Source organism: Mesorhizobium sp. WSM4821 (genome assembly GCF_055901555.1).
On the sequence record NZ_CM148371.1, the window covers coordinates 5,658,384 to 5,771,174 of the forward strand.

Annotated in this window: 103 protein-coding genes and 10 pseudogenes (2 of these 113 running past the window's edge); 34 read left to right on the forward strand and 79 right to left on the reverse strand. The window is 61.9% G+C overall.

Annotated elements, in window-relative coordinates:
- A protein-coding gene (locus AC0NID_RS27705; protein ID WP_473457500.1) for a hypothetical protein crosses the window boundary here: on the reverse strand, positions 1-204 show its 5' portion. The gene continues 135 nt to the left of window position 1, outside the view; the window shows 204 of its 339 coding nt (coding positions 1-204); it begins with the start codon at positions 202-204; its stop codon lies beyond the left edge, outside the window.
- A gap of 306 nt (positions 205-510) precedes the next feature.
- Here AC0NID_RS27705 and AC0NID_RS27710 point away from each other — a divergent pair, with 306 nt between their 5' ends.
- A complete protein-coding gene (locus AC0NID_RS27710; protein WP_473457501.1) occupies positions 511-1,185 on the forward strand; it encodes a protein-L-isoaspartate(D-aspartate) O-methyltransferase in 675 nt (224 codons plus the stop codon).
- 71 nt (positions 1,186-1,256) lie between these two features.
- On the opposite strand, the gene AC0NID_RS27715 is transcribed toward AC0NID_RS27710, so the two are convergent.
- Positions 1,257-1,451, reverse strand: coding sequence for a hypothetical protein (locus tag AC0NID_RS27715; RefSeq protein WP_473522323.1), 195 nt, complete (start codon positions 1,449-1,451; stop codon positions 1,257-1,259).
- A 156-nt stretch (positions 1,452-1,607) separates the two neighbouring features.
- On the opposite strand from AC0NID_RS27715, the gene AC0NID_RS27720 reads away from it, so the two are divergent.
- Positions 1,608-2,078: a nucleoside deaminase gene (locus AC0NID_RS27720; RefSeq protein ID WP_473457503.1), complete on the forward strand. Its 471-nt coding sequence runs from the start codon at positions 1,608-1,610 to the stop codon at positions 2,076-2,078.
- A gap of 64 nt (positions 2,079-2,142) precedes the next feature.
- Here the strand turns inward: AC0NID_RS27720 and AC0NID_RS27725 are convergent, their stop codons facing one another.
- The 7 genes from AC0NID_RS27725 to AC0NID_RS27755 form a co-directional block, all read right to left on the reverse strand.
- Positions 2,143-3,108 carry an ABC transporter ATP-binding protein gene (locus AC0NID_RS27725; protein ID WP_473457504.1) on the reverse strand — a complete coding sequence of 322 codons (966 nt, stop codon included), beginning with the start codon at positions 3,106-3,108 and terminating at the stop codon, positions 2,143-2,145.
- A 2-nt stretch (positions 3,109-3,110) separates the two neighbouring features.
- Positions 3,111-4,118 (reverse strand): ABC transporter ATP-binding protein, encoded by a 1,008-nt coding sequence (locus AC0NID_RS27730; RefSeq protein WP_473457505.1) that lies wholly within the window; start codon positions 4,116-4,118, stop codon positions 3,111-3,113.
- A 2-nt stretch (positions 4,119-4,120) separates the two neighbouring features.
- A complete protein-coding gene (locus tag AC0NID_RS27735) occupies positions 4,121-5,038 on the reverse strand; it encodes a dihydrodipicolinate synthase family protein (protein WP_473457507.1) in 918 nt (305 codons plus the stop codon).
- 17 nt (positions 5,039-5,055) lie between these two features.
- Positions 5,056-5,958: an ABC transporter permease gene (locus AC0NID_RS27740; RefSeq protein WP_473457509.1), complete on the reverse strand. Its 903-nt coding sequence runs from the start codon at positions 5,956-5,958 to the stop codon at positions 5,056-5,058.
- Positions 5,958-6,917, reverse strand: a complete 960-nt coding sequence (locus AC0NID_RS27745) for an ABC transporter permease (protein WP_473457511.1) — start codon at positions 6,915-6,917, stop codon at positions 5,958-5,960. Before AC0NID_RS27745 ends, AC0NID_RS27740 begins: the two co-directional genes overlap by 1 nt.
- Before the next feature lie 85 nt (positions 6,918-7,002).
- The gene (locus AC0NID_RS27750) at positions 7,003-8,589 is read right to left on the reverse strand and encodes an ABC transporter substrate-binding protein (protein ID WP_473457512.1); all 1,587 of its coding nucleotides are present in this window, start codon (positions 8,587-8,589) and stop codon (positions 7,003-7,005) included.
- A gap of 41 nt (positions 8,590-8,630) precedes the next feature.
- Positions 8,631-9,344 carry a FadR/GntR family transcriptional regulator gene (locus AC0NID_RS27755; RefSeq protein ID WP_473457514.1) on the reverse strand — a complete coding sequence of 238 codons (714 nt, stop codon included), beginning with the start codon at positions 9,342-9,344 and terminating at the stop codon, positions 8,631-8,633.
- A gap of 110 nt (positions 9,345-9,454) precedes the next feature.
- Here AC0NID_RS27755 and AC0NID_RS27760 point away from each other — a divergent pair, with 110 nt between their 5' ends.
- The 3 genes from AC0NID_RS27760 to AC0NID_RS27770 are packed head-to-tail and all read left to right on the forward strand — an operon-like array spanning position 9,455 to position 12,355.
- The gene (locus AC0NID_RS27760) at positions 9,455-10,426 is read left to right on the forward strand and encodes a Gfo/Idh/MocA family protein (RefSeq protein ID WP_473457516.1); all 972 of its coding nucleotides are present in this window, start codon (positions 9,455-9,457) and stop codon (positions 10,424-10,426) included.
- Positions 10,423-11,418 (forward strand): Gfo/Idh/MocA family protein, encoded by a 996-nt coding sequence (locus AC0NID_RS27765; RefSeq protein WP_473457518.1) that lies wholly within the window; start codon positions 10,423-10,425, stop codon positions 11,416-11,418. The genes AC0NID_RS27760 and AC0NID_RS27765 overlap by 4 nt, the downstream gene beginning before the upstream one ends.
- Positions 11,419-11,473: 55 nt before the next feature.
- Positions 11,474-12,355 carry a dihydrodipicolinate synthase family protein gene (locus tag AC0NID_RS27770; RefSeq protein ID WP_474033482.1) on the forward strand — a complete coding sequence of 294 codons (882 nt, stop codon included), beginning with the start codon at positions 11,474-11,476 and terminating at the stop codon, positions 12,353-12,355.
- A 55-nt stretch (positions 12,356-12,410) separates the two neighbouring features.
- On the opposite strand, the gene AC0NID_RS27775 is transcribed toward AC0NID_RS27770, so the two are convergent.
- Complete coding sequence (locus AC0NID_RS27775) at positions 12,411-12,584, reverse strand: hypothetical protein (RefSeq protein ID WP_473562971.1); 174 nt, start codon at positions 12,582-12,584, stop codon at positions 12,411-12,413.
- A gap of 26 nt (positions 12,585-12,610) precedes the next feature.
- Between AC0NID_RS27775 and AC0NID_RS27780 the strand changes: the two genes are divergently transcribed.
- Together AC0NID_RS27780 and AC0NID_RS27785 are read left to right on the forward strand one after the other, a co-directional pair.
- Positions 12,611-13,381: a TIGR01458 family HAD-type hydrolase gene (locus AC0NID_RS27780; RefSeq protein ID WP_473457521.1), complete on the forward strand. Its 771-nt coding sequence runs from the start codon at positions 12,611-12,613 to the stop codon at positions 13,379-13,381.
- A 117-nt stretch (positions 13,382-13,498) separates the two neighbouring features.
- Positions 13,499-13,984, forward strand: coding sequence for a cupin domain-containing protein (locus AC0NID_RS27785; protein WP_473457522.1), 486 nt, complete (start codon positions 13,499-13,501; stop codon positions 13,982-13,984).
- Between the two features lie 752 nt (positions 13,985-14,736).
- Here the strand turns inward: AC0NID_RS27785 and AC0NID_RS27790 are convergent.
- From AC0NID_RS27790 to AC0NID_RS27830, 9 genes are all read right to left on the reverse strand, one after another.
- Positions 14,737-15,303, reverse strand: coding sequence for a type II toxin-antitoxin system VapC family toxin (locus AC0NID_RS27790; RefSeq protein ID WP_473522321.1), 567 nt, complete (start codon positions 15,301-15,303; stop codon positions 14,737-14,739).
- Positions 15,293-15,583 carry a hypothetical protein gene (locus AC0NID_RS27795; RefSeq protein ID WP_473457524.1) on the reverse strand — a complete coding sequence of 97 codons (291 nt, stop codon included), beginning with the start codon at positions 15,581-15,583 and terminating at the stop codon, positions 15,293-15,295. Before AC0NID_RS27795 ends, AC0NID_RS27790 begins: the two co-directional genes overlap by 11 nt.
- Positions 15,584-16,669: 1,086 nt before the next feature.
- A complete protein-coding gene (locus tag AC0NID_RS27800) occupies positions 16,670-16,993 on the reverse strand; it encodes a hypothetical protein (protein WP_473457525.1) in 324 nt (107 codons plus the stop codon).
- A gap of 23 nt (positions 16,994-17,016) precedes the next feature.
- Positions 17,017-17,220, reverse strand: a complete 204-nt coding sequence (locus AC0NID_RS27805; RefSeq protein ID WP_473457526.1) for a hypothetical protein — start codon at positions 17,218-17,220, stop codon at positions 17,017-17,019.
- Between the two features lie 44 nt (positions 17,221-17,264).
- Positions 17,265-18,551 (reverse strand): TRAP transporter large permease, encoded by a 1,287-nt coding sequence (locus AC0NID_RS27810; protein WP_473457527.1) that lies wholly within the window; start codon positions 18,549-18,551, stop codon positions 17,265-17,267.
- Positions 18,548-19,111 (reverse strand): TRAP transporter small permease subunit, encoded by a 564-nt coding sequence (locus AC0NID_RS27815; protein ID WP_473457528.1) that lies wholly within the window; start codon positions 19,109-19,111, stop codon positions 18,548-18,550. The genes AC0NID_RS27810 and AC0NID_RS27815 overlap by 4 nt, the downstream gene beginning before the upstream one ends.
- Positions 19,112-19,120: 9 nt before the next feature.
- Positions 19,121-20,113: a TRAP transporter substrate-binding protein gene (locus AC0NID_RS27820; protein WP_473457529.1), complete on the reverse strand. Its 993-nt coding sequence runs from the start codon at positions 20,111-20,113 to the stop codon at positions 19,121-19,123.
- A gap of 45 nt (positions 20,114-20,158) precedes the next feature.
- The gene (locus AC0NID_RS27825; protein WP_473457530.1) at positions 20,159-21,103 is read right to left on the reverse strand and encodes a beta/alpha barrel domain-containing protein; all 945 of its coding nucleotides are present in this window, start codon (positions 21,101-21,103) and stop codon (positions 20,159-20,161) included.
- Entirely contained in the window at positions 21,100-22,284 is a 1,185-nt protein-coding gene (locus AC0NID_RS27830) for a CaiB/BaiF CoA transferase family protein (RefSeq protein WP_473457531.1), read from the reverse strand. The genes AC0NID_RS27825 and AC0NID_RS27830 overlap by 4 nt, the downstream gene beginning before the upstream one ends.
- 98 nt (positions 22,285-22,382) lie before the next feature.
- On the opposite strand from AC0NID_RS27830, the gene AC0NID_RS27835 reads away from it, so the two are divergent.
- The gene (locus tag AC0NID_RS27835; protein ID WP_473457533.1) at positions 22,383-23,306 is read left to right on the forward strand and encodes a LysR family transcriptional regulator; all 924 of its coding nucleotides are present in this window, start codon (positions 22,383-22,385) and stop codon (positions 23,304-23,306) included.
- A gap of 87 nt (positions 23,307-23,393) precedes the next feature.
- On the opposite strand, the gene AC0NID_RS27840 is transcribed toward AC0NID_RS27835, so the two are convergent.
- From AC0NID_RS27840 to AC0NID_RS27850, 3 genes are all read right to left on the reverse strand, one after another.
- Positions 23,394-23,702 carry a HigA family addiction module antitoxin gene (locus AC0NID_RS27840; protein ID WP_473457534.1) on the reverse strand — a complete coding sequence of 103 codons (309 nt, stop codon included), beginning with the start codon at positions 23,700-23,702 and terminating at the stop codon, positions 23,394-23,396.
- 13 nt (positions 23,703-23,715) lie between these two features.
- Positions 23,716-24,012, reverse strand: a complete 297-nt coding sequence (locus tag AC0NID_RS27845; RefSeq protein ID WP_473457535.1) for a type II toxin-antitoxin system RelE/ParE family toxin — start codon at positions 24,010-24,012, stop codon at positions 23,716-23,718.
- A gap of 575 nt (positions 24,013-24,587) precedes the next feature.
- On the reverse strand, positions 24,588-24,800 hold the full coding sequence (locus AC0NID_RS27850; RefSeq protein WP_473457536.1) for a hypothetical protein: 213 nt from the start codon (positions 24,798-24,800) through the stop codon (positions 24,588-24,590).
- A gap of 123 nt (positions 24,801-24,923) precedes the next feature.
- On the opposite strand from AC0NID_RS27850, the pseudogene AC0NID_RS27855 reads away from it, so the two are divergent.
- Positions 24,924-25,043: pseudogene (locus tag AC0NID_RS27855) on the forward strand (IS5/IS1182 family transposase); the annotation flags it as partial.
- Between the two features lie 881 nt (positions 25,044-25,924).
- On the forward strand, positions 25,925-26,593 hold the full coding sequence (locus AC0NID_RS27860; RefSeq protein ID WP_473457537.1) for an adenylate/guanylate cyclase domain-containing protein: 669 nt from the start codon (positions 25,925-25,927) through the stop codon (positions 26,591-26,593).
- 209 nt (positions 26,594-26,802) lie between these two features.
- Here the strand turns inward: AC0NID_RS27860 and AC0NID_RS27865 are convergent, their stop codons facing one another.
- The 4 genes and pseudogenes from AC0NID_RS27865 to AC0NID_RS27880 form a co-directional block, all read right to left on the reverse strand.
- Positions 26,803-27,357 carry a DUF1003 domain-containing protein gene (locus AC0NID_RS27865; RefSeq protein ID WP_473457538.1) on the reverse strand — a complete coding sequence of 185 codons (555 nt, stop codon included), beginning with the start codon at positions 27,355-27,357 and terminating at the stop codon, positions 26,803-26,805.
- A 111-nt stretch (positions 27,358-27,468) separates the two neighbouring features.
- Positions 27,469-27,597, reverse strand: a pseudogene (locus tag AC0NID_RS27870) (transposase); the annotation flags it as partial.
- A gap of 229 nt (positions 27,598-27,826) precedes the next feature.
- Complete coding sequence (locus AC0NID_RS27875; RefSeq protein WP_474033346.1) at positions 27,827-28,330, reverse strand: VapC50 family PIN domain-containing toxin; 504 nt, start codon at positions 28,328-28,330, stop codon at positions 27,827-27,829.
- 67 nt (positions 28,331-28,397) lie between these two features.
- A complete protein-coding gene (locus AC0NID_RS27880) occupies positions 28,398-28,844 on the reverse strand; it encodes a helix-turn-helix domain-containing protein (protein ID WP_473457540.1) in 447 nt (148 codons plus the stop codon).
- Between the two features lie 278 nt (positions 28,845-29,122).
- Here AC0NID_RS27880 and AC0NID_RS27885 point away from each other — a divergent pair.
- Positions 29,123-29,818, forward strand: a pseudogene (locus tag AC0NID_RS27885) (IS1380 family transposase); the annotation flags it as partial.
- A 314-nt stretch (positions 29,819-30,132) separates the two neighbouring features.
- Here the strand turns inward: AC0NID_RS27885 and AC0NID_RS27890 are convergent.
- The 10 genes from AC0NID_RS27890 to AC0NID_RS27935 all read right to left on the reverse strand — a co-directional run bounded on the left by AC0NID_RS27890 (position 30,133) and on the right by AC0NID_RS27935 (position 42,935).
- A complete protein-coding gene (locus AC0NID_RS27890) occupies positions 30,133-30,690 on the reverse strand; it encodes an IS110 family RNA-guided transposase (protein WP_473457600.1) in 558 nt (185 codons plus the stop codon).
- Between the two features lie 410 nt (positions 30,691-31,100).
- Positions 31,101-33,164, reverse strand: a complete 2,064-nt coding sequence (locus AC0NID_RS27895; protein ID WP_473457541.1) for an oxidoreductase — start codon at positions 33,162-33,164, stop codon at positions 31,101-31,103.
- Positions 33,161-35,041 (reverse strand): ABC transporter ATP-binding protein, encoded by a 1,881-nt coding sequence (locus AC0NID_RS27900; RefSeq protein ID WP_473457542.1) that lies wholly within the window; start codon positions 35,039-35,041, stop codon positions 33,161-33,163. Before AC0NID_RS27900 ends, AC0NID_RS27895 begins: the two co-directional genes overlap by 4 nt.
- Positions 35,038-35,904: an ABC transporter permease gene (locus tag AC0NID_RS27905; RefSeq protein ID WP_473457544.1), complete on the reverse strand. Its 867-nt coding sequence runs from the start codon at positions 35,902-35,904 to the stop codon at positions 35,038-35,040. The genes AC0NID_RS27900 and AC0NID_RS27905 overlap by 4 nt, the downstream gene beginning before the upstream one ends.
- Positions 35,901-36,845 carry an ABC transporter permease gene (locus AC0NID_RS27910; RefSeq protein ID WP_473457545.1) on the reverse strand — a complete coding sequence of 315 codons (945 nt, stop codon included), beginning with the start codon at positions 36,843-36,845 and terminating at the stop codon, positions 35,901-35,903. The genes AC0NID_RS27905 and AC0NID_RS27910 overlap by 4 nt, the downstream gene beginning before the upstream one ends.
- A 72-nt stretch (positions 36,846-36,917) precedes the next feature.
- The gene (locus tag AC0NID_RS27915; RefSeq protein ID WP_473457546.1) at positions 36,918-38,531 is read right to left on the reverse strand and encodes an ABC transporter substrate-binding protein; all 1,614 of its coding nucleotides are present in this window, start codon (positions 38,529-38,531) and stop codon (positions 36,918-36,920) included.
- Positions 38,532-39,040: 509 nt separating this feature from the next.
- Positions 39,041-40,081 (reverse strand): membrane dipeptidase, encoded by a 1,041-nt coding sequence (locus AC0NID_RS27920; RefSeq protein WP_473457547.1) that lies wholly within the window; start codon positions 40,079-40,081, stop codon positions 39,041-39,043.
- An 18-nt stretch (positions 40,082-40,099) separates the two neighbouring features.
- Positions 40,100-41,251 (reverse strand): NAD(P)/FAD-dependent oxidoreductase, encoded by a 1,152-nt coding sequence (locus tag AC0NID_RS27925; protein ID WP_473457548.1) that lies wholly within the window; start codon positions 41,249-41,251, stop codon positions 40,100-40,102.
- Entirely contained in the window at positions 41,248-42,633 is a 1,386-nt protein-coding gene (locus AC0NID_RS27930) for an FAD/NAD(P)-dependent oxidoreductase (protein WP_473457550.1), read from the reverse strand. The genes AC0NID_RS27925 and AC0NID_RS27930 overlap by 4 nt, the downstream gene beginning before the upstream one ends.
- Positions 42,615-42,935, reverse strand: coding sequence for a (2Fe-2S)-binding protein (locus AC0NID_RS27935; RefSeq protein ID WP_473457551.1), 321 nt, complete (start codon positions 42,933-42,935; stop codon positions 42,615-42,617). Before AC0NID_RS27935 ends, AC0NID_RS27930 begins: the two co-directional genes overlap by 19 nt.
- A gap of 136 nt (positions 42,936-43,071) precedes the next feature.
- On the opposite strand from AC0NID_RS27935, the gene AC0NID_RS27940 reads away from it, so the two are divergent.
- Positions 43,072-43,968, forward strand: coding sequence for a LysR family transcriptional regulator (locus AC0NID_RS27940; RefSeq protein ID WP_474033347.1), 897 nt, complete (start codon positions 43,072-43,074; stop codon positions 43,966-43,968).
- 49 nt (positions 43,969-44,017) lie between these two features.
- Here the strand turns inward: AC0NID_RS27940 and AC0NID_RS27945 are convergent, their stop codons facing one another.
- On the reverse strand, positions 44,018-44,920 hold the full coding sequence (locus AC0NID_RS27945) for a GNAT family N-acetyltransferase (protein ID WP_473457554.1): 903 nt from the start codon (positions 44,918-44,920) through the stop codon (positions 44,018-44,020).
- A gap of 307 nt (positions 44,921-45,227) precedes the next feature.
- Between AC0NID_RS27945 and argE the strand changes: the two genes are divergently transcribed.
- From argE to AC0NID_RS27975, 6 genes are all read left to right on the forward strand, one after another.
- Positions 45,228-46,352 carry an acetylornithine deacetylase gene (gene argE, locus AC0NID_RS27950; RefSeq protein ID WP_473457556.1) on the forward strand — a complete coding sequence of 375 codons (1,125 nt, stop codon included), beginning with the start codon at positions 45,228-45,230 and terminating at the stop codon, positions 46,350-46,352.
- A gap of 122 nt (positions 46,353-46,474) precedes the next feature.
- A complete protein-coding gene (locus AC0NID_RS27955; protein WP_473457557.1) occupies positions 46,475-47,398 on the forward strand; it encodes a 2-hydroxyacid dehydrogenase in 924 nt (307 codons plus the stop codon).
- A gap of 28 nt (positions 47,399-47,426) precedes the next feature.
- A complete protein-coding gene (locus tag AC0NID_RS27960; RefSeq protein WP_473457558.1) occupies positions 47,427-47,783 on the forward strand; it encodes a cupin domain-containing protein in 357 nt (118 codons plus the stop codon).
- A complete protein-coding gene (locus AC0NID_RS27965) occupies positions 47,780-49,246 on the forward strand; it encodes an aldehyde dehydrogenase family protein (RefSeq protein WP_473457559.1) in 1,467 nt (488 codons plus the stop codon). The genes AC0NID_RS27960 and AC0NID_RS27965 overlap by 4 nt, the downstream gene beginning before the upstream one ends.
- Before the next feature lie 14 nt (positions 49,247-49,260).
- Positions 49,261-50,304, forward strand: coding sequence for a tartrate dehydrogenase (locus AC0NID_RS27970; protein ID WP_473457561.1), 1,044 nt, complete (start codon positions 49,261-49,263; stop codon positions 50,302-50,304).
- Positions 50,305-50,315: 11 nt separating this feature from the next.
- Positions 50,316-51,773, forward strand: coding sequence for an NAD-dependent succinate-semialdehyde dehydrogenase (locus tag AC0NID_RS27975; RefSeq protein WP_473457562.1), 1,458 nt, complete (start codon positions 50,316-50,318; stop codon positions 51,771-51,773).
- Between the two features lie 49 nt (positions 51,774-51,822).
- On the opposite strand, the gene AC0NID_RS27980 is transcribed toward AC0NID_RS27975, so the two are convergent.
- Positions 51,823-53,100, reverse strand: a complete 1,278-nt coding sequence (locus tag AC0NID_RS27980) for an NAD(P)/FAD-dependent oxidoreductase (RefSeq protein WP_473457563.1) — start codon at positions 53,098-53,100, stop codon at positions 51,823-51,825.
- A gap of 11 nt (positions 53,101-53,111) precedes the next feature.
- Positions 53,112-53,780: a haloacid dehalogenase type II gene (locus AC0NID_RS27985; RefSeq protein WP_473457565.1), complete on the reverse strand. Its 669-nt coding sequence runs from the start codon at positions 53,778-53,780 to the stop codon at positions 53,112-53,114.
- 321 nt (positions 53,781-54,101) lie between these two features.
- Here AC0NID_RS27985 and AC0NID_RS27990 point away from each other — a divergent pair, with 321 nt between their 5' ends.
- Genes AC0NID_RS27990 through AC0NID_RS28000 form a run of 3 tightly spaced genes read left to right on the forward strand, consistent with a single transcriptional unit; the run spans position 54,102 to position 57,080 of the window.
- On the forward strand, positions 54,102-54,941 hold the full coding sequence (locus tag AC0NID_RS27990; RefSeq protein ID WP_473457566.1) for a GNAT family N-acetyltransferase: 840 nt from the start codon (positions 54,102-54,104) through the stop codon (positions 54,939-54,941).
- Between the two features lie 14 nt (positions 54,942-54,955).
- A complete protein-coding gene (locus AC0NID_RS27995; RefSeq protein WP_473457567.1) occupies positions 54,956-56,329 on the forward strand; it encodes an aminotransferase class III-fold pyridoxal phosphate-dependent enzyme in 1,374 nt (457 codons plus the stop codon).
- A 34-nt stretch (positions 56,330-56,363) separates the two neighbouring features.
- Complete coding sequence (locus AC0NID_RS28000; RefSeq protein ID WP_473457568.1) at positions 56,364-57,080, forward strand: HAD-IA family hydrolase; 717 nt, start codon at positions 56,364-56,366, stop codon at positions 57,078-57,080.
- A gap of 20 nt (positions 57,081-57,100) precedes the next feature.
- On the opposite strand, the gene AC0NID_RS28005 is transcribed toward AC0NID_RS28000, so the two are convergent.
- Positions 57,101-57,577, reverse strand: coding sequence for an Lrp/AsnC family transcriptional regulator (locus tag AC0NID_RS28005; RefSeq protein ID WP_473457569.1), 477 nt, complete (start codon positions 57,575-57,577; stop codon positions 57,101-57,103).
- A 219-nt stretch (positions 57,578-57,796) separates the two neighbouring features.
- On the opposite strand from AC0NID_RS28005, the gene AC0NID_RS28010 reads away from it, so the two are divergent.
- Positions 57,797-59,122, forward strand: a complete 1,326-nt coding sequence (locus tag AC0NID_RS28010) for an NAD(P)/FAD-dependent oxidoreductase (RefSeq protein WP_473457570.1) — start codon at positions 57,797-57,799, stop codon at positions 59,120-59,122.
- A 267-nt stretch (positions 59,123-59,389) separates the two neighbouring features.
- Here the strand turns inward: AC0NID_RS28010 and AC0NID_RS28015 are convergent.
- The 10 genes and pseudogenes from AC0NID_RS28015 to AC0NID_RS28060 form a co-directional block, all read right to left on the reverse strand.
- Positions 59,390-60,808: pseudogene (locus AC0NID_RS28015) on the reverse strand (NAD(P)-dependent oxidoreductase); the annotation flags it as partial.
- Between the two features lie 133 nt (positions 60,809-60,941).
- Positions 60,942-62,207, reverse strand: a complete 1,266-nt coding sequence (locus AC0NID_RS28020) for an NAD(P)/FAD-dependent oxidoreductase (RefSeq protein ID WP_473457571.1) — start codon at positions 62,205-62,207, stop codon at positions 60,942-60,944.
- Between the two features lie 22 nt (positions 62,208-62,229).
- Positions 62,230-63,012, reverse strand: a complete 783-nt coding sequence (locus tag AC0NID_RS28025; protein WP_473457573.1) for an HpcH/HpaI aldolase family protein — start codon at positions 63,010-63,012, stop codon at positions 62,230-62,232.
- A 16-nt stretch (positions 63,013-63,028) separates the two neighbouring features.
- The gene (locus tag AC0NID_RS28030; protein WP_473562970.1) at positions 63,029-64,729 is read right to left on the reverse strand and encodes a GMC family oxidoreductase; all 1,701 of its coding nucleotides are present in this window, start codon (positions 64,727-64,729) and stop codon (positions 63,029-63,031) included.
- A 7-nt stretch (positions 64,730-64,736) separates the two neighbouring features.
- The gene (locus AC0NID_RS28035; protein ID WP_473457575.1) at positions 64,737-66,215 is read right to left on the reverse strand and encodes an aldehyde dehydrogenase family protein; all 1,479 of its coding nucleotides are present in this window, start codon (positions 66,213-66,215) and stop codon (positions 64,737-64,739) included.
- Positions 66,216-66,300: 85 nt separating this feature from the next.
- A complete protein-coding gene (locus AC0NID_RS28040; RefSeq protein WP_473457576.1) occupies positions 66,301-67,164 on the reverse strand; it encodes an amino acid ABC transporter ATP-binding protein in 864 nt (287 codons plus the stop codon).
- Positions 67,161-67,817, reverse strand: coding sequence for an amino acid ABC transporter permease (locus tag AC0NID_RS28045; RefSeq protein ID WP_473457577.1), 657 nt, complete (start codon positions 67,815-67,817; stop codon positions 67,161-67,163). The genes AC0NID_RS28040 and AC0NID_RS28045 overlap by 4 nt, the downstream gene beginning before the upstream one ends.
- 75 nt (positions 67,818-67,892) lie before the next feature.
- The gene (locus AC0NID_RS28050) at positions 67,893-68,735 is read right to left on the reverse strand and encodes a transporter substrate-binding domain-containing protein (RefSeq protein ID WP_473457578.1); all 843 of its coding nucleotides are present in this window, start codon (positions 68,733-68,735) and stop codon (positions 67,893-67,895) included.
- A 29-nt stretch (positions 68,736-68,764) separates the two neighbouring features.
- On the reverse strand, positions 68,765-69,757 hold the full coding sequence (locus tag AC0NID_RS28055) for a proline racemase family protein (RefSeq protein WP_473457580.1): 993 nt from the start codon (positions 69,755-69,757) through the stop codon (positions 68,765-68,767).
- 3 nt (positions 69,758-69,760) lie between these two features.
- The gene (locus AC0NID_RS28060; RefSeq protein ID WP_474033348.1) at positions 69,761-70,384 is read right to left on the reverse strand and encodes a GntR family transcriptional regulator; all 624 of its coding nucleotides are present in this window, start codon (positions 70,382-70,384) and stop codon (positions 69,761-69,763) included.
- A 168-nt stretch (positions 70,385-70,552) separates the two neighbouring features.
- Here AC0NID_RS28060 and AC0NID_RS28065 point away from each other — a divergent pair, with 168 nt between their 5' ends.
- Together AC0NID_RS28065 and AC0NID_RS28070 are read left to right on the forward strand one after the other, a co-directional pair.
- Entirely contained in the window at positions 70,553-71,983 is a 1,431-nt protein-coding gene (locus AC0NID_RS28065) for an NAD-dependent succinate-semialdehyde dehydrogenase (protein ID WP_473457582.1), read from the forward strand.
- A gap of 266 nt (positions 71,984-72,249) precedes the next feature.
- Positions 72,250-73,269 (forward strand): LLM class flavin-dependent oxidoreductase, encoded by a 1,020-nt coding sequence (locus AC0NID_RS28070; protein ID WP_473457584.1) that lies wholly within the window; start codon positions 72,250-72,252, stop codon positions 73,267-73,269.
- Between the two features lie 41 nt (positions 73,270-73,310).
- Here AC0NID_RS28070 and AC0NID_RS28075 read toward each other — a convergent pair.
- Together AC0NID_RS28075 and AC0NID_RS28080 are read right to left on the reverse strand one after the other, a co-directional pair.
- Positions 73,311-73,604, reverse strand: a pseudogene (locus tag AC0NID_RS28075) (RES domain-containing protein); the annotation flags it as partial.
- A 249-nt stretch (positions 73,605-73,853) separates the two neighbouring features.
- Positions 73,854-74,393 (reverse strand): GNAT family N-acetyltransferase, encoded by a 540-nt coding sequence (locus AC0NID_RS28080; RefSeq protein WP_473457585.1) that lies wholly within the window; start codon positions 74,391-74,393, stop codon positions 73,854-73,856.
- A 200-nt stretch (positions 74,394-74,593) separates the two neighbouring features.
- On the opposite strand from AC0NID_RS28080, the gene AC0NID_RS28085 reads away from it, so the two are divergent.
- The gene (locus AC0NID_RS28085; RefSeq protein ID WP_473457587.1) at positions 74,594-74,980 is read left to right on the forward strand and encodes a hypothetical protein; all 387 of its coding nucleotides are present in this window, start codon (positions 74,594-74,596) and stop codon (positions 74,978-74,980) included.
- Between the two features lie 256 nt (positions 74,981-75,236).
- On the opposite strand, the gene AC0NID_RS28090 is transcribed toward AC0NID_RS28085, so the two are convergent.
- Together AC0NID_RS28090 and AC0NID_RS28095 are read right to left on the reverse strand one after the other, a co-directional pair.
- Entirely contained in the window at positions 75,237-76,277 is a 1,041-nt protein-coding gene (locus AC0NID_RS28090) for a YihY/virulence factor BrkB family protein (RefSeq protein ID WP_473457588.1), read from the reverse strand.
- A gap of 264 nt (positions 76,278-76,541) precedes the next feature.
- Positions 76,542-78,311: a winged helix-turn-helix domain-containing protein gene (locus tag AC0NID_RS28095; RefSeq protein WP_473457590.1), complete on the reverse strand. Its 1,770-nt coding sequence runs from the start codon at positions 78,309-78,311 to the stop codon at positions 76,542-76,544.
- 237 nt (positions 78,312-78,548) lie between these two features.
- Between AC0NID_RS28095 and AC0NID_RS28100 the strand changes: the two genes are divergently transcribed.
- Together AC0NID_RS28100 and AC0NID_RS28105 are read left to right on the forward strand one after the other, a co-directional pair.
- On the forward strand, positions 78,549-78,968 hold the full coding sequence (locus tag AC0NID_RS28100; RefSeq protein WP_473457591.1) for a nuclear transport factor 2 family protein: 420 nt from the start codon (positions 78,549-78,551) through the stop codon (positions 78,966-78,968).
- Between the two features lie 608 nt (positions 78,969-79,576).
- Positions 79,577-80,761, forward strand: a complete 1,185-nt coding sequence (locus AC0NID_RS28105) for a LysR substrate-binding domain-containing protein (RefSeq protein WP_473457592.1) — start codon at positions 79,577-79,579, stop codon at positions 80,759-80,761.
- A 321-nt stretch (positions 80,762-81,082) separates the two neighbouring features.
- On the opposite strand, the gene AC0NID_RS28110 is transcribed toward AC0NID_RS28105, so the two are convergent.
- Positions 81,083-81,595 carry a hypothetical protein gene (locus tag AC0NID_RS28110; protein ID WP_419693257.1) on the reverse strand — a complete coding sequence of 171 codons (513 nt, stop codon included), beginning with the start codon at positions 81,593-81,595 and terminating at the stop codon, positions 81,083-81,085.
- Positions 81,596-81,678: 83 nt separating this feature from the next.
- Between AC0NID_RS28110 and AC0NID_RS28115 the strand changes: the two genes are divergently transcribed.
- Both AC0NID_RS28115 and AC0NID_RS28120 read left to right on the forward strand, forming a co-directional pair.
- Positions 81,679-82,347 (forward strand): ankyrin repeat domain-containing protein, encoded by a 669-nt coding sequence (locus tag AC0NID_RS28115; RefSeq protein ID WP_473457593.1) that lies wholly within the window; start codon positions 81,679-81,681, stop codon positions 82,345-82,347.
- Between the two features lie 25 nt (positions 82,348-82,372).
- Positions 82,373-82,885 carry a YHS domain-containing (seleno)protein gene (locus AC0NID_RS28120; protein WP_023799193.1) on the forward strand — a complete coding sequence of 171 codons (513 nt, stop codon included), beginning with the start codon at positions 82,373-82,375 and terminating at the stop codon, positions 82,883-82,885.
- Between the two features lie 47 nt (positions 82,886-82,932).
- On the opposite strand, the gene AC0NID_RS28125 is transcribed toward AC0NID_RS28120, so the two are convergent.
- The 15 genes and pseudogenes from AC0NID_RS28125 to AC0NID_RS28195 all read right to left on the reverse strand — a co-directional run bounded on the left by AC0NID_RS28125 (position 82,933) and on the right by AC0NID_RS28195 (position 97,724).
- Positions 82,933-85,143, reverse strand: a complete 2,211-nt coding sequence (locus AC0NID_RS28125) for an adenylate/guanylate cyclase domain-containing protein (RefSeq protein ID WP_473457594.1) — start codon at positions 85,141-85,143, stop codon at positions 82,933-82,935.
- Positions 85,144-85,869: 726 nt separating this feature from the next.
- Positions 85,870-86,094 carry a hypothetical protein gene (locus AC0NID_RS28130; RefSeq protein ID WP_473457602.1) on the reverse strand — a complete coding sequence of 75 codons (225 nt, stop codon included), beginning with the start codon at positions 86,092-86,094 and terminating at the stop codon, positions 85,870-85,872.
- A 117-nt stretch (positions 86,095-86,211) separates the two neighbouring features.
- Positions 86,212-86,457: pseudogene (locus AC0NID_RS28135) on the reverse strand (IS30 family transposase); the annotation flags it as partial.
- Positions 86,458-86,765: 308 nt separating this feature from the next.
- Complete coding sequence (locus AC0NID_RS28140) at positions 86,766-88,316, reverse strand: winged helix-turn-helix domain-containing tetratricopeptide repeat protein (protein ID WP_473457595.1); 1,551 nt, start codon at positions 88,314-88,316, stop codon at positions 86,766-86,768.
- 763 nt (positions 88,317-89,079) lie between these two features.
- Positions 89,080-90,519: an IS1182 family transposase gene (locus AC0NID_RS28145; RefSeq protein ID WP_474033349.1), complete on the reverse strand. Its 1,440-nt coding sequence runs from the start codon at positions 90,517-90,519 to the stop codon at positions 89,080-89,082.
- A gap of 435 nt (positions 90,520-90,954) precedes the next feature.
- Positions 90,955-91,446, reverse strand: coding sequence for a hypothetical protein (locus AC0NID_RS28150; RefSeq protein ID WP_473455720.1), 492 nt, complete (start codon positions 91,444-91,446; stop codon positions 90,955-90,957).
- 504 nt (positions 91,447-91,950) lie between these two features.
- Positions 91,951-92,553 (reverse strand): hypothetical protein, encoded by a 603-nt coding sequence (locus AC0NID_RS28155; protein ID WP_473455721.1) that lies wholly within the window; start codon positions 92,551-92,553, stop codon positions 91,951-91,953.
- Positions 92,554-92,575: 22 nt separating this feature from the next.
- A complete protein-coding gene (locus AC0NID_RS28160) occupies positions 92,576-93,331 on the reverse strand; it encodes a DUF4142 domain-containing protein (protein ID WP_473455722.1) in 756 nt (251 codons plus the stop codon).
- Positions 93,332-94,232: 901 nt separating this feature from the next.
- Positions 94,233-95,078: a class I SAM-dependent methyltransferase gene (locus AC0NID_RS28165; protein ID WP_473455723.1), complete on the reverse strand. Its 846-nt coding sequence runs from the start codon at positions 95,076-95,078 to the stop codon at positions 94,233-94,235.
- A gap of 174 nt (positions 95,079-95,252) precedes the next feature.
- Positions 95,253-95,414 (reverse strand): hypothetical protein, encoded by a 162-nt coding sequence (locus AC0NID_RS28170; RefSeq protein ID WP_473455724.1) that lies wholly within the window; start codon positions 95,412-95,414, stop codon positions 95,253-95,255.
- A 283-nt stretch (positions 95,415-95,697) separates the two neighbouring features.
- Positions 95,698-95,949 (reverse strand): type II toxin-antitoxin system Phd/YefM family antitoxin, encoded by a 252-nt coding sequence (locus tag AC0NID_RS28175; protein ID WP_473455725.1) that lies wholly within the window; start codon positions 95,947-95,949, stop codon positions 95,698-95,700.
- Positions 95,950-96,044: 95 nt separating this feature from the next.
- Positions 96,045-96,376 (reverse strand): annotated as a pseudogene (locus AC0NID_RS28180) (AAA family ATPase); the annotation flags it as partial.
- Positions 96,377-96,480: 104 nt separating this feature from the next.
- Positions 96,481-96,804: pseudogene (locus tag AC0NID_RS28185) on the reverse strand (hypothetical protein); the annotation flags it as partial.
- A pseudogene (locus tag AC0NID_RS28190) lies at positions 96,781-97,224 on the reverse strand (ISNCY family transposase); the annotation flags it as partial. The pseudogenes AC0NID_RS28190 and AC0NID_RS28185, both read right to left, overlap by 24 nt.
- 131 nt (positions 97,225-97,355) lie before the next feature.
- Positions 97,356-97,724 carry a hypothetical protein gene (locus tag AC0NID_RS28195; protein WP_473455726.1) on the reverse strand — a complete coding sequence of 123 codons (369 nt, stop codon included), beginning with the start codon at positions 97,722-97,724 and terminating at the stop codon, positions 97,356-97,358.
- A 208-nt stretch (positions 97,725-97,932) separates the two neighbouring features.
- Here AC0NID_RS28195 and AC0NID_RS28200 point away from each other — a divergent pair, with 208 nt between their 5' ends.
- Positions 97,933-98,472, forward strand: a complete 540-nt coding sequence (locus AC0NID_RS28200; protein WP_473455727.1) for a transposase — start codon at positions 97,933-97,935, stop codon at positions 98,470-98,472.
- A 39-nt stretch (positions 98,473-98,511) separates the two neighbouring features.
- On the opposite strand, the gene AC0NID_RS28205 is transcribed toward AC0NID_RS28200, so the two are convergent.
- The 3 genes from AC0NID_RS28205 to AC0NID_RS28215 all read right to left on the reverse strand — a co-directional run bounded on the left by AC0NID_RS28205 (position 98,512) and on the right by AC0NID_RS28215 (position 101,359).
- A complete protein-coding gene (locus tag AC0NID_RS28205) occupies positions 98,512-100,032 on the reverse strand; it encodes an FAD-dependent oxidoreductase (protein ID WP_473455729.1) in 1,521 nt (506 codons plus the stop codon).
- 92 nt (positions 100,033-100,124) lie between these two features.
- A complete protein-coding gene (locus AC0NID_RS28210; RefSeq protein WP_474033483.1) occupies positions 100,125-100,247 on the reverse strand; it encodes an FAD-binding oxidoreductase in 123 nt (40 codons plus the stop codon).
- A gap of 254 nt (positions 100,248-100,501) precedes the next feature.
- Positions 100,502-101,359: a LysR family transcriptional regulator gene (locus tag AC0NID_RS28215; protein WP_473455730.1), complete on the reverse strand. Its 858-nt coding sequence runs from the start codon at positions 101,357-101,359 to the stop codon at positions 100,502-100,504.
- A gap of 134 nt (positions 101,360-101,493) precedes the next feature.
- Here AC0NID_RS28215 and AC0NID_RS28220 point away from each other — a divergent pair, with 134 nt between their 5' ends.
- Positions 101,494-102,576 (forward strand): amidohydrolase family protein, encoded by a 1,083-nt coding sequence (locus tag AC0NID_RS28220; protein WP_473455872.1) that lies wholly within the window; start codon positions 101,494-101,496, stop codon positions 102,574-102,576.
- Between the two features lie 14 nt (positions 102,577-102,590).
- The gene (locus AC0NID_RS28225; RefSeq protein WP_473455731.1) at positions 102,591-102,944 is read left to right on the forward strand and encodes a Rieske (2Fe-2S) protein; all 354 of its coding nucleotides are present in this window, start codon (positions 102,591-102,593) and stop codon (positions 102,942-102,944) included.
- 405 nt (positions 102,945-103,349) lie between these two features.
- On the opposite strand, the gene AC0NID_RS28230 is transcribed toward AC0NID_RS28225, so the two are convergent.
- Entirely contained in the window at positions 103,350-104,456 is a 1,107-nt protein-coding gene (locus AC0NID_RS28230; protein ID WP_474033350.1) for an S-adenosylmethionine:tRNA ribosyltransferase-isomerase, read from the reverse strand.
- A 62-nt stretch (positions 104,457-104,518) separates the two neighbouring features.
- Positions 104,519-105,241 carry an SDR family NAD(P)-dependent oxidoreductase gene (locus AC0NID_RS28235; RefSeq protein WP_473455733.1) on the reverse strand — a complete coding sequence of 241 codons (723 nt, stop codon included), beginning with the start codon at positions 105,239-105,241 and terminating at the stop codon, positions 104,519-104,521.
- A 562-nt stretch (positions 105,242-105,803) separates the two neighbouring features.
- Here AC0NID_RS28235 and AC0NID_RS28240 point away from each other — a divergent pair.
- A pseudogene (locus AC0NID_RS28240) lies at positions 105,804-106,008 on the forward strand (helix-turn-helix domain-containing protein); the annotation flags it as partial.
- Between the two features lie 249 nt (positions 106,009-106,257).
- Here AC0NID_RS28240 and AC0NID_RS28245 read toward each other — a convergent pair.
- From AC0NID_RS28245 to AC0NID_RS28255, 3 genes are read right to left on the reverse strand one after another with little or no spacing between them, the layout of a single operon-like run.
- Entirely contained in the window at positions 106,258-107,547 is a 1,290-nt protein-coding gene (locus tag AC0NID_RS28245) for an NAD(P)/FAD-dependent oxidoreductase (RefSeq protein ID WP_473455734.1), read from the reverse strand.
- The gene (locus tag AC0NID_RS28250; RefSeq protein WP_473455735.1) at positions 107,544-108,260 is read right to left on the reverse strand and encodes a class I SAM-dependent methyltransferase; all 717 of its coding nucleotides are present in this window, start codon (positions 108,258-108,260) and stop codon (positions 107,544-107,546) included. Before AC0NID_RS28250 ends, AC0NID_RS28245 begins: the two co-directional genes overlap by 4 nt.
- Complete coding sequence (locus AC0NID_RS28255) at positions 108,257-109,324, reverse strand: type III polyketide synthase (protein WP_473455737.1); 1,068 nt, start codon at positions 109,322-109,324, stop codon at positions 108,257-108,259. The genes AC0NID_RS28250 and AC0NID_RS28255 overlap by 4 nt, the downstream gene beginning before the upstream one ends.
- 855 nt (positions 109,325-110,179) lie before the next feature.
- On the opposite strand from AC0NID_RS28255, the gene AC0NID_RS28260 reads away from it, so the two are divergent.
- The gene (locus AC0NID_RS28260; protein ID WP_473455738.1) at positions 110,180-110,992 is read left to right on the forward strand and encodes a class I SAM-dependent methyltransferase; all 813 of its coding nucleotides are present in this window, start codon (positions 110,180-110,182) and stop codon (positions 110,990-110,992) included.
- A gap of 288 nt (positions 110,993-111,280) precedes the next feature.
- On the opposite strand, the gene AC0NID_RS28265 is transcribed toward AC0NID_RS28260, so the two are convergent.
- A protein-coding gene (locus tag AC0NID_RS28265; RefSeq protein ID WP_473455740.1) for a winged helix-turn-helix domain-containing tetratricopeptide repeat protein crosses the window boundary here: on the reverse strand, positions 111,281-112,791 show its 3' portion. 4 nt of this gene lie beyond the right edge of the window; 1,511 of the gene's 1,515 nt are visible here — the last part of the coding sequence; its start codon lies beyond the right edge, outside the window; its stop codon occupies positions 111,281-111,283.

Sequence of the window (112,791 nt, forward strand, 5' to 3'; positions counted from 1 at the left end):
GGCTGTGTAAAAATCCGACAGGCGCTCGACGACGTAGCGCAAATCCGCGATGACCGTCTGGGTCCGCAGATTTGGGGAACCGTTACCATGGGACCACCGCGATACGGTCGCCGTCGACACGTCAACGATGTTGGCTATGTCCTTGCCCTGAAGTCCACCGCGTGAGCGCAGATCATCCAGAATTCTCATCACTGCTGTGCTCACGACATTACCCTACCTGCTCGAATCTGCTCTGGGCACCGTCGCCTGCCGGCGCAGCGGAACCGGTTCACGTGGTTGGCCCGCAACTAACGACATTCTTGCTCATCGGGCACACACTTCATGCCGATAATTACAGATTGATTTCACAAATGTCAATTGTGTAATCATTTCGTAACAGGCCAGAACGCAACGCCCAAATCACCTCCGCTCGCTGTAGGACACAGCAACTGGAAACGATGGCGGGCGTTTGAGGAACGGGATAGAAGGCTATCTGTGGCAGCAAGCCTGGTTGAGGACAGCCCGACGGTCATGAAGCCAATGAACGAAGAGCATCTCGCGGTGCTGCGCAGGCACATGGTCGAGATGATAGCAATCCATACCGATCTCGCAAGCGACGAACTTGGCAAGGCGGCGCTCGGTGAGCGGGTCATGGCGGCGATGGGGCGGATACCCCGGCATCTCTTCGTGCCAGCGTCGGTTGCGCCTTATGCCTACCAGGACATGCCGCTCCCGATCGGCTTCGGCAAAACCATCTCGCAACCGTTCATTGTGGCTCTCATGACCGATCTCCTTGCGCCGCAACCGCACGAGGCGGTACTCGAGATCGGCACCGGGCTGGGCTACCAAACCGCAATTCTCGCGGTGCTCGCCGGGCAAGTTTGGAGCGTCGAAATCGTCGAGGAATTCGCCAGCCATGCGGAGGCGCTCCTGCAGGGCCTCGGCTTGTCCAATGTCGGCATTCGCGTCGGAGACGGGTCGCGCGGCTGGCCCGAGCACGCCCCATTCGACAAGATCCTGGCCACGGCGGCGGCTGAACGGACACCGCCGGCTTTATTGAAGCAACTCAAGCCGGGAGGACGCCTGGTTCTGCCTTTGGGGCCTGAAGAAGCACAGTTTCTGACTGTCATCGACAAGGATGTGGCAGGACAGCTCGAGACTCGGCAGCTTATCCCAGTCCGGTTCAGCCGGCTCGAAACCGCCTAATGAAAGGTGCAGCGCGACCGGGATTTTTCGTCGTCACGCCTGATGCCAGGATCCAGTCCGGGTCAGCAGGATCAATCGGCTCGGGAATGGCGCGCGAGCGCATGGGCGTGCCTGACGAAGAGTCCGCGCTCCTGGCCGTCATAGCGTAGGCGGCGCAGCTCGATGGTGTGGAGGTCAAACTCCTCGATCGTCTTGTCTGAGAAGGCAATACACACATCGTTGTCGGCTCCCAATGCGAGAACGCCTGCCTGTGTTCGCGTCACCAAGACCGTCACTTCTGCCGCCTGATGGCGGATCTGACCTCGGCGTTTGCGCCAATGTTACAAGTTGCGCGCCGGCACTTGAATCTGATTTGCAGACCCTTGGAAATCCCTCCGATTCAAGACTAAATCATCCCGCTTCAGCTTTTTGGGGAGACTCTGATGGAAAACCACGAGCCGTTTCTACGCGAGGCGATTGCGCTCTCGAAATCCGCGATGGAACGCGGCGACGAACCGTTTGGCTCGGTGCTTGTGAAGGACGGCGAAGTAATCCTGCGCGCCGAAAACAGCGTCTTCACCGGCCACGATATGACGAACCATGCCGAGATGAACCTCGTTAAATTGGCGGCGCAGCACTACGACACTGCTTTTCTCGCTGACTGCACGCTCTACACCAGCACCGAACCGTGCGCGATGTGCTCCGGGGCGATTTACTGGTCGGGCATCGGGCGTATGGTATTTGCGTGCTCCGAAGCGCGGCTTGGCGAGATCGCCGGGATCGGGTTGAACGTGCCGAGCCGGGCGGTGTTGCAAACCGGCGCGCGCATCGTCACTGTGGTTGGCCCGAACCTCGAAGACGAAGCCGCCGAAGTGCATCAGCAATTCTGGCCAAAGCATCTGGGCAAAGCCTAGAGCCTCGGCTTCGGACTCATTGATCAGAGCCAGCAGATGACGGCGGCCGCTTTTTGGCCTTGCCTCAAGCGATGTCGTCGCGAATGCAGGCCTTCAGATGGCCGTCAGACGTTGCCCGCAGCGGCGGGACAGTGCCGGCACAGGCGTCCAGGGCAACCGGGCAACGGGTTCGGAAAACACACCCGGTTGGTGGATTTGCGGGGCTTGGAATGTCGCCCTTCAGCACCTGCCGGCCTTGCTTGGCCAGCGGGTCGAGCGACGGAATGGCCGAGAGCAGCGCGCGCGTATAGGGATGCTGCGGCCGGGCATAGAGCGCGGCCGCCGGTGCAACTTCCATGATGCGCCCAAGATAGAGAACGATCACCGTGTCGCAGATATATTCGACGACGGCCAGGTCATGCGAAATGAACAGCATGGTCAGGCCGAGCCGGACCTGCAGGTCGCGCAGAAGATTTATGATTTGCGCCTGAATGGAGACATCGAGGGCAGAGACCGGCTCGTCGGCGACGATGAATTCGGGTTCGAGCGTAAGCGCCCGGGCGATGCCGATGCGCTGACGCTGCCCGCCCGAAAATTCGTGGGCGTAGCGGTCAAAGGCATCGACCGGCAACTCGACCGCGGCAAGGGCCTTTTGCGCCCTGGCCCGCCGCTCGTGCCTGTTGCCGATACCCTGAATCTCCAAGCCTTCGGTCAGAATCTGCCCGATGGTCATGCGCGGCGACAGGCTGGCGAAGGGATCCTGGAAGATATACTGCATCTTGCGGCGCTGGCGCGCCAGCGGGCCGGCGCTCAGCCTGGTGATATCGACGCCGTCAATTCTTATTTCTCCCGACGTCGGCTCGATGAGACGCAGCACCGAGCGCCCTATCGTGGTCTTGCCCGACCCGGATTCGCCGACGAGGCCGACCACCTGGCCGCGTGCAATATCGAAGGAAATATCGTCCAGCGCCCTGACGATGGGACCGCGCGAGAACGCCGTCGGCGCAAAATGCTTGGTCAGGTTCCTGACCGAAAGGAAGGGGGCGTCCACTGTCAGAGATCCTCCCAGCGCAAACAGCGGCTTTGCTGGGTCGGCGTCGCCGCGAACAATGGCGGTACCGCCGCGCGGCAGGCATCGACAGCCATGGTGCAACGCGGTGCGAAGGAGCAGCCCTTGGGCAGCAAGGCCAGCGACGGAACATTGCCGGCAATCGTCGGAAGCGGCGTTCCTGCTGCCTTCAGTGCCGTGGCCTGGCGGAGCCGTGGTACCGAGCGCATCAGCCCGGCGGTGTAGGGATGACGCGGACGGGTGAACACCTCGCTCACCGGACCCGATTCCACGATGCGACCGGCATACATCACCGCGACCCGGTTGGCGATCTCGGCGACGACGCCGAGATTATGGGTGACGAACAAAATGCCCATGCCGCGTTGGGCTTGCAGCTCGGCCAGCAGGTCGAGAATCTGGGCCTGGATGGTGACGTCGAGCGCGGTAGTCGGCTCGTCGGCGATCAGCAAGGTCGGATCGCAGGACAAGGCCATGGCGATGGTGGCGCGCTGGCGCATCCCTCCCGACAGCTCATGCGGGTATTGCCGCGCGCGCCGACCGGGATCGGGAATACCGACCTGAGCCAGCAGACGCACGGCGTCGGCGGCCGCATCACGATGCGACTTGCCGCGATGGATGCGGATCGGCTCGGCGATCTGTTCGCCGATGGTGTAGACCGGATTGAGGCTGGTCATCGGCTCCTGGAACACCATGCCGATGTCGTTGCCGCGCACCTTGCGCAGCGACTCAGGATCAAGGCCGGTCAGTTCGGTGACTGTGCCATCCCTGCGCCGCAGCGCGATCGATCCCTCGGCAATGTGTCCGATCTTCTTCGGCAACAGGCCGATGATCGACAGGCTGGTGACGGATTTGCCCGATCCCGACTCGCCGACGAGCGCGACCGTCTCGCCTGAGCCTATCGCCAGATCGACGTCCTGCACGGCGGCGATGTCGCGTCCCGCGATACGGAACACCGCCCGCAGACCGGAAATCGAGAGGATCGGAGCGTCCACGGTCAGCGCAGCAGCCCGACATCGCGAAGGATGATTTCGACCTTTGCGGTTTCCTCGTCGTTCAAGCTGCGCTGTGGCCGCGCCATGGTGTTGGAAGCGATTATGCCGAGGCTCCTCATCGCGGTCTTGAAGGCGCCGACACCGGCCGAGCCGGCGCTTGTCCTGCCGAGCGAAATCCAGACGATCTCGAACAGCTTCAACAGCCGCTCCTGCTCCAGGCGAGCAGCGGCGTGGTCGCCCGCCTGCATCAGGTTCCACAGCTTGACGTAGCCGTGCGGGTCGACATTGGCGAGGCCCGGCACGACACCATGCGCGCCCATGGCAAGCACGCTGTCGACCAGGATCTCGGACCCGGTCATGCCGAAGAAATTCGGATCGTTGGCCATGTCCTTGAGCACGTAACGCAGATTGCCGTCATCGCCGCTGGAATCCTTGATACCGGCGATGACGCCCTCGCTGGCAAGGTCGACGGTGGTCCTGCGCTCCAGCTTGACATGCACGCAGACCGGGATGTCGTAGGCGATGATGGGGATGTCGACCACGTCCTTGATGTAGCGGAAGTGATCGCCGATCTCTGGCTGGCTGGTTCGGGCATAAAAGGGCGCGGTGACCACGATGGCGTCAGCGCCGGCCGATCTGGCTATCGCGGCGTGGTTGATGACACGATCGGTTGTCGGGTCGATCACCCCGGCGAAGATCGGAACACGGCCGTTGTTGACTTTGACCGCGTGCTCGATGATGGCCCTGCGGCCGGCCTCGTCATGGAAGACCACCTCGCTGGTCGAGCCGAGCACGAAGAGCCCGTGAACGCCGCCATCGAGCAGGTTTTCGATCGTCCGCGTAAATGACGCGAAATCGACGGTGAGATCGGCATGGAGCGGAGTGACGACGGGTGGCACGACACCGGTAAACAGGGGCATTTGGTGAACCTTCAAGGTCAGTTGAGATCGGAACGAGGGTCGAATGCATCGCGCAGGCCATCGCCAATGAAATTGATGGCCAGGACGGTGAGCACGAGTACGGCGCCGGGAAACATCCATTGCCAGGGATATTGTTCGAGCACCATGGTGGAGCGGGCGAGATTGAGCATGTTGCCCCAGCTGGCTTCGGGCGGCGCGATGCCGAGGCCGAGGAAGGAAAGGCCGGCCTCGAGCAGAATGGCGTTGGCGATCTGGAGCGTGGCGTAGACGACAAGAATGTCGATGCAGTTCGGCAGGCCGTGACGGAACAGGAGATGCGGCAGCCCCGCCCCCATGCCACGGGCGGCCACGACGAAGTCGCGCTCGCGCAGTTCGAGCAGCCGGGCGCGCACCATGCGCGACAGCACCGGCCATGAGAGCAGCGAGATCACCAGGATGGTCGGCGCGATGCCGGTGCCGGCGATCGAAGCGAGCACGAGCAGGAAGATCACCGGCGGCAAGGTCATTGCGAGATCGACGAAGCGCATCACGGTGCCGTCGACAAGACGCCCGCCGAAGCTGGCGACGGCGCCGACCAGGAAGCCGATGACGATCGAGATGGCGACGGAGCATATGGCGACCAGCAGCGAGATCCGCCCGCCTTGCAGCAGCCGGGCCATGACGTCGCGGCCGACACCGTCGCTGCCCAGCCAATGAATGGCGGACGGTCCCTTGTTGATCGCCCTGAGATCGATGGCGTTGGGGCTGAACGGCCACCATAAAGGATAGGTCGAGACCGCCAGCAGGATGGGGACGACAATCAGCAGACCGGCGCGCGCCGCACGATTTTCAAAGAAGCGGTCGAGCGCGCGGCGGAGCGGTCCCTTGGTTTGCGGCACGGCTGTCGGGTCGACTGTCGGATCCGGCGCGATGATTGTCATCACGACACCTGGATGCGCGGGTCGACGAGCGCGTAGACGATGTCGGTCAGGAGATTGACCAGAATGACGCAGATGCCGATCACCAGAGTGGCGCCCATGATCACCGGGTAATCCCGTGTGCCTACGGCGTTGACCAGCAGCAGGCCCATGCCCGGCCAGTTGAACACACTTTCGAGGAAGATGGCGCCGCCGATCGCGATGCCGACCGTTGATCCGATCAGGGTGATGACCGGCAAAAGCGCATTGCGGGTCGCATGCTTGATGATCACCCAGAATTCGCGCACTCCCTTGGCGCGCGCGGTCCGCACATAGTCCTGGTTGAGCACTTCCAGCAGCGATGCGCGCATGTAGCGCATGATCAGCGCCGCGTGGCCGATGGACAGCAGGCAGGCGGGCAGGACGAGGTGCGCGAGCACGTCCGATACGGAAAATGCAGCGCCGGCGGTCTGCATGCCGCCTGACGGTGCCCAACGCAGCAACACCGAGAAAAAGTACAGTCCCAGAAGTGCCGTCAGGAAAGCCGGGCTGGAGATACCGACGAAAGAGACCACTGACAGCATGATGTCGGGCAGGCCGTTACGGCGGACGGCGCTGAAGATGCCGGCGGAAATGCCGAGCACGATGGCGATGGCCAGGCCCGTGCCCATCAAGAGCGCGGTTGGGCCGATGCGCTCCATGACCAGCGGCAGCACGGCAACGCCGCTGCGCTGGATAGAATAGCCGAAGTCGCCGCTGAGCGCAGCGCCAAGCCAGGCGAGGTATTGGAAGGGCAGCGGCTGGTCGAGCCCAAGCCGGTCACGCAGGACGTCCAGGTCGGAAGCAGACATCGGACTGGACGGGTTGATATACGCGTCGATCGGGTCGCCGGGCGCCAGTCGCAGTAGGATGAAGATGAGGACGCTGAGCGCGACCAGCATCAACAGTCCTATCGCGCTGCGGCGGGCAATGAAGCTCAGCATTGGCTGTCCATGGTGGTGGTGAGCGGAGCCGGCATCATGCCGGCCCCCTTGCACGGCGGGGCCTGGAGTGGCCCCGCCAGGCGTTTTACTGGATGTCCCAGCGTTCCGGGTGGGCCGCATAGGGACCGCCGGCCGGCGCTGGCGTCCAGACAAAGTCATGCAGCTTGTTGGAGGCCACGCCATAGCGGTTGGCCACCCATAATGTCGCCCAGGGTAGATCCTTGTTCATCACCTTGCAGACTTGCTGCCAGGATTGATCGATCTTGGCCGGATCGGTCTGGCCGAGCGCGGCGTCCAATGCAGCGCTCAGATCGTCGAACTCGATGCGCATGGTGTTGAAGCCTGCCGGCGGAATCTGGGACTTGTTGAGACCCGGGCTGATGCCAGCCGGATTCGGACCGTTCTGCAGGCCGGCATAGACCATCGCAAACGCGTTCCAGTCCGGCGTACCTTCCTTGTAGACGATGCCGTTATAAGTCGGCGTATCGACGACGCGCGGCACCACATTGATCCCGACCTCGGCCAGCATCGACTGGATGGCGGCCATCACATTGGCCGCTTGCGGCGAGCCGTAATAGGTCAGCAAGGTGATGGGCTTGTCGGCGTTGATCTTGTCCCAGCCCGCTTCGGCAAGCAGAGCCTTGGCCTTTGCTGGGTCGTAGGCATAGGGTTCGATGCCTTCGGGAACCAGATGCGGCGCGACGTAACCGCAATTGGCCGGTTTGGCCGCCCCGCCATAGAGGCTCTCGATGATGGCATTGCGATCGATCGCATACATGATCGCCTCGCGGACGCGAACATCCTTGAAGAGCTCGACCTTCTGGTTGAGGCCGATATAGTTGACCACATAGGAGGCGCCCTCGATCAGCTTGAAATTGCTGTCGCTCTTGAAGGATGCCGCATCGTCGGGCTCGACATAGGTGAACTGGATTTCGCCGGCGCGCAGCGCGGCAACAGCCGCCGCCGGGCTCTCGAAATACCGATTGATGAGGACATCGGCCTTCGGCTTGCCGCCGCGATAGTCGTCGTCCGCGGCCAGCTCGACATATTGATCGCTGACATAGCGATTGAACTTGAAGGGGCCGGTGCCGACCGGAGTGGTGGACCACCAGGTGCTTGCTGCCAACGTTTCCGGCGGCATCCCGGCCAGGGCATGCTCCGGCAGGATCATCACCTGCGAGAGAATGGACAGGAAGGAGCCGTTGGGCTTCGACAATTTGACGACCGCGGTGCGATCGTCCGGCGCGTCGACCGAGGCGATGTCCCCGAGCCGCGCGGCAAACAGACTGCCGGACGCTTTGTTCCTGGCGAGCTCAAGCGTGAACTTGACGTCCTTGGATGTGAACGGCTTGCCGTCGTGCCAGGTCTCCTGGACAAGGTTGAACGTATAGGTCAGCTGATCGTCGCTGACCTCATAGTCCTTGGCCAGATCGCCTTCGAGCTCGGTCAGATCGGCGTTGTAGATGACCAGCGGCTCAAAATAGGTGCTGAGCCAGGTGAAGCCGCCGGTCGCAGCCAGCGGATTGAAGTTCTTGGGAAAGCCGCCGGGGCCGACGTCGAAGCCTCCGGTTATGGTCTTTGCGTCCTGTGCCTGGACGCTGGCGGCCAGGCCGATGCCGCCGAGCAGCAGCCCGGTGACGGCCAGATGACGAGCGATAGTGTTGATGCGCATGGTTTTCCTCCCTTGGCATTGTCAGGTAGTTCGGCTTTGGGTCAGGTCCTTCGGTTTTTGGCGATAACCTGCTCAATCCCCCGATAGTGGTCGTCGAGGCGCTGGCGCGCCCGGTCGACATCCTTGGCGGCGACCGCCTCGACGATCTCGTGGTGATCGCGCCACGTCGCCAGCGGTGTCGGATTGTCGAGGCTGGTGAAGTTCGAGGCCTTGTTGAACGCCACCCAGAAGATGTCGATCAACGCGCTCAGCATGTGATTGTTCTGGCAGCGGAACAGCAGCTGGTGGAACTGCTGGTCCTCTTCGGCAAAGCTCTCCTGGCGCTCGGCGCGCCGCCGCATGCTTTCGGTCAGCTGGCGCAGCGCGGCGATGTCTTCTGCGCTGATCATTTCGATGGTCTTGGCGATGAGGCCGGTTTCAAGGACGCGGCGGATCTCGCGCAGCTCCTCCACGTCGCGCAACGAATCCTGCAGGCCATATGCCAGGTTATCCAGCAGGGGCTTGAACGAGAATTCCTTGACGAACACGCCGATGCCGCGACGCGTCTCCAGAATGCCGATCGACTCCAACGCCTTGATCGCTTCGCGCACCGAGTTGCGGCCGACGCCGAGCCGCTGCGCCAGGAAGGTCTCAGGAGGCAAGGGATCGCCTGCCTTGAGCTTGTTGCTCTCGATATATTTCCTGAGGCTCTCCTGCACGCTGACGTGAAGCAGCGGCGGTCGGGCCAGCGGTTCGATCGACTTGGGTTCCGGCATTTTGCTCCCAGCGCCGCTGCAACTGCGCCCGATGACGCATCGCAAAGCGGTCGATGCTTGTAGCATAGCGACTTGTAGGATATCCTGCAAGCAAGAGGATACGTCCTGTAATGAAGATCGTCCTGGCCGGCTCAAGCCATTGGCACGCCGAAATGCACCTTGACGCCGCAAGGTCTTGTGGCGCCGAAATTGCCGGCATTTGGGATGAGGACGCGCAACATGCGCGCGCCTTCGCGGCGCGCCATCATTTGCCGTTCATTGCGGATTTTGCGAAAATCCTCTCCAACCAGCCGGACGTCATCCTGCTGATGGGGCATCCTTCGACGGTGCCCGCGCGGGCAAATGCCGTCATCGAAGCCGGCATGCCTCTGATTCTGGAAAAGCCGGCGGCGAGCAACACCGCAGCCTTGGCCGCGCTGCGCGACCTGGCGAGACAACACCAGGCCTTTGTCAGCGTTCCCCTGCCCAACCGCTTTGGGCCGGCCGTCATTGCCTTTGAACGACTGCGCCAGCAAGGCCGTGCCGGTGCGGTTGCGCATTGCCAGTTCCGGCTGGTCAATGGCCCGCCGCAGCGCTACGCGGCCGACGGTGTCGGCTGGGTCGTGGATCCGGCGATCGGCGGTGGTGGTGCGCTGAGAAACCTTGGCATACACGGCGTGGACGCCGCGCTCAGCCTGGCAACCGGCGGGCTTGGCCTGAAAGCCGTTTGGATCAAGAACCGCATTCACCGCGCTCCGGTCGAGGACCATGCGTTGCTTATGCTGGAAGACGCTGCCGGAGCGTTGTTCGTTGTCGAGGCAGGATACACTTTCGCCTCGATGCGCCCTGGCGGCGACTTCGAATGGCGCATCGTCTGCGCCAATGCCACCCTCATCGACCATGGCGACCGCGCCATCTGCGCCACACTCGACGATGGCGCTGTCATCGACTTGCCGATCGAATTGCCGGCGACGCGCTACCGCCTATGCATGAGCGACACGCTCGACCGGCTGGCCCGAAAAGCGCCGCCGGCGACTTCAATCGGTGACTATGTTGCGGCGATGTCGCTGATCGACGCCGCTTATGAAAAGGCAGGACGATGATTGGAATAGGCATTATCGGAGCGGGCGATTTCGGCGCAGCCCATGCAAGGGCAATCGGGCAAGTGCACGGCCTGCATCTCGTCGCATCGTGCCGCGGGAATAAAGATGCCCTGGCCGCCTTCACCGCCGAACACGGTGGTCGCGGCTACACCGACTGGCGCAAGCTGCTTTACGACAAGGATGTCGACACAGTCCTCATCGCCAGCCCCCACCATCTCCATGCCGAAATGGCCATCGGCGCAGCCAGGGCCGGCAAGCACATCATGCTCGAAAAGCCGATGGCGCCGACGGCGGCGGCCTGCGACGCGATCAACGCCGCCGTCGCCGCCAATGGCGTCAAGCTCATGGTCGCGCATCTCATGCATTTCGCCCTGCCCTGCATGGCGGCCAGGCAGGCGCTGGAGGAAGGTGCGCTCGGCCGACCGCTTGTAGGATCAAGCTGGATCATCAAGCTGTGGATGGAGCACAATCGCCGCGACTGGCACCTGCGCAAGGCAACCGGCGGCGGCATGCTGTTGACGGCCGGCATTCATGCGCTCGACCGCCTGGTCTGGCTGATGGATGACGATGTCGTGTCGGTGAGCGCAATGCTTGGCGCCAAGTCCCATGACCAGGAAGCCGACGACACCGCCCTGCTCGGACTACGCTTTGCCGGCGGCGGCCTCGGCCAGGTGCAGAGCGTCGGCTATCGCAACGGCGCCGCCGGCTACGCCATGGACCTGGTCTGCGAGCGGGCAACGCTGCGTATCGACATGGACCGCGGCACGATGCTTGGCCGCGATATGATCTGGGCCGGCCTGCCCGGTTCGTTCGAGCCGAACTGGATGCACAACGCGCTGGTGCGCGAATGGAGCGCGATGCGCGATGCCATTGCCGACGACAAACCTGTGCCGGTCTCCGGCACCTACGGTCGCAAGATCATCGGCATCATCGAGGCCGCCTTTGCGTCGAACGAAACGCGCCGCGAACACGAGATCGCCGGTGCGCGCTGACGACCACCTGACCCACTTGCCCGCACACGCGCCGCGCGGCGTCTGGGGCGCGGTGATGCTGGCCATCGACGATCGCGGCACAATCGACTGGGAGGCGACGAGTGAGACGATGGCACGGCTGTGCGCGACCGGTGTCGACGGCATCTACTGCAACGGCACGGCCTGCGAATTCCACTGCCAGACCGAACCCGAGTTCGACCGTCTTTGCGAACTGGTAGCGGCGATCGCCGGCCGCGCGCGCCTCCCCTTCCAGATCGGCATCAGCCAGTCCAATCCGCGCGTCGCGCGCGAGCGGCTGATGCGGGTGTCGGCGCTTCGCCCGGCGGCAGTGCAATTCACCTTGCCCGACTGGTGGCCGCCCAGCGACGGCGAGGTCATGCGCTTCGTCGGCGGCCTGTGCGAGACCGCGCCCAACATGCCGCTGGTGCTCTACAATCCGCCGCACGCCAAGCGCCGCCTGACGCTCGAAGGCATCGCCAGGCTGCGTGCAGCCATGCCGTTGCTGGTTGGCGCCAAGCTGCCGGGCGGCGATACCAGCTGGTACGCCGACATGCGCCGCGAACTGCCGGGATTTTCGGTGTTCGTGCCGGGCCATGCGCTGGCGACGGGATTTGCCCAGGGCGCCCACGGCAGCTATTCCAACGTCGCCTGCCTCAACCCGAAGGGCGCGGTGATGTGGTGGCGCATGATCCGCACCGACGCGGCAGCTGCGGCCGAGGTCGAGGCGCGCATCCAGGCCTTTTTCGCCACACAGGTCCTGCCTTTTCGCGCTCGCTACGATGTCGGTGATGCGGCGCTCGACAAAGCGATGGCGGCGGCCGGCGGCTGGGCGCCGCTTGGCCCGCGACTGCTGTGGCCTTACAGCTCGGTTCCCGACGAGGAGATCGCGACACTGGCCGAAGCCGCACGCAGGGCCTTCCCCGAATGGTGGCAGTGACCGTCGGTTCAAGGTGCAACCATAAAGCCGATCCTGGATGGAGGAAGAGCAGCGATCATACGAGCCTCGCAGTCCCGAAGCAGATCGCCTCGAAGGCGATGACCGGCGGCAGATCCGCCCAGCCGTCAGCTTGCGCGGCAGTGATCACCAGATCCATCCCGGCGATCGGCACCCGTGCCTGCTCTGATCCAAAAGGTAGAAACACGGCCTTGTTCCGGATTTGACGCATGGCGCACTCGTGGTCATGCTGGGCCGATGACAAGGGGTGTTCTGCTGGACCTTGCAGGCGTCATCTATGATGGCGAGACCGCCATACCAGGCGGGGTCGACGCCGTCGCGCGTTTGCGCCAGGCTGGTTTTACCCTACGCTTCGTAAGCAATACCACGCGCTCGCCCAAACAGAGGGTTCTCCAACGTCTGGAGGCGATGGGGCTAAGCCTTGCCAAGGCAGATGTTTTCACGCCGGCGCACGCTGCACGCGATTGGCTACTTCGCAATGGCTGTGCGCCATACTTGTTGATTCACCCCGGCCTTGCGTCGGATTTTTACGAACTGCCGGATCGCGACAGGCGCGCCGTCATCGTCGGCGACGCCGGAGAGGCCTTCACCTATGCGGCGTTGAATGACGCGTTCCGCGAGCTTGAGCGCGGCGCCGAATTGCTGGCCCTTGCCAGCAACCGCACGTTTCGGGATGCCGACGGCGGGCTCAGCCTCGATGCAGGGCCATTCGTCGCGGCGTTGGAATTTGCCTCGCTGAAACGCGCAACCGTCCTCGGCAAGCCTTCGTCGGCATTCTTTCTGGCGGCGCTGGCAAGCATGGATTGTCGGCCAGATCAGGCGATCATGGTCGGCGACGACGCCGAGGCCGATATAGCTGGCGCCCTGCGCGCCGGACTGTCAGGCGCATTGCTGGTGCGCACGGGTAAATACCGGCGGGGCGACGAGAAACGGTTTGATCCGCGCCCGACCGCAACCGTAGCCGATCTCGCGGCGGCAGCCGACTGGATCATTGCGCACCAGGACTGATCGAGGCTCGTGTCACAACCGGCGCATCGCGGCGCCGATCGTGTTTGGGTATCCTACAGTCGCTGAATGGAGATCCTGCCACCCCTCACCTCTACGATCCGTGGAAAGGAAACGACGATGAGTGATATCGACAGCAAAGAGTTCGTTCTTGCGGGCGTCGTCATGAAACGCCTGTTATCCGGAGAACAGACCGCAGGGCAGTTCTGCCTCTTCGAGAACCAAAGCGACGGAAACACGAGGACGCCGATACATGTCCACGCCAAGGACGACGAGACGGTTTACATTGTCGAAGGCGAGCTGACTGCGGTGCTCGACGGCCAAGCTAGACGCCTGATCGCAGGCGAGAGCATCTTCCTGCCGCGCGGCATTCCGCACCAGCTTATGAACATGAGCGGCAATCCTTGCAGATATATCTTGATCGGAGCCCCAGCTCTGTTCGACCGGTTTCTCGAGGAAGGTGGCCACGAACTTCAACCGGACGAAATGGTAGGACCGCCGACAGCCGAGGAGATCGAGCGTCTCCGCCAAGCTTCGCCAAGGTTCGGCATCACTTTGCTTTCGGATTGGCCAAAGGCAAAGCTGGGCTCGCAGATACGACCGTGATCCCACCTCACTGCGACGTCCTGATGCAGGTGAACCATCACAACCCAGTTGCTCCTGGTTGCGCACTAGCGGACAACCTGCCCTCCGACAAGGGCCTTGCATTGGACAGGCGTGCCATCATTTGACGTATAGATTCACGTCAAGTGATGGAGAGAGTTGATGGTTCCCGCCGCGCCCCGGCCATCTATCGGATGGGATGACTTGGCGAGGTGATCCAACGCCAACGGTCCAAGGCCAGCGGTGGGCGCCCGATCGGCCGAGATCAACCGCATGGCGAGCGCCTTCGAGCATGATAACCTCAAGAGGGCGCTAGCGCTCTAAGCGCGAAGACATTTCTAGAAGATTTCGGCCAGCCACGAGCAGCACCGGCACCGGAGGGTGTGCACGACCGAAGTCAGAATCCGCCTAATTGCACGGTAGCCGCCGACTACTGCATGCCTCGCTGGAAGGTCTGTCGCTGGGTGTGACGAGTGCCATCAACGAGAAGGAGAAAATAGACGAAGAGGCCCAAAACCATTTCTCTCGGGAATGGTGAACTCACCAGATAGAACTCAATTAAAACTAAAAGAATTAGGCGTAAGCCACTGATATGTAGTGATTTGTGGGGTCGGAAAACTTGCTCATCATATTGATTTCATTGTCTTTTTCGCGGGCTAAAATTGGAAATCTTCCCGTATTATTGCCATAAGGCCGAAATTCCCAGCTACTTCTCAGCCCGCAACAGATGTCGACAACCGATAGGCCAAAAGCGGTTACCCCTGCTCGTATAAAAGAACACGACCCACTGGCAGAAGCTGATCGAAATAGTCGAAGTCGCGCACATTGCGTGTGAGAATGATCCAGCCGCGTTCCAGCGCTTGGAGATATAAGCTCGCATCGTTCAGCAGGGTTTGCCTCTCGCCGCGGTCGGCGCCTGACAGACGCGCCACCAAGCCAGCTAGCATTCCGGCCTCGCCTATAGCGGTTTGCGATGGGGAAAAGAGCCGGTGGCCGGGTATGTCTTCGAGGGTGCGCCGGATTTCGCGTAACACGGTCTTCGTGGCCGGGTGCAACGGATCGAGGCGACCGAACAGGTGCGTCAACTCAGCCAAGCAAACGGTGGAGTGATTGACAATCCGGGTCTCAAGCAGTTCGTCCACGCTTACGGGGGAGCGCCCTTGCAGCACGTCGATATAGACGCAGGTATCGAGCAGCAGCTCAAGGCCAGCTGAAATCGGCTTCTGAAGAATAGGCAGATCGGCGGCCGAGCGACGTTGGATCGCATCTGTGGTGCGCTGCGGCTTGATCCGCCGCAGCGCACGGGACAGATCAAAACTCAAGGTCGATTTCTTTCGCGACCCGGCCCTTCCGGCGAACGAGCTTCACCCCAAAGTCGTCCTCAAGCGCGACCTTCGCGAGGGCGTATTCCAGTAGTTCTGTATCGGCGGTAATGCCGGACTTTTCCTTGGCGGCCGCTATGAGGTCGCGTCGGATCCGACCGCCGATCCGGCCATTCTCGCCGTCAAGCAGCCCGAGCTGCCGCGCCGTATCAACGACCGTTCGCCGCCGCAGACTTGCCTGAATCGCTGGAAGCTGAGTATCATGGGACGACTTCAGCATCAAAAAATCTCCTGTTAGACAAAATAGCAATTCTGGCCAACAGATTCAAGATGCGGACTTTTGATCCGACGCTCACCACCACGCCTGCAGCAGTTTGGTTGGTTTGAAACTTCCCCCTCAAAACCGATCCGGAGCGGCCTCTTCATCATTGCGGCTCTCGTTCGTACTCCCACAAAAGGTTATCCGCGTCGCAGGGCTTCCAGATCGCGTCGCGCCTCCACCGCAGCCTGCGGCTCGACCAGCAGCCCCTGTCGTTCTTAGCGGCGGCGGCTTCGGGTGAAGCGCACGACGACAGCGTATCGCCCGCTTTTCGCCTTTGCCCGCCGCGTGAGCAAAGCATCGCCCGCCGCCAAGTACTCGAGATCATCGAGCCCAACGCAGCGCAAGCAGGCAGGGCCGGTATTTTCCATTATTAGCAAATCCGCCGCACCGGTGGCAGATCCACTCTTCGTTTAAGGGTTGGACGACCACCAGCTCCGGCGCTCGGCTTGCTTTCTCCGCCAGGCGTTCGCGCAGTCTCGGAAAGCTCTCCGGCAATCCAGTGGGTCCTGTGCAGCCCCTCAATTATAGGATGTCCGCTTCTACTGAAGCGCAGCGTCCGGCGTTGCGGCGTGCGCGCGACATACTGCGTTGGGCTTGCTGACAATCCTCGTTCGGTGCCCATGAGCGGAACAGCTTCATGGCTTCCGAGATGCGCGACAGATTGGTCTGGACGACACGCTCAAGGCAATCAATCTGCCCGCGCCGCCAGCGCTCTACCGCTCCAGCGTCAAGCCACCCAATCCCGACGAGTACGTCTATGGAACTCACATAGCCCTTTGCGGCAAGCGCCGCCTCCGCAACTAGCCGCTTCCGAGGGCGCGGACCAGCCTTCATCCGCCCAGGGCCGACACGTGTTTCATATCCTGCCGGCGCTGGTTCGCGCGCCGCTCGTAACTGGCCTGGTTGTTGATGGCGACCAACGTGTGCGGGCTGCCGCGCCTTTCGGTTGCGAGGTCAAGGTCGCAAGGAGCGTTTCGGACGCTCTGCTCGACGTGGGTCCGCCGGTTCTGGGCCGCCCTCAGGCGCCATTGCTGTCGATGAGGGTCAACCAGGAATGCGCCGAGTGCGCGACAGTCGTCGCATGTGCATTTGAGCGGGTTGGTCCGCGACCAGTCTCGCGGGGCTCCAGCGGTAGCGCGATGCGCCTGCGCAGATGGTCGAGAGCCGCCTCGCGCATCTGGCCGACGGCGGCAACGCCATGCTTTCCGCCCGCTTGGCGAAGGCCAGTGCCGCCGGGACCAGCACAGCGTCCGGCGTATAGGTCCTGGGCCAGGCCAGCAGGTGCTCGATCGCGCGCGTCGCGAGTCCGGCATCGATCTTGCTCGTCGCCGTCAGGAGATCGACGACGAAGTCCGGCGGTACCGACATAGGTCGCGCCCAAGGGGCGAGCTTCACACGCTTTGGTCGCCTGGCAAGACGTCGATCAAGGCTGCGCCGATCTGCGCCTCGTCGACAGAAACGGTCGGCGCCGCTACGCAACGCACCAGCAAATCGCCGCAGCCGCCGAGATGGGTCGAGACATGGCGCGCAGGGGACGATACCGATGCCGATCGGATGCTCGACTTGCAGGTCCGGCTGAGGAATTCGGCGCGCATCGATGAGTTTCTCGCGGAGCTGTCTGCCACGGGCCATAGAAAAGTCATCGTCCGAAACCGGCGTTTTCCGGCAGCCAGAGCGACAGCTGCGGAAACAGCCAGATCAGGAAGAGACCTGCGATCATCAGAAGCACATAGGGTGCGGCACCGCGGACGATTTCCGACAGGCGGGCGTTGGTGATGCCTTTCAGCACGAACAGATTCATCCCCACCGGTGGCGTGATCAGCGCCAGCTCGAGATTGATCATCAACATGACGCCGTACCAGATCGGATTGATCTCGAGCGCCACCATAGACGGCAGAATGATGGGCGTGGTGATCAGGATGATGGCAATGGTTTCCAGGAACATGCCAAGGATGAAGATCGCCACCATAACGACGAATATGAAACCCGTTTGCGACAGGCCGAGCGCGGCAACGCCTTCCATGACTTCGGCTGGCAGCCGGATGATGGTGACGGCGTGGCCGAACAGTCCTGCGGCGGCGATGATCATGAACAGCATTGCGCTGGTGCGCATCGTTTGCCATGTGCAGTCCCAAAGGTCGGCCAGCGAAACGTTGCGGTAGACCAGAAGCGCCACGGCCAGCGCATAGACCGCTCCTACAGCCGCTGCTTCCGCGGCAGTGAAGATGCCGAGATAGATGCCGCCGAGTATGATGGGCGGCATCATCACCGCCCAGATCGATTTCCAGAAAGCGCTTAGAACCGCGCGTGTTCCCGGCCATGCTTGGGCTCTGGTCTCGCCATGTGCGTTGGCCTGGAACCAGGAGAAAACGGCGAAAACCGCCGCCATGATCAGCCCTGGGATAAACCCGGCCAGGAACAACGCGCCAATCGAAGCGTCGGTGACGATCGCATAGAGGATCATTGGTCCGGATGGCGGGATCAGGATGCCCAGCGTGCCGCCTGCGGCGATGATGCCGTAGGTATCTCGCGGCCGGTAGCCGAAGCGCTGCATCTGCGGGATCGCGGTCGAGCCGATGGTTAGCGCGGTTGCGACCGACGAACCCGAAATCGTCGAAAAGATCGTGCAGGACAGGATGGTCGCGAAGCCGAGACCTCCCTTGATGTGGCCGACCAGCTTGTTGGCCATGTCGAAAAGGTCGTCGACGACCTTGGCCTTTATCATGACATGCGCCATGAAGGCGAACATCGGTATGGTCGCAAGCAACGGGTTGTTGAGGCTCGCGAAGACAGTGTCCGCCATGCTTTCGACCTTGCCTTCAAAAATAGCAAGCACGGCAAGTGACGACAGCGCTAGCGCCGCGAAAATCGGCATGCCCGTCAGGAGCAGAATAACCAGAAAGCCTAGGATCAGAACGATGGTCATCGTTTTGGCTCGCCGAAAAGGCGCAGCGCCATCGACAGTGCGACCAGGCCGAGGAGAATGGCGCCGATGACCATCGTCGACTGCGGGATCCACATCGGGATGCTGAGATAGCCGGTCGAATAGGCGCCGAACATGCGCGAGAAAAGGACGGTGTGCCAGGAAGTGATCAACAAAAGCGCAGAGAATACCAGCACCGCGACACACGACCACAATTCCAGCCACCAGTGCAGCTTGGGACCGAGATGATCGAACAGGATGTCGATGCGGATGTGATCGCCACGCCGCAAGGATTCCGCGGCGCCGAACATCACGATCGCTACCACCAGGAAGCCGGTCGCCTCATCGACGCCCATGATCGGGCGCCCCAGGAAATAGCGGTTGAAGACGCTTACGGCCGTCAGCGCGAGCACGACAAGGACAATTAGGCAGCTGATCGCCCCACCCGCCATCGATATGGCGGTAACCACCCGCTCCGGCAGCGAGGAGGCGCGCGGCGACTCCTCCTCTTCCGCAGACGCGACATGGTCCGACATGACCGCCGGTTCGATATCGTCCGTCATCGTGGCGGACTACTGAAGCTTGTTGACGAGGTCGAGCAGCTTCCTGCCGTCTTCGCCGCCTTCTTCGGCGAATCCTTCGGCGAAGGCCGGCTGCATCGCCGCCTTGAATGCCTCATTCTCGGCATCGGTGGCGATATGCACCTTGACACCTTTCTCCTCGAGTTGCTTGGGGGCTTCGGCCGATGCTGCTATCGAAGCATCGAGCGCCCAGCCGGCCGCCGTTTCGCCGGCCTGCTTCAGGGCAGCCTTCGACTTGTCGCTCAGACCCTCATACCAGGCCGGGTTGACGTAGCCATGCAGATACGCCGCAAGCACAGGCAAGACGGTCATGTGGTCCTGCACCTCGTAGTATTTGCGCGAATAGGCAGCGGCAACATCGGTCACGGCGGCGTCGATCACACCGGTTGCCAGCGCCTGATAGACCTCGCTGCCGGGCATGGCGACTGTGGTTGCCCCCATCGCTGTAAGCCCACGGTCGAAGGCAGGGCCAATGCCGCGCATCTTGAGGCCCTTGAAATCGTCGGGCTTGACCAACGGCTTGCCTTTGGACGTGAAGACGCTGGTGTTTGTCTGGAACATCCAGGCGATGTTCTTGACGCCCTTCTCGGCCAGTTTCTCCTCCAGGAAGGCCGCGGCTTCGGACGTCGGCCATTTCTTCCACGCCTCGATGGACGACATGGTGTAGGGGCCGACAGTGACGTTCATGATGGGCAGCGTCTTGCCCCACTGGAAGTTGAGCGAGAAAGCGCATTCTATGTCGCCCTTGGCGACAGAGAGGATGTTGTCGTTCGCCTTCACGAGGCTGTCGGCGCCGAACACCTGAACGTCGAGTTCGCCTTCCGAGAGTTTTTCGACTTCGGCGGCCCATTTGTTGACCACAACTGCGATGTGATGCGCCGGAGGCAGTTGATGGCTGCAGCGCATGGCGGCGGCGGCCTGAGCCGAACCTTGAACGGCAAGCGACAGCGTCGCCACCGTCATGAAGAGTGTAGTGTTACGCATTATTTCCTCCCTGAGATAATTCTTTGCTGATCAGACCCCTCCCGGTCAGACGCGCCATTCGAAAGTTCGCGGCGGCCCTGCCCTCGCGATGCCGCCGTAAAGTTGCTCCTGAGGCATCTCGGCCTGTGCGATCGCGCGGACGGCAGTCAGCGCGTCAATGTCTATGCCGGTTCGAAAGCCCTTGGTCTCGCAGAGGAACACAAGGTCCTCGAACACGACGTTGCCGGTCGCGCCCGGCGCGAACGGACAGCCGCCGAGCCCGCCCAGCGAACCGTCGAGGACGCGGCAGCCCGCGTCCAGTGCCGCCGAAGCATTGGCGATGCCCATTCCTCGCGTGTCATGCAGATGAACGATGAAAGGTCGTTCGCCACACAGTCTTGCCAACCCTGTGGACAATTCCGCGACCTGCTTCGGCCCGGCGAACCCCACCGTGTCGGCGATGCCGACGATATCGGCGCCGGCGTCGAGGCAGGCTTGCGCCAGACGCAGCACTTCGGCGGGGTTTACCTTGCCCGCGATCGAGCAGCCGAAGGCCATGGCAATGCCGGCATTGACGATCGCCCTGTGTCCGCGCTCGTTTCGAAGTGCGGCGACCTTGCCAACCAGCGCGACCGCATCGTTGCGCGAGCGGCGCATGTTGGCTTGGCTGTGCTCCTCGGTCGCCGAAACGACGCAGACGATTTCGCCGACTTCGGTCCCGATGGCGTCCTCGGCCCCGCGCTCGTTCAGGGCCAGCGCCGCAGAGTGCGCTCCGTCGAGATTTTCGACTGCCGCTATCATCTCCCGTATATCAGCGAACTGCGGCATATGCGTCACCGGCAGAAAGGATCCGATCTCGAAATGACGTACGCCCGCCGCGTGTTCGTGCCTCAGCCAATCAAGTTTGGCGGCGGTCGAGGGATAGGACTTCACCAACTGCAGCCCGTCGCGAAGCCCGACCTCGCGAAGGCTGACGCGATCGCCGGGATAGATGTTGGCGATCGTCCTCATGCAACCTCCCTTGCCGTCCCGCGCGCCGCCGCGATGTCGGCCTGGTCAAGGCCAAGACCCGAAAGTACCACCGACGTATCCTGACCCAGCGCCGGCACATCGCCGCCCGCCGAAAGCATGACGCCATCGACATCGAAAGGCAGGGATGGTGCGCGGAACGTCCGGCCATCAGGCGTGTTCGAGGTTACGAGCCCGCCCGGGCGCATGACATGCGGGTCGTCGTACATGTCGGACGGTTTGGCGATCGGCGAATAAGGAATGCCAAGTTTCTCAAAGGCCTCGAGCAAAGGCCCTGCCGGATGGCGGGCAATAGCCCTGGCGACAATCGGGATTGTCCAGGACCGCGCATCGATCTGATCCATGCGTTTTTGAAGGCGCGGGTCCGCAAGGAGCTCGTCCAGTTCAAGCAACTTGCAGAGCGACGCCCACTGTCCTTCGGTGACCGCGCCGACGAATATCTGCCGCTTGTCGGCGGTCAGGAAGATATCATACACCGGCCAGGAGAAAGTCCGTTCGGGCATCGGCGGCGGGTTGGTGCCTTCGAGCTCGAACTGAACCATGTGCTGCGCAACCAGCAGCAGGCAATTTTCGAACAGACCGATCCGCAGATTGCGCCCCTTGCCGGTTTCCTTGCGTTCCAGCAGTGCAGCCAGAACCGAAAACGCCCCGAACAGACCACCCATGATGTCGTTTGCTGACGATCCTACCCGCAACGGCCGGCCGGTCGGCCCCGTCATGTAGGCCAGACCCGTCATCATCTGAACGACTTCGTCAAGCGCCGTCCGCTCCTGATAGGGACCACTGAGAAAACCCTTGTGCGAAGCCAAGATAAGTTTCGGATAACGTGCGCGCAGATCTTCGAGGTCAGCGCCCATTTTTGAAAGCGAAGCGTCGCGAAAATTCTCGACGAAGACATCAGCGCTTGCCAGCAGGCGGTCAAGCGCTTTGCGCCCGGCCTCGGTCTTCAGATCGAGTTGGACCGACTTCTTGCCACGGTTGAACAACGGAAAGAACGGCGTTCCCATGCCGGTGAGGTTGCGTGTCTTGTCGCCTTCGGGCGGCTCGACCTTGACCACGTCAGCGCCGAGCATGCCCAGAAACATGCCGCAGGATGGACCCATGATCATGTGGCTCATCTCGACGACCCTGATGCCCACTAGCGGCCTGAAGGTTTCGGCCATTGGTTGCCTTCCTCTCAACGGAGGCGCGACCATAGCCTTGTCGAGTCAGTGGCAAAATTATAATGTTTATAACTCTGCGTTCTAATTTATCGAATGGTATGGATTCACGCCAACTCCGCTACTTCGTAGCAATCTACGAGCAGAAAACGCTTGCCGGTGCGGCGGTGGCGTGCCGCGTTGCCGCGTCGGCGCTCAGTCACCACCTTGGCAATCTTGAGGCGGAGCTGTCGACGGCTCTGTTCGACCGCAAACCCCGGGGCATGCAGGCTACGGCGGCTGGAGAGCGGCTCTATTCGCACGCGAAGTCGATCCTGAAGGCGATGTCGGCGGCGGAAAAGGACATCCGCGAAGGCGGCGACGACATTGCCGGCGACGTCTCGGTCGGCATGGCCTATTCGGCCGTCAAGGCTATCGGCGTATCGCTCGCCCGGCAGATGCTTGAAGATTACCCGAAGGTCAGGCTCTCACTGTCGGAAAGCCTGTCGGGCTCAACGCTTCTGCACTTGATGGCATCCGAGGTCGACCTGGCGCTGGTTTACAACCCGCCCGCCGACCCTCGCCTGAAGACCGAGGCCGTCCTGGAGGAATCGATGGTGCTTGTCGGAACCCGCGCGATCATCGGCGACACCGACGAGCCGATCAGGTTCGCCGACATCCTTGACCTGCCCCTGATCCTGCTCAAGCAGGGGCTATCGGCGCGCGCGCTGATGGACGATGTCGGGCTGCTGAAGAAATTGGAGTTCCGGGCGAAATTGCAGATGAATTCCGTCCACGCCATCGGCGCGTCACTGGCGGCCGGACTGGGTTGTACGATCGGCACCAAGCTTTTCATGTACGAGCTGATCGAAACCGGCTCATTGCATTTTCGCGCAATCATCGATCCCGCGCTGTCACGTACGCTGTACCTTTGCCAGATGGCAGACCGGCCAGCGACTTACGCGCTCGAAGCTGTGCGCGCCCTAATACTCAAGCTGGTCAGGAAATCGGTCCAGAACGGCGCTTGGGAGGCAACTCCCTTGTAAGGGCTGGGCCAAATGCGCCCTTACAGATCCAGAACGACCGATTTGCCGCAGATTGCCGCCTTTTCCTTGCCGCTCTCATTACTTCGCTCAAGCCACGTGCTTCAACGGGTGCGCGCGCTCGACACGCTCGCGCTCCTTGGGGGTGTTCATCACCTCCCAAAGGTCGCTGCGTCGCTGCACGTTGAGCCAGAAGTCCGGGCTGTTGCCGAACACGCGGGCCAGGATCAGCGCCGTCGCCGCGGTCACGTTCCGGCGGTTGCCGCACAATTCGTTGACGTGCTTGCGCTGGACACCCATCGCCTCGGCAAGCGCGCCCTGGGTCAGGCCCATCGGCTGCATGAACTCTTCGGTCAAAATTTCACCGACAGTCGCCGGCTTGCGCTTGGTGGTCAGCATGATTGCCTCACTCTCATCGGTAGCCGTGATCGTCCAGATAAATTCCGTCCGCCTCGCCGCGCTGGCCATCCCAGTGGAAGATCAGTCGCCATTGCTGGTTGACCCGGATCGAATGGAACCCCGCCAGATTGCCGCGCAGCTTCTCGAAGTGATTGCTGGGTGGCACGCGCAAGTCCTGATCGGTCACGGCATCGTCGATCATCTGGAGCTTGCGGAACAGCCGGGCTTCGAGATCGGTCGGGATGTTGCGGGAGCGGACATCATCCACAAAGAAGGCCCGCAGCCACACATCCCGAAAGCCGACAATCATTCCGTCGCTCCAACGTGGAGCACGTGTACCACCCTATAGGTCACACAGCAACCTGCTTTTTGAAGGCAGGTCAAACGCCCGATTGCACGCAATTTACCCCAGTGACGGCCACCGGCTTCCACGTGCCTATGCGTGCAGGCAAGGGCGGGCGCTTTCGTCTTCCGCCTCCTGTGCCTGCCATGCCGCCAGATCCTCGGTGAAACGCAGGCCGGTCCGGCCGGCAGCGGCTTAATTACCGTCGATCGACAAGGCGACGACGCGGGGGCCTTAGCGAGCCCGGCGCAGGCAGCAATTGCCACGGCCAACCCGGCATGGATATTGGTTTTCTTCCTAGGCATGATCCCTGCACCCCGCTGCAACGCAGTTCAGGCAATTGAATCCCAATCATATTATCCACGGCGCGGTCGCTACCTTGACGCTGATCAAGGCAGCTTCTGGCGGAATGCATGCAGAAAAAAGATGGCGTCTACGGTAGGGCCTCTGGGTTTTCGTCTGACCCTCGCGGTTAGATTTAGAGGGCGATGGCGAATACGCAGTTCTCATCACCTGCGACGGTGCGCCCCAAAAAGATCGCCTCAAACTTCGCCTGAGGGCGTCTCGCCGGCGGGTTCAGGTCCCATTTCTTGTTCTCGACGCTCAAGTTCCTCCTGAAGCTCCAGCGCCAGCGCGGCAAGCTTCGGTGGCAGAGGTTGGTCGTCCTCCAGCTTTAACTGCTTGCGCAATTTCCGACGATACTCTTCCGAACCAATCAGCTCTTGGAAGGCACGATTCCCACCTCGGGTTACCATAACGGTGCACCTAGTTTCAGATGCAACTCTCAGACTGCTGAAGGGTTCCTTTACGTCGTGTGGACTCTTGGGATTCCAATGGCTGAGCAAATCCAGATTCAAGGATGTCTTTTGGAGACAGCCATGGGTGTTCTCGACCGTCTGATTCTTCGCGACGACCAGTGGGAGCGCATGTCGATGCACATCATCGGCGACCAGCGGACGCGAGGTTCGTCGGGCCGCGACAACCGGATGTTTGTGGAAGTGTCAACGCCGCTCGAATTTTCCCCAAAAGTGCCGAAGTAAAATTCCCCAGTTTCGCCGTTCAGACAGTCGCGGAGGGGTGTCCATTCTTCGGTGGCCGGCCGCTCGGCCGCGATGGTGGATTTAATGTCGGCGGCGTGATTTCGATCGCAGGTGTTCGGGCATGAACTCGGCGTGCTGGCGGGCAATCGTTGCCACGGTCCTTAACGTTCCGGACTAGCCTCTATTGGCGGTCACAGGGTTTAATGTGCGACAACGGAACAGGCGGGAATTGGCACGGGCGCTCGCGCGTGTGAGACGAAGGGCCACCGGGGTCGCGCGAGCAACAACTGTCGAGTTCGACGCCTCGGATTTTTCCGTTAGTTTGAAACCGCTTTTTGCTTCCGGCAGGAGGATACCGGCTTCGATGGGGGCGACGCACCATATTGGAGGCAAAGCTCGGTTCCTGTAGTGAGTTCCCGAGGCCGCGTTAGGAGGGTTCACGGCTGCGATGAAAGCAGCTGGGCGGGTCAAGAACGTGGGAAAGGTCGGCGATGAGCTCTCTACTTAGTATCCTGGCCAGCTTCACGATGACGGTTGTGTTGGGCTGGGCAACCGCTACCCAAGCAAGGCCTTATCGAGACTGACCGCCCGGCATCTCGCCGACCGCACAAATCGTCCTCGAAGCTTGGCACGGAACGACGAGGTAGTTATTGCTATAGAAAATATCCGGCTTTTTACTGAGCTTGAAGCGCGCAATCGCGAGATACTGTCACGATATTTCTCCCCTAACCAGGCACGGCGCTTGCCGCCGGTGCAGACGAGATCGAGCTTGCCGGGCAACGCCGGGAGGTGGCCGCGATCTTCACTGACATCGAAAGCTTCACATCACTTATCGAGGGATGGAGCCGGGCACTCTCAGCGACCTGCTCGTCGGCTATCTCTCCGGCATGACTTCCGTCGTGCTCTCTCACGAGGGCACTGTCGCGAAGATTGTCGGCGATGCACTGCACATCTTGTTTGGGGCGCCAGGCGATCAACCTGACCACGCCGCACGCGCTATCGCTTGCGCGCTCGACCTCGATGACTTCGCGCAGTCGTTCCGCGAGACGTGGCAACAGAAGAGCACCGGACTGGGTCCCACACGCATAGGCGTACATGCCGATCCAGCGAGCGTAGGCAATTTCGGCGGCGGCCGCTTCTTTGACTACACTGCCTATGGCGACACCATCAACATCGCCGCCCGACTCGAGGCGGCCAACAAGCAGCTTGGAACACGAATCTGCTTGAGCGAGAGTGTGGCGAAGCAAGTACTGGATTTCCGGAGCCGTCCCGTGGGCGATCTGATCCTAAGGGGACGAAGCGAGCCGTTGCGCGCATTCGAGCAGCTGCGGCCCGAGCAGTTCGGTGGTGCTCCCACGGAAGCCTATCTGGACGCCTTCGCCAAGCTGGAGTCCTCTGATCCCGACGCGCTTGGCGCGTTCGCCGCCGTAGTAAGCAGTATGCAGGGGAACCGGCTTGCCAGCTTCATCTCAAGCGGCTGCTCAACGGTGCAACAGGTACTCGGATAGAGATGGATTGAGGAAGGGCGCTCGATGTGTGCGTCGCCGCCAACGAGGCTCGCACGGAGGACGGCGTCACCCCTCTTGGGACGTCGTCAATTACCGCTGTCGCCGGCCTGGCTTCCTCATGCGCGGCGTTTTTGCTACCTAGTGTAATCTTATGGGGGGCCGGAGCGCGAGCCGGTCCAGAACGTAGCGCAATCCAGCATGCCCTTTTGCTATTTGCGCTTCTTCGCAGTTTCCCGCTGTTTCTCCTCGATCTCATCCAGAACTGCTTCTGGCGCTATGTCTCTCTTGATCTCGCGGACTTCTGAATCGCTTAGTTGTGGTTTTGCGTTCAACAGATCCGCTATGGCATCGACAAGGTAAGCGAGTTTGGTGAGTTCGTGTTCCACCAGCAGGCTGATCTGGAGGTCCAGGTCCGCGCGTTTGTCCGCGGCAGCTGACATTCGGTTTTGGCTGATCAGTACGAAGGTCGAGAGGAATATGGCTTCTACTGAAGCTACCATAGCCAAAATTACAAACATTGGATCAAATTGCGGAATGGCGGGCACCCAGCCTAAATTGATAGCGATCCAGCCTCCGACCAGGGCCAGGTGAAGGTACACGAAACGCATGCTGCCCGTAAAAGAGGTGATCGCCTCGGCAACCTTCTCTTCCAAAGTCGCCTCGCTTGCTTCCTTTGCCCGACGCTGCTCAAGTGCATGGATATTGTGTTTCAGCGCCTGGCTGAGTTCAGCAGGCGGCGGCGGCGGCAAGGTTGGAGAGGCCATAGATGCGCTCATTGTTGGAAGCCATGGTCTGGCTGCTTCGTGAGACGATTCAAATCCTGGCTATGTGACTTTGTTCCCCAATTCGCGTGCGACGGCCGGCAGTGACGGCGCCGTTTTCGCCATGGGCTTGGCGCGGTAGCCGAGACGCTCCGGCGTCCGCTCGCCCTTCGAGGCACCCAGCGCCTCGTCCATCTCGGCCTCGAGCACCTCCTGCACCACCGCACAGATCACTTCGTGCAGAGATCAGGTCCCGTCAACGCGGGCGTGGAAGCTCTTGCCTCTTCGAAGCATTCGTTGTTTGGCGACAAAATAGTCAAGGCCACCGACTGGCGCGACCAGGGACTGCCAATCTCGATTGTCGCCGAAAGCCACTGGGCCAGCTTTCTCTGACGCATCTGGGCTCAGTGTGAAGCCTCGCCAGCCGCCCCCGATGCGCTGACCATCTCTGTCCGCGTGCAAAACCGATCGGCTAAATGACAGAGGAGTAGTGTCGGAGTTCAGCGACGGTCTTAGTAAGCCCTTGCTGTTCGAGAGTGTCGAGATACTCCTCCGCCGTTCTAGGAGGGTTCTTTAAGCGCGCGCGGCAACGTTGTGCCGCCACAACAACGGCAGCCGTGTTCAGGCCGAACTGCTGGAAAAGAAATTCGTCGGGATGCAAGATTTCGAGCTGAAACTTGGCTAGGTAACTCCGCGGAAAGTCTTTCAGATTGAAAGTGATAATGGCGTCACAAGCCGCGTGAATGGCGGCTGCGAGCACGTGTCTGTCGTCATCGTCGGGGAGCTTCAGCCCTTCGATCAGATCTTCGTAGTCTTCAACTAAGCAGTCAGCTACCGCCTGATTCATCAATTGCTTTGTTCGCAATAGCTGCTCTGGTGTCAGATCCTCGCGATTTTTCAACACGTTACGAATCCATTCGTCATGGATTTGGTCAGTCCATTTCGCCCGGAACAGCCCTCCCGCTGCGAGTTCCATGAGGAAGTCTCGCAGCGGGGCTGGGTACAATGCGCAGGCGTCAAGAATGACGGTGTAGCTGGACTTCCTAATAGCCCATCCCCAAGTCTTGCGCTTGGGCTGCCAGGTCATCCATTACGCGCTGGCGCTCTTCCTCAGTTGACTTACGGAATGCGTCTAAATCTCGGAATTTTACCCGTCGATGAGTTCCTACCATATGGAACTTGACCTTTCCCTCCTCGAGTAGTCGAACAAGATAAGGGCGCGACACATTGAGATAGTCAGCGGCCTCTTGTGTGGTAAGTTCGGCATGGATGGGGAACAGGGTAACTGCGTTACCCTGCGCCATCTCAGTCAGAAGATGGTAAAGTAGATCGTTCACTGCTTTAGGCAGACGTAGCATCTCTCCTCCATCCACTTGGACGCGCAATTCGGCGCCCTCATGTTTGGCTTTAGAAAGGTGACGGCTGGCCTGCGCAGCCAATTCGACATCGTCGGCCGAAGGCAGAATCGGTCGTTCGAGCAACGTGGTCATGGTCGTCTTCCTTGTGTGTGATGGATATAGCACCCCTAAGACCTAACCGCAATATCCGAAATAATCGAAACAAGTGAACGGTTCGTAGCCATTTTTTGTTCCTTACCGCGATTGGGAAATAGCCGCTGTGTAGGAATCAAGTGTGGGCAATCAAAAGCCATGCCCAGAACTCAGCTAGCCTGGAATTCATGGCGGGTTGGCGGATGTGGTGCCGTTGAAATGACGTAGGATTTGGTTGCTTAGGCCGATCCGAATCATTTCCGGAGACCACACCCGCCATGAATGATCTTACGCTGCCGCTGAGCGGTTTGTCATCTGTGGGCGGCAAGGCCGTCGTTGCCCGCTTCGCTGGCGGCATGCTGTCGTCCAACGGTGGGGTTGTCGCTCTGGCCGAGGTGGAGAAACGGCTGCGTGTGGCTGACCGTCTGGCGCGTTGCATCGACGATCCGCGCTGCCAGGTCGTCCACAGCCTGGCCGATATGATCGGCTTCCGCATGAAGATGATTGCCGCCGGCTATGAAGACGGCAACGACGCCAACCGGTTGCGCTGCGATCCGGCCTTCAACATGGCCCAGGATGCGCTGCCTTCGGGTCGCGATCTGGCCTCCCAGTCGACGCTGTGCCGGCTGGAGACCCTGCCCGGCATGCGGGAGCTGGTCGCTATGGGTCGGGCGATGGTCGAACTTTACTGCGCCTCCTTCCGGCAGGTGCCGAAGCGGATCGTGCTGGATATCGACGACACGTTTGATGCCGTGCATGGCGGCCAGCAGCTTCGCCTGTTCAATGCCCATCACGACGAGTACGGCTCCCAGCCGATGGTGGTGTTCGATGGCGATGGCCGCTTCGGCGGTGCGGTTCTGCGGCCGGCCAAGCGGCCGAGTGGGGCAGAAATCCGCCCCCACCTGCGCCGCCTGGTGCGGGCGATCCGGAGCAATTGGCCGAACACCCGGATCCTGATCCGGGCCGACAGCCATGTGTGGATGGCTCCTGCCGCGCAAGAGAGAAATCTGACTTTTCCACCGCCCGATCGGGTGCGGTCATGTGTCCGGCCTGTTGATGCGGCATTGATAACCACTGGCCCTGATGGAAGTTCGCGGATCGGGTCTCAATCATTATTACGCGGTATTGATAATCCGCATGGCTGTCGGCGAGTTTTCCCGATCCCCGGTTCGACCGGTTGGCATCAAGTTTTTATTCACCCTTACGATCTCGGTAGCCTGTTGCTCTCCTCTACTGGCTACGCCGCTGTCGCGGGTGCCCTGAAGGTTTCCTGCCGCGTCATGATCGCCTATGCGATCCGAGCCATCTTGTTGGCCATAGCGACCGTAACCAGACGCGGCGGGCGGCGCTCAAGCAGACCGTTGACCCATTGTGCGCCAGGCGCGCTTTTTGCTCGCGCGTAGCGAAGCATGCCAGTTGCGCCAATCACTAGCATGCGCCGGATGTAGCGGTTGCCCTGCTTTGAGATCCGGCCCAGCCGCTCTTTGCCGCCACTCGAGTTCTGCCGAGAGACGAGGCCCAGCCAAGCCGCAAACTCGCGACCAGACCGGAAGAAGGAAGGATCGGGAACCGTCGCCGCAATCGCGGATGCGGTCAGCACGCCTACCGCGGGGATCGTCGCCAGTCGCCGGCTCATTTCGTTCTGTTTGTGCCAGGCCTTGATCTCGGCGTCGAGCTCGGCAATCGCTTTTTCGTTTGTGCGCAATTGCGCGACGAGCGGTCTCAAGGCTGCCTTTGCCAAAGTCGGCAGGCTATCATCGTCGTCGGCCTCGACTGCAGCGATGATGTCTTCAACCTTTCCGCGTCCCTGCGCGGCGACGGAGTTCGGCGGCGTGCCCCCGGACAGCGTTGATCAGCATGTTCTGCTGGCAGATCAGGAGGTTGCGCGACTTGTGAAGCATCTGCGCCGTCTGCTGGACTTCGGTCTTGAAGATTTCCCGCAGGCCGCCGACGCAGAAGTCGCCCGGGCGCTCGACCGAGCGCAGGCAATCAAGCAGGGCGGCAGCGATCGATGACATGGGTACTCCCGACAGCTGGCGAAGGAAGCAATGTTGCGAAGTAATCTGACTTAGACCCAGCGCGTCGGCCTCTCAAGAATTTGCACAGCAAGACACCGGTACTTGTCGTTGCTTTTCATGAGGAATGGCCCTCATCGTTCATCAAACCCGAAAATCGGGCTCAGCAGCGCTGCGAGAGCATGGAAAAGCCCGGCTTGCGCCTGAAGCCGTTGCGAAAACCGCCCAGCATGGCGTCTCGCTACAAGGTCGCACATAGGCGAAGCGCATCATAGATGGCGGCATGGACGTTGCGGCTGGCGGCAGCGTCGCCGATCCGATGCAACTCGAATGCGCCGTTCATGGGGCGCTCGGCCATTTGCGGGCGGCCGGCGAGAAGCAGGTCGACATTCGTCACGCCGCGATTGGCGGAGTGGTCGCGCAGTTGGTCAAAAACCTCCGTGAACGGAGTGGTGCCGCGCTCGACAACGATCTCCGAGGCGCTGAGCTCGCTCTCATGGCCGGTCAGCTCGTGGCGGAGGGTGGCAATCAGACGGTTTCCGTCGCGGCGCACCCGGATCAGCGAGCGATCGCAGAAAACGGCGATGGCGTTTTGCGCGAACCGTTTGCGGTAGATCACGCGGTCGGCATAAGACATCTCTACCGCCACCGCCTCGTCGATCGTCGCGAAGCTGACCGCCAGTCCGGCCTCGGCCAGGTGAAGGGCGCAGGAAGCGGCCTCGTGCCGTCCCGTCCCGTCATAGATGATGACGTTGTCGCCCACCGCAGGGCCGGTGCGCGACAGCGCGTCCCATATGGTGGTGCAGTGCTCGCTGCCGTCCAGCCATTCCACGTCCGGCAGGCCACCGGTCGCGACGATGACTGCGTCCGGCGCCTCCGACAGCACGGAAGCGGTGTCGGCATAGGTATCGAGCCTGAGCTCGACGCCGAGGCGCTGCAACTCCGCCCAGCGCCAGTCGATGATCCCGATGAGATCGCGCCGCATGCTCGCGCGAGAGGCGATCAGCAACTGGCCGCCGGGACAGCTGCCGACTTCGAACAGGGTGACCCTGTGGCCGCGCTCGGCGGCTACGCGTGCCGCCTCCAACCCGGCGGGGCCGCCACCGACCACCACCACGCGCCGGCCGGGCACATCCGCCGGCGCGATCACCTGCGGCAGGTGGAGCTCACGCCCGCTGGCGGGGTTGTGGAGGCAGTTCACCTTCTTGTAGAGGCAGTAGTTTGCGCCGACGCAGGGGCGGATGCGCTCCTCCTCCCCGCGGGCGAGCTTGTTCACGATCTGCGGGTCTGCGATATGGGCGCGCGTCATCCCGACCATATCGAGCATGTTCTCGGCGATCGCATAGCGCGCAGTCGCAATATCGGGAATGCGCCCGGCATGGAAGACAGGCAGCCGGGTCTCGCGTTTGAAATCGGCGACGGGCTTCAGAAACGGGGCGATCGGCTGCGACATGCCGGGCATGCTGTGCTCTGCCAGCGCCAGTTCGGTGTCCATGCGCCCGAAGATGCAGTTGAAGAAGTCGATCGAACCATCTGATTCGAATAGTCGGGCCAGCCGCAAGCCATCCTCGAAACCGATCCCATCCTCGCTGTCCTCGTCGACGACGAAGCGGATGCCGACCAGGAAGTCGTCGCCGACCCGCCGGCGGATCTCCTCGTGCACCATGAGCCCGAAACGCGCCCGGTTGGCCAGCGAGCCGCCGAAGCCGTCAGTGCGTTGGTTTGTGAGCGGAGACAGGAACTGACCGATGAGATGGCCGCCCGTCATCGTCTCGATCCCGTCCAGCCCGCCCTCAAGACAACGCAGCGCCGCCTCGCCATAGGCTCTGACGACACGCTCGATGTCGTCTCGATCCATTTCGCGCGGGAAGGCACGGTGGCGCGTCTCGCGAACACGAGATGGGGCGATGGCCGGCAGCCAGTTCGTCGACATCGCGTCGGCGCGCCGGCCAAGATGCGAGATCTGGCACATGAGCGCCGCGCCGGCGGCGTGAATGCGCGCGGACAATGCCTGAAGGTAAGGGATGACGGCGTCGCGCGAGACATCGATCTGACCGCCGCCCCAGCTCGAATCCGGGGTGACCATCGAGGAACCGCCGAACATGGTCAGCGCAAGGCCGCCAAGCGCCTTGGCCTCATGATAGGCCTGGTAGCGTTCGCCAGGCATGCCGCCATCGTCCAGGGTCGAGGCATGGCTCGTGCTGATGATCCGGTTGCGAAATGTTACCTTCTTGATGCGAAGTGGAGCGAGCAGCGGATCTGCCGTGCGGGGCGTGGCCGTGCGCAGCCTCGTCAAATCCGTCATTGCCGGCTTTGGCTTGGGAGGAAAGGGTCACGAGGCGCAACGGCGGCAGCGCGCAGATCCGCCTGCAGCCGGATGAGCTCCTCTTCGCTCTGGTGGCACAGTATATCGGCTCCCTTGGCCAGATGCCGCACCGGCGGCATTTGGGTGTCGCAGAGGCCCTCGATGCGCGACGGGCAGCGCGAGAAGAACGGACAGCGGTCGGCGCGCGCGAGACCGGCGGCCGAGCCCAGACCCATTTCGCCGCCTTTTTGCCCGAGCCCGTCGAGCCAGCCCGTGCGCAGTTCCGGGATCGAGGAAACCAGCAGGTCCGAATAGGGATGCAGCGGAGTGGAGCGCATCGCCGCGCGGCTCCCGGTCTCGACCTTGCGCCCAGCATAAAGCACCATCACATCGTCGCAGATCGTGCGGACGGTCGATAGATCATGGCTGATGAAGACGTAGGAAAGCTTCAGCTCTCTGCGCAGCTCGGCCAACAAATCGAGGATCGCCGCGGCAACCACCGTATCGAGCGCAGACGTCACCTCGTCGCAGAGGATCAGAGCGGGCTCCGCCGCCAATGCGCGGGCAAGATTGACGCGTTGCTTCTGGCCGCCCGAGAGTTCCCCTGGGTACCGGTCGGCGATGTAGGCAGGCAGTTGAACGAGGTCTAGCAGCCGGCGCACCCTGCGCGTTCGTTCCGCGCCCTTTACGCCGTGGTAAAAGGTCAGCGGCCGTCCCAGGATCTGCTCGATCGGGCGGGTCGGGTTCAGGGCCGTGTCGGCCATTTGGAAGACGATTTGGATGCTGCGCAACTGTTCCTTCGTGCGTTCCGCCGCCGATCCGGCCAGGGTCTCCCCCCGGAACTTCACGGTGCCGCCCGCGGGCGGCAGCAGCCCGGCGACGACGCGGGCCAGAGTGCTCTTGCCGCACCCGGACTCGCCGATGACGCCGAGATTGGTTCCCGGCCGCAGGGTGAAGCCGACATCGTTGAGCACGGTCACCGCGGGCAATCCGTCCAGACCGGCCACGCCATATCCCGCAACCAGGCCTTCCACCTCAAGCAGGGGTGGTTCCTGCGGGCTTGCGGCGAGCGGCGCGGCCTCGGCGGGCACGGCCGGCCGTGCGGCGGCGAGCAGGCTGCGGGTATAGGGGTTGCGCGCGTCAGTCAGAATCTGCTCGGTCGCGGCGCTTTCCTGAATCGCGCCGTCCCGCAGCACGATGATGTGGTCCGCGATCTGGGCGACCACCGCCAGATCGTGAGAGACATAGACGCCGGTGGTGCTGCGATCGCGGATGACCGATTTGAACGAGCGCAGCACTTCTATCTGTGTGGTCACGTCAAGCGCCGTCGTCGGTTCGTCGAAGATGACCAGCTCCGGTTCCGAAATCAACGCCATCGCCGCCGCCAGCCGTTGCAGTTGGCCGCCCGACACCTGATGCGGATAGCGTGCTCCGACGCCTTCGGGGTCGGGCAGCGCCAGCGCGCGGAACAGTTCCACGGCCTTCGCCTCCGCTTCGGCCCGCGAAGCCAGCCTGTGGATCATCGCGCTTTCGATGACCTGGGACATGATCGTCTTGGCCGGATTGAAGGCGGCTGCGGCGCTTTGCGCGATGTAGCTGACGTTGCGGCCGCGGATTTTGGCCTTTTCCGAGGCCGGCAGGGAAAGGATTTCGCGTCCGCCGATCCGGATCGAACCGCCAGCAATGCGGCAGCCGTTGCGGGCATAGCCCATCAGGGAGAGGGCGATGGTCGTCTTGCCCGAACCGGACTCGCCGATGAGAGCGACGACTTTCCCGCGGGGAACCGCGAAGCTGATGTCGCGGACGATCGGGCTCTCGCGGCCGCTGTCGCTGCGGGCGATGACGCGCAGGTTTTCGACTTTGACGAGTTCGGTCATGACAGGCGGTCCCGAAGGCGGCGGGGAAGATTGTCGATCGCCAGATTGACGCTGATGGTCAGCGAGGCGATGGCCAGCGAAGGGATGATGACCGCAGGCGCGCCATATGCCAGCCCCGACACATTCTCGCGCACCAGCGCTCCCCAATCCGCGTTGGGCGGCTGGACGCCAAGCCCGAGGAAGCTCAAGCCGCTCAGCAAAAGCACGATGAAGACGAAGCGCAGGCCGAAATCAGCCAACACCGGGCCTATGATATTGGGAAGAATTTCTTCGCGGATCATGTAGAGGGTCCCCTCACCGCGAGCCCTGGCGACGTGTACGAAATCGAGTTCGTTGACATTGGCGGCGAGCGCCCGCGCAAAGCGGAACGAACCCGGCGTGTAAAGCAGCGCCAGCGTGCCGATCAGCACCGGCAGCGAGGTTCCGACCGCCGCGATGATGACCAGGCCGAACATGAGGTGCGGGATGGCGTTCAAAGCGTCCAGGCCCCGGCTGACGATGGCATCGAACCATCCGCCGATCACCGCGGAAACCATCCCCAGGGCAACGCCGAACGAGCAGGCGATCAATGCAGCCGCCAGCGACACGCCGACAGTGTAGCGCGCCCCGATGATGACGCGGCTCAGCATGTCGCGGCCCAGATAGTCGGTTCCAAGCGGAAACTCCGCGCTGGGTGAACTGAATATATCGAAGCTGACAATGGCGCCGATCGGGTGGGGCGCTAGCCAGGGCCCGATGACGACGACAATCAGCCAGAAGACGGCGATCCCAAAGCAAACGCCCCCGACAGGCGTAATGGTCCAGCCACGCATTCTTGCTCGCGCAGGCAATGTCTCGGGTGCTGTGTCGACGATCTTGGTCATTTGTGTCGCAGCCTCGGATTGGAGAGAATTGCGCAGATGTCCGCCGTGGTCACGAGGACCAGGTAGCTGAAGCAGAAGATCATCGCGCAGGTCTGGATCAATGGCATGTCGCGCGTCGCGACGCCGTCGACCATCAGCTTGGCTATGCCAGGATAGTTGAAGATCGTCTCGACGATAATGACGCCGCCGAGAAGGTAGGAAAGGCTAAGCGCCACCGCGTTGGCGATCGGCCCTATCGCATTGGGCAGTGCATGCGTAAGGACGGCGCGGGTTTGGCCAGCCCCCTTGAGGACCGCCATTTCGACGTAGGGCGACTGCAGCGTGTCGATTACCGCGGCGCGGGTCATGCGGATCATCTGCGCACAGATCACGAAGCTCAGGCTGATCACCGGCATTGCGAACACGCGCAGCAATTCGCCGAGCGACTGCACATCGTTGGCGAACGACAAAGCGGGGAGCCAGCGCAGTTGCACCGCGAAAATCATCACCGCCAACGTGGCCACCATGAACTCCGGGACCGAAACCACGCAGATCGTGACGAAGCTGACGATCCGGTCGTAGAGCCTGCCGCGCCACATCGCGGCCGTGATGCCGAGGGTCAGAGCGATCGGCACCGAAAACGCGGCGGTCACGCCCGCCAGCAGCAGCGAATTTCCAAGGCGGCCGCCGATCAGCGTCGCGACCGGAATGTTGTTGACCAGGGAGACGCCGAGATCGCCGGTCAGCAATCCGCCGAGCCACAAGAGATAACGAACCGGTGCGGGACGATCGAGGTTCATCGCCTCGCGAAGGCCGGCAACCGCTTCGGGCGTCGCACTTTGCCCAAGCACGACCTCGGCAACGTCGCCGGGCAGCATCTCGGTTGCTAGGAACACAGCCAACGAGACTATGAACAATGTGAGGAGCATCACGCCGAGCCGGGCCGTGATCATTCTGCTCATGGTGTTGTTCATCGGTACGCAGCTCCGTGTTGGAGAAACGGCGCGGGCGAATACGCCCGCGCCGTAGTGCGGCTAGGCGTCGAGCCACACATACTCGGAGAACGTGAACCCCATCATGCCTCCCGTCGGCATCGGCCGCAGCCCCTTCAGTCGCGAGTTCAACGCGTCGATGTTGCTGATGAATACCGGAATGCCGATGCCGGACTCCTCGTGCGCGATCATCTGGAGCTCACGATAGAGCTCCTTGCGCTTGGCGTCATCGGTTAGGCCCCGTGCTTCAACCAGGATCTTGTCGAAGCGCGGGTTGTTCCAATGTGCCTCGTTCCACGCGGCGTCGGACTTGTAGAGCAGCGAGAACAGCACGTCGGCGGTCGGACGCGGGTTGATGTTGCCGAAATGAACCGGCGCCTTGAGCCAGTAATTGGACCAGTAGCCGTCCGCCGGCACCTTCTGGATATCCAGGTTGAGGCCGACCTGCTGCGCAGCCTGCTGCAGCATGACCGCCATCTCGACCGACTGCGCGGCCGCCGGCGAGGCGATCACGGGAATGTTGGCGCCTATCATACCCGCTTTTTCCAACAGGAACTTCGCCTTGTCAGGATCATAAGGCCGCTGCGGAATGTCGGATGCATAGAAACGGTTGCTCGGCGGAACAGGCTGGTCGTTCGCGACCTCGGCATATCCCCGGAAGACCGCCGATTTGATCTGCTCGCGGTCGAAGAGGTATTTCATCGCCATCATGAAATCCGGGTTCTTGCCGGGTTCCATGTCCACGCGCATAACCAGATTGGTGTAGTTGCCGGCCGTAGTCGTCATCAGTTCGAAGCCGCCCACCCCCTCGACGAGCTGCGTGGAGCGTGGATTGATGCTGCCGATCAGATCGACATCGCCGGAAAGCAGCGCATTGACGCGGGCATTCTCGTCGGCGATGGCGAAGAACTCGACTTCGTCGAGATACGGGCCCTGGCCCTTCCAGTAGTTTTCGTTGCGCGCGGCGATCGAGCGCACGCCGGGTTCGAATTCCTTGCAGGTGAAGGCGCCGGTGCCCACGGCCGTCGTGAAATCGGTCGTTCCGTCCTTGATGATCAGGAAGTGGAACGTACCGAGGATCACCGGAAGGTCCGCGTTCGGGCCGCTGAGCACGATCGTGATTTCGTTGTCCGAAACTTTCTTCACTTCGGCGATCTGGTCGGCGAGCGCCTTGGCCTTCGAGCCGACCGCCGGATCCTTGTGGCGATTGAGCGAGTAGATGACGTCGTCTGCCGTCAGCGTCTTGCCGTCATGAAAGGTGACGCCCTTGCGCAGCTTGACCGTCCAGGTGACGGCATCGTCGGTTTCGAAGGCTTCCGCCAGTTCCATCTGCGGCGCGAGGGTCTCGTCCAGCCGGGTGAGGCCGTTGTAGAAGCTCGTGCACCGGACATAGTCGGTCGAAAGCGAAGACTTTGCCGGATCCAGCGTATCGGTGGTGCCGCTGGAATAGCCGGCGGCCCGAATGCGTCCACCCTTCTTCGGCGTGTCGGCATAGGCGCGCGTGGCGCCCGCAATGATGGAGCCGCCGAAAGCCGCAGTCATGCCGCCGGCCATCAGCATGCCCAGGAGTTCGCGCCGCGTGGCGCCGCGGCGGATCGCGTTCTCGACCATCGAGGCGTCGTTCGCGCTTAACATCGGGTTGTAGTCGGATTTCATCGTATCAGCCTTTCAACCATCCGGGCGGTCGCCATCAGGGCATGCGCCGGAGAACGTTACGGTTCATTCGAAGCGCCCTCAGGCGCGGCAGGCGATGATTTCAGGTCAATCTCGTTCCCATTGGTTTTGTATCTGTTCCCTCTAGTAGCTTGTTCTTCCGTTTATTATCCCGCGAGTCTAAGCCGCTCGCTTTTTCTTCCGCCAAACGGCGAAATCCAAGGGACCGCAGTCGACGGCGGCCACGTAAAAGCAGGGAAATGCGAAATTCCGCACAGCGTTCGCCGGGATAGGTTCAGCCTTGCCTGGCGGGCGTGCTTGAATTCCGGGCCATGTTTGCGTCGCTTGCATGTCCTGTTCCCCGTCCCTTCCGGGATCTGATATTCGCTCAAGTCTACGGGCTGCCGGTGGTTGAATTGACTGAACAGACGCCCATCGGCGGCAATGGATGCTGATCTCGATGGCAACACGGAATATCTTGCGCCGAGGGATCAGCGGGGCGACCGCACAGGTCAGCCGCAGAAGCGGCGGAAGGTGCGCAGCCAGTTGCCGCCCATGATCGCCGCGGTCGCTTCCCTGTCATAGCCGCGGTCGAGCAGACCCTGTGTAAGGTTGGGCAGTTTGGCCACGGTCTCGATGCCCACCGGATAGGACTGCCGCCCGAAGCTCGAGAGCGGGCCGAAGATGTCCGGGCGGCGCGTTCGCCAGGTAACGACGCTGGGCGGGGCCGCCACCGAAGCCTGCTCCTGATACTTTTCGACGTAGTCCACCCCGATGCCGACATGTTCGGTCCCGACCAGCCGGACGAAGTGGTCGACATGGTCCAGGAAATCGTCGAGCGTGGGCGTATCGTCGGCAAGCGACTGCGGCAGACCGCAGACGCCGATCATGCCTCCTTTCGCCGCCATCGCCCTGACGGTCGCGTCCTCGGTGTTGCGGCCGTTGCGGCGCAGGCCGTCGGCGTTAGAGTGGGTGCAGACCGGCGCGCGCACCAGGGCTGTCGCTTCGGCGCGCGTGCGATGACCGCAATGAGAGAGATCGATCATCAGGGGCAGCGCATCGGCCAGCGCGATCAGTTCCTCTCCGATATAGGTCAGGCCTGCATCGCGCTTTTCCCCGCAGCCGTCGCCAAAGGCGTTGGCTGTCGTGTAGGCGAGGCCGAAAATGCGCAGCCCCATCCGGGTCAGCAGTTCGAGCCGCCAGAGCTGGTCGTCCAGCATGCTGGCGCCCTGCGTGCCGACGACGACGCCGAGCTTGACCTCCTCCTTGGCCTTCACCATGTCGTCGGCCGTCAGGCAGAGTTTTAGGTAGGGGCTTTTCTCGATCGCCGAGAGGTTGCCCTCCATATTGCGCATGACCACGTCCCAGCTCTCCTCCAGGGCAAAGGTGACGTTCGTTGCATTGACGCCTCCGGCAAGCGTGCGCTCGGCATATTTGTCCTCCAGCACATAGGCGATGGATAAAGCGTCGAAAACGAACATCTGCTCATGGAACTTTCGCGTTTCCTCGCTTGCCACCACATGGCTGGCGCGGACGGCGGATATGACTGTCATGGAACTCTCCTCGTGCAATCAGGTCAGTGCCGGGATTGCCGCGTGCGCTGCAAACCGGCCGATGTGGAATGGGGCGATCGGCGTCGTCGCCGCGCCGCGATCGATCAGCTCGGCCATCACGTCGCCCACGCCCGGACCGAGCTGGAACCCGTGGCCGCAGAAACCGAAAGCGTAGTAGAGGCCGGGCACGCGGGCGCTCGGTCCCATGATCGGAATGTCGTCCGGCAGGTAGCTTTCTATCCCGCTCCACGAGCGGATGATGCGCGCCTTGGCGAGTGCGGGAACCAGGCGCTTGATCTGGCGCACCTGGTCAAGCAGGCGTTCGGGAAGAGCATAGGCGCGCCGGATGTCTGGAAAGGCCGGGCCTCTTATGCCGCCGCCGAAGACAACATTGCCGCGCTCGACCTGCCGGAGATAGACGACTTCCTCGGGGATCTTCGTCGAGACGCCGAGCACCGGCTGGATGCGATAGGGCAAAGGCTCCGTCACAGCCATCTGGGGGCCGTGCGCGGCGATCGGCACCGGCTCTTCGAACTGCCGCGACAGCAATCCACCCCACGCGCCGGCAGTGATCAGGGCGGCGGGAGCGCAAAATTTTGTGCCGTCGCTCGACACTGCCTCGAAGTCCTCGCCGGCCTTGCCGATCGACACGATTTCCGTGTTTTCAAACAGCTGAGCCCCGGCGCGCCGAGCCGCACGCCCGAAGGCCGGGGCGGCGAGCCGCGGGTTTGCGTGCCCGTCATGTGGCGAATAGGAGCCTGCGATCGCCTCCGGGCCGACATAGGGAAAGCGCGACCGAAGCGCCTTCGCGCTCAGGATTTCGAGTTCGAGCCCATGGTCCCTCGCCTTCTCGGCATAGGCTTCGATCACGCCGATCTGGCTCGGGTCGTAGCAGACCCGGATATGGCCCGTCGGCAGGAATTCGGCGTCCTCGCCGATGAACTCCTTCAGCCTGCCCCAGATTTCGCGCGAGCGGTTGGCAAGCGGAAGCTGCGGCAGGAAACGGCCCTGGCGTCGGACATTGCCGAAATTCACGCCGCTCGCCTGCTGCCCGATCAGGCCTTGCTCCAGGAGGATCACGGAGCGCCCGCGCTTGCGCAGGAAGAACGCCGCGGCCGCTCCCATGAATCCGCCGCCGACGACAACAACATCTGCCTGAAAGCGGCTCATGCCGGTTCAATCTCCTGCTTGCCGGTCGCGACCGGCAACGGCTTGACCGGCGCCTGGGCGCGCAGCCGGCCGACCTCCTCGACGGGAACGTTCGCCGCAGCCGCGATCACTTCCGCCGCGGCATGGCCGCAATAGCGGCCCTGGCAGCGGCCCATGCCGACTCGGCTGAAGGCCTTGGCGCGGTTAAGCTCGACGCCGCCTTTTTCGGTGACCGCCGCGCGCAGCTCGCCGGCAGTGATGTTCTCGCAACGGCAGACGACGGTGTCATCGCCGAGCTTCGCGGCAAAATGCGCCGGCCAGGGAAAGGCAGCAGCCAATCCGCGCCGGAACCGTTCCATTGCGTTTAGGGATCGGCGCAGCCCGGCCATCGCGCTCTTTGGAACCGGATGGCCCAGATCGGTGAGTGCGGCCAGCGCCGCAAGCCGGCCGGTGAGTTCGGCGCCATCGGCCCCTAAGGGGATCGCGCCGTCGCCGGCAAGATAGATACCGGGGATGCTGCTGCGTCCGTCTTCGTCCCTGACGGGGAAGAACTGCCTTGTCTCGGCATCGAAGCGGAACCCGCAGCGGGCAATGTCGGCAAGCTGCGTTTCAGGCCTGAGATGATAGCCAAGCGCGACGGCATCGCACGGGATCGTGTGGGCCTTTCCGCCGCGGTCGCGGTAGCGCACGCCCTCGACGCCGTTTTCGGAATGGCCCTTGATTTCCAGCGGCTCGATCCCGGTGCGGATTTCGACTCCCGACCGCTTCAACGCCCAAGTCAGGGCGAGCCCCTTGGCCAGCACCTCCGGCCTCACCATCAGCTTGGGCAGGGCCTTGAGACGCAGGTGGAAAGAGGATGTGTCGAGCACGGCCGCCACGTCCGCGCCGGCCTTCTTGTATTGCGCGGCGACCAAATAGAGCAGCGGCCCAGTACCCATGAAAACAACACGGCAGCCGATGGCGCAGGCCTGCGACTTCAGCGCGATCTGCGCGCCGCCGAGGCTATAGACGCCCGCCATGTTCCAGCCCTTGACCGGCATCAGCCGGTCCGCCGCTCCCGAGGCGATGATGAGTGCATCGAAATCGAGAACCTCCGCACAGGCGCCGCAAACAACATGCAGCTGCTTTTCCGAAATTCCCCAGGCGAGCGTCTCCGGCCGATAGTCGACGGTGTTTCGAAGGGCGTCGAACGTGCCGTGCAGGCTCTCGGCGCGGCTGGCCTCCGTTCCGTAAAGCACGGCGTACGATCTGCGGAAATTCTCCGGCTGTCGGCGATATATCTGCCCGCCATCGCGTCGGCCCTCATCGACGAGGATCGGCCGGAGCCCGGCGGCCACCAGCGTCTCGGCGGCGCGAACGCCGGCCGGACCGGCGCCGACGACGACTATGCGAGGACCGGCCATCTTGCCTCCGGGGCTTTGGTGAGGATACGCAAATCTTCAGTGACAACGGTCGTACAGGCGCGCAGGCGCTCGCCGGCTTCCGTCCAGACCCAGCAGTCCTGGCAGGCGCCCATGAGACAAAATCCGGCGCGATCGCCGTCGCCGAATTCCGATTGCCGAATGCTGCCTCGATTGGTCAGGATGGCGACGAGCAGCGTGTCGCCTTCGCGAGCCGCAGCCGTGCAGCCATCGACACTAATGAAAAGCTTGGCTCGCGCTTCCTCGCCCAGGCGCTGCAAGCGTGCGCGGCCGAAAGACAACATGGAACTGGTCTCCGTTTGTGGAGGATAAGAATTCCACGAGGGCACATCCTTGGCCAATACAGTATGTTTTGCCTTCCCAAACCTTAGGTTATGATAGAGGATGAACGCCAGGCATCTCGAGGTCTTCCGCGCCGTTATGCGCCACGGCTCGCTCACCGCGGCGGCGGAAGCGCTGCATGTCTCGCAGCCTGCGGTCAGCAAGGTTCTGCGCCACTTCGAAAGCGTGATCGGCTATCAGCTGTTCGAGCGCATCAGCGGGCGGCTCATCGCCACGGCGGAGGCACATCTGCTGTTTCAGGACGCCGATCGTATCTTCCGCGAGATCGAGGCGCTGAAGGTCTTTTCCAACCGCATTCGCGACAAGCAGTTGAGCCTGTTGCGTGTCGCCGCGAGCGCGCCGCCCACCTTTGCCCTGCTGCCGATCGCGGCGCTGCGCTTCCGGCGGCGCAATCCCGGCGCACGGCTGGTGCTGCAAACGCTGCCTGCGCAGGAGATCGCCGAGCGAATCCTTATCGGCGACGCCGATCTCGGACTGACGATGACAACACTTTCCGAGCCGCAGATCCGTAACGATGTCGTGGGCAGCGCCGAGATCGTCGCCCTGATGCCGCGCACGTCGCCATTGGCCGGCAAGGACTTCGTAACCCCTGCCGACCTTGCCGGGGAAACGCTTATCTCCTACGGGATCCAGACGACGGCCGGGCGGATGGTGATGCGCGCCTTTCAGGAGCATGGCCAAGTCTACGATCCGCAGATCGAGATCAGCCTTTCGATCGCGTCCGTACCTTTGGTGGCAAAGGGGCTGGGCGTGGCGCTTGTGGACGGGCTGATCCCGTGGGCGAGCTTCGGGGAGTTGGTGGTCCGCCCTTTCCGACCGCGTTCGGCGCTCGAGATCGTGCTCGTGTCCAGCACGACGCTGCCGCAATCACGTTTTTGCCGGGAATTCTCCCGCGACATTCAGGCGGTGATACATGACCTGGGAAGCGACAAGCCCGCAGAACTCGGCACGCAGGTTCCGATTGCAGGGCCGTAAAGACAAAGCCTGTACGACAAGGGCTCATGCGGCTTGCAGTCGGCGTGGATCACCCGAGGGTTTGGCTGGCCAATGCGTAGGCGATCGGATGATTCTTGGCGCCACTCGCCTGGCCGACCGCCAGACATCGGCCGAGCCACATGCTGGTCACGGTATCGAAAATCTGCAGGCCGGACCTCGCCACGAACTCCGGGAAAGCGCCTGCCTGCTGGCGCGTGTCGAGGCGCAGAAAACGTCCGGCGTGTTCGGCAACATGCGGCCGAGTGACTGCAACGGCATCGTCGTCGGTTTCGGCGATAACCGGTCCGACCACATGGCCGCGGCCGAAGCGGCGGCAAAGCGCGAACGCGCGAATGCGCTTGCGGCGCACGAGCGCCACCCCTTTCGACACCTCCAGCAACCGCGCAAGCAGCGCGGAACGGTCCACTCCGTAGGCGCTGCGGTCCAGAGCCACCAGTTCCGCTAGGTCGCCGGACGCGATGTCGCGCAAGGTCGCGCCGGCGGGCGGTCGTCCGATCTCAGGCGCCACTGCCTCTCCCTGGCACTGGTACACGGTTTTCGTGGCGGTGAACCCCATGGACAGGTAAAGCCGGCGCGCCGCCCTCGTGGCGTTCAACCCGAAATCGCGTGGGCCCGCCTGCGCCAGCACATGCTCCATCATCCACCGGCCGGCGCCGTAGGCCTGCAAACGCGGGGATGTGATGACCATGCCGATTGTCGCGAAATCGGGCCCATGCGGAAACCACATCGCTGTGCCGAGCGCGCGCCCGATCTCGTCCAGGGCGACTATTCCGTGACCCATGTCACGTATCATCCTCCAGTCCTCGGCACGGTGTGGCCAGCCGACACCCATCGAAAGGGCATGCAGCTTGGCAAGTTCGACATCCGCGATGTCGGCAATCTTCAGCTTGAAGGAACTGAGTACGATGGATTCTTCGGCCTTCAATGACATCTCTTCCCTAGGGAGCATGTGAATGGCGGGCACAGACTGGAATTCCGATCCGCTCTTGTCATGCCATGCGGACGGCATCCTTCATGGATCTTGCCTATCCAGTATCACCAATCGACGCCACAGAATCCGCTAGAGATGCGCCCGCATTCAAAACTTTCCACCGAAGCTGACCGGCTTTCCGCATTCCGGACCGGAAGCTGAGCCTATGCTTTAGCGGCATCGGCATTGAGCGGTTCTGCGTCGGCCAGTTCCCGCAACCAGCGGACGATCGACAGCATCGAAGTCCGCAAGCCAAGCGAGGAAATTGATGAACGCGGAAGAGATCCTTGCTCGACTGGTAGCCTTTCGGTCGGTGGTAGGCCGCCCGAACGGCGAGATAGTTGAGTTTATCCGCACCTATGCCGAACGCTTCGGCGCAAAGGTCACGGTGGCACCAGGACCCGAGGGCGACCGGGCGAACCTCTTCGCAACGATCGGCCCGGCGCATGTTGCGGGTTTCATCCTGTCCGGGCACATGGACGTCGTGCCGGCCGGCGAGCCGGACTGGACAAGCGATCCATTCGCGCTTCGCGCCGAAGGGCGGCGCCTCTATGGACGCGGCGCCAGCGATATGAAGGGTTTTCTGGCCTGCGCACTGGCCGCCCTCCCGGAACTTGCCGCTGCTCCGCTGGCCCGGCCCATCCACCTAGCCTTCTCCTACGACGAGGAGGCGGGATGCCGCGGCGTACGCCATCTGATCGATCTTCTCCCCCGGTTTTGCGCCAAGCCGGAAGGCTGCATTGTCGGCGAGCCGAGCGGGATGCGCGCGATCCGCGCCCACAAAGGCAAGGCTGCGGCGCGGATCGAAATTCGCGGCCGCTCCGGCCACTCTTCGCGACCCGATCGGGGACTGAACGCGATCCACGCCATGGCAGACCTTCTCGCAGAGGCCGTGCGCTACGCAGATGAGTTGAAAGCCGGACCCTTCAATACGAACTTCGCGCCGTCCTATTCCTCGCTCCAGGTTGGAACGATATCCGGCGGACAGGCGCTGAACGTGATCCCGGACTTTTGCTCTGCCGAGGTCGAGGCCCGCGCCATCGCCGGCGTCGCACCGGTGGCTTTGCTGGAGCCTGTAATGGCGGCAGCGGCAAGATTGTCCGACCGCGGATTCAAGGTGAGGTCAGAATTGCTTAGCGAATATCCCGCGCTCTCGCTCGCCTGCGATGCACCACTTGCCCGCCTGCTTGAAGAGCTCACCGGAGAGGAGCCACTCGCCGCCGTAAGCTACGGCACCGAAGCGGGGCTGTATCAGGCGGCCGGCGTGGAAGCGATCATCTGCGGGCCTGGCGACATCGCGCGCGCCCATCGGGCCGACGAATATATCGAGATCGGGGAGCTCGCCGCTTGCCAGCGTATGATCGAGGATCTGGGCGCGAGGCTTCGTCATTGAGCTGCCGCGACTGAGCCGGCGGTTAAATTCGGCGCGATCTGCCGTTGCCATCGGCAGCTTCGAAGCATCCTGCCGCAGCCGGTCGTCCAACATCAGGCCGTCATCAATTCTAGGAGCCTTGAATGGCCTTCCTGTTCAACTGCGATGCCGAACGGGCCAGGGTTTTCGCAGCCGAGTTCGCACGCGAATTGCCGGAGCTTCGCTTCACCGCCGACGCGGGCGGGATCGACCCGGCAGAGGTGCGTTACCTTCTGACCTGGACCGCACCCGACAATCTCGACCGCTACTCGAACCTGGAAATCCTGTTCTCGATCGGCGCCGGGGTGGACCAATTCCGCACCGACCGCTTGCCCGAAAAAGTCATGCTGGTGAGGATGGTCCAGGAAGGCATCATCCGCATGATGCAGGAGTACGCCACGCTAGCCGTGCTGGCGCTGCACCGCGACCTGCCGGGCTATCTCGACCAGCAGGTGCGAGGCGAATGGCGGGCGCGCCCGGTCCGGCAAGCGCAAGAGCGGCGGGTCGGCGTGCTCGGCCTCGGCATGCTAGGTACGGCCGTGCTCGACTGTCTGCGGCCGTTCGGCTTTGTCCTCTCAGGCTGGAGCCGGTCGCCGCGCGAAATCGCCGGCGTGGCTTGTCACAATGGCAAGACCGCGCTGCAAGGATTCCTTGCCGAATGCGACATCCTGATCTGCCTCCTGCCGCTGACCACTGAAACGCGCCGCTTGCTCAATGCCGATCTATTCGCCGCACTGCCCAGGGGGGCGAGCATCGTGCATGTGGGACGCGGGCAGCAACTCGACCATGACGCTTTGCTGGCTGCATTGGATAGCGGGCAACTCGCCGGCGCAGTGCTGGACGTGACCGATCCGGAGCCCCTGCCGGCGGATCATCGGCTCTGGCGTCACCCCCGGGTCATCCTGACCCCGCATATCGCCAGCGTGACGCCGGCCGCGGCTGCGGCGAAGGCCGTGATCGACAATATTCGCCGCCACGAAGCCGGGCTCGATCCCATCGGTCTCATCGACCGCGCCCGGGGCTACTAGCCCCTACCTCCCATCCAAAGGAAACCAGATGTCCCTGCTCAAGACGATCAATCCAAAGCCCCTCGATGCGCCGCGTGAGTCCAATCCGTCGCCCGACCGCCTAATCTGCGGCAACCCTTCATTCAAGACCTGGCCACAGGATGCAGCGCGCGAAGGAATGATCAATACGGGCATATGGGAAGCCACGCCCGGCGAAACGCGATCGATCAAGGGCGAAACTTTCGAGTTCTGTCACATTCTCGACGGCGTGATCGAATTGACCGAGGATGGCGGGGAGTCAGTCACTTACCGCGCGGGCGACAGTTTCGTGATGAAGCCTGGCTTCACCGGGACATGGCGGACGATCGAGACGGTCCGCAAGATCTACCTGACTGTCACTCCATGACTTCCCTCAGCTTCGACCCCGGCGCGCTTGCGCTCCCGCGGGGCCATTTCATCGGCGGGCGGATGATTCCGGCGACAGGGGCTCTCGCAATGCATCGTCCCTCGGACGGTGTGGCGTATGCCGACTGCCCGGTGGCCGGCGCGGATCTGGTCGACCAGGCTGTCGATGCGGCGAAGCATGCCTTGAAGGAAAGCGGCTGGGCGGGACTTCGCCCACGCGAACGGACACGCGCAATGCATCGCTGGGCCGACCTGATCGAGGCCGAAGCCGTGACGCTCGCGCGTCTCGAGGCTATCGCCTCGACGCGCCCGATAGGTGAGCTCATCCAGGGCGACATCGCGGTCACGGCGGAGCAGATCCGATTCTTCGCCGAATTTGCCGACAAGGAGGACGGCGACCTGGTACCGACAGGCGACGACAGTTTCGGCATGATCCTGACGGAGCCCTACGGCGTCGTCGGCGCGATCACGCCGTGGAATTACCCGCTCGCCATGGCAGGCTGGAAACTTGGGCCGGCGCTGGCCGCCGGCAATGCCGTGGTGCTCAAGCCCTCTGAACTGACTCCCTTTTCCACCCTCTACATGGCCGAGCTTTCCGTTCGCGCGGGTCTTCCCGCGGGCCTCATCAATATCGTGCTCGGCGATGGCGCCACCACCGGCAACGCAATCACCGGACATCCGGACATCGGCAAGGTGAGCTTTACCGGATCAACGGCCGCGGGCGCGGCGATCATGGCCAACATCGCTCGTACGGGGATCAAGCCGATGACGCTGGAACTCGGCGGCAAGAGCCCGCAGCTCGTCTTCGCCGATGCCGATCTCGAACTGGCGGCAGGCGCCATCGCCCGCAGCATTCTGTCGAATGCGGGCCAGGCCTGCGTCGCGGGGTCGCGGCTGATCGTCGCCGAAGCGGTGGCGGAGCCGCTGACGCTGGCCGTCATCGGCCATATGGCGAGGATCAGCCCAGGACCGACCTGGGACGAGGCAACGCGATATCCCCCGATCATCTCCGAACGCCAGATCGGCCGGATCGACGGTATTGTCCAGGGTGCCGTCGCGGGCGGGGCCGAATGCCTTGCTGGAGGCGGCAGGCTCGACCGCGAAGGTTATTTCTACGCCCCTACCTTGCTTGCCGGCGTGAGCCAATCCTCTCCCGCCGTGACGGAAGAGATTTTCGGCCCGGTACTGACCCTCCAGACCTTCGCCGATGAAGAGCAGGCGTTGGCGCTCGCCGACCATCCTGAATACGGGCTGGCTGCGGGCGTGTTCACCCGCGAACTCTCCCGCGCCATCCGGGTCACGAAAAGGCTTCAAGCCGGCACTGTCTGGGTCAACCGCTACGGCCGCTCGCGCGACCACATTCTGCCGACCGGCGGCTACAAGCGGTCCGGCATCGGCAAGGATCTCGGACGCGATGCCTACCTGGCAAACCGCCGGTCAAAAAGCGTGCTGATCAGCCTTTGATGGAAAGACAGGATATGAAAAGCTATTCGATCGCCTTGATCCCCGGTGACGGCATCGGCAACGAGGTCACCGACGCGGCCTGGCAGCTGCTGGAGGCTGCCGCCGGCAATTCGGGTTTCGCGCTGGTGAGCAAGCGGTTCCCGTGGTCCTGCACCTACTACAAGCAAACCGGCGCGATGATGCCCGCCGATGGGATCGAGATGTTGCGCGGCTTCGACGCCATACTTCTAGGCGCGGTCGGCTGGCCCGCGGCGGTGCCGGATTCGGTCTCGCTGCACGGGCTGCTCCTGCCGATCCGAAAAGCCTTCGTGCAGTATGCAAATATCCGCCCGCACCGGCTGCTGCCGGGGGTGGAGGGCCCGCTCAAAGCCAAATCCTTCGACATCCTGTGCATCCGCGAGAACACCGAAGGCGAATATTCAGGGGCGGGCGGGCGGGTGCATCAAGGCACCGGCGATGAGGTGGCGGTGGAGACCTCCATCTTCACCCGCAACGGCGTCGAGCGTATCCTGCGCTTCGGCTTCGAGCGGGCGCGGTCGCGGCGCCGCAAGCTCGCCTCCGTCACAAAGTCGAATGCACAGAAATACTCGATGGTGTTCTGGGACGAAATCACGGCGCGGCTTGCCGCTGAATATCCGGACGTCCAGGTGACGAGCTACCATATCGACGCGATCGCCGCGCGTATGGTGATGGCGCCGGAAAGTCTCGACGTGGTCGTCGCCTCCAACCTCTTCGGCGATATCCTCACCGATCTCGGCGCGGCGATCCAGGGCGGCCTGGGATTAGCCGCCTCAGCCAACGTCAACCCCGACCGCAGCGCACCCTCCATGTTCGAGCCGGTCCACGGCTCGGCTCCCGACATCGCCCATTTGGGCATCGCCAATCCGATCGCCGCCATCTGGTCGGCGGCCATGATGCTCGAGCACTTGGGTGAAGGCGCCGCTGCGGCGAAGATCATGACCGCGATCGAGGTTACGACAGCGCGCGGCATCGGAACCGTCCCGGGCAAGGACCGCACGGACGCAATTACCGGCGCAGTGCTGGCGGCGCTCAAATGAAGGGTGGACGAATGGACGCGTTGAAGGACAAGGGACTGTTCCGGCAGCAATGCCTGATCGCCGGCGCATGGCGCGATGCGGCCTCGGGCGCTACGGTCGAGGTGAAAGACCCGGCGACGCAGGCCGTGATCGGCACCGTGCCGGATGCGAGCGGCGCCGAAACCCGTGCCGCCATAGAAGCCGCATCGAGGGCATTCGGTTCGTGGCGCGAGAAAACGCACGCCGAGCGCGCCATGCTGCTCGAGGCCTGGCACGACCTTATGCTCGAAAACCTCGAGGATCTGGCACGGATCCTGACGCTGGAACAAGGCAAGCCGCTTGCCGAGGCCCGCGGCGAGATCCGCTACGGCGCGTCCTTCGTCAAATGGTTCGCGGAAGAAGCGCGGCGGATCGGTGGAACGACCATCCCCTCGCCCACCCGCGATCGAAGGATCGTGGTACTGAAGGAGCCCGTCGGCGTGTCGGCGATCATCACGCCGTGGAACTTTCCCAATGCGATGATCACCCGAAAAGTCGCGCCGGCGCTGGCGGCGGGCTGCACGGTCGTCGTCAAGCCGTCGGAATTCACGCCCTTTTCTGCGCTGGCGCTCGGCGTGCTGGCCGAGCGGGCCGGAATCCCGGCCGGCGTCATCAATATCGTTACCGGCATGCCGGCCAAAATCGGCGCGGAGCTGATGGCCAACGAGACGGTGCGCAAGATCTCCTTCACCGGTTCGACCCGCGTTGGAGCGCTGCTGATGCGCGGGGCGGCCGATAGCATCAAGCGCCTCAGCCTGGAGCTCGGCGGCAATGCTCCGTTCATCGTCTTCGATGACGCCGATGTCGATCTCGCGGTCGAGGGCGCCATCGCCTCAAAATTCCGGAACGGCGGGCAGACCTGCGTCTGCTCGAACCGCATTCTCGTGCAGGCGGGCGTCTATGAGGCGTTCGCCAAGAAGCTTGCCGCCCGGGTATCAAGCATGAAGGTTGGCCCCGGCACCGAGCCGGACGTCGAGATCGGCCCGATGATCAATGGCGCGGCCATCGAGAAGATCGAACGCCATGTATCCGATGCGCTCGCCAAGGGTGCACGCGTACTTTCGACGCGCCCGGCCATGCCCGGCGGCGGACAGTATGCGGCCCCGGTGGTGCTTGGCGGCGCCACGACGGAGATGCTGCTCGCCAGCGAGGAAACCTTCGGCCCCGTCGCGCCGCTCTTCCGGTTCGAAACAGAGGCCGAGGCAATCGCCATCGCCAATGGCACGCCCTTCGGTCTGGCCGCCTATTTCTACACCGAGAGCCTGAAGCGGTCGTGGCGGGTGGCGGAGGCGCTGGAGTTCGGCATGGTTGGACTGAACACCGGCGCGATCTCCACGGAAGTGGCTCCCTTCGGCGGCGTCAAGCAGTCGGGCCTCGGCCGCGAAGGCGCCCAATGCGGCATCGAGGAGTACCTGGAAATGAAGAGCTTCCACATCGGCGGGCTGGCCTGACGGGCCCGCAGGAAGCAGACGGCATGGACACCCGTCCGTGCCGTGCGCCTTACTGAAAGCGGTCGAGGGTTTTGTAGTAGAGCCCGACGAGCGGCAGGAACCACGGCTTGCCGAAATGCCCGGGAACCGCCGGCCAAGCGAGGCCCTTGACCGGGTTGCGATCGGCCCTGCCCAGAATGGCGTCCGCCAGGACGATTCCCATATACGTGGACATCTGCGCGCCATGGCCGGAATAGCCCATGGCATACCACAAGCCGTCGGCGAAGCCCGCGCGCGGGAAGCGGTCCTTGGTCATATCGACCAGCCCGCCCCAGCAGTAGTCGATTTCCACCCTGGCGAGATGCGGAAAGATCGCCGCAAGGCTTTCGCGCAGAATCGCTCCACTCTTTGCGTCGGAGCGCTGATCGGACGTGGCCGAAAACCGCGCCCTGCCGCCGAAGATCAACCGGTCGTCAGGTGACAGGCGGAAGTAATTGCCGATATTCATCGAGGTGACAAAGGTTCGATTGCCCGGCACGGTTGCGGCGATCTCGGCCTCCGACAGCGGCCGGGTGGCGACGATGAAGCTGCCAACCGGCACGATGCGCCGACGGAAATAGCCGAACGGACTGGACGTGTAGGCGCCCGTCGCCAGAAAGACATTGCCAGCGGTGACGCTGCCGCGTGGCGTTTTAAGCTGGTGCTCGCCGGCCGAAGACGTCACCCCCGTCACCTGCGCGTTTTCGAAAATCGCCGCCCCGTGTTTGGCGGCCGCGCCGGCAACACCGGCAACGAAGCGCCCCATATGCATCATCGCACTTTTCTTCGACAGCATCGCGCCATGGAAGGATGTGGAGCCGATTTCGCGCTTCAGATCGGCCGCACTCAAAAGCTCCGTATCGGGGTCCACTTCGCGATGGACCGCCTCGAAATTTCGGGCGATCTGATCGAAATGCCCCGGTTTCGACGCAAGCTTCAGCTTGCCGGAGCGGCGGAAATCGCAATCGATCCCCTCCTCCGCCACGATGCGCTCGATCGTGTCGACTGAGGCATCGAAGGCGCGGTAGAGCGCCGCCGCGCGTTCCGCCCCAAGCTGCGCCTTGGCGGCCAGGAAACTGTGCGCCAGGCCATTGTTGAGATGCCCGCCATTACGGCCCGAGGCCCCGGATCCGACGGTGTTCGCCTCCAGCACCACGACCTTGGCGCCCGCCTTCGCCAGATGCCGCGCGGCCGCGAGCCCAGTGAAGCCGCCGCCGATCACAGCCACGTCGTAGCGGCCCTCGACCGGCCCGGCGGCCGCGCCTGTGAAAGCCGGAGCGGTGTCGTGCCAGTAGGATTTGAACTGCATGGCCGGATCCCTCAGAGCCCGACGACGCCGGGCAGGCCCGATATGTCTCTGATCTCCGTATATTCATAATAGGGGTTGGCAGGCTCATGGCCGCGATTGACCCAGACCTTGTGCTTGACGCCCAGATCGTAGGCCGACATCAGATCGTAGCGGAACGACGACGAGCAATGCAGCACGTCCTGCGGGTCGCAGCCGAGCATGTCGAACATGTATTCGAAGGCCTGCAAGCGCGGCTTGTAGGCATTCGCCTGCTGCGCAGTATAGACGGCGTGGAACGGCGCGCCGAGCTTTTCCACATTCGACATGATCTGCTCGTCCATCGCGTTGGACAGGATCACCAGCGGGATCTCCTTGGCCACTTTCGCCAGTCCGGCCGGCACGTCCGGGTGAGGTCCCCAGCTTGGCACCGCATCGTATATTGCTCGAGCGTGCTCCGCACGGAACGTCACACCGTTCTTGCGGCAGGTCCGCTCAACCGCATTGTGAATGACCTCGTTGTAGGGTTTCCAGTCGCCAAGGATCTCGTCCAGCCGGTAGGCCGCGAAATTCTTGATGAACTGCGCCATGCGCGGGGCGTCGAGTTGCTCGCCATAGATCTTCTGAGCGGCCTCGGCCATCTGGAAGTTGGTGAGCGTGCCGTAGCAGTCGAAGGTGATGTATTTGGGCCGAAACTGGGTCATGTGATGCATCCTTCCAGGGTGCTAACGGGGCTTTGCGATCCAAGTCATCATAGGCAGGAGCGCGGCGGCCCGATGACCGCAATTGCAGCTATCGGGAGCAGATTGTTCCGTATCGCCGTCGGCATTTGGCAGAGAGTTGCGCGGCCGCCGGTTTGCCGGCCCGCACCATCACGAGTGGTTTCACTCCACTACCGCACAACCGGCATAAGATGCGGCTTCCCCCGGCCAGGACGGAGAAAGATACCGCGCGTTCCGCGTCCTCGGGACGATCTTCTTTGCGACCGGGTCTATCACAGAAGGCACAACCATCCGGGACAAACCATGCTCACGACATCAATCGAGCTTGTGGACTTCACGCGAGAGCACCTCGACGGCGCCTTGCTCCTTTCGCGTCAAGCGGGGTGGCCCCACAGGCGCGAGGATTGGGCCATGATGCTGACGATCAGCGGCGGCGTTGTCGCGCTCGACGGCGACCGGGTGGTGGGAACGGCGCTGGTTACGCGCTACGGTCGGGCAACGGCCGCGATCAATATGGTCATCGTCGACACCGCGACGCGCGGGCACGGGATCGGCCGCAGGCTCATGAACTTCGCCCTCCAGGCCAGCGAAGGCCGTGACTGCCGGCTCACAGCAACGCAAGACGGTTTGCCGCTCTACGAGAAGCTCGGATTCCGCGCGTGCGGCGAAATCCTGCAGCATCAGGGAATTGCGCGAGAGGCTGCCATAGCCCGAACGGGCGTGGATTGGGCGACAGCCGATGACATCGCCGCAATCGCCAAGCTCGACCAGGCGGCCTTCGGCGCGGACCGCGGCGCGCTGATGGCGCTTTTGTGTGAACAAGGACGCTTCGCGGTGCTGCGGCAGGAGGGGCGGCCAAGCGGTTTCGCCGCCATCCGCAGTTTCGGACGCGGCGAAGTCGTGGGACCGGTGGTGGCGGCGACGGGCAACGACGCCCGCATGCTTATCTCATTCCTCTGCGCTGCCCGTCCAGGCGCCTTCCTGCGCGTGGACACACCTCGGACATCCGGCCTGGCGGCTTGGCTCGCGGAACAAGGCCTTGCCCATGTCGGCAGCGGCATCGCCATGCGCAGGGGCGCTCATGCGTCCGGCCAAGCAGCCGGCGTCCAGACCTTCGCACTGGCCAGTCAGGCCCTTGGATGAATTCGGAGAGACAAATGCTGAGAAATTCCCTGGTCGAACTCGACCGCGCCCATCTGGTGCATCCCGTCGCCTCCTATCGCGGCCACGAAAGGCTTGGGGTACGCATCGTGAAGAGCGGCTCGGGAGCAACAATCACCGACGCCAGCGGCCACAGGCTGATCGACGGCTTCGCGGGACTGTGGTGCGTGAATGCAGGCTATGGCCAGGACAGCATCGTCGAAGCAGCCACGCGCCAACTGCGCGAACTGCCCTACGCCACCGGCTATTTCGGTCTCGGCTCGGAGCCTGCCATCAGGCTTGCGGCGGAACTCGCCGAGCGCGCGCCTGGCGATTTGAACCATGTTTATTTTACGCTCGGCGGCTCCGACGCCGTGGACAGCACGATCCGCTTCATTCGCTATTACTACAATGCCAAGGGCATGCCGCAGAAGGACCAGTTCATCTCGATCGAGCAGGGCTACCACGGTTCCTCTACCGTGGGAGCGGGGCTTACCGCCCTGCCGGCCTTTCATGCCGGCTTCGGTGTGCCGCTGGACTGGCAACACAAAATACCGTCGCACTACGTGTACCGAAACCCGGCCGGCAGCGACCCGAAGGCGATCATAGCAGCCTCCTTGGCTGCCTTGCGCCGCAAGGTGGATGAACTGGGAGCGGAGCGCGTCGCCGCATTCTATGCGGAACCGATACAGGGCTCGGGCGGCGTCCTCGTCCCACCCCATGGGTGGATGAAGGCGATGCGCGATCTTTGCCGGGAGCTCGACATTCTTTTCGTCGCCGACGAGGTGATCACCGGATTCGGCCGGACGGGTCCGCTCTTTGCGTGTTCCGAGGATGGCATCGTGCCGGACCTGATGACCGTCGCCAAAGGCCTGACTTCCGGTTATGCGCCGATGGGGGCGGTTCTCATGTCCGACAGGGTCTACGACACCATCGCCGACGGCGCGGGCGCTTCCGCAGTTGGCCACGGCTACACCTATTCCGCCCATCCGGTCAGCGCTGCGATCGGCCTGGAGGTCTTGAGGCTTTACGAAGCCGGCCTGCTGGAGAACGGCAGGAAGGCAGGAGCGCGGTTGATGGAAGGACTGCGGAGCCTATCGCAGCACCCGCTTGTCGGCGATGTGCGCGGACGCGGCATGCTGGCCGCGATCGAATTGGTGGTGGACAAGGAGCGCAAGACACCGCTTCCGGGCAGCGCCGATCCGTCGCGGCGGATATTCGATCGCGCCTGGGATAACCGGCTGGTTGTGCGCGCCTTCGGCAATGGCGTGCTCGGCTATGCTCCGCCACTCTGCTGCACGGATGACGAGATCGATGCCATCGTCGAGCGAACCCGCATGACGCTCGATCAGACGCTCGAAGATCCGGACGTGCGCGCAGCAATGGCTTGAGTGTGAAGAAGAATCATCGAACCAGGAGCGTCACGTGACAAAGATACTTCGCGACTTCAAATATCTGACATTCGACGTCGTCGGCACCCTGATCGACTTCGAAGGCGGCATCACCAACTGCCTCGCGGAGGTCGCCGCCGAGGCGGGTGTTACGGTCGACGGCGAGACTGCCCTGAGGCTCTATCGCGCGGCCAGATATGCGCCCAATGCCGGCCGCTTCCCGGATGATCTCGTCAGGGTATATGAGGTGATAGCACCGGAGCTCGGCCTGCCCGCCGAACGCCGGTATAGCGAGCGGCTACGCGATTCCGCGAGAAGCTGGAAAGGCTTTGCCGACAGCACCGAGGCCCTGGCCCGGCTGGCAAAGCGCTATCGCCTGATCGCCATGACCAACGCGCAACGCTGGGCCTTCGAATACTTCTCACGCGAACTGGGCGATCCTTTTTACAAGGGCTTCACGGTCGATGACACCGGCACGGAAAAACCCGATCCGGTGTTCTTCGAGAAGGTTTTCGCGTTCGTCGAATCCGAGGGCAATTCGCGCCACGACATCCTGCACGTCGCCCAGAGCCAATACCACGACATCGGCATTTCGCGGAAACTCGGGCTGACCAATTGCTGGATTCAGCGGCGCCATGCCCAGGAAGGCTATGGCGGAACCATCGAGCCGGAAAGCTTCACCGAGCCGGACTTCCATTTCACTTCGATGGCAGAGCTGGCGGACGCCGTGGAGCGGAGCCAAGCCGCCTAAGCGAATTCGGGCGAGGGCTGCTAAACCGGGAACAGGCTCTTCAGCGGCAGGTGCGATTTGACGATCGGCGATTTCAGCACGACGAAGCTGAAATATTTGTCGATGCCGATATCCATGTCCGTCAGGCGCTCCATGATCGCCTGATATTCGGCGATCCCGGCGGTGACGAATTTGAGCAGATAGTCGTAACCGCCTGAAACGAGATGACATTCGACAACCGAATCGACCTTCTCGATGGCTGCAAGGAACCGCGCGAAGTCGATCTGGCGGTGGTTTTTCAGCGTCACCTCGGTAAAGACGGTAAGCGTCTGCCCCAGTTTTGCGATGTCTATCTGCGCCGAATAGCCGACAATATAGCCTTCGGCCTGGAGCTTTTTCACCCGCATCAGACAGGGGCTGGCCGAAAGATTCACCAATCCCGCCAGTTCCACATTGGTGATCCGGCCGTCTTTCTGCAATTCAGAAAGTATCTTGATGTCGATCCGGTCGAGTTTCATGCGCGATTTGCTCGGGTCGGTGCCGCAGGCTTACTCGAAGCAGATTATGCTGAACCGACTAAGGAGCAAAGAGCAAACCGCTGGGTTTCTCGACGCATTACGCATAGCAGAATTCCCCGTTGACGTTTCGCGCAACCAAAGGAAATGCTGCCTCCCGCCCATCTGCGGCAAATGTGCTTCCGCCCGTGCGATAATATGGTCGCACGATCGGAGACCCAAATGCCTGCCCCGCTCCTTCACATCGAGACAACACCCGCCCTGCCCGAGACCGCCGACGTCGTCGTGATCGGCGGCGGGATAGTCGGCGTATTCGCAGCATATTACCTGGCGCGGCGCGGGGTGCGGGTAGCGCTTCTGGAAAAGGGCCGGATCGGCGCCGAACAGTCCAGCCGCAACTGGGGCTGGTGTCGACAACAGAACCGCGACGCCCGCGAACTGCCAATGGCGACGGCAAGTCTGGCACTTTGGGAGGCTCTCGCCGGCGAGATTGGCGAGGATCCGGGGTTCCGGCGTTGCGGGCTGCTTTATCTCAGCAACAACGAGGCCGAGATAAGCGGCTGGGCACGCTGGCGCGATTTCGCCCGCAGCGTCGGCGTCACCACGCACATGCTCAGTCCCTGCGAGGCCACGGCGCACGGGAAGGCGACCGGCCGGAATTGGAAGAGCGGCGTCTTCTCACCTTCGGACGGGACGGCGGATCCATCGCGTGCCGCGCCGGTGGTGGCGCGCGGCATCCTGAAGGCTGGGGGAAGCGTTCATCAGATGTGCGCCGCCCGAGGAATCGAAACGGAGGGCGGCCGCATCGGCGCGGTCATTACCGAGCACGGGACGATCCGCACGAAAACTGTCGTGCTGGCCGGCGGGGCCTGGGCCTCCTCATTTTGCCAGCAATTGGGCATCCGCTTCCCGCAAGCGTCGGTGCGCTCCTCGATCCTTTCGGTTGCTCCCGGATCCAAGGGGCTGCCCGATGCGCTGCATACTTCGGAAATCTCGGTCACCCGCCGCGGTGACGGCGGCCATACGCTCGCAATCAGCGGCCGCGCCAGCGTCGATCCGACACCGCAACTGTTCCGGTTTGCGCGCGAATTCGTGCCGATGTTCTCCAAGCGCTGGCGTTCCCTCGTCCCCGGCGGCCTGCAGGCGTGGCAGGCAAAGCATGAAACGCTGACGCGCTGGCGGCTCGACGCCCCCACGCCAATGGAGCGAACCCGCATTCTCGACCCAAGGCCCGATCGGAGGCTGATCCGGACAACACACCAGCGGGCCTGTCGATTGCTGCCGGCGTTGCAGCAGGTGGAAATTTCGGCCGCCTGGGCCGGTTATGTCGACAGCACACCGGACGGAGTCCCGGCGATCGGTGAGATTCAGAGCCTGCCGGGCTTCATCCTCGCGGCTGGCTTCAGCGGCCATGGGTTTGGCATAGGTCCCGGTGCAGGCCATTTGATCGCGGATCTCATCACCGGATCCGCTCCGATAGTCGATCACCTGCCCTACAGACCCGAACGCCTCGATGCATCTGCATGGGGCCAGGTAGCGGAGTTTTGAAGGCTGATCTAAACCATCTCCGGCATGCCAGAGGCTGACAATCCCGAACCACTATCATCTTAGTTATCCATCGGTATTCACCGACGTATCTGTGATAGCCCCGAAAGCTTCTCGCTTGGGTTCTGTGCGCGTTTCCGTAGGATTGCCAGTAGCCCACCATAAGTCAATGAAATCAAAGCGCTCCAATGAGGCTCGCCAACGCCGGGCCACCTGAAGAAGAGACGTGATTGGTGCAGACCAGAAGGCCCTGCCGGCTGGCGGTTGGCGCTATCGGGGAATAATATTTTGGTGATAGGGACCTCTGAGGTTCGATTGTTCGACACCAAGACAAAGGCGATTTATCAGCCGGACCAGCTCTTCGCCTTGTTTTGCGACGATCACGCCGCGCTCGTGCGGAGGCGCCTCTGAAAGCGCCCTCCACAACTGGGATTGTCGATCACAGAGATCGGCCAGTTCCGAACATTCCTGCACGGTCAATTTCAAAAGATCACGCTGCGTCACCGGTCCAATGCCGCAAGGGGTGGTCGCCCCCAGAGAAACGTAGTCTGGCGGCACGGTGCCTTTTGCGTTGGTCACCGATTTGCGGCAGATGACGTCGAAGATCAGGTCGACGGCTTGCCTGGCTCCGGCGACGCGCGAAGGATGGTCCGTATCGGCTGCGGCGTGCGGCAGAAGTTCAAGCTTGGCTCCGTGCTTTTCCACCAGGTCGAGATAAGGCAACATCGGGCCGGAAAGGCTGCCGGTCGAAGCGTCCCTGAACAGGTCGGCGTCGATGGCGGCGTGACGAAGCTGGCCAGAGGCGAGCGCGCCATCGAGAGCCTGAATGTCGACAAGCTCGCCGCGGTCGTAGTTGATCAGCACCGCGCCATTCTTCATACGGGCCAGGACGTCCGCGCCGACCAGCCCCGCATTGGCGTAGCCCCCGGTTTGCGCATTCAGCTTGCCCAGCCCGACATGGACGCTGAGCACGTCGGCGCCTTCGGCCGCTTCGGCGGGACTTGCCGCATAGGTGAATCCTTCGGCCTCTATCCACTCCCGGCGGTGTGGCCGTGCGTGGATCACCACGCGCATGCCGAAGGCGCGGGCAAGCTTGGCTACCTCTCTGCCGATATTGCCGTAGCCGATGATCGCGATCGTCTTGCCTTCGAGCTTCTCGGTGGGGAAATCACGCAGGTCCCTGCCGGTGTCGAAAGCGCCCCGCGCGACCAGGTCGTGAAGCCTGTCGACAGGGAGATCCGGCATAACTTTGAGGATCGCCTTCATCACCATCTGCGCGGTGGCGCGGCTGTTGATGCCGGGCGTGTTCATCAGCACCGCAGAGCCGCCCTCGCCGCTGCCGCCGCCCCAGGAGCGTGAGCCCATATTTCCGGTGCCGGCCCCGATCCGTACCCCGGCCAGCGCAAAGACGGTCTCCGCGGGCAGAAAGGTCGCGGCGGCGATGACGGCGTCATAGCGCCCGTCGCCGGCGGCTTCGAGCAGTTCTTCCCCTGTGCTGAGGTCCGGCTGGTAAAAGAAATGCACCCGGCCCTGTTCGAGATCCGCCTTGTCGCCGAGCGCAGCCGCGTGAAAGCGGCCGCCCTTGGCTTCGATATGCGAGCGCACTTCGCTGGGGTCAGGCTTGCCGTCTGGTCCGCAGCGCAGGCCGACCAGATCGCAGATCAGCACGGCGTAGACGGCCTGCGGATCGATCTGATCGGCTGCGTCCAAATCTGTCTTTGCATCCGCGATCACGTCGTCATTTCCTCCTGCGAGAGCGTGTCCGTTGGCAATCGCTGGCCGAAGCAGTTTCCAGCCTCGCCAGCGGACAACCGCCGATCAATCAGAACCTATCAGCCCGGAAAGGCGTCAGATCGATTGTCGGCGGCAGACCTGCGGCAAGCTGCGACACGATCTTGCCGGTGACGGCGCCTCCGATCAGGCCTTGATGGCCATGCCCGAAGGCGTAGATGACGTTCTTGGCCCGCGATGACCGGCCGATGACCGGAATGCTGTCGGGCGTGCCGGGACGATGCCCCATCCAGCGCGTGACCTCGCCAACTTCCAATTTCCTGAACATCGGCCGCGCCTGGTTGAGAAGAACATCCGCCCGGCGCATGTTTGCTGCTGCTTGCAGGCCGGCGAATTCGACATTGCCGGCGATCCGCAGGCCGTCTTCCATCGGCGAGGCGACGAACTTGCGGTCGGCCGAGATCGTCTGGATCCGAAGGCCGGTATCGGCGCCCTTGACCATGATGTGATAGCCGCGCTCGCTCTCGAGCGGGATATGGTCGCCAAGCTTGCGGGCGAGGTCGCCCGACCAGGCGCCGGCGCAAAGCACCAAGGTCTCGACCGGCATGTTTTCGCCACCGTCGAGCCGCAGCGCCGATGGACCGTTGGCGTCCAATTCGAAGCCGAGCACCTTGGCGCGCACGAAGCGGGCACCCTGGCGCACCGCATGTTCGGCGAGCCTTGCGACAAGCCGGCCGGGGTTTGGACATTGTCCTTGTTCAGGCAGATAGACCGCGCTCTTGAAGATCGGCGCCAGGGCTGGTTCGAGCTGGCGGATTTCGTCGGCATCGAGGATGTCGACCTTGACGCCGTGCTGGCGACGGAGCCCCAGGCCATAAGCGCCCTTGGATGGCCCGTCGGCCGTTTCGTGGACAAAGAGCTGGCCGCGCTTCTGCAGCAAGTCCTCGCAGCCGGCGGCCTTGATCAGCGGCTCGTAGCACTCGAATGTGTAGCGGTGCAGCGAGCGCATCGCCGCTGATATCTCCTCGACACGCGGCTTGCGGCTCGCGGCGAGGAAGCGCAGCAGCCAGGGTAGCGCGTGCGGCAGATAGGCCAGCCGCACGATCAACGGGCCCTCCGGATCCATCAGCCATTTCGGCACGTTGCGAAGCACGCCGGGCATCGAGTTTGGAATGCACGATCCCGGACAGATGCCGCCGGCATTGCCGAAGGAACACTGCTCCTGCGAGCCCGGCAGGGCCGGATCGACCACCTCTACGGCAAAACCCTGATCGAGCAGGTAGTTCGCGGTGCAGACGCCGACGATGCCGGCGCCGATGACCGTCACCTTGCCGCGCCGCGTGCCTGTCGATGCCATGGCAATCGATCCGTCGTGCCGATCAGGGCGCGGTCGCGCTCGGCGTGCCGGCGCGGAAGGCCGGCAGCGACCGCGCCACCATCTGCTGCAGCATGCGGAAATCGGACAGATAGGCCATGAAGCGATAGCCCAGTTTGCGCATGTCGACGCCATAGGCGACCGAACCGCAATGGATGCCGGGAATGACGCCGGCTTCCTTGCACTTGGCGGCGATGAATTCGATCGCCTCGTAGACGGCCGGATAGCGCGGATCGAAGCCGGGCGCCTCGCCCATAGTCACCGCAAGGTCCGACGGGCCGACGAAGATGGCGTCGAGGTTCGGCGTCTTCAGAATGTCTTCCAGGTTCTTCACCGCCTGTTCGCTCTCGATCATCGCCATGGTGATGATGGTGTCGTTGGCGTGCTGGAAATAGTCCGCGCCGGCATAGAGCGAGGCGCGTAACGGGCCGACGCTGCGGCCGCCCCTGGGGAAGTAGCGGCACGCCTTGACGAAGGCATCCGCTTCCTCGGCCGAGTTGACCATCGGACAGATCACGCCATAGGCGCCGGCGTCCAGCACCTTGCCGATGATCGCCGGATCGTTCCACGGCACGCGCACCATCGGCGTCGTATCCGTCGTCGAGATCGCCTGCAGCATCGGCACGGCGTCGACATAGTCGGTCGCGCCATGCTGGAGATCGATCGTCAGCGCGTCCCAGCCCTGCTGGGCCATCAGTTCCGCCGAGATCGACGATGGAATGCCCAGCCAGCCGGTCACCACTTCGCCGCCGGCGGCCCAGATGTCTTTAACCTTGTTCTTGCGCATAGCTTGAGGTCCTTTGCTATTGTCGGGAATGCAAAATCAGGTCCGCCGCCTTTTCAGCGATGGCGATCGTCGTGATGTTGGTGTTGGCAGCGATGATCGTCGGCATGATCGAGGCGTCGACGACGCGCAGCCCCTGCACGCCGCGCACACGGCACTCGGCGTCGAGCACAGCCAGCGGATCGTTGTCGCCGCCCATCTTGCAGGTGCCTGAGACATGCCAGCCCGACCAGACGGACTGCTTGACCCAGTCGGCGATCAGCTCTTCGTTTCCGAGCATCGCCTGGATGCGATCGGCGGTGCCGAACTTGCGTTTGAGCAGGGTCTCGCGGAAGAACGGCGCGTAGTCGAAGAGGTAGGCGGCCGTCGCCGTCTTGATCCAGTTCGACGGCTTGCGCACGCTGAGCGCGCGCGCCTCGTCGCTGTAGCCCGCCAGGAACCAGGTGTTGACGTGTTGCTGGACATCGGGCGATTGCATGATCCTGCAGATGCGCTTGAAGCCATCGACCAGGCGCATCAGGTCGCGACCGTCGGAGGCCATGTTCAGATCGACGATCGGCTCCTCGGTCTGGGCCGAGCTCTTCAAGGTGACGGTTCCGCGCGAATAGGATTTGTTGACGCAGACATTGAGCGCGCCCATCGCCTTGCCGAGCGGATGCCAGCCGGCGCGGTTGACCGGCATCAAGAGCATGTCGCCGGGATGACAGCCGGCATGGTTCGAGGAATATCTGACGCCGAGAAAAATGTGGCGCCGCTGACCGGGCTTCAGCCGGGCGGATTTCTTGAAATGCGCGCCGACGGCCAGATGCGGATGATCGGTCAGGTTCTCGCCGACGCCCGGCCGATCGGCAATGACCTCGATGCCCAGCCGCTTCAGCTGCGCCGCCGGTCCGATGCCGGCACGAAGCAGGATGGCCGGCGAATGCAGCGCGCCGGCTGAAACGATCGTCTCGTTGGCGTTGTAGGTCTTGGTCCGGCCATCGATCGTGACCTCGACACCGGTGATGCGCGTTCCGCTGGTCACCAGCTTCTCGACGAAGGCGTTGGCGAAGATATGCAGGTTGTTGCGGGCACGCGCCTCCTTGTCGAGATAGCCGGTCGCTGTCGACACGCGGCGGTCGTTCTCGTTCGACAGCGGCAGCGGGAACGATCCGTCCTGGAAGCTGGCATTGTAATCCGGCCGGTAGGGGTATTCGCCTTCCGTCACCTTGAGGACGGATTTGGTGAAACCGGCCCAATCTTGCGGAAAGACGCGGCGGATCGGAATCCGGCCGGTCTTGTTGTGGAGATCGCCGCCGAAATCGAGATCGCGCTCGAGCTTCTTGAGGTAGGGCAGCATGCCCTCCCATCCCCATCCGGCAAGGCCAAGCCCTTCCCATTCGTCATAGTCGTGCGGCAGGCCGCGCACGGCGAACTGGCCGTTTATGCTGGAGCCGCCGCCCATCACCTTGGCCTGTTCGAGCTTGGCAGTCTTGACCACTTGCGCATTCTGCTTCGGCGAGCGGTTGAAGACGCGCAGTTCCGTCCAGTGGTATTTCGGGTCGAAATAGGAAAGACCGGGATAGCTGTCCGCGATCACGTCGGGAACATCATCTGGAGGGGTGTCAGGCCCGGCTTCAAAGAGCGCGACCTGCTTGGTGCCGTTTTCCGAAAGACGGCTGGCAAGCACGGCTCCGGCCGAGCCGCCGCCGACAATGATGTAGTCGAATTGCATGGGCATGCTCGCTTCAGGCGTAGTTGGCCCAGATGGCCTTCTGGCGAAGGAATGCTTCGATACCGGCACGGCCCATATCCTTGCCGAAGCCGGAGCCCTTGTAGCCGCCGGCCGGATAAGTAAACTCCGGGCCGCGCCCGTGCTGGTTGATCCAGACCATGCCGGCTTCGATCGAATCGGCAGCCTTGAGCGCTTTGTTCAAATCCGCGGTGTGGACGCTGGCGGCGAGCCCGTAGACCGGGTGCGCCGCCTGGGCGAGGCCCTCCTCGAGGTCGGCAAAGGTGCTCACGGTCAGGACCGGACCGAAGAACTCTTCCTTGAAGCCGATATTGTCGTTGGAGACGTTCTCCAGGATCGTCGGCGCGTAGAAACTGCCTTCGTTGCGGCCTTCCAGCACCGTGCCGCCGGTGACGACGGAGGCACCTTGGCTGACGCTGGCGCGGACCATCGTATCGATGCGCTCGAGCTGCTTGCGACTGATGATCGGCGCGAAGGTCGTCGTCTCGTCCCAGGTCGGGCCGGGCTTGATCGCCTTGGTCCGGGCGATGACGCGCTCGACCAGCCGGTCCGCGATCTTGTCTTCGACGATCAGCCGCGAGCCTGCGGTGCAGACCTGCCCGGCATTGTCCATGAAAGCCGCCGCGACACGGCCGGCCACCACATCGATATCGCCGGCATCGGCCAGCACCAATTGGGGGCTTTTACCGCCGAGTTCGAGGGTGACCGGCTTGATGCCGGATTGCGCCGCCAGCGTCATGATCGCAGCACCGGTTTGCGTCGAGCCGGTGAATGAGATCTTCAGGATGTCGGGATGGCGCACGATCGCCGCTCCCGTCGTGTGGCCATAGCCGTTGACGACGTTGAACAGGCCGGCCGGAACGCCGGCCATGGCCGCCAGCTCGGCCAGCGCCAGGAGGCTGTACGGGGTCAGTTCGGAGGTCTTCATCACCACGGCATTGCCCGCGGCCAGCGCCGGCGCGAATTTCCAGGCGGCGGTGATCATCGGGAAGTTCCACGGAACGATCGCGCCAACGATGCCGTAGGGCTCATGTTTGACAATGCTGAGCGCATTCGCCTCGGTCGAGGTGACCGTCCCTTCGATCTTGTCGCAGAACTCGGCGTAGTAGCGCACGACGCCGGCGGTGCGCATCGCGTCGCGGGCAATCGTCATCGAAATCAGCCGGCTCGACCCCATCGCCTCCAGCTGTCCAAGGAAGGTGGCGTTGTCCTCGATCAAGGCGGCGAAGCGCAAAAGCACGGCGGCGCGATCGCGAGGCGCGATCTTCGCCCAGCGGCTTTGCGCCAGCGCCCCCTTGGCGGCGTCAACCGCCTGTTGCACCGCCGCTTCGCCGCCATCGGTGATGATGCCCATGTGCTGGAGATCGGAGGGGCGGAGAACCTCGATTTCCGTGCCGGGCAATTCGATGAACTGCCCGCGGATATGATGTCCCCTTGGGATGGCGATTGTGGCGGGATCGAAACTCAGCGTCATTGATGTTTTTCCTTTTGCGGCCAACTCGAAGGGGGACGCATTCGACGATGTCCGCTTGGTGGTTGTGCGTGAAGCAGGCGTGCCTTCAACACGCCTTTTCGGCCTGACGCGCCTCAAGGAATGGGCGAAGCAAATCCGCCGATTCATGAAAGCGTCCGACAAAACTCTTGAGGCGCGGATGTTCGGGATGCAGCAGCAGCTTGGATGGTGGCCCCTGCTCGGCGACCAGCCCCTGGTCGAGGAACACCACCCGATCGGCGATCTCGAAGGCAAAGCCCAGTTCGTGGGTGACAACGACCATGGTCATGCCGCTCTTCGCCAGTTCGACCATCGCCTTCATCACTTCACCGACCAGTTCGGGATCGAGCGCCGAGGTCGGCTCGTCGAACAGCATCACCTTCGGCTGCATGGCCATTGCCCTGGCTATCGCCACGCGCTGCTGCTGGCCGCCGGAGAGCTGGCGGGGATATTTTTCCACATGCTGCGCCAGACCCATCAGGTCGAGCAGCTTCAGCGCCGTTCGACGAGCCTGTTGCTTCGGCTCCTTCTTGACGATGACAGGGCCTTCCATGACGTTCTTCAGCGCCGTCATGTGCGGAAAGAGATTGAACTGCTGGAACACCATGCCGGTCTTCGAGCGTATTCGGTTGACCTCCTGGTTCGGTATCTGGGTGCCGTTCTTGCCATCGGCTTGCCTGTGAAACAGAACCTCGTCGTCGATGACGATGCTGCCGCTGGTCGGGGTGTTCAGCAGGTTGATGCAGCGCAGCAGCGATGTCTTGCCCGAGCCGCTGGCGCCGATGAGCACGACGACCTCTCCTTCGACGACAGACAGATCGATGCCGTTCAGCACGCGCTTGTCGCCGAACTTCAGGCAGATGCGATCCAGTCGCAGCACCGGCTTGTCGCCCTTCTCCGGCGTGGGGGCGTTCGATTGGCTGTTGCTCATTTCGCGTCAGCCCCGCTCTTTTCAAGTTTCCTGGACAGCAGCGTCAGCGGGATCAGGATGATCAGGAAGATGACACCGACGGCGGTATAAACCTCCATCGGCCGATAGGTGAAACTGCTGATGTAGCTGGCCTGATAGAGAAGGTCCGGGACCGTTATCATCGACAGAAGCGTCGTGTTCTTCATCTGGATGATCGACTGACCGGCCAGCGGCGGGATCATCTTTCGAAAGGCCTGCGGCAGGATGATGCGGCGCATGCGCTGGCCATAGGACATGCCGATCGCGGTCGCCGCATCCGTCTGGCCCGGATCGACCGACTGGACGCCGGCGCGCAGGATCTCGGCATAGAAGGAGCCGACGTAGCAGCTCAGCCCGATGAAGCCGGCCCAGAATTTCGTAACGTTGATGCCGGCGAAAATCGGGAAGGCGTAATACACCCACAGAAGCGTGACGAGCAGCGGAATGTTGCGGAAGAACTCGACATAGATCTGGCCGAGGATCACCAGCGGCTTAAATGTGCTCAGCTGGATGAGCCCGACGAACAGGCCGATCAGCATGCCGGCAGCGATCGTGATGACGGTGAAGTAGAGCGTCATCAGGAGGCCTTGCCAGAGCAGCCCGATATTGTTGGTTATGACTGTATAGTCGAACATGGCATCCTCACTGGTTCGATGCACGTCCAGTGGTGGGCCTGACCGCCGCACCAGGCGGCGGTCAGGCTGTTGCGATCAGAAGGAGAACCCTGCCGGAAGGATCGACAGGTCGATGCCGCGGGCTTCCCAGGCGCGGGCAAGCTTGCCCTGCGCAAGGCCGAGCGAACGCTCCTGCAGGATCCAGTTGGTCAGGAAGTTGATGAAACCGGCATTGCCGGGCTTGCGCGCAACGGCAAGCGTTGCCGGATTGCGCAGGATCGGCTCGGGAAGCGACACGCTGCCGATCTTCTGGTTGGTGATCTGCAGCGCATCGAAAATCGAGAACACGACGCCATCGGCACGGCCAGCCTGGAGTTCCATCAGCGCCAGCCCGCGATCTTCCACCGGCGTGATCTTCGCCTTCGGCAGCAGGGCTTCGGCAACGACCTGCATCGTGCTGCCCTTCTGCACGACGACGGTCTTGTCTGGCGAGTTGAGTTCGGCCCAGGTCTTGACCGGCTTGTCGGGAGGCGTCAGCACGGCCCAGGCGTCGGTGAACAGCGGTTCCCACAGATAGTCGACGACAAGTCCGCGCTTCGGGTTCGGATTCACGCCGATGGCGATATCGATCTTGTTGGACTGGAAGTCGGCCGCCAGATTGCCCCAGGTCGTCTCGACAGGCTCGAGCTTGACGCCGAGCTGGGTGGCGATCTCACCCAGGAACTCGTAGTAGAAACCGCCCCACTGTCCCGTGGCCGGATCCTTGATATAGCCCGGCTCCTCACCGGTCATGACCGGCACTTTGAGAACACCGCTGGCGCGGATCTGGTCGATGACAGCAGATGGATTGTCGTCCGCCGAGGCGGCGACGGGCGCCGACAGCAGGCCGAGGCCGAGGGTCAAGGCGGCCATGAACGTACGAATGACTGTGAGTTTCATTTCATTCCCCTTTCTGAGTTATTGGTTGATTAGCGGCATAAGAATCCCTGCGAGAGAGGATCGCCCTTCTCGAAGTAGATGGTCTGGGTCGAGGTGATGAAGGCGGCGCCTTCGATCTCGACAATCATCGCCTCACGCCCTTCGACCCTCATGCGGCCTTGCCAGCGCGCCTCGAACGGAATGCCGAATATGTTCCTGGCGTGGTAGGTCTGGTCGGGGCTGATCAGCCCCTTGTGCAGCAGATAAGTCAGCCGTGCCGAGGTCCCGGTGCCACAGGGCGATCGGTCGAACTTGTTTGATTCCAGCACCAGGAAATGCGTCGCCGAACTCTCGCTGTCGGCGTCGTAGAAGAGCACGCTCGGCGCGGCGGCACCGGCGAACAGCGGCATGTCCTGCGTTGCCGCCTTGATCGCGTCCTTGATCCTGGCACCGGCCTGCATCAAGGCCGATGCGCTGTCCGGAAGGAGCTTGAATCCGAGTGGAGCCGCGTCCACCAGCGCGTACCACATGCCGGCATAGACGATGGCGGCGTCGACATTGCCGACACCCTCGACCGCAACACTCAGATGCTCGAGCCCGACATAGCTTGGAACATTGGCGATGCGCACCCGGTCGAGCGAGCCGTCCTCGTTCCAGTTGAGGTGAACCGTTACGATCCCGGCCGGCGTTTCCAGCGTGAAACTGTCGCCTGTCGGCGCACTGATCTGACCGGTGAAGGCCAGCGTCCTGGCAAAGCCGATCGTGCCATGACCGCACATGTCGAGATAGACATAGGACGAGATGAAGAATGCGCCGTAGTCGGCGACATCCGAGGCGACCGGCACCAGACCAACCATGGCGGCATGACCTCGCGGCTCGTGCAGCAATGCCGGGCGAAGATGGTCGAAGTGTTGACGAAAATGGTCCCGCTTCTCCCGCACGCTCGAACCAATGAGCTTCGGGACGCCGCTCAATATGACTCGCGTTGGGTGACCAGCGGTATGGGAATCGATGACGCTGAACGCTGATGAGAACGCTGACACGACCTAGCCCTCTCCGAAGGCATCGCGAATACCGGCCCGCATGCTCTGCCAGATTTCCCGAATGAGGTGTTCGGTCATCGCCTTGGCACTTTCGCCATCGCCGTCGGTGATCGCGTCATAGATACGCGCCGTGTCATCGAGCGAGAGCTGGATGATTTTGGGGTCCTGCTCATAGGCGTGATAGCGGTACCGCAAGGCTTGCTTTTCCAACCCGCCGAGCAGACGCGTCAGGGTCTTGTTACCGGCTAGGGTGTAGGTCAGGAAGGAACCGCGCACGTCGACGATGAAGAACTGCCGCGCATCGTTTCTGGCCTGAGCCAACCTCAGCTCCGAAAGCAGGTTCTTGAACTCGGCCTTCTTTTCGATGTCGGCGGATTCGGCGGCCTGTTTAGCAACCAGCCCCTCCAGCTCGATCCGACAGGTATAGACCTCATCGAAATCGCGCTGCGACATCGGCGAGACCCAGATGCCGCGCCTGGCCTCGCGCATCACAAGACCGTCCCGCTCGAGCAGCCTCAGCGCCTCGCGTACCGGCGACCGGCTGACGCCGTAGCGCGCGGCGACCATCTCCTCGGTCAATCGCTCCCGGGACTTGAGGCGGCCGAAGATAATCTCCTCCTCCAGCATCTCAGCGAGGTTCTCAGGGATGGCGACCGACAATTTCTGGATGCGCGCTAAAATCATGTCGACACCATACTGTATACAATGTACTGGTCAACCCGCCGCGGAAATTTCTTTCGACCTGCAATCTGCGGCGGCCTTTGCGCGGGGCCGCTGAGCGAGAAGGGCCAGGACATGTATCCAGAGACGATCGAGTTGCTGATTGACGGCGCGTGGTGCCAGGGATCAGACGGCAAGTCCGATCCCTTGATCAATCCCGCGACTGAAGAAGTGCTGGCAACCGTGCCGCACGCTACGGAGGCCGATCTCGACCGCGCTCTTGCCGCCTCAGCCAGAGGCTTCAAGCTATGGAAGGCCATGACCGCCATGCAGCGCTGGGCGATCATGGACAAGGCCGCAGACCTGATCGAGCAACGCAAGGATACCATCGCCCGTATACTGACGCTGGAAAACGGCAAGGCGCTGGCCGAGGCCACGGGCGAGGTGCAGTTCGCCGCCGACGCGACCCGCTGGTATGCGGAAGAAGGCAAGCGCGCCTACGGACGCATCGTCCCTGCCCGGCTGCCCGGCGTGCGGCAGATGGTCTTCAAGGAACCGGTCGGCCCCGTCGTTGCATTCGCGGCCTGGAACTTTCCGGCCAGCAATGTCATCCGCAAGATTTCAGGCGCCCTCGGCGCCGGCTGCTCAATCATCCTGAAGCCGGCGGAGGAAACGCCCGGAACCGCCGTTGCCATCGCCCGCTGCTTCCAGGATGCCGGACTTCCCGAAGGCGTGCTCAACATCGTCTTCGGCGAGCCCGCCCGAGTCTCGTCCTATCTGATCGCCTCGCCGATTCCGAAGAAGGTTTCGCTGACCGGCTCGACTGCGGTTGGAAAGCTGCTGCAGAAACAGGCAGCCGACACGTTGAAGCGCTGCACCATGGAGCTTGGCGGCCACGCCCCGGTCATCGTCTATGAGGACGCCGATCTCGATAAGACGCTTGATATGCTCGTCGCATTCAAGTTCCGCAATGCCGGCCAGGTGTGTACGTCGCCGACCCGCTTCTACGTGCAAGAGGCTGTCTATGGCCGCTTCATCGAGGGCTTCGCAGCCCGCGCCGAAAAGCTCAGGGTCGGGGACGGACTCGACACCAGCGTGCAAATGGGCCCGATGATTGCGCCCCGGCGGCTCGACGCCATGGACGCTTTCGTCAGTGACGCAACGGCGAAAGGCTCGACCGTCGTCACCGGCGGCAATCGTATCGGCAACAAGGGCTACTTCTATGCACCGACATTGCTGAAAGACGTACCGGATACGGCGCGAATCATGTCAGAGGAGCCGTTCGGGCCAATCGCGCCGACGACCACCTTCTCAACCTTCGACGACGTGATCGAGCGAGCAAACTCGCTGCCTTACGGCCTGGCTTCTTTTGTCTTCACCCGCAATCTCAGCCTCGCACAGAAGACCGAAGCGGCAGTTGAAGCCGGAATGGTCGGCGTCAACCACATGATGGTGTCGACACCGGAAACACCGTTCGGCGGCGTCAACGATTCCGGCTATGGCTCAGAGAGCGGCATCGAAGGGCTTGACGCCTATCTGCGGACAAAATTTGTGACGGAGATGTGAGGCGCGAAGTTGCTTCGATAGCGGCGCCCAGCTCCACGCCCACGCAGCGGTACGACCGATACCGATCTCCTGTCCCCAAGCGAGGGCTCATCATCTGCCTGATTGTCCAATTGGAAATCCGTATCAATCTCACAAGGAGAGCGGCCTGCACTCGGCAAAAACCTCTCCTGTCCTTCTCCGCATCTCTCAGGCCCGAATTCGGTGTGGCGCGCCAACGGTTTTGTAACTAGATAACGCGGACACCTCTCACCTGACGCGGCGGCCACATGAAGAAGATCGGTTTTCTGTCGTTCGGACACTGGGCGCCCTCGCCCCAGTCGCAGACACGCTCTGCATCCGACGCACTCCTGCAGTCCATCGAGCTTGCCGTCGCTGCCGAGGAGTTGGGCGCCGACGGGGCGTATTTTCGCGTGCATCACTTCGCCCGCCAGCTTGGCTCGCCGTTCCCGCTGTTGGCGGCCGTCGGCGCCAAGACCCGCCGTATCGAGATCGGTACGGCGGTGATCGACATGCGCTACGAGAACCCGCTCTACATGGCCGAGGACGCAGGCGCTGCCGACCTGATCGCCGGCGGGCGTTTGCAGCTGGGCATCAGCCGCGGCTCGCCCGAACAGGTGATCGACGGATGGCGCTACTTCGGTTACGCCCCGCAAGAGGGCGAGAGCGATGCCGACATGGCCCGGCGACACACGCAGGTGCTGCTCGAGGTCTTGCGCGGCAAAGGCTTTGCCCAGCCCAATCCGCAGCCGATGTTTCCCAATCCTCCCGGTCTGCTTCGCGTCGAGCCGCACTCGGAGGGTCTGCGCGACAGGATCTGGTGGGGCGCCGCCACCAATGCCACCGCGGAATGGGCGGCGAAATCAGGAATGAACCTGCAGAGCTCCACGCTCAAGTTCGACGAAAGCGGAAAACCCTTTCACATCCAGCAGGCCGACCAGATCAGGGCCTTTCGTGCGGCCTGGAAGGCGGCCGGTCACGAGCGCGAGCCGCGCGTGTCCGTGAGCCGTAGCATCTTTGCGCTGGTCGACGATCGCGACCGCGCCTATTTCGGCAGCAGTGAGAGCGAGGATCATTTCGGCTACATCGAAGCGGACAGGCGCGCCGTGTTCGGGCGCACCTATGCCGCCGAGCCGGACGCCCTCATCGAGGAACTGAAGAAGGACGACGCCATCGCCGAGGCCGACACGCTGCTGCTCACCGTCCCCAACCAGCTCGGCGTCGACTACAATGCCCATGTCATCGAGGCGATCCTGACCCATATCGCCCCGGCCTTGGGTTGGCGCTGACACCTGCGGCCGAAAACGCCGCTAACTCTTGCGCGAATGTTTTATCGCCATGACAGTTGCTCCTTTGGCAGCCGGCCGCTCGGGTCGAATACGGTTACCCTGTGCGGAAGATCGCGACCCCAGTCCCAAAGCACCAGGTTGCGATCCTCCGTCTCGGCACCCGGAGCAAAACTCGCAACCAGAATACCAGCAATGCCTTGCGGCCGCAGTCGGTCATGGATGGACCATGACGCTGGGCGATTTCCATCGCTGAGAGCCGTCGCCCAGGCGCAGGCCATGTCCTCGAGCGTGACGGAGAATTCTCCCCTTCCTTGCTCTGTCGTCAGGTCCGCAACGATCGGCCTGCCCTGGTCGTCCACTGCGAATGCCAAGATTGTCAAAGTTCAGGAGAAGGTGCACCCATTTCCGCCTGCTTATTGCTCGACAACGTCAGCCCCGGCCAACTCCCGCCGGGCTCGTCGGCAATCGCAATCGGTTGGAGGTTGGCGTCTCATCAACCCAAGTCAGGATCCCTTGGCCCAGGGACAACCGGCGGAGGCTGCGAGACAGCATCTCGGAAAGCGCGAGGGGCCATTCTTTATCGATCAGGACCTGTCGACATGCTGTAGCGGCAACAGGTATGCGATGACTGTTTGATCGCCGAGAGCCGGATCAAAGCCGATAATATCGGATGCGAGAAGGTCGTGGGAGGGGCGTCTCTGGAAGCCGAGGTTCTCGTACAGCATGCATGCCGACGTCATGAACGAGGCAGTGTGGAGCGCAAGGGCATGTGCGCCCTGGTAGCGGGCGCGCATCACACACCATTCGCAAAGCGCGCGGCCATAGCCGTGTCCCCGTGCCAAGGGAGCAACCGCAAGGGTCCTGAGGCCCGCCAGCCCAGGCGGCCAGCCCATGCCTTGGTGGGCGGCCTGCGCGTAGTAGCTGACTGTCCCGACGAGCCGTCCTTGGTGTTCGAGCACCGCCAGGCTCGCATCCTCCCATCGCCCCGCAAGATCGCAGGCATCGTTTACGTAAGGTTCGAAGATGTGCCTGGGCAGAGCGTGCCGGAACGATGCGAAGGCATCGCAGACCAGCGCGCTGATCTTGTCGAGTTCCTCATGCCTTGCCAGGCGGATGCCTTGCATCGAGATAGTCTGCACTAAATCTCCCTCACTCGACTGTGACCTGGGCCGTATGTAGAGCGTCGCCACATCCTGCGTCGCAGCGCAGTCAGCCGCCAGCAGTCTAATCTGGTCGACCAAGCCCTTCCTTTGTAGCGAGTTTTTGCTTTTCTTTCAGCAGCCGAACGATCGCGTCGACCGGCGGCGCAAGGCGGGGCGGCGACTTGCTATTCGAGCGCCACAAGTATCCGAAGAAAGTTCTCAGTGTGCGCATTATCGTTACCTCCTGGACCACCAAACTTCGCTTGGGCGTTGTTGTTCCTGAACAGCAGGCCAAGCGCCGCTGTCCGAAGGCGAACTCGTCAGTGGCAAGCAGGCATGGTTGGAACTGGAACCCGTACCTCCAGAACTCCGCCGTGATCCCGACCTGGAACTCGGGTGACGGTTCAGGCGGATTTGGCTGGCGCGTTCCCGCAGATTTTGACACCGTTGCGCGGGCCGAGATCGTCGCCATGGAGGACGCCGACGACGATCACGTCGGGCTCAAGAAGTCCTCCAGATACGATACGACATCGGACGACCTCCGTCAGGTCTGGGGCGCATTTTACTGATTTTCTACCTTGCCATAAGGGGCAGCTTGGTCATGCCTCCATCTTCCTCAACTGCCGAAATAGTAGAGCAGGTAGCGGACCGGCAGCGAGTTCGGATCTTGCTCAAGAGGCGGCAAGTGCCGGGCGATTTCCTTTGGCGATTTTCGGAAAAGGCCGGCCTCCAAAAGGCCGCAAAGATACCGGCTTTTCTGATGAACTGCGCGAGCTCGTGGCCGATTTTGCCGACTTGGCTTCACCCGAATTTTCGACAGGATTCTCAGTGTCGTGATGCGCTTTCGGCGCCGTTCCCTTCGGCCGAGCGGCCCAGCGTGTCGGCCATCGCGGCACCTCGCGCTCCGATCGGCTGCGGTGCGCCGGTTGTGCTGTCCTTGGCCGTCTGGTGTTCCATCTCGGAGTTAAGTTCGGCTCCGACGATCAGGATCATGACGGAGATCCAGGTCCACATCATGAAGCCTATGACGGCGCCGAGCGTGCCATACGTGGCGTTGTAATCGGCGAAATTCTCAAGATAGAACGAAAACCCGATCGAGGCGGCAAGCCACACGACCGTTGCCAGGCCGGCGCCCCAGGTCAGCCACCGCCACTTCGCCTTCTCGCGACTAGGACCATAGCGGTAGATGAGCGTGATACCTGCCGCCACCGCGACCAGCATCACGGGCCAACGCAGGATTTTTATCAGCGTCTCCGTCCAGTTGCCCAGATTGAGGAGCGCGAGCGCTGCAGGGACTAGCCCGACCGAGACGAGGAAGGCGATGCCGATGAAGATGGCGCCGAGCGTGAAGGCTAAGGCCAGCAGATTCAATCGGACGAGGCCGCGCTTTTCTGTCTCCTCATAGGCGATGTTCATGGCTTCGAAGATGGCCTTGATGCCGTTGTTGGCGCTCCAGAACGCAACGGCGAGGCCCAACATGAAGCCGAAGCTCAAAGCGCCGGTATCCTGTCCGGCAAGGGACTCAAGCTGTGACCGGATTAGATCGAGCCCGCCCGACGGCAGAACGCCGCCGAGGAAAGCGATGTGCTCGGCGATTGTTTTAGGATCGGCCACGAAGCCGTAGATCGAAACGAAAGCGGCAAGTGCAGGAAACAGCGCCAGAAGGAGGTAGAACGTGGTTCCTGCCGCGATCAGCGGGACCCGGTCATCGCTTACTTCAGCTACCAGTCGAGCAAGGATGTCTTTCCAGCCTTTGGTCGGAATCTGCGTGGGCCGCTCCGCATCTCGCCCGCGGCCCTGCTGCTGCGCCCGGCGCTTGTTCTGTACCTGTTTGGCGTGGGATCTGTTAGGTCTCTCGCTGGCCATTGTTCGAGTCCGCCGTCTGCTCGTCGTGCAACGTGCAAGTCGGCCAAAGGATGCACGTTGGAACTGCTGAGACCCGGCGCGCGGCCCTATATGTGAGATTTAAGTGAGCGACCTTCAGACATTGTCCTGATCTGACCCCCAAAGACGACAACCAAAATGGCGGGCACGATGCTTGCCCTGAAAGCGGTCGTACAGAGCTTTTGCTGGTTCGAATCTCGGCGGCGGCAGGCGGCCTCTTCGCGGTTCGCGGGTGTGCCGCTCAACCTACGGCGGAAATCGCATTCGGTTCACGAGCTCTGTAAATCGTGGATCGGGCCGCAGTGCATTCCAGCGCGGATCAAGGCGCAACCAGACCAGCCAGTTCGACTTCTCATCGAAGGCTTTGTTGAGCGAGGCGAAGGCTTCGTCGTTTTGACCAAGGCCGGCATGGATGAGCGCGATGCCGTAGGACGTCACAAACCTGCGATCCGACAGCTTTTTCAGCTCGGCTAACACCTCGAGAGCAAGCGTAGGCCGGCCCGCAGCGCCGGCGACGAACCCCCGTGCTGCAATCGAAACGGGCCAATCGCGGATCCGGTCCTCAACCCGGCGATATTCGGCGAGTGCATCGTCGAACTTGCCCAGTTCCTGGTAGGTCCGGCCGAGCCAGAGATGTGCCGGCGCGAAATCTGGATTCATTCCCAATACAAGTTTTAATTGCTTCACCGCCTCGGCATATTGTCCGGTATAATAGTAGTAAAATCCTAGATCGGTGTTCACGGAAAGTGAGAGTGGATCGCGCTGCTGTGCCAACTGAATCTCGCGAAATGCCTCCACGGGCCGGCCAGCGGTCAGCAGATAGATACTGTACCATTCGTGCGATGCCACGTGGTTCGGATCGAGCGCGATCGCGCGCTGAAATGCCGCCTCGGCTCCAGGCCAGTCCCACTCGAAGTACAGCTTGACGAAGCCCAATGAGGCGTGCGCCTCGGCCAGCGACGCATCCAACTCGAGCGCCTTGGTGGCGAGGCGCTTGGCTTCAGGAAAGGTGTCGGCTGGAGCGAGATAGCTCAAATAGCCCAGGATCGAATAGGAGTCCGCGAGCCCCGAATAGGCAGCCGCAAACTGCGGATCGATCTCGACGGCGTGTCGAAACCGTTCGATGGCCCGCTTCAAGGAAGCTACCGACCTCTGGCCCCATTCGTAGCGGCCTTGGAGATAAACGCGATAGGCGTCCGCTTTCTCGGTGACGGGCCGGGCAAGCCGCCGGGTCTCCTGATCGGAGAGCGGAACTCTCAATGCACGTGGGAGATCCTGGAGAATTCTGGTCTGAAGATGAACTAATTCGGATGCATCGCCTTGGTACCGGGCGCCCCAGATCTGGGAGTCACGGGCGACGTCGACGAGGTCAACCTGTATTCTCAAGGTATTGCCGCGTTGCGATATGCTTGCGGTCACCACCGCGGCGACGTTGAGCTCGCGGCCGGCATTTTTCGGTTTGGCGAAGGACCCTTTGTAATGGGATGCGCTGGCCCTGGGTGCGACGCGCAGGCTCTGCAATTGCACAAGCCCATTGACGATGGCTTCGGTCAGACCGTCGGCCAAGTAATTGTTGCCCGAACTATCACTGACGAAAGGTAGCACGGCCACCGAGGCGAATGGGACGGTGGTGTTTTGAGGCCGCGCGCGCCACACAGCGACCGCCCCGATCGCGACCGGTGCTGCCTCGCGTGTCACGGCCGGTGCGACAAAGCGGTAGCCGCGGCCTGGCACAGTCTGGATCATTCCATTTCCATTGCGACCCCGCTCCAAGGCTTTGCGCAGAGCGGAGATGTTCACAGTCAGATTCGTCTCTTGCACGAATGTGTTGGGCCAGACCTCCTCCAACAGCTCGTCTTTGGTGACCAGATGCCCGCTGCGGCGGACGAGAACCACGAGCAGATCGAAGGCCTTGGGGGTCAGAGGGACAGGTTCCCCACCGCACAGCAACAGGCGCTCCTTGGGCACCAAGACGAAGTCGCCAAACTCAAAAGCCTGATCCTGGGAGGCACGCATCCCGGCACCTTAGGAAATTCGGAGGAAAAATTTAAGGGATTTCCAAAGACACCGGCCGCCCGTGCATGGATCTTTCCCGTATGCGGAACGAGCGGTCACCCCGAACTGGACGGCGGACCCTCACGCTGAGGAAAAGGAGAGCGGACCATGATTCGAGTAAGCAACAAGACTGGTTGGATCGGCCTGTACCGCAATCACATCGCGGGGCGCTGGGTAGGATGCGTCGCGCTCCTGCTCATGTTCTTCATGATCAGGTCCGCCGTCGCGGCGCCCGAAGATGAGGTGCGAGCAACCTTCGATCGCTTTGTTGCCGCCCAAAACGCCCACGATGTCAAGGCAGTGGAGTCCCTGTTGCTGCGCTCGCCGCATTTTCTCTGGATCACGCGTGGCACGCCGGTCTGGGGACAGGATGCGGCGCTCAAACGCTTCGCATCACTGTATGAGGGAACGTGGCGCCTCGACGCCGAGGCTTCAGGCATGAAAGTTATGATGATCGGAGACGGGGCGGCGCAAATCTACATCCCAATCAATTTCACGATCGGTGCGCCGGGCCAACCGCCGCAAGCAATGAGGTTCCTGATGAACATGGTGCTAGCCAACACGCCGGAAGGCTGGAAGGTCTCAAGCATCCTACCGGTACCGGCGCCGGCACATTAGTCTGGCGACCACGAGCGTTAATCGACGTTTCCGCTTTATGGTCTGGAGCGTAGGAGATCTTTTCACAGTATGAGCCACAGCTGCCCTTTCCGGCAATACGTGGCTTGTTTCGAGATGCTCCCATTCGGGCATCCCGATGCGGCGCGGCGTGTAAATCAACAAACATCGGGCGCGCAAACGAGTAGCGTGAGACTGGCCTACTATTGAACACCGGCTACCGAAATGTCCTTCATGGTATGCTTCGCGGACGATCGGTCTTTCGCTTCGAAGGTCTGGATCTGGCGCGATCGAGCCACGCACGGTGGTGGTTCGACTTCGTCGCCTGAAACGCCTTGTACGGCCGGACCGGGTCATCGGCGTGAATTCGCCCCCGACGAGCGAACTTCCGTTCGGGGTCGCGAGTTGTCGTTCCCGCCAGACGATCGCCCGTTCAATGGGCGGTCAAGCACGCCGCTGTCATACGTGGATTAAATACCCGCCTGGCACCTTCAAATGGGCATGTGGCGGAATCGGAGCATTTGTTCCTTGCCAAAAGAGGAGAAAGCGTCCCCCTCCATCCGCATAGAATTTGTCGAGGCGGTTCGTTATCTTGGCGGATCGAGGTGAACATGGAACGCCGCCTTGCAGTCATACTTGTAGCCGATGTCGTCGGTTACAGCCGCCTCATGGAAGTCGATGAGGAGCGTACTCGGACGGCGTTCCGAACCTGCCATGCCGTCATAGAAGAAATAGTCGGCAAGCATCTCGGCAGAATCTTCGGTGGTGCAGGCGACAGCGTGCTGGCTGAATTCGCAAGTCCTGTCGAGGCGACGCGGGCTGCTGTCGACATCCAGAATGATATTGCGGAACGCCCTCTCGATCTGCCTGAGGGCCACCAAATGAAGTTTCGGATCGGCATCAACCTTGGCGACGTGATGGTCGAGGGCAGCGACCTCTACGGCGACGGCGTGAACGTAGCGGTGCGTTTAGAGGCGCTTGCAGAGCCCGGCGGCATATGCCTCTCCGGCAATATTCACGAGCATGTGGAGCAACGATTGCCGCTGCAATTCTTCGACCTTGGGGCGCAAAGTTTGAAGAATATAGCAAAGCCAGTGCAGGTCTATCGCTGGACGCCTCATGCGGTGACTGAGCGCGTCCTGTCGATTACCGCGGCGGAGACATTTGCTACGAACTGGCTGGTGCCACGGTTAGGTGCGTTCCAACTGGCCAATCCTGACATCGACGTACGACTTGAGCTGATGGGCCGGGTGGTCGACTTCACCCGCGAGACATTCGATCTCGGTATCCGCGAGGGCCATGGCAATTGGCCCGGCCTCCAGTCGCATAGGCTTATGCCGGTCGAGTTCACCCCACTCTGCAGCCCGGAGTTCCTCTCCAGAACCGGCAGTGTCGTCGCCCCGACTGATCTCTTGCAACTGCCGCTGCTTTCCTGGACCACAAGCGATGACTGGTGGCTAGAGTGGTTCAGACTTTCTGGTATCTCAAACCCCGAGCCGGCGTTCCGTCCGCTCGTTCGGCTTAAAACGCAGATGGCGATCAGCCAAGCGGCGATGGCAGGACAGGGAATGGCTATCCTAACTCCCTCATTCTTCGCTGCGGAGATCGCCGTCGGCCGTCTGGTCCAACCATTCAATATCGTCGCTCGCAGCGGCGCGAGCTTTTGGCTGGTTTATCCGGAGGAGCGTCAGAATTCTCGCAAAATTCTCGCTTTCAGGGAATGGATAACTGAAGAGATCAAGGGCGATGCTGCGGAGGAGGCGGACCCACTCGGTGGACGGCAAACGCCCCGCTAGCAAGTTGGAATTAATGTAGCACAACGTCAGCGAGTGCCGCCCGCCAGATAATAGACCCGCCTAAATGACCGCAGTGGGTCGATTCGAGCCGTGCGCGAAGGACAGCTTTTGAGAAGGGCCCTGAATGTCGCGATATGGCGCTCGTTGCTCGTTCCAATGATCGAGACGAACGGCAGAAATCGACACCGTTTGCGGAAGCTCGTTCGACCGCGGTCGAATTCACGCCCATGACCCGATGCTGCCGTTCCACGGAACCGCGTTGGAGTGGAAGGCGGACATTTCACCTCATCGAGGCGGGTTACGCGATTCCGACGATCCTCGTTACTGCCTACCCCGACGACGTTGACCACGCCCGCGCCCAAGCTCGCCGTTCATCTCGATCGCGGACAGCTTCGGATCACGTATGGCACCGCGGCCCTGGCTGCGGTCCGCCTCTTTGAGGTGCCGCTCGGCCTCGACGTCATTGTTCGCCTTGAGCGCCAGGTAGGAACTGCGCTCGTGACAGCGCATGCGATTGATGATCACGTCGAGAGGGACCGGCTGACGCTCTCGCGTCGCCTTGTTGGGCACGCCGTCTGCCCTCACGCGATTTTCGGCTAGCCAAGTCGATGCCGGCGTTCTTCGCCTCGCCCCGCACGAACGGGAGGCTGACTTCGATGACGTCGTCGGGGCGCTCGGGCACGGGACATCATACAGCAGCCCACCGGCAATGTCGTCGATATGGCTCATGCTGTCCCGCGCGATCACGGCCTTGTGGGCAACCTCGCCGATCACCTTCATCGCCGACGGCCAGTTGAGCACACGGCGCGCCTCGCGCGAGTTCGACTCGCGCACCCTATGGCTCCGCTGCGCCGAATGTATTAGAGTGGTCTCATACACGTCCATCCGCGGGCGAACGGCGCCCGGAGGGTTAGACGATGACGATCTCGAGGCGATTGTTGCTGCCGAGGGCCTTCCCGATGCGGGTCAGGCGTTTCCGAACCGGCTGGCTTCGGATTTTCAGTCGGGCTCTCGTCGTTACTTTCATTTCCTGGTTAGCCGCCGGTGCGGTGACTGCCGGGCCGCTTCACGACGCTGCGCGCGAGGGCGATGCCGCCAAAGTCGGCGAGCTCCTTGCACAAGGCGAGGATGTGAACAGTCGCGACGAAAGCCGCGAGACTGCACTGATCGACGCCGCGCTTGCCGGCAAGGTGGAGGTAGCGACGGCGCTGATCGAGGCCAAGGCCGACGTCGACGCCCGCAACGACCGCGGCTTCTCCGCGCTTCATGCGGCGGCGTATTCAGGAAGCCTGGAGATAGCGGAACTGCTGCTCGACCACGGGGCCGCGGTTGATTCGTTGAGCACGCACAAGATCACCCCGCTGCACGTAGCGGCCGAAGAGAACCAGGTGGCCGTCGCCGACCTGTTGATCGCGCGTGGTGCACAGGTCGAAGCAATCCAGGAGTACGGGTTTACACCTCTCAGCCGGGCGACGTTCTTTCAGAGTGCGCAGGTGATGGTTCTGCTCAAGCAGCGCGGGGCGAAATGCCAACCCAAGGAAAAATTGGGGGCGGCGCTCAAGGATTGCATGGCCGCGGGAAACTGACCTCACGAGGTTACTGGAGAGAAACATGACACAAAACCGTTCCAGAGCGTTTGACAGTTTGCTTTGCGCAGGAGTGGCAGCCGCGTCCCTCCTGCTCCTTGGCACTGGCGCATCCTACGCCGTCGATGGAGTGAACACTGGATACTTCGGCAACGTCGCCATACTGGGCTACGATCCGGTGGCGTATTTCACCGACGGTCGTGCGACCATGGGTTCGCCCGAGATCTCGAAGAAGTGGCTCGGGGCGACGTGGTATTTCGCCAGCGTCGAACATCGCGATGCCTTCGCTTCCGAGCCGGTGCGCTATGCCCCTCAGTTTGGCGGCTTCTGCACGCTGAATGCGGCATTCAAGGGGGCATCCGCGAACATTGACCCGGAAGCCTGGCGCATTGTGAACGGCAAGCTCTTCCTTTTCTCTGGGAAGGAGGGCCTGGAGGAAGACTTCGATGCCGACCCCGCCGCTGTCCTTGCGAAGGCCGACGCCGAATGGCCTGCGGTCGAAGCGAAGGAATTCGAGGCGAGAGCGGCCGGCAACTGACTCGGCTCAGGCGCGAAGTCGCGGTCGCTCGAGTCGAACCGAGCGTATTACTGAGACACCGAGAAATACCATACCGTGACGGAGTCCGGCCAGACATACTCGTCCTGCGTTTCGCGGTTCCCTTGGGGATTGCGATAGAGCAGGCCGCAGAACTTGCGGCCGAGCAACGTCGCTACGGATTGCGTGCAGAAGAGGTCGCCCTCCAGCGTGGACGTACCGGTGATGATGCTGCCCTGCGAGCTCAGGGCGAAATCTCCGTTTGCGCTCAGCTCCATGACGAACGGTGCGCCATTGTTTTGACGTCCGGTCCAGGTTCGATCGCCCGTCAAGGCTCGCACGGCCTCGGCGTCCAGGCGGTCCTCCTCCTGCGCACGAAAATCGAAGGCGCGCTCCGGAAACCCGGCTAAGCGAAGAGCATCCAGCCGATGATCGAGATCCTGCTGCCGCCGGTGGTGGGCGTATACGACGCGAAAGCCGGCGAGATTCTGCACGGGAATCTTCTTCAGGATTGCTGCAACCGCATCGCGCGCCTCGGCCATTCGGCCCAGGCGCGCATTTGCCATGGCGAGCGCCTCCAGGCCGAGGTCGCTGCGCTCTTCCGGCTGGACCTGACTCAGCGCCTGCAGGGCCTTTTCGTATTGATGGTTCATATAGAGCACGAAGCCGTAATAGTCGTAGACCTGCGCCCGTGGCTTGGGATCGAGCTGCAGCACCCGTTCCATAGCCGCCAGTGCCTCCGGGTTCTGCCCGGCATACGTCAGCACGATCGCCAGGTTGAGCTCTGCCTCCGCACCGTTCGGGTCGAGCGCGACGGCTTTGCGGACGGACGCGAGCGCCTCGTCGATCTCGCCGTCAAGCATCTGCAGGATGCCGAGCACGGCATAGGCTCGCGAGGACTGAGGATTGAGCTCCAGCGCTCGCCCTGCCGCTTGATAGGCGCGCTGCCGTGCGACGGCACTCAGCATCAGGCGCTGGAAATCGAAGCCGAGCACGTCCACGGTGGCCCGGGCATATCCCGAATAGGCGTCCGCGAACGCCGGATCGAGCTTGATGGCCTTTTGATACAGGGACAGAGCCTCACCGAGAGACGTGAAGTCGACCACGTACGCTTTCTGCTCGGCGCGGGTGTAGAAGTCGTACGCCTCCAGATTTCGCGTCGGCAGGCGAGCAATCTGCGCCTTCTCGCCTTCCGTCAGGCGCACCGACAGAGCCTCGACGATGCGCCCGATCACTTCGTCCTGCAGCACGAAAATCTTGGAGTAGTCGCGGTCGAAGCGCTCGGCCCAGATGTTGCTTCCGGTTTTGGCGTCGATGAGCTGGACGTTGATGCGGACCGAATTTCCGTCCCGGCGAACGCTGCCCTCGACCACGTAATGGACATTCAACTGCTTCGCGATCTCGTTGATGTCGAGGGATCGATCCCCAAAGGAGAACGAGGAGTTTCGGGCAATGACGAGGAGCCCGGAGATCTTCGAGAGATCGGTGATGAGATCGTCTGTGAGCCCTTCGGCGAAATAGTCCTGGTCCGCCTTCTGGCCGAGATTGGCAAAGGGTAACACAGCAATGGTGGGCTTGCCCTCTGCAGAGATCGTCGAGCTTTGGTCCTGCAGAAGCGCGACCGCCCGCGGCCAGAGAACCACCGCGAGGCCCGCCGCCAGCACCAGGAAAAGCGCTGCAGCGCCGATCAACGGCCGCCGAGAGCGCAACTTCCTGGCACTAGGGGCTTGCTCCAACAGCACGCGATAGGCGCGCACCGGCTCGGCAATGTTTTTCAGGCGCTGTTCGCCCAGCGACTTGAAGGTCAGGCCGAGCTTGTTGCGGGCTTGATCATAGGCTGTTCCGGATATGACGACACCGCCGGGATCGCTCAGTCCTTCCAGGCGGGCCGCGATATTGACGCCGTCGCCGTAAAAATCATCCTTGTCGATGATCACGTCACCCAGGTTGATTCCGATGCGGAACACGATCCGGGCGTTCTCCGGCACGTTGAAGTTCTGCTGCGCGGCGACGCGCTGGATTTCGACGGCACAGGCCACTGCATCGACCACACTGGCGAACTCGACCAACGCGCCGTCGCCCATGAGCTTGACGACGCGGCCATGATATCCTTCGATCAACGGCTCTATGTATTCGCGGCGAAGCGCCTTGAGCCGGGTGAGCGTGCCTGTCTCGTCCAGCCCCATCAGCCGGCTGTACCCCACCACATCGGCGGCGAGGATGGCGACCAGCTTGCGTTCCAGATGTTGGGCCTGTTCCACTGCGCATGACTATAGGGAAAGCCCCATGGTAAGACCATATGCGCGGCCAAGGAGCCCGAACGTCGAATGCTGCACGTCGAGCACTAAGCTAAGTCTTTGAAAACGCTCAATGCGGGAAACCTTTGTGCTAAATCGTGCAGCACACAGGTTTTGGTGCAGCATCGCAGGGATCGCGAACGCGGATCCGGTACCGCCGATCTCGAGCAGGCCGCCGCGCGGACCGAAGGGGAGACGCGACGCCATGTAGCTTCGCAAACACGCGACCCCAGGCATGGCGCAGGCGCAGGTTGTCTGGATTGCGACGCTGGCCCACCAATTTGCTGGTATTATCGCGGGACGCGCACCCGCACCGCGCCGCATGCAGCAATGTGAAGAGGATTGCGCAATCGGCAGCGTCGCGCGGCTTCGACTGCCTTCTGCGGCATTGCTTTGTCACAGACCAGACCGTCCCAGTAGGTATGCAGCGAGACCGGTTGCAGTGCCAAACGGTGCTCCGTCAAATCCTGCCGCGGCCGACCCGGCACTAGCTCGGGCTGCGAGCCGGGGCCACGCTTACGGGTTCAGGGCGTCATTGCGCGGTCCGAAGGCAGAATGTGTCAGGAACCGGACCTTTCTGACGGCGTCCGCAAAGGTCACGAAATGGCGCGACTGCGCCCATTGACCGGCCCGCGGCTTCGATCGACCAGGAGCCCGGTAACCGTTCGGCTGAAATCCTCGGGCGCGCTCTCAGCCCATTGTTACATTCGCCTGCTCGTGTTTCAGCACCCCGCGAGCCTGGATGAACAGGCTGCGATAGATCGTTTCGTGCGACACCTGATTTTGCGGCTCCCCTGGGTAGGTGCGCTTGAGCCAGCCAGCAATCTGCTCTCGTGACCATTTCCGCTGCAGCTTGGCCGATACTGTCCGGCTCAGGAACGGACGGCAAGCCAGCTTGCACAGCTTGGGGCGCAAGGCCCGATCCCAAGCGGCCTGATCGGAACGGGCGGCCCGATACCTATCGAGCCCGCCATTGCGAAGGACTTCACGACTGATCGTAGACGGCGAGCGACCCAATGTGTGGGCGATTGAACGCAAAGAGCATCGTGTGCTGAGCCCTCGCGATATCTCTTCCCGCTCACCCAAACTGAGCGCCTTCGATGACCGTCGCCGATCGGCTGGGCGAATGCCTCCGGCAGGAGAGATCACCGAGAACACCGAGGAAGACGCCCGATCAAACCGGCGCCCAATCGACCTCATCGACGCGCCGGCCTGCCACCGATCCCAGATCTCCGATCGCTGAGCGGCAGAATAGTAGATGCGCCGTCGCTGCTTCATGGCCACACTCCATCTTTGACAAGACTAGATTAGTGTGTTGCGCTCACCAATTGAGCCTACCGCGCTACCTGCGCGTTCAGGTGGCCCCGTGGCCGGCACGGCCTACTACGCATCGAGCACCCATTGTGGTAGCCCTATAGCGTACGGTGCATCACCAATGCGTCAACGAACCCGACTTGGGGAGGTTCAAATGCCTTCGGGATTGTCCCGACAATGTCGAAAATAAGGGGTCGTCAACTCGGGGAAGTTCGGCATTCACGATGCCAACCTTTGGCGGCTGCAGGAACTCGTGGCGCAGCACATCCGATCTACTCACGATGTCTGGGGAGTGCGCCAACTGCGGTTCCGGCCTCATACGCTGCAAGCGCTTTGGCGACGCCGGCAGTGAAGTGTTCAATATCACTCGCATGTTCGAACGCTATCCGGGTTTGCGCAAACTCCAGTGGCGAATAGTCAGGCGCTGTCCGCTTGACCTCTGCGATAATGCGCTGGGCTTCCTTGAGATCGCCGAGCTGCGCATGGCACGCCGCGAGCCTTGTCAGCCGCCAGGGTGTCTTTAATGGGAGCTTCGACATGCTAAGGAGCGCGGCCTTGTAGTCTCCTGAAGAGTAAAGCGCGATAGAGCGATCATAGTGGTACCAATCAGGATGGATCGGGTTGATCCGTATCGCACTGTCAAGCGCCGCGAGTGCTTCAAGAGGCCTGCCTCTCATCGTGAGCAAGTACCCCATTTGCGCAATCGTATCGGCGTCATATGGATTGAGGTCGAGGGCGCGTTGAAGGTGATGTTCAGCCGCTTCGAACCGACGGGCTGAGAGGAAAGCCTGGGCGAGTACGCGATGGCAGCGTGGCTCTTCCGGCGCCAAGGTCACCGCACACTCTGCGCGGTCGATCACTGAACCAAGCAACGCTGGGGATGCCTCAGCATAGCCACCGATTATGAGATCGGCGAGCGCGATGTAGGAATGCGCCAAGGCATAGGTCGGGTCCTTTTCGACCGCAGCCTGAAAGAGAACTCGGGCGGCTTGGTTGTCATCATCAGCGTAGCCGCGCAGCCGGGCCAATCCACGCAGGAGAAGCTCGTATGCGGCCAAGCTGTCCGTAGGCTTTGGGGTTGCTTGTTTAATCCCTGCGTCGTCGAGCCGAGCGACCAGCCGGTTCACCACACGGCGAGCGATTTCTGCCTGCATATCGAAGATCTGGCCGCCAGACGCAGAAAAATTATCGCTCCAGAGGACTCCACCCGTCGAGGCATTAATGAGGCTGACGGTGACCCGCATGCCGTCTGCGCGAGTCGTCGCCCTGCCACGGACCAAGTAGGTTGCGCCAAGGCTGTCGCCAATGGCACGCCAATCGGAAGCGGAATCCGAGACAAATGCAAATCCGGAATTGCGCGCCAGCACAACGACCGTTCCAAAGCGAGCCAACGCATTGACAATGTCCTCGGCGAAGCCGTCAACCAGAGGGGTGTCTTCCGGCGCACCTTCATTGCTGAAGCGCAGAACAGCAACGCTCGGCTGTCCAGAGCGCTCTGGCTTTGGCGCATCGAGAAGAGAGAGGACGTAGCCGCGTTTGGCGACCGTGCGGATAATGGTTTGGCTTTCGTCCTGCAGCGCCTTTCGCAACTCCCTGACGGCTTGCGTCAGTGAGTCCTCGGTCACGAAGACATCAGGCCACACCGCTGACATCAGTTCCGACTTGGTCGCGACACGTCCAACATTCCTGCTGAGATAGGTTAACAGATCAAACGCCTTGGAGCGGAGGGCAACAGGTTTCCCGTCGCGGAGAAGGAGGCCGCGCGCAAGATCAAGTTCGCAACTGCCAAGTGCCAGAACGTGCTCTGGATTTTCCTGCGACATCGAATGCCGACCTGATCAGCCTGACTAGACGCTGTCTGATTGGGGTCTCAATTCGCTCAGACGTCAAGGGATCAAAGGAATTTGATTCGCCCTCACTTTGGCTGGAAGCCATCCGCCTCTCCATGGCGATGATCTCGAGCATTTCGAACATCGTTCCAGGCATGGGCGCACAAGGCGACGCAGCCATAACGCAAGATACATATTCGAGGAGTTCCTGCCGGGCGGCTTGGCGCGTGTTCTCATTCTGTGACATGTTCGACCTCATCCGGTTCCTTCTTAAGAACAGTGAAGCCAAGGAACGGGCGCGTACCGGAAGATTTCTGAAATTCTGCTGAATCTTTCCCGTCGACCTACCCGCTTGACGGTGGACCTAATGCAGATGGTTCAGCTTGTCAGGGTTCCGCACCACAGCGATCTTTCCACCCTCGATTTCGCACAAAGACCCTCGCCGTAGCGCGAGGTCCGCTCACGAGAAACAGAACAAACGACCGCTTGTGTGATTTGGGATGCCGGCCCAAGCGAAAGCCAGTAAGCCTGAACGCCTGTGCCATTTTTTGCTATTGGACGACGATAGCGGGCAACTTTTGGGCCACCAGCAACGCCGAACGTCCCTTGCGCCAGGTACCGGGTGGAATGCCGACGAACTTTTTGAAGGCGCGATTGAAGGCAGCCTCCGACCGAGGTCGTGTGAAAACGCGATTGCGTACGACGGCCGCTGTTTTGAGCGTGGCAGCGATGAGGCCGCTAGCAGGCGGGGCGTGGATCAGTCGGCGATTGCCGTCATCAGCGGCTTGACCCCGAAGATGTTGATCATGCGCTTCATGTTGTAGGCGAGCACCTGCAAGCTCATCTCGGTTTTGACCTTTTCGAGGGTCCTGGTCAGGAAATGGGTACTGCCCATCCACGCCTTGAGCGTTCCGAACGGGTGCTCGACGGTCTGCCGGCGGATGGTCATGGCGTCCGGCATGCGATCGAGCCTGTCCTGCATCTTGTCGAGGACGCCTTCGTGTTCCCAGCGCTTCAGGCGCTTGTGCTTGTCGGGCGTGCATCTGGGTTTGAGCGCGCAGGACGAACAGGCCGTGAGATTGCGATAGTGATCGATATTGTCCCGGCGGTCCGAGCGTACCTTTCCCTTGGTCAGGTGCTTGCCGGCCGGGCATGTGTAGCGGTCCTTCCCGGCGTCATAGATGAAGTCGGCAACGGTGAAGAGGCCGCGCTTGGCGTTTCCTGATTTCTGTGTTTTGGGAATGCAGGGCAACACTCCGCTGCCCTCGCAGGCCAGCACCTCGTCGCCGTTGTAATAGCCACGGTCGGCCAGCACCGTGATCTCTTCGCATCCGGTAGCGTCCCGCGCCCGTTGCCCCATCGAGGTCAGCTGCGCCCGGTCGCTGCCAATATTGGTGACCTCGTGCGCGACGATCAGATGGTGCTCGGCATCGACGGCCATCTGGACATTGTAACCGACGATGCCGGTGCCCTTGCCGCTGGTCGCCATCGACCGGGCGTCGGGATCGGTCAGGGAGACCTGTTTATCAGGCGCGGCCTCGACCTGCTTGCCCATCTCCTTGAGGGACTGCATCTGCCGCCGCAGGCCCTCGATCTTCTCCTTGAGGCGCACCGTCTTGGCCTCGGCGACATCATCGTCCTGCCGGTCCGCACGGTCGAGCGCCGCCAGATAGCGCGCGATGCTGGCCTCGACCTGCTCGATGCGCTTGGCGACCTTGGCCACCGTGAAGTTCTTGTCGCGGGTGTTGACGGCTTTGAACTTGCTGCCGTCGATGGCCACGACAGCCCGGGTGAACAGACTGAGCTGGCGACACAGCACGACGAACTGGGCGCAGGCCGCGCGGATCGCCGGCCCATTGTCGCGGCGGAAGTCGGCGATCGTCTTGAAGTCCGGCATCAATCGGCCGGTCAGCCACATCAGTTCGATGTTGCGCTGGGTCTCCCGCTCGAGCCGGCGGCTCGACTGGATGCGGTTGAGATAGCCGTAGAGATAGATCTTCAGCAGCGTCGCGGGATGATAGGCAGGCCGCCCGGTCGCTTCCGGCACGACCCCGGCAAAGCCCACAGCGCCGAGGTCGAGTTCGTCGATGAAGACTTCGACGACGCGGACCGGATTGTCGTGCGTCACGTAATCGTCCAGGCACTCGGGAAGCAGTGTCGCTTGCCGGCGATCCTCGCCCTCGACAAACCCCTTCATCCCGACTCCCCTCGCTGATCGGGAATCACTTTACCAAATCAACGCGTTTCCACACAGCCTGGACCCGATGTGGACCTCGCACGAACAGGATGCAACGGTCTGCGTGGGTGAGAAAGGAGCAAAGTCTGCGATATCGTTTTTCGCCTTTTCATTGACCTCGGCGCAGAGCTTTGCACATTCCCTTGCCAAACTCACGGGGTAAGGGAAGTGCAGATCAGGCCATGCTGAGACATGATCTTGGCCGTGGATCGGCCGGTGGCATGGCCGTTGACTTCCGCGCTTCGAGATACCTAAAGCCCCGAGGCCCGCAAAGGCAGGCTGTCGCAGCCCTACGCTTCCCGCACCGACAATCGTGCCGTCGACCCCTGGCTTGGTCCGCCAGGAACGAGACCTCCTGTTCGCAGTCAAGCCCATAGGAAATCGGCATTGGAGGCATCAGCCCGCCTGCTCATGATTTTCCGATATCACCGGCCTTGGTCCGGGCCGACCAAACACTTCGGTCCTTGCGGCTTCCAGCTCGCTCAGAGATCTTGAAAGCGTCGCGCCCCAGACGACATGGACAGCCAGCATCAGAAGATTTCGGTGGACGGGATGCCGCCAGGCGGGTGCAAGAATATGGGCAGCGGGAATCCATCCCAGGTAGCTGAGCGCCCAGACTCCGAGGCCGTAAAGAATGCCGCTGCCACGGGGCACTGGCAAAAGCGCAAAAATAGAGCCGGTCAGGGCTCCAAAGCCGAAATGGGCGAGCAGCGTTTTCGTTCGTGCGTCCTGCTCGTCACCGGCAATTGAGATCCGCTCGACGATTTCACGGGGTGGCAAAGGATAGCGCTCGCGGTTCTCCAGCAACGCGTAAAAACGCCTCATGGCGATGGTCATCGCTAGCGTGGCCGCAAGTCCCGCCAAAGCTCCCGATACGATCCGCTGCAACACCTTCTCCCGCAATTGATGTTGCCAAACGGCAGTCTGGCGCGATTGTTCCCGAGCGCCTGCCGCGTCTTCGCCAGGCGCTGTCGTGGCAGGATGGCGCAGCCGGCGCCGACGTGCTGTTTGAAATGGCCTGCGAATGCGCCAAGGCGCCCAGGAGCATTGGATGCAGAGCGCTTGGCGGACATTCTCGACGGGGCCGCCGCGCGCAAGGCATGCCGGCAGGAAGCTAGGCGTGATACCGTGTCATCGGGGTTCCCGGCACTTGTGGCACGACCAGCGCGGACGACGGGCAATCAAGAGAGGAGCGGGGCGAAAGAGCCTATCGGGCACGACCCCGACGCTTCGATCGACACGCGGGCAACGAGCGCGGAGGAGCCACCGACCGCGCGCGCCAATTGAACCCCAAAACCCAAAGGAATTGGCGAAGGCAGGCAACCGCAGCCGAAATAGAGGCCGTAATAGTTCTCGCGGAACTGCTACGGCCTCGGAAGCTTGGCTCCTCGACTAAGGTCGATTTACATTGCGGATGCGATTGCGCTCAATGTCTTCGGCTGGGTATGGCTCCGCATAGGGATCAAAGCCGGTCCAGCCGCCAGCCTCGTATTGACTGCGGCGTTCGGCGAGATTGATCGACCTGGACTGTTCAAGGATCCGTTCGGCATCTGGAACAAGCTGATCCTCGACCTTGGCTGTTACAAGAGTGCCGCCACGACGGACGCCTTCTGCATAAACATGGGCATCCGCTTCAGGTACCCCAGCATCTGTCATTGCGCCGATAATCCCGCCCGTTGCTCCCCCTACAGCAGCGCCGGCAGCTGCCCCGGCTGCGGTAGCCGCCAGCCATCCGGCGGCAACGACTGGGCCGACGCCCGGAATGGCCATGAGGCCTAACCCTGTGAGCAATCCTCCTGCGCCGCCGATGACTGCGCCAATTCCCGCGCCAGCAGCTGCATCTTCTGCGGCTTCCGAGCCATCATCCTCGTACCAATCCGTTGCATTGTTGGCGACGATGCTGATGTCGGAGTTTGGAATGCCCATTGCTTCCAATTCACCCACGGCGTCGGCTGCGTCATCGTAATCGTCGAATAAACCCGTTACCGTTTTCATGGTTCAACTCCCGAGTGTCTGTTCAGTTGGTGCTGGCAACGATGTTGCCTTGATAATCCAGCCCTACCGCGGTGCTCTTTCCGTTCTTCATGGCCTGACCGCGCCAGATGCCTTGGTCGTCCTTTTTGAGATCAGATACATCAGAATAGCCGGCATCCTGGATGCGGCTCCTGGCCTGATCTTCCGTGAAGCTGTTGGCACCGGGAACCAGCGCCCCGGCGGCCGGGGTATCGGTTGTATTCGCCGCAGGTGTGGTCGAACTCGTGCTGGAAGGCCCGGCAACCATTCTAGATGCAATGTCTTCTACCATTTGCTGATGCGCCTTAAGCGTCGCCGCTGTGTCTTTCGCGAACGTCTTGAGGGCCGCATTATCTCCGTCGCTTGCATAGCTTTCGAACAGTTTGACGGCGTCGGCATGTGCTGCGCGTTGCATCTCGACATAGGGCTCATCAACCGGCGCCTTGGCGGACTGAAGCTGTTCCAGATCCGTCTTGTGCTTGGCGTCCAGTTGCGTGGGAACCTTGAGCTTCTGGTCGCCAGCGATGCTCTCCAGCTTGGCGTTAGCCGCACCATGATCGTCGATCATCTTCTGCGCGAATTGCTTGACCTGCTCGTCGTCAAGCTTGCTCAGAACACTCTGGCTCGATTCGACTTCGAACTTTCCACCGACAGCAGCTTTGTCGACGAAATCCTGTGCGCTGTCGGCGGCCAATGAGGGTACGGCGAAGGCGATAGCGGCGGCGGCGACTAAACCGCCAAGAAGGTGTCGAACTTTCATGGCTTTATCCTTGTTTTGGTGGTGCACGACTGTGGCTGGTGCACGACTTTGATACCGACCCAACAAGGCAGGACCCTCTTTGTTCCAGGGCGAGAACAATATGGCCCGGAGGCAAGTTGTTTCGCGTGCCGGGGAGCTAAAAATCGAGCCAACCCCGCCTTTCGAGCGCCAGCAGCACATCAGGACGCAGCTTGTCTACTTTTCTTCCGAGCTCAGCCCGCCTCATCCAGGCGACTTCGCCCGACAGCTTGCCTATTCGGAGCGTCCCGCAGGCTCCTGCTGTCACGCGCTTGGGACGTAGACCCCGCACTTGGCGGCGCGAGATCGGGCCTCAGGCGCTGAATGGCGACACCGAGCCGTCCTCGGCGCACCTCGCCGTGCCCAATAGGCGGCTTCATCACGGCCGACGCCATTGCAAATCGGCACCGCCAAGCCGATCCTGTGATCACATGGCACCATCTGTCGTGACCAGGGATGGAGCAGACAGTGTGTTCGCTACTTTGCACAAAATGGGCTGAAGAGCGCGGGCTTCCCATCAGCCAGAGAATCCAGCGTTTGTTGATTCCTTTCTTGGCTGAGGAGAAGTCGCTAGCCACTTTTAATTCCGAAGCAGTACTTCGGCGCGGGACAACGTCGATCGATGGTTCTCGACGAATTCAAGCAAGGTTGGCGCTACTAGCAAGCGATTTCATCCCGCCTGCCGGCGCCTAACCGGCAAGTCTATCCCAACGCCCCCCAAATGGCGCCGGCCGCCCTCCCGGGAGCGACTGTCGGCTGCTCACCAAATCATCCCGAAAACCGCCTTCTGGAATGCGAGCAGGCCGCCGCGGCGAGGTACGGTGTACTGTCGGGCCCGGACGGACGGAAATCCGCTGGCACAGAGAAAAGTGCGCGGCGCTCCTCAATCACGCGGCAACTTCGTAGCCACTATCCTGACGCCGCCCATCTTGCGCTCTTGAATGAGGTCAACAAATCGGATGTAGGATTTGTGGAATGCATCGTGCCCCATTGGGGTGCCAGCCTGCCGGGCTTCTTCACGCAGCAGTTGATACATTGCCAGCCGTTCCTTCAGAATTGGTCCCCATTCTTCCGTCAAATCTTTTGTCGAGACCACTCTAAGGCCAACGCTTTCGACCAGACTGCGATATTCGGGGATCGACCGAAGAGGCTGAATAGCCATTCCTTCCCACATCAATTGCGCATCGGCAGCGGTAAGCGGCTGATTAGCTATCCAATCTGTGAATGCCAATCGGCCATCTGTCCTCAGAATACGATAAGCTTCGGCAACCGCTCTCTTCACATCAGGAATGTGGCAAAATGCTTCTTGGCTGACGACAGCGTCGATGCTCGCGTCAGGAAGCGGAACGTCCATCACGTTGCCCTCGACAATCCGCGCAGTACCGTGAAGGCCAACTCGTCTGGTTAACTCCTGTGCACCCGAGACGCGCGCTGGCGTCAATTCGATACCGATGACGTCGGCTCTATATTTGTGAGCCAGGTAGCGCACCGTGCCACCAAGTCCCGCACAGAAATCGGCCACGCGCGATCCATTGCTAATCTTCGCTCCTTGCGCCAACTCATCTGTAGCGGCGAGGCCGCCATAATGATCTTGGTCGTGGGGAAACAGCTCTTCAGGGCGCAAACCGTCGAGATGGCCACGGCTTGCGCGTAGTTTCGTAAGGATGATTTCGCATGAGATGGGATGACGATCATAAAAATAGACGGTCTGTGAAGTTGCATCGCTCATGAAACTTTGCCTCCATGACCCGGGGCCACGCCAATCTTCGCAATCAGATTAGGCCATCACAACAGCAAAAATGGCGCCGAGCAAAATAGGAAGCGATCAGCGCGTTCTTATAGCCGTGCCCTGGGCGCTGCCGATATCCCCGAGGCGATCGAAACGACGTCTAGGTCGGGCAAGCTAGACTGGATGCTCGATGATCGGATTCTGATACCGAACTCCGAGCGGTCTGAAATCCTTCTCATTGTCAGTGAGCACGATCAGATCGTGTTGCTTAGCTGTGGCAGCAATCGCGACATCCTCGAAGCCGGGCGAGATGCCAGCGCCGCGGGCGACTGCCATGAGTTACCCGGTTATCATTGCCGTCTCGAGATCAAGAGGCAGAATGCGGCTACCGTAGTAGTGACGAAGTTCTCCCCACCATTCAGCGAGTGCTGCCGCTTTTTACTGGCACCGGTTCGCTTGGCGTTCGCAATACCGTCATCGATCTCAGCCGAGGTGATTACGGACAGCCAAAGGTCGGAAGATCGCTCGATTATCCAGGCAACTAGTCTTTCGTCGGAGGGTGTCCTACGTTTCGACGGGGCAAGCAGGCTGACGACATTCGTATCTAGAAGGTACAACGTCAGAACGCCGGATCACGCAGAGCCCGTGCGGGCTTTCGGCTTCGCGCTGGCAGGTCACCTTCCTCCAACGGCGAGTTTGTAAGCAACCAACCTAGCGATGGCACACGGGAAAGGCGCTCGTAGTCCGCGTAGCTGATTACGACAGCCTCTCTTTTGCCGTGACGGGTGACAACCGTCGGTGCGCCTGCAACCGCTTCGTCGACCACATGCGAGAACGTTGCCTTCACATCTTTGAGCTGAAGCTCTTTCATCTTGATGGCCCTGTGACTAAAGTTGTCATATTCCCCTATGGGCGCGCATTGACAAGAATTGCCGAAGCCCAATGCGACCGACCAAGCACGACTTAGCCGACACGGTCATGGATGGCTCGGAAGGCGGCGCCCGATTTCGACCGGCTGAAGTTGCTCGCATCGCCAACCAGGACGAGTTCGGCGCCGGTGCGGGCGACTGAATCGACGAACGCGCCATCGGTCTCGACGCAACCATGCCGCGGGCTCGTCCATAACGAAAAAACGGTGGTCGCGTCGAGAAGGTCAGTCCCCTCCCCCAGCGAAGCTCCCATGACGCCAATGTGCGCGCCGCGATTGCCGCTTCCTTCTCCAGGCCTTCGGCCGCCTTGCCGGCGAGCGCCCCGCCAAGGACGCGAACACCTTCGCGTTCCCACGCCTCGCGCGCCGCCTAGCTGGAACGGTCAGAAGCCAAAAAGACTGCTAGATCGGCGATGTCTTCGACTTCGCCCCAATGTTTGAGCGGAATACTTGCTGGCAAGCTTGGACGTGGCGTCGCGCCTCGGTCACGGCCTTTGAGTAGACCTGGCCCGCGCCGTGGGCGGAGCCGACATAAGGAACCGACGATGCGCTGCAGGTGGATTTGCATCGCCCTGTCGCTCAGACCCTCGCGCAGGGGCTCACTGGTCTCGATGATCAACCGCTCATGCAGGTCGCGGATGCCCTCGCTATCGAGAACGGGAATGCCGAAGCCTTCCGAGATGAGGGTGACCTGCGGGAGTCCGGACAAACGAGCCGTACCATTTCGAGTGTGGTGCCGCGACGAAGTCGGTCGACGCGGGCGGATGTGCGGGGTGCTGCGGTGACAGTGCTGTCCAGCCGCACGACACTCCCATCTTCAAACTGCGTCTGCTGGGCGCTCGACAGCAGTGCCCCGATTGATCTCTTCCCAGGTCTCGGGTCGGATCGCGCTGATCGTCTTTTGCAGCACCGACTTCTGCGGGCTCCATGACCAGGGCAGCCGCGCAATCGCCCGAAACGATGCGGAGTCCTCCAGATGGAAGGACAGCTGCTCTCAGTTGGCGGTATTGTTTGAGGAGCGCGCAGCGCAATACCGCTTCAGCCGGCAGTCCTTGCCGTCCGGTTTGCCTTGACGCCACGGTCGCCCCAGATCTCGCACCACCAGACCAAGCACTGGCGATGTTCATCCAGCCACTGCGACATCGCCTTCAACTCATGGCCGATCTCGTTGGTGGCGAAAAGATCGAATACTGCTTGGGCGGTGCGTTCTTGGCGCATTGTCGGCTCCGGCGGTAGCAGGCCTTTGGCATCAGTGGCATGAGACCAAAGTTTACCTGGAACCGCCGGGCTTTGCCCGCGCAAAGCTGGAATTTACAAATAAAATCAACAGCTTGCCGTTTGGACGGAAACTAGCTAGCCCCGACTTCCTCGACCTGGGAGCAGGCATAGGCTTCGGCGACGCAATAGTGGTATTTTCCCTTCTTCGAGCAGCCGTACTGGGCGTATTGCGCCTTTCCCCAATCGTTGTATTTGCCGCCAAAATTCCTCCAGGCCTGGAATTCCCAGTTGCCGCGTGCCTTCTGCTTGGCCCTTTCGATCTTGGTCGCCTTCTGGGTGTGCGAACCGATGTAACTGGCCTTGCAACTCTTTCCCGGCGTCGCGCCGTTGGGCGCGCGGGCATCGGCGGGGATCGTGAGGCCCGCGAGGCAGACGGCGGCTAGCGAAGCGAGCGCGAACCGTCTGCTGCGGGATGCGGTGAGGCTAAATTCTCCAGACATGTCATATCTCCTTTTGACTGCCGGCCGACGGTGCGAGGGTCCCGCAATTCCACGGCAATTGTCCGGTTCCGTCGTCCTGATTACGATGGTGCGGAGAATTGTGCGCCCGTGTTTCGGACGAATGTCGTCCTGGGGAGCCGATTGTTTCATTTCTTTCAGGGCGGACCGCGAACCTCTCGGGGGCGGCTTCCTGAGCGACACGGCGCGGATGGCGAAGGTCAAGGACAAGGACATCGCCGACCAACTTTTCAAAGCGGTCCTATGGGCGATGCGCACAGGCGCCCCGTGGCGGAACCGACCCGCCGTCTTCGGCAACTGGAAAACCGCCTTCAAGCGATACCGCGACTGGGTCAAAGCCGATGTTTTCAGCAAATTTTTCGAGGTCTGCTCGGACGCGCCCGACATGGAAGACGCCATGGTCGACGCCACCATTCTCAAGGTCCATCGCCACGGCCAGGGCGAAAAAGGGACTCACAGCCAGGCCATCGGCCGCTGCAAGGGCGCCATGACCACTACGATCCTCGCGCTCACCTCGGCAATCTGGTCCGTCTCGTTCCTGCCCGGTTATCGCTTCGACACCCTCGGCGCCGGACCAAAACCTCTGCCACTCGACGCTGCGATCTACAGATGGCGTCATCTGATCGAGAACTTCTTCTGCAAGCTCAAGGAGTTCAAGCGCATCGCCATGCGCGCCGACAAACCGACATCAGCTTCAACGCAATCATCCATCGCGCCGCAGCCGTCATAAACTCTCGATGAATCTCCCACACACCTGTATTGCCATGGGCTATTCCACCTCAGCCAACGGTGACACGGCCGGTCCGTTCAAAGCCGTGCCATCGACGGCAAAATGCGAGCCGTGGCAGGGGCAATCCCAGCAGCGTTCGAGCGAGTTCCAGTGGACATGGCAGCCAATATGCGTACATGCGGCCGAGCGCTTGTATAGCGTCCCGTCGTCATCGCGAAACGCGGCGATTTTGGTGAGCCCTTGGCGGACGACGGCGCCTTCTCCTGGTCGCAATCTATCGAGGGAATCGATTTCGCCAGGTGCGATATACTCGGCGAAACTCCTGATGGCCGTCGCATTCTCCGCCAGGTAATCGCCGATCGCGCCTACAGACTTGCGAGACGGCTCGTAAAGTTCGCGCCAGGGGTTTTCCCCTTTCAGAACCAGGTCGGAAATCAACAGCCCGGCCACGACGCCATGGGTAATGCCCTGGCCGGAATCCCCGGTGGCGACAAAGACGCGGCGCTCGCCAGGATTACAGCCGATGAACCCCGCATAATCGACGGTCTCCATCACCTGCCCGGACCACCGGTTGGTTTCCCTGCCGATATCGGGCACCAGCCTTTCAGTCCAGGCCGCCAGGGCCGCGAAGCGATCGCCGGCATCATTGGCCTGCCCTGTCTTGTGGTCTTCGCCGCCGACGATCAGGAAGTCGGTCCGGCCTTCGCCAGGTTGAAGCCGAATGTAGTGATAGGGGTCTTCCGTATCCCAATACAGCGCATCCGGTATGGTGTCGCGCGCGATCTCGAACGACATCGCGTAGCTACGGTACGGTGCTTGCTTGGTATGGAGCGCGACCCGATCGTTGATCGGCGAGTTGGTGGCAACCACGGCCGACTTGGCGGATACGGTAAAGCCCGAAACCGTAGTTACGCGCACGCCGCCGTCCGTCTCTTCGATCTTTTCGACGATGGTGTCGGCATAAAGCGCGCCGCCGCGCGCGCGGATGCCGGCGCCCAGCCCGCGGAGATATTTGAGCGGGTGGAAGGTCGCCTGATTGGCGTATCGAAGGGCCTGCGCATCCGAAAAGCCTGCAAACGGCACGCCCCTGATCTTCTCGATGTCGACACCGATTATGAGAGCGGCGTCCAGCTCGCGCTTGATATCGGATTCCTGCCTGCCGGAGGCCGGAAAGAGGAAGCCGTCGAGGCGCCGAAAATCACAGGCGATACCCTCCGCCTCCTGGATCGATTGAATACGGTCGATAGCCGCCGATTGGCTTTGATAGAAAATCCGCGCCAGGTCCTCACCGCGCAATTTGATCAGTTCCGAAAAATAGTCATCGCATATCGATGACAAATGCGCGGTGGTGCGGGCCGTCATGCCGCTCCCGATCCGTCCGCGATCGAGAACAGCCACTTTTTGCCCCGCAGCGGCCAGCTCGTACGCCACTGAAAGTCCCGCAATTCCAGAGCCGACGACCACGGCATCGACCTGTTCATTCTGCCCGAGCGGAACCGCATCGGGCGCTACTTCGGTCGCCGACCAGACGGATATAGTCCTTTCATCGCCGACATTCATGGCGGAGCCTCCAGATGCGATGTTCGGTAAACGGACGCCAGGATTCAAAGTTCCTCCAGCTCTTCGGATGCCGCAGTTTCGCCCGGACCGTTTTACGGTGATCTGCAGGTCGAGCGGCCGCGTGGTGGTGACGAAACAGAGTAGGAGCGCATGATTGCGGTGCCGTTTATCGTGAGGTGCACGAGGACATACTGGCCTGCATTGAAGCAGAACATCCGATTCGAAGCGGGTGTGAGAACGATCGTTTTCACACCATGTGTCTCATCGATGACGCGTCGGCAGAGCACAAGCTGGGCGCCGTTTGTGCCCAATGCCGCTCACCGATCGTTGCCAGAAAATCGGAGGCTTTGAAGGGAACGTGTCATTATTATTTCGGCTATTTCGGCTCGCTTTGACGTCGAGCCAAGATGCCCAGTTGCAGCCCCGCTGAACAGTAGGGCTATCTCAGCATTATGACCGGATATTTCGATTAAACTTCCAACGACATCACAGCGACATGGATGGCCCGTATGCCCTTGCGGATGATCGGTTCATGTTTCCGCTGCGCCAGGATCGCCGTGTGTACCGGCTGGTGCAGCGTGGGCGCTCCTTCGACGATGAAGGACGGAAGTTCGGCGGTGAACCTGCGCGCATCGTCGATACGCATATAGCAAGTGCCGCCCGCCCGCCGGAGCATGATCTCCGCCAAAGCTTCCGATCCGGTCGAAAGGCGACAGATCGCCAGATCAGACAGCAGCCTTGCGTGCGTCTTCTCGAGCAAAACCGTGTAACCCGGGCGAATGTAGGTTTCAGGATCCACATCGGACAGCGTTCTGGCAGCCGTCGAAACCATCACATATTCCTCGACCATCAGATGCTCGTAGGCGATCTCAGGCAGGTAGCGGGGAGCATAAAGCACCGCAATATCCAGATTTCCCATGCTCAGGTCGCTGACCATCTGATTTGAATAGTCCGACTCCACATGGATCGAGGATTTCGGAAGAGCCTGACACAGAGTCTCGACCCACCCAGGCAGAACCGAGCGGGTCATGCCCACCTGCGCAGCGATACGCAAGGTGCCCTCGAAGCGGTTGAACGCCCGAACGTCATGGCGAGCTTGCGACCAGGTCGAGAGCATTGATCGGGCGTAAGCTTCAAATCGGCGCCCCGCGGCGGTCGGCTCGGCACCGGCGCGGCCTCGCCGGAACAACTCGGAGCCTATCGCGCTTTCAAGGTTCTTGATGCGGGTGCTGATTGTCGACTGAGTCAAACCCAGGCGCTCGGCGGTCCGATTGAAGTTCCTTGACTCAATGATGTCGAGAAACGTCTCAATGTGCTCCAGTTGCACGCATGTCTCCAATCGAAAAAGGCGATCATATTCCCTGGGATCATAATCTTGATCAAACGATTCTCAAGGTGGAAGCTGTATCGGAGAAATCGGTCAGGCTCGACCGGAACGACGGCGTTTGGGAGCTGAGCAACGTGTTCATAGTCGACTGCGACTGTCATAATTACTGGTCAAGCGCCACTGTGCTGGCGCCTTACCTCTCGGGCTTGTGGAAGGACATGTTCGTCGAGGGTGAGAAGACGGGCCCTGTCGGGGCCTTCCCGCATGGTCATCGTCCCTGGTTTCATCCGCAGGACTTCTCGCGCAAGGACGTCCGTCCAAAAACGGAGGCCGACAACTACTTGATCATGAAAGAGAAGCATCTCGACAAATACAATGTCGATGTGGCGATCCTGACCGGCGATGAGCCGATAGAGGCTTCAACTCTGGCCAATCCCTATTATGCCAGCGCCCTCGTCAGCGCTTACAACGACTATCAGATCGACCAATGGTTGCCAAAAGACGACCGCTTCATGGGCTCGATCATCATCGCGCCACAGGATCCGAAGCTCGCTGCCGCCGAAATACGCCGCCTGGGCAATCACCCGCGCATGGTTCAAGTTCTCGCTTCGCAAGGTTCTGTCAAACCCTATGGCGACCCGTACTATCATCCGATCTATGAAGCCTGCGCGGAAGTAGGATTGCCGTTCGCCATACATCTGGGCGGCCATGGTGGGGTGAATTCAACTGCCATCGCTCCTGCCCCGACAACATTCTTCTGGGAGACGCATGCGATCCTGCACATGTCTGCGATGTCGCATGTCGCAAGCATGATTGCGCATGGTGTCTTCGAAAAATGGCCGGACCTCTACTTCGTGGTCATCGAGTGCGGAGTGGCTTGGGTTCCGTCAGTATTGTGGCGCCTTGACGCCGACTACAAGGCCCTGCGCAAGGAAACGCCATGGCTGAAGATGCTGCCCTCGGAATATTGCCGACGCAACATCCGCTTTTCCACGCAGCCGCTGGAGCAGCCGGCGAACCTTCAGCATCTCTGGTCCACTCTCGAAGCGATGGATGGCGAAAACACCCTGATGTTTGCCTCGGACTACCCGCACTGGGATTATGATGACGCCAATACGCTGCAAATCCCTCCCGCCTGGAAAGGCAGGATTATGGGACTGAATGCACTTGAGGTCTATAAACGCATCCCCCGCGCGCAAGCGGCGAATGCCGCCTGAGGAAGCTGATTACTATGGCAGAGAAGACATATATTTGCCGCGTCGAAGAGGTCGACGCCGGATCGCCCTATATTGCCAAAATCCGCAGCTTTTCGGTGGGGGTTTTCCGTATCGGAGACTCATTCCACGCGCTGCTGAACGTTTGTCCGCATCGCGGTGCTCCGCTTTGCGAGGGACCGCAATGCGGAACCACCGCGCCCGTCGAACAGGCGCAATTCCTCTATCATCGTGAGAACGAGATCGTGCGATGCGCCTGGCACGGCTGGGAATTCGACATCAAGTCAGGCGCGGCCTTGGTCGATCCGTCCGTTCGAGCACGCACATTTCCAGTCACCGTCGAGGCCGGCAGCATCTATGTGACGGCCTGATTGGGCAGAGGTGAGCAGTACACAGTCGCAGAGCTGGAAGAAATGGTGATCGCGGCTAAACGGTAGATTTTTCAAAGCTGCTTGACGCACAATAACGCGGAAAATCCGCAATGGGAGAGTCAAATATCGGAGCCTGAATACAAGCTTGGTATCGCTCAAATCTGATTGGCCGCGGTAAGATCTCGCGCCGCGATTTTCATTCATCTCGGGTTGGCCGCTGGCCTGACCGTCGTCGCTGCAGACAAGCTCTTCGTCAGCACGCCTGCGACCTCAAAAGTGCTCCCTGCGATGTCTGCATTCGGCAACTGCAAAGCTAATCGCTATGTCGCCGAGGAGCCATTCTGAGTCGGAGCGCGGGACCCTTTAGCGACGTTGCCGCAGCGACGCGGGAATGACCGGATCGGGTCAAATTTCGAACGTTGGTCCGCTGCAACATAGCTCCGACTTCTTCGCGCGCCGAGGGCCGGAAATGGCACCGATCCTGCCGACACCAGGGTACACCTCAGCCTTCGTCTCGACCACCTCAGCCCGGTTCTGTTCGCGCGATAGAAGCAAAGGTTGGCGATTAAGCAACAGGGAATCGCCGAATTCATGCGCGCGGTATCCATACATGTCGAAAGCTGCGGAGGCCTTGGCGAGCAGAGCATTGTCGGCAAAGGCGCGCAGGAGCTCGAAATGGCTCTCGCCGGGCTGGTGGACGCCTGTGAGAATGGCATCAACCACGTGAAGCCGTGCGCTCCGATCGATGCGTCCTGTCGCAATGCCATTTCCGGCACGCACACTGCCATCGGGATTGGCGGCTGCCTCAAGCGCGCGCACTACGCTCGTCCCGATCGCGATGATGCGGCTGCCGCGGAGCTTCGCCCGCGCGACCCGCGTCGCGGTGCGCTCAGGGATCCGGTACGGCTCGTCAAAAGGGAGGCGCGAATCGAGCGCGGGATCGCCGGTGGAAGAAACGCCCGCGGCGAGCGTGAGTGTCGCGAAGTCGACGCCGCGCCGACGCCAAGCTCGAAGCGTGAGCCAGTCAAGCGCAAAGCCTGCCGAAGGCGCCTCGAAGGCGACCGGCCCGGCGGCAATCTTCGTCCAAACATCCCACAGTGCCAACGGTTCGGGAACATGCGCGTATTGGATCGGCCGGCCATGCTGCGCTAGCCCTGCAAGCACCGTTGCGCGGTTGCCTGGGAAGTGCAGCTTGAGAAGGCGAGGATGGTCGAGAAGGCGCTCTATGACGGCTTCAAGCGGGCCGAGCCGTAGGCGATCGCCTGGTGACAGCGGAGGCGGCGGCAGCCGGTCTTCCGTGCGCGTGCGGTGATCGCCCGAGCCGAAGGCGATCGCAACGAAGCGGGTTGGATCGGGAACCGACAGCCACCCTGCCAGGCGGATCTCGATCGCCTCTTCGCTGGGGACATGCAGGCCATGCAAGCTGGCAGGCAAGGTCGCGGCATCATTGGCGACGACTAGATCGCCGGGATCGAACAGCATCGCGAGCCCAGCGCGCGGCAGGTCGCGCATCGTGCCGTCCGTCTCTACGACGAACAGCCTGGCGGAGTGCCGATCGAGACGTTCGGCGGCAATCATGAATGTGCCCCGGCGAGAAGCGTTGTGCGGACGGGCAACGCGTCGAGCATTTTTTCGATGATCTCGGCAGCAGCCAGTTCGGGTCGCTTCAAGGTCGCCGGATCGGCATCAGGAACCGCGAGCGCATGCAGCGGGGTATCCATGTCGCCGGGGTCGAGCGCGAGGAGCCGGATGCCGTCGGCTTTCGCCTCCTCGTCCCAAATCGCCGTCAGATGGGCAAGAGCTGCCTTGCTCGCGCCATACGCGCCCCACCCGGGATAAGCGTTCACAGCCGCGTCGCTGGAGATGTTGATCACCAGCGCGCCACGGCCCGCGCGTGCGGACGCGGCAAGCGCACCAAACAGGGCTTTCGTCAGCCGGAATGCGCCGATGAGGTTGACCGTGAGCGCTTTTTCCAGCTCCTCGCACTCGGTATCGGCAAGCAGCGCCAGAGGGACAGGGCCGAGGCTCGACGCATTGTTGATCAGGACATCAAGACCGCCGAGGCTCGCAGTGACCTGTAACGCGATCGGGTAGATGCCCTGCTTGTTGCCGATGTCGCCGACAATGCCGTGCGCGCCCGTCTCGTCGGCGATACGTTCGACCAGCGCGGCGGTGCGTGCGACGAAGGCAACGGACGCACCCTGCTCGGCAAGTTGCCGCACGAGCGCCAGTCCGAGGCCGGACGTGCCGCCGGTGACCGCCACGCGAAGTCCCTCAAGATCGATATTCGTCTGCATTTCCGATGCTCCTTCGGTCTGTACCGACAATCCCTACAAGCTCAAGTAAACTTGAGGTCAAGAGGCAATCGCTCTTTGGCATCGAGGAGGTCAAACTCCTCCTCGAACGATGTCATCGCGTCTCCCCGTCGAAAGCATGATCCAGCACCGCGGTGCTCAGGTGCTCATGGCCCGCCGGAGACGCACGTCTGTGGTCTTCACCGGGCTTCACCGGACGTCACCGGTCGTCACCGGATGCATACGATCTACGACGCACCGCCCGCAGATCGCACGATGGACATGGGCGACTAAGGTACGAACATGTTGGCCAGCGGCTATCTGTGGCTTACCTGACGCGCACGCCGAAGGAATCCTGTCACGCAGGGGCAACCGCGGCGAACCGGCTTCCGTGACCAGCGAGCATGCCCCCGCAGCCCGCTTTAGAACGAGCCGCAACCCGATCAGGCCCGCGCTCTCCGCCAGAGGCGGGCTTTGCGTTCAGGCCCTGTTGTCGGGCGACATGGAAAACTGACCCCCTGACGAAATGAAGAACTGACCCCCTCGGTTAAGAGAGGAGGCGTGGATGACGATTGGGGTTTCGGCGATTCCTGCATTGTCGAGAACGATGCAGGGAGAGGAGATGCTTCAACCTGAAGAGGTGGCAGCGATGCTGCGGCTGCATGAGCTTGGCTGGGGAGCGACGCGGCCCGGCGAAGGAATTCGGGTGCGCGCGCAACACGGTGCGTCGGTATCTGCGCGAGGGCGGGACTGACCCTGGCGACGAACCAGGAGCGTATGGGGGCTAACTGCCCTGATGCAGGTTCTTGGGCTTGCCGAGCACGTTGACGGGATCTTCTACTTCGCCGAGATGGGCTGCCGAAAACCGAACGGCATTTTCTACGGAAGATCGGACTGCGCACGGGCCGCGCTCCGAACGAAATCTTGCTCGTTGATGACTCTCTTGCGAATGTCGCCGCGGCAGAGAATGTGGGCTGGAAAGCTGCTCACTGGACGGGCGAGTTGCGTTCCGCTGACTTTCAGCGCCTGGGCCAGTTGTCAGGTAAGCCGGGAACCGGGTTTATCTTGCCGCTCAATTGCGCGCCCAATGTCAGCGCTTGCGGGAAATTGCGGACGGTCGCGCGCATAAGCGCGGCGCTGCTGGGGCGAAGGGCAATTCGGGCGATGGCTGCAGCGGCGTGAATGCGCGTCGAAAACAGTCGCCTCCAGGCCGCCTCGTAGCGCTTGCCGGCAACCTCGCGGCCTGCCCCGCCGCTTGGCGCGCATGCGAGTTCGCGAGCCAGCAGCCAACCGGACTGAAGCGCCATCGAGATGCCCTCGGCTATGATCGGATGCGATTCTCCGGCTGCATTGCCGACGCGAAAGATGTCCCGTTCGTAACAAGAGCGAATTCCCGGCCTGATTGGGCCTGCGGCAAGCCATGGACCGTCGCGCTGGGCTGCTTGCAGCGCATCGCTGAGGCCCCGTGATGAGTCCACGAGATGGCGAAAGACCGCATCAGCGGCCGACATATGGCCATGGATTTGGGGGGCATGGCGTTCGGCGCCGTGGTATTTGTCGCCATGCTGTTTGCGCAATCGCGCCAGCACATCGCGCCGGATGCAGCACGAGACCGACACCCGGCCGTGATCCGTCCGGACCATGCCGCCATAGCCACCGGGAAACGCCAGCAGAGGCATCAGATCGAGCGCCAGGGAGGACCCGGTGAAATGCGCCTTGAAGCCGAGCAGGTCCGAAGGGCGGTTGGTCTTTTCGAGCTGGCTGGGCAGCGGTCCTGGTTCCCAGGAACCGTGCGCGGCGATGATCACCGGCGCACGCAACACCATCACTTCGTCGCTGGCTTGTTCGTCTTTGGCTTGAAGTCGCACCGTCTGCATGTCGCCATCCCGGTCGATAGCGACGGCGCGGCAAGGCTGAAAGATTTCGGCGCCCACCGATCGCGCCGACTGCAACAGCAGAAAGTCGAGAACGTCGCGGCCCAGCGCTCTGCCGAAGCCATCTGTTGCAGAGGGCCCATCTTTTGCACAGGGCCCGTCTTTTGCAGAGGGCATTGGCGCCTCGACGCAGGTCTTGCCGCAAAAGAAGCCAACACGGCGGATTTCGGGGCCGGCATTGGCGCGCCAGGCATCGCCGATCTCCAGTTGGTCGAGAAGGGCAAGATTACTGGCCGAGATGTATTCTCCGCAGACCTTGCGGCGCGGGAAACTGCTCTTCTCCACAATGGCCACGGCCCATCCGCGCCGGGCAAGCGTCAGCGCGACGGATGTGCCCGCCGGGCCGCCGCCTATGATGATCGCGTCATGGATCATCTCGAACCCGCATCGTTGTTGGCGCCGACGAAGATATGGGAAAAAAGGCCGGCGCGCCGTTCCTCTATCGGCCTGCCATCGGCCGCACGCCAGAGATCGGAAAGCTCGCTGTCGCGAAAGCCGGCGCGCACGCTTTGGGCGGCGTCGTTTCGGGTCACGTCGTTGACGCCGATTGCCGGAAGAAATCGAGCCGCGGCCAGCGCCGGTTTTGCCCGTCGTGGCTCTGTCGCCAGCAGCAGTCGGGCTTTCGGCATCAGCAGTGAAAACAGACGCACCAGCCCAGCGTCGTCGAAATGATGCAGGAACAAACTGGCGGTGATCACGTCGAATGGCTTGCCTTCGGTCGTTTCGGCCCAGTCGAAGACGTCGGCAGCGACGCCTTCGATCGTCCATCCCAGTGCGCCAAAATCATTGCGTAGCTGCGCGGTGACGAGTTCGACGCGGTCGAGCATCACCAGCTCGACCTCGAGCCAATGTTTGGCCATGCGCCGCGCCACCGCGAGCATGAAGCTGCCGTCGCCGGCGCCGATCTCCAGAATGCGGCCTGGCGGTTTTGGCACAAACTTCCTGAGCAACGACGCCATGATCGGCGCCTGGAACATCAGCGCGTTGATGTGGCGGAGGTCGCGGCGCGAGGCAATCGCGCGCGGATCTTCGGCCGCAAGTCCGTCTAGGATTTCCGGCTCAAGCCGGCGGTGGTCCAGGTCGCTCATGATACGGTTCGAAACAGCATGGTTTCAGCCGTCAATCCGGGTCCGAACGACATGCCGCAGCCGAGCAGGTCAGGCGGCGCTTTTATCATCTCCTCCATCACGAACATGACGGTCGCCGACGACATGTTTCCGTATCGGCGCAACACCTCGCGCGACGGCGTCAGCGCCGCGGGCGCGAGGTCCAGGGCCCTTTCGACGGCGTCGAGAACCGAACGTCCACCCGGGTGCACGGCCCAAAGGTCGATCGCTTCTGCCGGCCGGCTGCCGAGGATAGCGCCCTGGTTGCTGCGCAATGCTTCAAAGATTGCTGTCGGAACCTGACCCGAAAGGAACATCTCGAAACCATCGTCGCGAATGCTCCAGCTCATCAGGTGCCGCCGCTCGGCCGCGACGATACAATGAAAGTCTTCGAGCAGGATGCCATGCGGCTCGGCGGTGACGAGTGCCGCCGCACAGCCATCGCCCCAGAGGCAGAACGACAGCAGCTTTTCGAGCTCGGTGGTTTCGCGCAGGTGCATCGTGCAGAGCTCGATATTGACCAGCAGGACCCTGGCCTGCGGGTCGGCGCGCACGATGTGGCGGGCAAGCTTGAGGCCGTTGATCGCCGCGTAGCAGCCCATGAAACCGATCATCGTGCGTTCGACCGTATCTTGCAGGCCGCAGCGCGCAACCAGGTCCAGATCGATACCCGGCGCTGAGAACCCGGTGCAGGTGGTGACGATGAGATGGGTGATGCGGGAAGCGTCGTCACCAAGCTGCAACCCGTCGACGCCCTTTTGCGCCAGAGCAGGTGCGGCTTCGCCAAACATTGCCATTCTCGCGGCCGTCCCGGGAAACGCACCGCGAATGAAAGTCCCAGCCAGATCGGCCGACGGTCCTTCAGCGTCGAGGGCCGGCGCAAAGCAGGAATAGCGGCGCTCGATGCCAGCAACACCGGCCATACGTTCGAAAACCCTTCGGCGGTCGGCCGCGAGCATCGAGGCCGCGAAACGGAGGTAGAATTGATGAACCTCGTGCTCCGGCACCGCTGTCGCGATCCGGTTGATATAGGCGTTGGCGGGCATGTTCTGTCTCCCCGGCGTACACGTTGAGAGCCACCGCCGGAAGGTGTTGCTCATTGGCACCAAGGTGTCGGACACCAGGTCTCGAGCGCTGCCTGTTCGATAAACGTATCTGAAAACTGATTTCGTCCCGAAGGTTCAGTATGCGCCGTTGCCGGGCTGGACACCAAAGCCGCGCCGCGCCGTCCCCCCCGACGCTACCCCGGCGGTTCGGCGCAGCAATGAGCGTCGAGGAATGCGCCCGACTACACCGGCGGCAAGGCACCGCCGACGTGCGCCTGGTCCACGCGCTGTGCCACTTGGACGGCACGCCAGCCGGCGGGCGAACGCCCCGGCGACGCTGTCCGATGTCCCATCTTTCGAACTGTCGATGCTCGACGAAATCCGTTACCGAAGACACCGAAAGCGATTGCCGGCGCCAAGGGAAGGCTCGGTTGATGAGAGATGTGCACGATGCGCTGAACCGAAGTGGCATATTCCTGATCTGGGAGCCCACACAGCTTGAGGGAGAAAACCGAGCTGAATGGCTTTTCGGCGTGTCGGGTTGCGTTCGCAGCGGTGACAGATGACGAATTCGCCGCGATGGAGAGCCACATGCGCTTAGCTGACTTCCCTGAGCCGGCTGAGAGTTGGACGGCGATGGGGCATCAAGCTGGATTTACCAATGCGGAGCAACTGTTCATGATGCCAAACCGTCTCAGGAGAGTTTTCAAGTCTTGGAACTAGTATGTCGCGGCGGCAGGGGTTGCGATGAAGCTGTACGAGCTTCTGGACGATGCGCTCTGGAGCGCCGTCACAGCGCTGGCGACAGAGGTTCGCGCCAAGGTGATGGCCGGTTGAGGGAAGGCGAGCGACAAAATGTCATCACACTACACACATGGGTCAAATGAGACTGAACAGGAACGCCTTACCGGACTGAACCGGAGACTGAATGAGCGATGCCTTGTCCCGGCAAACTTCGTTGCGGGTGAACGCGTCATCGACTTCGGTGCTGGGCTAGGACAGTTCTCGCGGATGATCGCCCGCGCGACCGGCCTTCCGGTGCTGGCAATCGAGCGCAGCCCTGAGCAGATCGAAGAAGCACTTCGCCAAGCCGCTGCGGAGGGCGAGACAAACCTGTTGACGATGCGCGAAGGCGATGTCCTGTCCCCGCCAATTCGCGGCGACGAATGGGGTACGTTCGACGTTGCTCACACACGATTCGTTTTGGAGCATGTGCCCAATCCGGTGGAGGTCGTACAGTATATGGCGCGTGCCGTGCGCCCCGGTGGCAGAGTCATCATTGCCGATGACGATTACGACACGATGCGCCTTTGGCCTGAACCTCCCGGATTTGCGCCCCTTTGGCATGCCTATCAACGCAGCTACGACCGGCATGGCAACGATCCCATCGTGGGGCGGCGTCTCGTTCAGCTTCTGCATCAAGCGGAACTTCGCCCTCGCCGCAACACCTTCGTATTTTTCGGCGGCTGCTCTGGTGAACCTGAGTTCGAAGATGTCGTCCGCAATATCGCCAGCATCATCGAAGAAGCGATGGATGACATTATCGTCACGGGTGTCCCCCGCAAGACAGCGATGGACGGTATTGATGCTCTCGTGGCGTGGAGCAAACAACCCGATTCAGCGGTCTGGTACGGGATGGCGTGGGCCGAGGGTGTGAAGCGCGTATGAATGTTAACGGCGATTCGATCGCGGCGCTACGTCCAGCTCCCAATTGATCGAGCTTCTCCACATCTGCAAATTCGCTGATCGTCGCGCAAACCCCTTAGGCGCCGGCGTCGTAAACGACAGCAAGGAACGGGTCATCAAAAAAGCAATCAACCAAAATTCAGAAACTCCCAGCGCTTGTTTGATCAGGATTCATTTTTAGGATGTTCGAGGAACGAAGCGCCGGCCTTCGGATTTGCGCCAAAATTCCACCATTCCGGAGCAAACTTGAACTCGAAACGTTTGAGCCCGCTACAATGGAAGGCCGGCTTTCACATATCCCCCAATGAAGTGGTCGCGATCTTCGTCGTTGCGGAAGGGGTGAACAGCCCCCCAACGCGTTGCCGTGAATTCGGGGTAGGCCGACAGAAATTGCCCGGCCTCTGCCCGCGCCTCGTCTACACGCCCGAGTTGCGCCAGGCTCGCCGCGAGGATGCGTTGTGACCCTTGCCTATGCGTCGCCTCATGGCGCAAGGTGGTGACTGCCTCATCGTACTGACCCGCCGCATACTGGGCCAAGCCGAGAAACCAATGATATACAGCCGGAGGATAGGGATTGAGGCGCATGGCATGGCGCGCACAGTCGATCCCCTTGGCTGGCTGCCCGTCGAGTACCATAAGGTCGGTCATAAAGGCCCACGCGTCCGCGTGGTTCGGGTTTAGCCTGAGCGCGGCCTCGACCTCGGCGATGCCGTCGGCAAGCAGCCCATCGTATGCAAGCACTAGCCCGAGGCTCCAGCGGGCGTCGGCGTTCTCGGGGTCAAGGGAAACGGCCCGTTGTGCCGCATCGCGTGCTTTTGGGCGAAGCGAGGCTTCCGGCTCACCACCATAAATCCAGGCTACACGAAGACCGTCCGCGAGCCATGCATAGGCATCTGCAAATGACGGGTCGAGGCGGATGGCGCCGCGCAGGAGGTCGCGACCGGTCGCCGTGCTCTCAGACGCCTGGGCGATTTGGGCCTTACCGCGGACGAACAGCTCATAAGCCTCCAGGCTGGCTGTGCGTCGATGGGTGACCCGTTTCGTACCTGGCAATGCCCCGGAAAGGGCCTCGACAATCCTTGCGACAATTTCATCCTGGAGGGCGAAGACATCGGCGAGGTCGCGATCGAAGCGGTCGCCCCAGATGTGGGAATTGCTGGCGGCGTCAATGAGTTGCGCGTTGATGCGCACACGGTTCGCGGTGCGTCTGACACTTCCCTCTACGAGATAGCGCACGCCGAGTTTCCTCGCCACCTCGCGGGCATCGACTTGCCGCCCCCTGAAGACAAACGACGATGTCCGCGCGATTACCAGAAGACCGGGGGTCTTGGAGAGGTCCGTAATAAGGTCGTCCGTCAGGCCTTCGGTGAAAAAATCCTGTTCGGGTTCGCTGCTCAAGTTCGCAAAGGGCATCACCGCAATCGCTGTTTTACCCGCCAGCGCAGCGGTTGCGGCCGCCCCATCGGCAACCGACCGGTCGGAATGGACGAACCGGTAGCCTACGCGCGGGACCGTGACGATCCACTGACCCCTCCCTGGCGCGTCGCCGAGACATCTGCGAAGGGCGGCGATCTGCACCGTCAGGTTGCTGTCCTCGACCAGGGCGTTCGGCCATGCCGCTTTCATCAATGCGAATTTGGTGACCGCAGCTCCGTCAGCCTCGAGCAAAGTGCGAAGAAGCAGAAGTCCTTTTTGACTGACGTGAATAATCGATCCGTGTTTGAGCAGCGTCTGTCGCTCGTCGTCGAAAACGAAGGGACCAAACACGAGGGGCACGCCGG

Coding starts and splice junctions, on each gene's coding strand:
- AC0NID_RS27710 (WP_473457501.1), top strand. CDS start 511: ATGAAGCCAATGAACGAAGAGCATCTCGCGGTGCTGCGCAGGCACATG.
- AC0NID_RS27720 (WP_473457503.1), top strand. CDS start 1,608: ATGGAAAACCACGAGCCGTTTCTACGCGAGGCGATTGCGCTCTCGAAA.
- AC0NID_RS27735 (WP_473457507.1), bottom strand. CDS start 5,038: ATGCCCCTGTTTACCGGTGTCGTGCCACCCGTCGTCACTCCGCTCCAT.
- AC0NID_RS27740 (WP_473457509.1), bottom strand. CDS start 5,958: ATGACAATCATCGCGCCGGATCCGACAGTCGACCCGACAGCCGTGCCG.
- AC0NID_RS27745 (WP_473457511.1), bottom strand. CDS start 6,917: ATGCTGAGCTTCATTGCCCGCCGCAGCGCGATAGGACTGTTGATGCTG.
- AC0NID_RS27750 (WP_473457512.1), bottom strand. CDS start 8,589: ATGCGCATCAACACTATCGCTCGTCATCTGGCCGTCACCGGGCTGCTG.
- AC0NID_RS27755 (WP_473457514.1), bottom strand. CDS start 9,344: ATGCCGGAACCCAAGTCGATCGAACCGCTGGCCCGACCGCCGCTGCTT.
- AC0NID_RS27760 (WP_473457516.1), top strand. CDS start 9,455: ATGAAGATCGTCCTGGCCGGCTCAAGCCATTGGCACGCCGAAATGCAC.
- AC0NID_RS27765 (WP_473457518.1), top strand. CDS start 10,423: ATGATTGGAATAGGCATTATCGGAGCGGGCGATTTCGGCGCAGCCCAT.
- AC0NID_RS27770 (WP_474033482.1), top strand. CDS start 11,474: ATGCTGGCCATCGACGATCGCGGCACAATCGACTGGGAGGCGACGAGT.
- AC0NID_RS27775 (WP_473562971.1), bottom strand. CDS start 12,584: ATGCGTCAAATCCGGAACAAGGCCGTGTTTCTACCTTTTGGATCAGAG.
- AC0NID_RS27780 (WP_473457521.1), top strand. CDS start 12,611: ATGACAAGGGGTGTTCTGCTGGACCTTGCAGGCGTCATCTATGATGGC.
- AC0NID_RS27785 (WP_473457522.1), top strand. CDS start 13,499: ATGAGTGATATCGACAGCAAAGAGTTCGTTCTTGCGGGCGTCGTCATG.
- AC0NID_RS27795 (WP_473457524.1), bottom strand. CDS start 15,583: ATGCTGAAGTCGTCCCATGATACTCAGCTTCCAGCGATTCAGGCAAGT.
- AC0NID_RS27800 (WP_473457525.1), bottom strand. CDS start 16,993: ATGTCGGTACCGCCGGACTTCGTCGTCGATCTCCTGACGGCGACGAGC.
- AC0NID_RS27805 (WP_473457526.1), bottom strand. CDS start 17,220: ATGCGCGCCGAATTCCTCAGCCGGACCTGCAAGTCGAGCATCCGATCG.
- AC0NID_RS27810 (WP_473457527.1), bottom strand. CDS start 18,551: ATGACCATCGTTCTGATCCTAGGCTTTCTGGTTATTCTGCTCCTGACG.
- AC0NID_RS27815 (WP_473457528.1), bottom strand. CDS start 19,111: ATGACGGACGATATCGAACCGGCGGTCATGTCGGACCATGTCGCGTCT.
- AC0NID_RS27820 (WP_473457529.1), bottom strand. CDS start 20,113: ATGCGTAACACTACACTCTTCATGACGGTGGCGACGCTGTCGCTTGCC.
- AC0NID_RS27825 (WP_473457530.1), bottom strand. CDS start 21,103: ATGAGGACGATCGCCAACATCTATCCCGGCGATCGCGTCAGCCTTCGC.
- AC0NID_RS27830 (WP_473457531.1), bottom strand. CDS start 22,284: ATGGCCGAAACCTTCAGGCCGCTAGTGGGCATCAGGGTCGTCGAGATG.
- AC0NID_RS27835 (WP_473457533.1), top strand. CDS start 22,383: ATGGATTCACGCCAACTCCGCTACTTCGTAGCAATCTACGAGCAGAAA.
- AC0NID_RS27840 (WP_473457534.1), bottom strand. CDS start 23,702: ATGCTGACCACCAAGCGCAAGCCGGCGACTGTCGGTGAAATTTTGACC.
- AC0NID_RS27845 (WP_473457535.1), bottom strand. CDS start 24,012: ATGATTGTCGGCTTTCGGGATGTGTGGCTGCGGGCCTTCTTTGTGGAT.
- AC0NID_RS27850 (WP_473457536.1), bottom strand. CDS start 24,800: ATGGTAACCCGAGGTGGGAATCGTGCCTTCCAAGAGCTGATTGGTTCG.
- AC0NID_RS27860 (WP_473457537.1), top strand. CDS start 25,925: ATGGAGCCGGGCACTCTCAGCGACCTGCTCGTCGGCTATCTCTCCGGC.
- AC0NID_RS27865 (WP_473457538.1), bottom strand. CDS start 27,357: ATGGCCTCTCCAACCTTGCCGCCGCCGCCGCCTGCTGAACTCAGCCAG.
- AC0NID_RS27875 (WP_474033346.1), bottom strand. CDS start 28,330: ATGGAACTCGCAGCGGGAGGGCTGTTCCGGGCGAAATGGACTGACCAA.
- AC0NID_RS27880 (WP_473457540.1), bottom strand. CDS start 28,844: ATGACCACGTTGCTCGAACGACCGATTCTGCCTTCGGCCGACGATGTC.
- AC0NID_RS27895 (WP_473457541.1), bottom strand. CDS start 33,164: ATGACGGATTTGACGAGGCTGCGCACGGCCACGCCCCGCACGGCAGAT.
- AC0NID_RS27900 (WP_473457542.1), bottom strand. CDS start 35,041: ATGACCGAACTCGTCAAAGTCGAAAACCTGCGCGTCATCGCCCGCAGC.
- AC0NID_RS27905 (WP_473457544.1), bottom strand. CDS start 35,904: ATGACCAAGATCGTCGACACAGCACCCGAGACATTGCCTGCGCGAGCA.
- AC0NID_RS27910 (WP_473457545.1), bottom strand. CDS start 36,845: ATGAGCAGAATGATCACGGCCCGGCTCGGCGTGATGCTCCTCACATTG.
- AC0NID_RS27915 (WP_473457546.1), bottom strand. CDS start 38,531: ATGAAATCCGACTACAACCCGATGTTAAGCGCGAACGACGCCTCGATG.
- AC0NID_RS27920 (WP_473457547.1), bottom strand. CDS start 40,081: ATGACAGTCATATCCGCCGTCCGCGCCAGCCATGTGGTGGCAAGCGAG.
- AC0NID_RS27925 (WP_473457548.1), bottom strand. CDS start 41,251: ATGAGCCGCTTTCAGGCAGATGTTGTTGTCGTCGGCGGCGGATTCATG.
- AC0NID_RS27930 (WP_473457550.1), bottom strand. CDS start 42,633: ATGGCCGGTCCTCGCATAGTCGTCGTCGGCGCCGGTCCGGCCGGCGTT.
- AC0NID_RS27935 (WP_473457551.1), bottom strand. CDS start 42,935: ATGTTGTCTTTCGGCCGCGCACGCTTGCAGCGCCTGGGCGAGGAAGCG.
- AC0NID_RS27940 (WP_474033347.1), top strand. CDS start 43,072: ATGCGCCACGGCTCGCTCACCGCGGCGGCGGAAGCGCTGCATGTCTCG.
- AC0NID_RS27945 (WP_473457554.1), bottom strand. CDS start 44,920: ATGTCATTGAAGGCCGAAGAATCCATCGTACTCAGTTCCTTCAAGCTG.
- argE (WP_473457556.1), top strand. CDS start 45,228: ATGAACGCGGAAGAGATCCTTGCTCGACTGGTAGCCTTTCGGTCGGTG.
- AC0NID_RS27955 (WP_473457557.1), top strand. CDS start 46,475: ATGGCCTTCCTGTTCAACTGCGATGCCGAACGGGCCAGGGTTTTCGCA.
- AC0NID_RS27960 (WP_473457558.1), top strand. CDS start 47,427: ATGTCCCTGCTCAAGACGATCAATCCAAAGCCCCTCGATGCGCCGCGT.
- AC0NID_RS27965 (WP_473457559.1), top strand. CDS start 47,780: ATGACTTCCCTCAGCTTCGACCCCGGCGCGCTTGCGCTCCCGCGGGGC.
- AC0NID_RS27970 (WP_473457561.1), top strand. CDS start 49,261: ATGAAAAGCTATTCGATCGCCTTGATCCCCGGTGACGGCATCGGCAAC.
- AC0NID_RS27975 (WP_473457562.1), top strand. CDS start 50,316: ATGGACGCGTTGAAGGACAAGGGACTGTTCCGGCAGCAATGCCTGATC.
- AC0NID_RS27980 (WP_473457563.1), bottom strand. CDS start 53,100: ATGCAGTTCAAATCCTACTGGCACGACACCGCTCCGGCTTTCACAGGC.
- AC0NID_RS27985 (WP_473457565.1), bottom strand. CDS start 53,780: ATGACCCAGTTTCGGCCCAAATACATCACCTTCGACTGCTACGGCACG.
- AC0NID_RS27990 (WP_473457566.1), top strand. CDS start 54,102: ATGCTCACGACATCAATCGAGCTTGTGGACTTCACGCGAGAGCACCTC.
- AC0NID_RS27995 (WP_473457567.1), top strand. CDS start 54,956: ATGCTGAGAAATTCCCTGGTCGAACTCGACCGCGCCCATCTGGTGCAT.
- AC0NID_RS28005 (WP_473457569.1), bottom strand. CDS start 57,577: ATGAAACTCGACCGGATCGACATCAAGATACTTTCTGAATTGCAGAAA.
- AC0NID_RS28010 (WP_473457570.1), top strand. CDS start 57,797: ATGCCTGCCCCGCTCCTTCACATCGAGACAACACCCGCCCTGCCCGAG.
- AC0NID_RS28020 (WP_473457571.1), bottom strand. CDS start 62,207: ATGGCATCGACAGGCACGCGGCGCGGCAAGGTGACGGTCATCGGCGCC.
- AC0NID_RS28025 (WP_473457573.1), bottom strand. CDS start 63,012: ATGCGCAAGAACAAGGTTAAAGACATCTGGGCCGCCGGCGGCGAAGTG.
- AC0NID_RS28030 (WP_473562970.1), bottom strand. CDS start 64,729: ATGCCCATGCAATTCGACTACATCATTGTCGGCGGCGGCTCGGCCGGA.
- AC0NID_RS28035 (WP_473457575.1), bottom strand. CDS start 66,215: ATGACGCTGAGTTTCGATCCCGCCACAATCGCCATCCCAAGGGGACAT.
- AC0NID_RS28040 (WP_473457576.1), bottom strand. CDS start 67,164: ATGAGCAACAGCCAATCGAACGCCCCCACGCCGGAGAAGGGCGACAAG.
- AC0NID_RS28045 (WP_473457577.1), bottom strand. CDS start 67,817: ATGTTCGACTATACAGTCATAACCAACAATATCGGGCTGCTCTGGCAA.
- AC0NID_RS28050 (WP_473457578.1), bottom strand. CDS start 68,735: ATGAAACTCACAGTCATTCGTACGTTCATGGCCGCCTTGACCCTCGGC.
- AC0NID_RS28060 (WP_474033348.1), bottom strand. CDS start 70,384: ATGCTGGAGGAGGAGATTATCTTCGGCCGCCTCAAGTCCCGGGAGCGA.
- AC0NID_RS28065 (WP_473457582.1), top strand. CDS start 70,553: ATGTATCCAGAGACGATCGAGTTGCTGATTGACGGCGCGTGGTGCCAG.
- AC0NID_RS28070 (WP_473457584.1), top strand. CDS start 72,250: ATGAAGAAGATCGGTTTTCTGTCGTTCGGACACTGGGCGCCCTCGCCC.
- AC0NID_RS28080 (WP_473457585.1), bottom strand. CDS start 74,393: ATGCAAGGCATCCGCCTGGCAAGGCATGAGGAACTCGACAAGATCAGC.
- AC0NID_RS28090 (WP_473457588.1), bottom strand. CDS start 76,277: ATGGCCAGCGAGAGACCTAACAGATCCCACGCCAAACAGGTACAGAAC.
- AC0NID_RS28095 (WP_473457590.1), bottom strand. CDS start 78,311: ATGCGTGCCTCCCAGGATCAGGCTTTTGAGTTTGGCGACTTCGTCTTG.
- AC0NID_RS28100 (WP_473457591.1), top strand. CDS start 78,549: ATGTTCTTCATGATCAGGTCCGCCGTCGCGGCGCCCGAAGATGAGGTG.
- AC0NID_RS28105 (WP_473457592.1), top strand. CDS start 79,577: ATGGAACGCCGCCTTGCAGTCATACTTGTAGCCGATGTCGTCGGTTAC.
- AC0NID_RS28115 (WP_473457593.1), top strand. CDS start 81,679: ATGACGATCTCGAGGCGATTGTTGCTGCCGAGGGCCTTCCCGATGCGG.
- AC0NID_RS28120 (WP_023799193.1), top strand. CDS start 82,373: ATGACACAAAACCGTTCCAGAGCGTTTGACAGTTTGCTTTGCGCAGGA.
- AC0NID_RS28140 (WP_473457595.1), bottom strand. CDS start 88,316: ATGTCGCAGGAAAATCCAGAGCACGTTCTGGCACTTGGCAGTTGCGAA.
- AC0NID_RS28145 (WP_474033349.1), bottom strand. CDS start 90,519: ATGAAGGGGTTTGTCGAGGGCGAGGATCGCCGGCAAGCGACACTGCTT.
- AC0NID_RS28155 (WP_473455721.1), bottom strand. CDS start 92,553: ATGAAAACGGTAACGGGTTTATTCGACGATTACGATGACGCAGCCGAC.
- AC0NID_RS28160 (WP_473455722.1), bottom strand. CDS start 93,331: ATGAAAGTTCGACACCTTCTTGGCGGTTTAGTCGCCGCCGCCGCTATC.
- AC0NID_RS28165 (WP_473455723.1), bottom strand. CDS start 95,078: ATGAGCGATGCAACTTCACAGACCGTCTATTTTTATGATCGTCATCCC.
- AC0NID_RS28170 (WP_473455724.1), bottom strand. CDS start 95,414: ATGGCAGTCGCCCGCGGCGCTGGCATCTCGCCCGGCTTCGAGGATGTC.
- AC0NID_RS28175 (WP_473455725.1), bottom strand. CDS start 95,949: ATGAAAGAGCTTCAGCTCAAAGATGTGAAGGCAACGTTCTCGCATGTG.
- AC0NID_RS28195 (WP_473455726.1), bottom strand. CDS start 97,724: ATGTCTGGAGAATTTAGCCTCACCGCATCCCGCAGCAGACGGTTCGCG.
- AC0NID_RS28200 (WP_473455727.1), top strand. CDS start 97,933: ATGGCGAAGGTCAAGGACAAGGACATCGCCGACCAACTTTTCAAAGCG.
- AC0NID_RS28205 (WP_473455729.1), bottom strand. CDS start 100,032: ATGAATGTCGGCGATGAAAGGACTATATCCGTCTGGTCGGCGACCGAA.
- AC0NID_RS28210 (WP_474033483.1), bottom strand. CDS start 100,247: ATGTTCTGCTTCAATGCAGGCCAGTATGTCCTCGTGCACCTCACGATA.
- AC0NID_RS28225 (WP_473455731.1), top strand. CDS start 102,591: ATGGCAGAGAAGACATATATTTGCCGCGTCGAAGAGGTCGACGCCGGA.
- AC0NID_RS28230 (WP_474033350.1), bottom strand. CDS start 104,456: ATGCGCGACCTGCCGCGCGCTGGGCTCGCGATGCTGTTCGATCCCGGC.
- AC0NID_RS28235 (WP_473455733.1), bottom strand. CDS start 105,241: ATGCAGACGAATATCGATCTTGAGGGACTTCGCGTGGCGGTCACCGGC.
- AC0NID_RS28245 (WP_473455734.1), bottom strand. CDS start 107,547: ATGATCCATGACGCGATCATCATAGGCGGCGGCCCGGCGGGCACATCC.
- AC0NID_RS28250 (WP_473455735.1), bottom strand. CDS start 108,260: ATGAGCGACCTGGACCACCGCCGGCTTGAGCCGGAAATCCTAGACGGA.
- AC0NID_RS28255 (WP_473455737.1), bottom strand. CDS start 109,324: ATGCCCGCCAACGCCTATATCAACCGGATCGCGACAGCGGTGCCGGAG.
- AC0NID_RS28260 (WP_473455738.1), top strand. CDS start 110,180: ATGTCATCACACTACACACATGGGTCAAATGAGACTGAACAGGAACGC.